This window comes from Citrobacter sp. JGM124 (assembly GCF_018257795.1).
Taxonomy (GTDB): Bacteria; Pseudomonadota; Gammaproteobacteria; order Enterobacterales; family Enterobacteriaceae; genus JGM124.
In genome coordinates this window covers 115,343-230,685 of sequence record NZ_JAERJD010000001.1, presented here as the reverse complement: position 1 = coordinate 230,685, position 115,343 = coordinate 115,343, and the positions used below count along the sequence as shown (strand labels likewise).

The 115,343-nt window shown below is 44.6% G+C and carries 109 protein-coding genes, 3 tRNA genes and 1 pseudogene (2 of these 113 running past the window's edge); 50 read left to right on the top strand and 63 right to left on the bottom strand.

What is annotated here, in order from left to right:
* Together fliS and fliT are read left to right on the top strand one after the other, a co-directional pair.
* Positions 1-114, top strand: partial view of a flagellar export chaperone FliS gene (gene fliS, locus JK154_RS01060; protein ID WP_211990634.1) — the 3' portion only. 300 nt of this gene lie to the left of the window's left edge; 114 of the gene's 414 nt are visible here — the last part of the coding sequence; its start codon lies off the left edge, out of view; the stop codon is at positions 112-114.
* Positions 111-500, top strand: coding sequence for a flagellar protein FliT (gene fliT, locus JK154_RS01055; protein ID WP_211990633.1), 390 nt, complete (start codon positions 111-113; stop codon positions 498-500). Before fliS ends, fliT begins: the two co-directional genes overlap by 4 nt.
* Positions 501-647: 147 nt before the next feature.
* On the opposite strand, the gene yedD is transcribed toward fliT, so the two are convergent.
* Positions 648-1,067, bottom strand: a complete 420-nt coding sequence (gene yedD / locus JK154_RS01050) for a lipoprotein YedD (RefSeq protein WP_211990632.1) — start codon at positions 1,065-1,067, stop codon at positions 648-650.
* 199 nt (positions 1,068-1,266) lie between these two features.
* Between yedD and yedE the strand changes: the two genes are divergently transcribed.
* Both yedE and yedF read left to right on the top strand, forming a co-directional pair.
* Complete coding sequence (yedE, locus tag JK154_RS01045) at positions 1,267-2,481, top strand: selenium metabolism membrane protein YedE/FdhT (protein ID WP_211990631.1); 1,215 nt, start codon at positions 1,267-1,269, stop codon at positions 2,479-2,481.
* The gene (gene yedF / locus JK154_RS01040) at positions 2,478-2,714 is read left to right on the top strand and encodes a sulfurtransferase-like selenium metabolism protein YedF (protein ID WP_211990630.1); all 237 of its coding nucleotides are present in this window, start codon (positions 2,478-2,480) and stop codon (positions 2,712-2,714) included. The genes yedE and yedF overlap by 4 nt, the downstream gene beginning before the upstream one ends.
* A 10-nt stretch (positions 2,715-2,724) precedes the next feature.
* Here yedF and JK154_RS01035 read toward each other — a convergent pair whose 3' ends face one another.
* Both JK154_RS01035 and fliE read right to left on the bottom strand, forming a co-directional pair.
* Positions 2,725-3,579 carry a MurR/RpiR family transcriptional regulator gene (locus JK154_RS01035; RefSeq protein ID WP_211990629.1) on the bottom strand — a complete coding sequence of 285 codons (855 nt, stop codon included), beginning with the start codon at positions 3,577-3,579 and terminating at the stop codon, positions 2,725-2,727.
* Between the two features lie 871 nt (positions 3,580-4,450).
* A complete protein-coding gene (fliE, locus tag JK154_RS01030; protein WP_211990628.1) occupies positions 4,451-4,768 on the bottom strand; it encodes a flagellar hook-basal body complex protein FliE in 318 nt (105 codons plus the stop codon).
* A gap of 227 nt (positions 4,769-4,995) precedes the next feature.
* Between fliE and fliF the strand changes: the two genes are divergently transcribed.
* The 14 genes from fliF to rcsA all read left to right on the top strand — a co-directional run bounded on the left by fliF (position 4,996) and on the right by rcsA (position 16,469).
* Entirely contained in the window at positions 4,996-6,681 is a 1,686-nt protein-coding gene (gene fliF / locus JK154_RS01025; RefSeq protein ID WP_211990627.1) for a flagellar basal-body MS-ring/collar protein FliF, read from the top strand.
* Positions 6,678-7,670: a flagellar motor switch protein FliG gene (gene fliG, locus JK154_RS01020; RefSeq protein WP_211990626.1), complete on the top strand. Its 993-nt coding sequence runs from the start codon at positions 6,678-6,680 to the stop codon at positions 7,668-7,670. The genes fliF and fliG overlap by 4 nt, the downstream gene beginning before the upstream one ends.
* A complete protein-coding gene (fliH, locus tag JK154_RS01015; RefSeq protein WP_211990625.1) occupies positions 7,663-8,364 on the top strand; it encodes a flagellar assembly protein FliH in 702 nt (233 codons plus the stop codon). Before fliG ends, fliH begins: the two co-directional genes overlap by 8 nt.
* Entirely contained in the window at positions 8,364-9,722 is a 1,359-nt protein-coding gene (fliI, locus tag JK154_RS01010) for a flagellar protein export ATPase FliI (RefSeq protein ID WP_211990624.1), read from the top strand. The genes fliH and fliI overlap by 1 nt, the downstream gene beginning before the upstream one ends.
* 12 nt (positions 9,723-9,734) lie before the next feature.
* Positions 9,735-10,178: a flagellar export protein FliJ gene (gene fliJ, locus JK154_RS01005; protein WP_211990623.1), complete on the top strand. Its 444-nt coding sequence runs from the start codon at positions 9,735-9,737 to the stop codon at positions 10,176-10,178.
* Entirely contained in the window at positions 10,175-11,332 is a 1,158-nt protein-coding gene (locus JK154_RS01000) for a flagellar hook-length control protein FliK (protein ID WP_211990622.1), read from the top strand. Before fliJ ends, JK154_RS01000 begins: the two co-directional genes overlap by 4 nt.
* Before the next feature lie 120 nt (positions 11,333-11,452).
* Positions 11,453-11,920: a flagellar basal body-associated protein FliL gene (gene fliL / locus JK154_RS00995; RefSeq protein WP_211990621.1), complete on the top strand. Its 468-nt coding sequence runs from the start codon at positions 11,453-11,455 to the stop codon at positions 11,918-11,920.
* A 4-nt stretch (positions 11,921-11,924) separates the two neighbouring features.
* A complete protein-coding gene (gene fliM, locus JK154_RS00990; protein ID WP_211990620.1) occupies positions 11,925-12,929 on the top strand; it encodes a flagellar motor switch protein FliM in 1,005 nt (334 codons plus the stop codon).
* Positions 12,926-13,342, top strand: coding sequence for a flagellar motor switch protein FliN (gene fliN, locus JK154_RS00985; RefSeq protein WP_211990619.1), 417 nt, complete (start codon positions 12,926-12,928; stop codon positions 13,340-13,342). Before fliM ends, fliN begins: the two co-directional genes overlap by 4 nt.
* Positions 13,343-13,723 carry a flagellar biosynthetic protein FliO gene (fliO, locus tag JK154_RS00980; protein WP_211990618.1) on the top strand — a complete coding sequence of 127 codons (381 nt, stop codon included), beginning with the start codon at positions 13,343-13,345 and terminating at the stop codon, positions 13,721-13,723.
* Positions 13,723-14,463 (top strand): flagellar type III secretion system pore protein FliP, encoded by a 741-nt coding sequence (fliP, locus tag JK154_RS00975; RefSeq protein ID WP_211990617.1) that lies wholly within the window; start codon positions 13,723-13,725, stop codon positions 14,461-14,463. Before fliO ends, fliP begins: the two co-directional genes overlap by 1 nt.
* Before the next feature lie 11 nt (positions 14,464-14,474).
* Positions 14,475-14,744, top strand: a complete 270-nt coding sequence (fliQ, locus tag JK154_RS00970; protein WP_211990616.1) for a flagellar biosynthesis protein FliQ — start codon at positions 14,475-14,477, stop codon at positions 14,742-14,744.
* Entirely contained in the window at positions 14,741-15,526 is a 786-nt protein-coding gene (fliR, locus tag JK154_RS00965) for a flagellar biosynthetic protein FliR (protein ID WP_211990615.1), read from the top strand. The genes fliQ and fliR overlap by 4 nt, the downstream gene beginning before the upstream one ends.
* A 319-nt stretch (positions 15,527-15,845) precedes the next feature.
* Positions 15,846-16,469 (top strand): transcriptional regulator RcsA, encoded by a 624-nt coding sequence (rcsA, locus tag JK154_RS00960; RefSeq protein WP_211990614.1) that lies wholly within the window; start codon positions 15,846-15,848, stop codon positions 16,467-16,469.
* Between the two features lie 539 nt (positions 16,470-17,008).
* On the opposite strand, the gene dsrB is transcribed toward rcsA, so the two are convergent.
* A complete protein-coding gene (gene dsrB, locus JK154_RS00955) occupies positions 17,009-17,197 on the bottom strand; it encodes a protein DsrB (RefSeq protein ID WP_211990613.1) in 189 nt (62 codons plus the stop codon).
* 782 nt (positions 17,198-17,979) lie between these two features.
* Between dsrB and yedA the strand changes: the two genes are divergently transcribed.
* Complete coding sequence (gene yedA / locus JK154_RS00950; protein ID WP_211990928.1) at positions 17,980-18,891, top strand: drug/metabolite exporter YedA; 912 nt, start codon at positions 17,980-17,982, stop codon at positions 18,889-18,891.
* Between the two features lie 18 nt (positions 18,892-18,909).
* Here yedA and vsr read toward each other — a convergent pair whose 3' ends face one another.
* The 24 genes from vsr to JK154_RS00830 form a co-directional block, all read right to left on the bottom strand.
* Positions 18,910-19,380, bottom strand: coding sequence for a DNA mismatch endonuclease Vsr (gene vsr, locus JK154_RS00945; RefSeq protein ID WP_211990612.1), 471 nt, complete (start codon positions 19,378-19,380; stop codon positions 18,910-18,912).
* A 33-nt stretch (positions 19,381-19,413) separates the two neighbouring features.
* The gene (locus JK154_RS00940) at positions 19,414-20,100 is read right to left on the bottom strand and encodes a phosphohydrolase (RefSeq protein WP_211990611.1); all 687 of its coding nucleotides are present in this window, start codon (positions 20,098-20,100) and stop codon (positions 19,414-19,416) included.
* A 184-nt stretch (positions 20,101-20,284) separates the two neighbouring features.
* A complete protein-coding gene (locus JK154_RS00935) occupies positions 20,285-20,671 on the bottom strand; it encodes a hypothetical protein (protein ID WP_211990610.1) in 387 nt (128 codons plus the stop codon).
* Positions 20,672-20,743: 72 nt separating this feature from the next.
* A complete protein-coding gene (locus tag JK154_RS00930; protein WP_211990609.1) occupies positions 20,744-20,974 on the bottom strand; it encodes an acyl carrier protein in 231 nt (76 codons plus the stop codon).
* On the bottom strand, positions 20,971-22,812 hold the full coding sequence (locus tag JK154_RS00925; protein WP_211990608.1) for a hypothetical protein: 1,842 nt from the start codon (positions 22,810-22,812) through the stop codon (positions 20,971-20,973). The genes JK154_RS00930 and JK154_RS00925 overlap by 4 nt, the downstream gene beginning before the upstream one ends.
* A gap of 18 nt (positions 22,813-22,830) precedes the next feature.
* A complete protein-coding gene (locus JK154_RS00920; RefSeq protein ID WP_211990607.1) occupies positions 22,831-23,796 on the bottom strand; it encodes a hypothetical protein in 966 nt (321 codons plus the stop codon).
* Between the two features lie 218 nt (positions 23,797-24,014).
* Positions 24,015-25,070, bottom strand: coding sequence for a hypothetical protein (locus tag JK154_RS00915; RefSeq protein WP_211990606.1), 1,056 nt, complete (start codon positions 25,068-25,070; stop codon positions 24,015-24,017).
* A gap of 131 nt (positions 25,071-25,201) precedes the next feature.
* The gene (locus JK154_RS00910) at positions 25,202-26,383 is read right to left on the bottom strand and encodes an IpaD/SipD/SspD family type III secretion system needle tip protein (protein ID WP_249215704.1); all 1,182 of its coding nucleotides are present in this window, start codon (positions 26,381-26,383) and stop codon (positions 25,202-25,204) included.
* 54 nt (positions 26,384-26,437) lie between these two features.
* Positions 26,438-27,694, bottom strand: a complete 1,257-nt coding sequence (locus JK154_RS00905) for a type III secretion system protein (RefSeq protein WP_211990605.1) — start codon at positions 27,692-27,694, stop codon at positions 26,438-26,440.
* A gap of 34 nt (positions 27,695-27,728) precedes the next feature.
* Positions 27,729-29,573: a type III secretion system translocon subunit SctE gene (sctE, locus tag JK154_RS00900; RefSeq protein ID WP_211990604.1), complete on the bottom strand. Its 1,845-nt coding sequence runs from the start codon at positions 29,571-29,573 to the stop codon at positions 27,729-27,731.
* A complete protein-coding gene (gene sicA / locus JK154_RS00895) occupies positions 29,574-30,131 on the bottom strand; it encodes a type III secretion system translocator chaperone SicA (RefSeq protein ID WP_211990603.1) in 558 nt (185 codons plus the stop codon).
* A gap of 168 nt (positions 30,132-30,299) precedes the next feature.
* Positions 30,300-31,391, bottom strand: coding sequence for an EscU/YscU/HrcU family type III secretion system export apparatus switch protein (locus tag JK154_RS00890; RefSeq protein WP_211990602.1), 1,092 nt, complete (start codon positions 31,389-31,391; stop codon positions 30,300-30,302).
* A gap of 15 nt (positions 31,392-31,406) precedes the next feature.
* Positions 31,407-32,171: a type III secretion system export apparatus subunit SctT gene (gene sctT / locus JK154_RS00885; RefSeq protein ID WP_211990601.1), complete on the bottom strand. Its 765-nt coding sequence runs from the start codon at positions 32,169-32,171 to the stop codon at positions 31,407-31,409.
* A 12-nt stretch (positions 32,172-32,183) separates the two neighbouring features.
* Positions 32,184-32,438 (bottom strand): type III secretion system export apparatus subunit SctS, encoded by a 255-nt coding sequence (gene sctS, locus JK154_RS00880; RefSeq protein ID WP_211990600.1) that lies wholly within the window; start codon positions 32,436-32,438, stop codon positions 32,184-32,186.
* Positions 32,435-33,106, bottom strand: coding sequence for an EscR/YscR/HrcR family type III secretion system export apparatus protein (locus tag JK154_RS00875; protein ID WP_211990599.1), 672 nt, complete (start codon positions 33,104-33,106; stop codon positions 32,435-32,437). The genes sctS and JK154_RS00875 overlap by 4 nt, the downstream gene beginning before the upstream one ends.
* The gene (locus JK154_RS00870) at positions 33,096-34,019 is read right to left on the bottom strand and encodes a FliM/FliN family flagellar motor switch protein (protein ID WP_211990598.1); all 924 of its coding nucleotides are present in this window, start codon (positions 34,017-34,019) and stop codon (positions 33,096-33,098) included. The genes JK154_RS00875 and JK154_RS00870 overlap by 11 nt, the downstream gene beginning before the upstream one ends.
* Positions 34,016-34,867: a hypothetical protein gene (locus tag JK154_RS00865; RefSeq protein ID WP_211990597.1), complete on the bottom strand. Its 852-nt coding sequence runs from the start codon at positions 34,865-34,867 to the stop codon at positions 34,016-34,018. Before JK154_RS00865 ends, JK154_RS00870 begins: the two co-directional genes overlap by 4 nt.
* Positions 34,848-35,309 carry a type III secretion system protein gene (locus JK154_RS00860; protein WP_211990596.1) on the bottom strand — a complete coding sequence of 154 codons (462 nt, stop codon included), beginning with the start codon at positions 35,307-35,309 and terminating at the stop codon, positions 34,848-34,850. Before JK154_RS00860 ends, JK154_RS00865 begins: the two co-directional genes overlap by 20 nt.
* On the bottom strand, positions 35,290-36,588 hold the full coding sequence (gene sctN, locus JK154_RS00855) for a type III secretion system ATPase SctN (RefSeq protein WP_211990595.1): 1,299 nt from the start codon (positions 36,586-36,588) through the stop codon (positions 35,290-35,292). Before sctN ends, JK154_RS00860 begins: the two co-directional genes overlap by 20 nt.
* Positions 36,589-36,603: 15 nt before the next feature.
* On the bottom strand, positions 36,604-37,011 hold the full coding sequence (locus tag JK154_RS00850) for a hypothetical protein (protein ID WP_211990594.1): 408 nt from the start codon (positions 37,009-37,011) through the stop codon (positions 36,604-36,606).
* An 11-nt stretch (positions 37,012-37,022) separates the two neighbouring features.
* A complete protein-coding gene (locus JK154_RS00845; protein ID WP_211990593.1) occupies positions 37,023-39,071 on the bottom strand; it encodes an EscV/YscV/HrcV family type III secretion system export apparatus protein in 2,049 nt (682 codons plus the stop codon).
* A gap of 60 nt (positions 39,072-39,131) precedes the next feature.
* Positions 39,132-40,247, bottom strand: a complete 1,116-nt coding sequence (locus tag JK154_RS00840; protein ID WP_211990592.1) for an HrpJ domain-containing protein — start codon at positions 40,245-40,247, stop codon at positions 39,132-39,134.
* A 16-nt stretch (positions 40,248-40,263) separates the two neighbouring features.
* Entirely contained in the window at positions 40,264-42,027 is a 1,764-nt protein-coding gene (gene sctC / locus JK154_RS00835) for a type III secretion system outer membrane ring subunit SctC (protein ID WP_211990591.1), read from the bottom strand.
* Positions 42,020-42,892, bottom strand: coding sequence for a helix-turn-helix domain-containing protein (locus JK154_RS00830; RefSeq protein WP_249215703.1), 873 nt, complete (start codon positions 42,890-42,892; stop codon positions 42,020-42,022). The genes sctC and JK154_RS00830 overlap by 8 nt, the downstream gene beginning before the upstream one ends.
* A 566-nt stretch (positions 42,893-43,458) precedes the next feature.
* Between JK154_RS00830 and JK154_RS00825 the strand changes: the two genes are divergently transcribed.
* From JK154_RS00825 to JK154_RS00790, 8 genes are read left to right on the top strand one after another with little or no spacing between them, the layout of a single operon-like run.
* Positions 43,459-44,691 carry a PrgH/EprH family type III secretion apparatus protein gene (locus JK154_RS00825; protein WP_211990590.1) on the top strand — a complete coding sequence of 411 codons (1,233 nt, stop codon included), beginning with the start codon at positions 43,459-43,461 and terminating at the stop codon, positions 44,689-44,691.
* A 2-nt stretch (positions 44,692-44,693) separates the two neighbouring features.
* Positions 44,694-44,954: a type III secretion system needle filament subunit SctF gene (sctF, locus tag JK154_RS00820; protein ID WP_283093589.1), complete on the top strand. Its 261-nt coding sequence runs from the start codon at positions 44,694-44,696 to the stop codon at positions 44,952-44,954.
* 49 nt (positions 44,955-45,003) lie between these two features.
* Positions 45,004-45,327 carry a type III secretion system inner rod subunit SctI gene (sctI, locus tag JK154_RS00815; RefSeq protein WP_211990589.1) on the top strand — a complete coding sequence of 108 codons (324 nt, stop codon included), beginning with the start codon at positions 45,004-45,006 and terminating at the stop codon, positions 45,325-45,327.
* Positions 45,327-46,127 (top strand): type III secretion system inner membrane ring lipoprotein SctJ, encoded by an 801-nt coding sequence (sctJ, locus tag JK154_RS00810; protein ID WP_211990588.1) that lies wholly within the window; start codon positions 45,327-45,329, stop codon positions 46,125-46,127. The genes sctI and sctJ overlap by 1 nt, the downstream gene beginning before the upstream one ends.
* Positions 46,117-46,674 (top strand): hypothetical protein, encoded by a 558-nt coding sequence (locus JK154_RS00805; protein ID WP_211990587.1) that lies wholly within the window; start codon positions 46,117-46,119, stop codon positions 46,672-46,674. The genes sctJ and JK154_RS00805 overlap by 11 nt, the downstream gene beginning before the upstream one ends.
* Entirely contained in the window at positions 46,652-47,305 is a 654-nt protein-coding gene (locus JK154_RS00800) for a type III secretion protein (RefSeq protein ID WP_211990586.1), read from the top strand. Before JK154_RS00805 ends, JK154_RS00800 begins: the two co-directional genes overlap by 23 nt.
* Positions 47,306-47,324: 19 nt before the next feature.
* Entirely contained in the window at positions 47,325-47,687 is a 363-nt protein-coding gene (locus tag JK154_RS00795) for a hypothetical protein (protein ID WP_211990585.1), read from the top strand.
* A gap of 49 nt (positions 47,688-47,736) precedes the next feature.
* On the top strand, positions 47,737-48,240 hold the full coding sequence (locus JK154_RS00790) for a lytic transglycosylase domain-containing protein (RefSeq protein WP_211990584.1): 504 nt from the start codon (positions 47,737-47,739) through the stop codon (positions 48,238-48,240).
* 82 nt (positions 48,241-48,322) lie between these two features.
* On the opposite strand, the gene JK154_RS00785 is transcribed toward JK154_RS00790, so the two are convergent.
* The 5 genes from JK154_RS00785 to ghrA all read right to left on the bottom strand — a co-directional run bounded on the left by JK154_RS00785 (position 48,323) and on the right by ghrA (position 52,656).
* Complete coding sequence (locus JK154_RS00785; RefSeq protein ID WP_249215702.1) at positions 48,323-49,093, bottom strand: winged helix-turn-helix domain-containing protein; 771 nt, start codon at positions 49,091-49,093, stop codon at positions 48,323-48,325.
* Positions 49,094-49,742: 649 nt separating this feature from the next.
* The gene (locus JK154_RS00780; protein WP_211990583.1) at positions 49,743-50,213 is read right to left on the bottom strand and encodes a DUF1097 domain-containing protein; all 471 of its coding nucleotides are present in this window, start codon (positions 50,211-50,213) and stop codon (positions 49,743-49,745) included.
* Between the two features lie 100 nt (positions 50,214-50,313).
* Positions 50,314-50,874, bottom strand: a complete 561-nt coding sequence (locus JK154_RS00775; protein ID WP_211990582.1) for a molecular chaperone — start codon at positions 50,872-50,874, stop codon at positions 50,314-50,316.
* Between the two features lie 25 nt (positions 50,875-50,899).
* Positions 50,900-51,637: a phosphatase gene (locus JK154_RS00770; protein ID WP_211990581.1), complete on the bottom strand. Its 738-nt coding sequence runs from the start codon at positions 51,635-51,637 to the stop codon at positions 50,900-50,902.
* Between the two features lie 77 nt (positions 51,638-51,714).
* The gene (gene ghrA / locus JK154_RS00765; protein ID WP_211990580.1) at positions 51,715-52,656 is read right to left on the bottom strand and encodes a glyoxylate/hydroxypyruvate reductase GhrA; all 942 of its coding nucleotides are present in this window, start codon (positions 52,654-52,656) and stop codon (positions 51,715-51,717) included.
* A 202-nt stretch (positions 52,657-52,858) separates the two neighbouring features.
* On the opposite strand from ghrA, the gene JK154_RS00760 reads away from it, so the two are divergent.
* A tRNA-Ser gene (locus JK154_RS00760) sits at positions 52,859-52,946 on the top strand.
* Positions 52,947-53,201: 255 nt separating this feature from the next.
* Positions 53,202-53,289: transfer RNA gene (locus JK154_RS00755), tRNA-Ser, on the top strand.
* 91 nt (positions 53,290-53,380) lie between these two features.
* Here the strand turns inward: JK154_RS00755 and phoH are convergent.
* The 5 genes from phoH to JK154_RS00730 all read right to left on the bottom strand — a co-directional run bounded on the left by phoH (position 53,381) and on the right by JK154_RS00730 (position 59,541).
* Complete coding sequence (gene phoH, locus JK154_RS00750) at positions 53,381-54,169, bottom strand: phosphate starvation-inducible protein PhoH (protein WP_211990921.1); 789 nt, start codon at positions 54,167-54,169, stop codon at positions 53,381-53,383.
* 473 nt (positions 54,170-54,642) lie between these two features.
* Positions 54,643-55,962: an iron uptake transporter deferrochelatase/peroxidase subunit gene (efeB, locus tag JK154_RS00745; protein WP_211990579.1), complete on the bottom strand. Its 1,320-nt coding sequence runs from the start codon at positions 55,960-55,962 to the stop codon at positions 54,643-54,645.
* A gap of 3 nt (positions 55,963-55,965) precedes the next feature.
* Positions 55,966-57,090, bottom strand: a complete 1,125-nt coding sequence (gene efeO / locus JK154_RS00740) for an iron uptake system protein EfeO (RefSeq protein ID WP_211990578.1) — start codon at positions 57,088-57,090, stop codon at positions 55,966-55,968.
* Positions 57,091-57,153: 63 nt separating this feature from the next.
* The gene (gene efeU / locus JK154_RS00735; RefSeq protein ID WP_211990577.1) at positions 57,154-57,984 is read right to left on the bottom strand and encodes an iron uptake transporter permease EfeU; all 831 of its coding nucleotides are present in this window, start codon (positions 57,982-57,984) and stop codon (positions 57,154-57,156) included.
* 651 nt (positions 57,985-58,635) lie between these two features.
* The gene (locus JK154_RS00730) at positions 58,636-59,541 is read right to left on the bottom strand and encodes a DMT family transporter (protein WP_211990920.1); all 906 of its coding nucleotides are present in this window, start codon (positions 59,539-59,541) and stop codon (positions 58,636-58,638) included.
* A 189-nt stretch (positions 59,542-59,730) separates the two neighbouring features.
* On the opposite strand from JK154_RS00730, the gene JK154_RS00725 reads away from it, so the two are divergent.
* Entirely contained in the window at positions 59,731-59,958 is a 228-nt protein-coding gene (locus tag JK154_RS00725) for a YccJ family protein (RefSeq protein WP_211990576.1), read from the top strand.
* A 53-nt stretch (positions 59,959-60,011) separates the two neighbouring features.
* On the opposite strand, the gene JK154_RS00720 is transcribed toward JK154_RS00725, so the two are convergent.
* The 6 genes from JK154_RS00720 to JK154_RS00695 form a co-directional block, all read right to left on the bottom strand.
* A complete protein-coding gene (locus tag JK154_RS00720; RefSeq protein WP_211990919.1) occupies positions 60,012-60,662 on the bottom strand; it encodes a YetF domain-containing protein in 651 nt (216 codons plus the stop codon).
* A gap of 251 nt (positions 60,663-60,913) precedes the next feature.
* Entirely contained in the window at positions 60,914-62,356 is a 1,443-nt protein-coding gene (locus tag JK154_RS00715; protein ID WP_211990575.1) for an SH3 domain-containing protein, read from the bottom strand.
* 632 nt (positions 62,357-62,988) lie between these two features.
* The gene (locus JK154_RS00710; RefSeq protein WP_211990574.1) at positions 62,989-65,307 is read right to left on the bottom strand and encodes a glycoside hydrolase family 15 protein; all 2,319 of its coding nucleotides are present in this window, start codon (positions 65,305-65,307) and stop codon (positions 62,989-62,991) included.
* Between the two features lie 9 nt (positions 65,308-65,316).
* A complete protein-coding gene (gene zwf, locus JK154_RS00705; RefSeq protein ID WP_211990573.1) occupies positions 65,317-66,744 on the bottom strand; it encodes a glucose-6-phosphate dehydrogenase in 1,428 nt (475 codons plus the stop codon).
* A 3-nt stretch (positions 66,745-66,747) separates the two neighbouring features.
* On the bottom strand, positions 66,748-67,806 hold the full coding sequence (gnd, locus tag JK154_RS00700; protein ID WP_211990572.1) for a phosphogluconate dehydrogenase (NAD(+)-dependent, decarboxylating): 1,059 nt from the start codon (positions 67,804-67,806) through the stop codon (positions 66,748-66,750).
* Between the two features lie 527 nt (positions 67,807-68,333).
* Positions 68,334-69,929 (bottom strand): ABC-F family ATPase, encoded by a 1,596-nt coding sequence (locus tag JK154_RS00695; protein ID WP_211990571.1) that lies wholly within the window; start codon positions 69,927-69,929, stop codon positions 68,334-68,336.
* A 237-nt stretch (positions 69,930-70,166) separates the two neighbouring features.
* Between JK154_RS00695 and ldtB the strand changes: the two genes are divergently transcribed.
* From ldtB to sanA, 5 genes are all read left to right on the top strand, one after another.
* The gene (gene ldtB, locus JK154_RS00690; protein WP_211990570.1) at positions 70,167-71,087 is read left to right on the top strand and encodes a L,D-transpeptidase; all 921 of its coding nucleotides are present in this window, start codon (positions 70,167-70,169) and stop codon (positions 71,085-71,087) included.
* Between the two features lie 356 nt (positions 71,088-71,443).
* Positions 71,444-71,845, top strand: a complete 402-nt coding sequence (locus JK154_RS00685) for a CidA/LrgA family protein (RefSeq protein ID WP_211990569.1) — start codon at positions 71,444-71,446, stop codon at positions 71,843-71,845.
* Positions 71,842-72,537, top strand: a complete 696-nt coding sequence (locus JK154_RS00680) for a CidB/LrgB family autolysis modulator (protein WP_211990568.1) — start codon at positions 71,842-71,844, stop codon at positions 72,535-72,537. Before JK154_RS00685 ends, JK154_RS00680 begins: the two co-directional genes overlap by 4 nt.
* 130 nt (positions 72,538-72,667) lie before the next feature.
* The gene (gene cdd, locus JK154_RS00675; RefSeq protein WP_211990567.1) at positions 72,668-73,552 is read left to right on the top strand and encodes a cytidine deaminase; all 885 of its coding nucleotides are present in this window, start codon (positions 72,668-72,670) and stop codon (positions 73,550-73,552) included.
* Positions 73,553-73,680: 128 nt separating this feature from the next.
* The gene (gene sanA, locus JK154_RS00670; protein WP_211990566.1) at positions 73,681-74,451 is read left to right on the top strand and encodes an outer membrane permeability protein SanA; all 771 of its coding nucleotides are present in this window, start codon (positions 73,681-73,683) and stop codon (positions 74,449-74,451) included.
* A 101-nt stretch (positions 74,452-74,552) separates the two neighbouring features.
* On the opposite strand, the gene yeiB is transcribed toward sanA, so the two are convergent.
* Positions 74,553-75,686 (bottom strand): DUF418 domain-containing protein YeiB, encoded by a 1,134-nt coding sequence (yeiB, locus tag JK154_RS00665; protein ID WP_211990565.1) that lies wholly within the window; start codon positions 75,684-75,686, stop codon positions 74,553-74,555.
* A 17-nt stretch (positions 75,687-75,703) separates the two neighbouring features.
* Entirely contained in the window at positions 75,704-76,369 is a 666-nt protein-coding gene (gene folE / locus JK154_RS00660; RefSeq protein WP_211990564.1) for a GTP cyclohydrolase I FolE, read from the bottom strand.
* Positions 76,370-76,796: 427 nt separating this feature from the next.
* Here folE and fghA point away from each other — a divergent pair, with 427 nt between their 5' ends.
* Positions 76,797-77,636, top strand: a complete 840-nt coding sequence (gene fghA, locus JK154_RS00655) for an S-formylglutathione hydrolase (protein WP_211990563.1) — start codon at positions 76,797-76,799, stop codon at positions 77,634-77,636.
* A gap of 89 nt (positions 77,637-77,725) precedes the next feature.
* On the opposite strand, the gene JK154_RS00650 is transcribed toward fghA, so the two are convergent.
* Positions 77,726-79,192, bottom strand: a complete 1,467-nt coding sequence (locus JK154_RS00650; RefSeq protein WP_211990562.1) for an amino acid permease — start codon at positions 79,190-79,192, stop codon at positions 77,726-77,728.
* Between the two features lie 213 nt (positions 79,193-79,405).
* A complete protein-coding gene (yieE, locus tag JK154_RS00645; protein ID WP_211990561.1) occupies positions 79,406-80,278 on the bottom strand; it encodes a DNA-binding transcriptional regulator YeiE in 873 nt (290 codons plus the stop codon).
* A gap of 117 nt (positions 80,279-80,395) precedes the next feature.
* Between yieE and JK154_RS00640 the strand changes: the two genes are divergently transcribed.
* Together JK154_RS00640 and nfo are read left to right on the top strand one after the other, a co-directional pair.
* A complete protein-coding gene (locus JK154_RS00640) occupies positions 80,396-81,445 on the top strand; it encodes a YeiH family putative sulfate export transporter (protein WP_211990560.1) in 1,050 nt (349 codons plus the stop codon).
* Between the two features lie 64 nt (positions 81,446-81,509).
* Entirely contained in the window at positions 81,510-82,367 is an 858-nt protein-coding gene (gene nfo / locus JK154_RS00635) for a deoxyribonuclease IV (protein ID WP_211990559.1), read from the top strand.
* A gap of 62 nt (positions 82,368-82,429) precedes the next feature.
* Here nfo and fruA read toward each other — a convergent pair whose 3' ends face one another.
* From fruA to JK154_RS00615, 4 genes are all read right to left on the bottom strand, one after another.
* Complete coding sequence (gene fruA, locus JK154_RS00630; protein ID WP_211990558.1) at positions 82,430-84,127, bottom strand: PTS fructose transporter subunit IIBC; 1,698 nt, start codon at positions 84,125-84,127, stop codon at positions 82,430-82,432.
* Between the two features lie 16 nt (positions 84,128-84,143).
* A complete protein-coding gene (gene fruK, locus JK154_RS00625) occupies positions 84,144-85,082 on the bottom strand; it encodes a 1-phosphofructokinase (RefSeq protein ID WP_211990557.1) in 939 nt (312 codons plus the stop codon).
* Complete coding sequence (fruB, locus tag JK154_RS00620; protein ID WP_211990556.1) at positions 85,079-86,212, bottom strand: fused PTS fructose transporter subunit IIA/HPr protein; 1,134 nt, start codon at positions 86,210-86,212, stop codon at positions 85,079-85,081. The genes fruK and fruB overlap by 4 nt, the downstream gene beginning before the upstream one ends.
* Before the next feature lie 403 nt (positions 86,213-86,615).
* The gene (locus JK154_RS00615; RefSeq protein ID WP_211990918.1) at positions 86,616-86,870 is read right to left on the bottom strand and encodes a YkgJ family cysteine cluster protein; all 255 of its coding nucleotides are present in this window, start codon (positions 86,868-86,870) and stop codon (positions 86,616-86,618) included.
* Between the two features lie 176 nt (positions 86,871-87,046).
* Here JK154_RS00615 and yeiP point away from each other — a divergent pair, with 176 nt between their 5' ends.
* The 4 genes from yeiP to JK154_RS00595 all read left to right on the top strand — a co-directional run bounded on the left by yeiP (position 87,047) and on the right by JK154_RS00595 (position 91,580).
* Entirely contained in the window at positions 87,047-87,619 is a 573-nt protein-coding gene (gene yeiP, locus JK154_RS00610) for an elongation factor P-like protein YeiP (protein WP_211990555.1), read from the top strand.
* 183 nt (positions 87,620-87,802) lie between these two features.
* The gene (locus JK154_RS00605) at positions 87,803-88,780 is read left to right on the top strand and encodes a GTP-binding protein (RefSeq protein ID WP_211990554.1); all 978 of its coding nucleotides are present in this window, start codon (positions 87,803-87,805) and stop codon (positions 88,778-88,780) included.
* 404 nt (positions 88,781-89,184) lie between these two features.
* Positions 89,185-89,754 carry a bifunctional murein DD-endopeptidase/murein LD-carboxypeptidase gene (gene mepS / locus JK154_RS00600; RefSeq protein ID WP_211990553.1) on the top strand — a complete coding sequence of 190 codons (570 nt, stop codon included), beginning with the start codon at positions 89,185-89,187 and terminating at the stop codon, positions 89,752-89,754.
* Between the two features lie 239 nt (positions 89,755-89,993).
* The gene (locus JK154_RS00595; RefSeq protein ID WP_211990552.1) at positions 89,994-91,580 is read left to right on the top strand and encodes a cyclic di-GMP phosphodiesterase; all 1,587 of its coding nucleotides are present in this window, start codon (positions 89,994-89,996) and stop codon (positions 91,578-91,580) included.
* 147 nt (positions 91,581-91,727) lie between these two features.
* Here the strand turns inward: JK154_RS00595 and JK154_RS00590 are convergent, their stop codons facing one another.
* The 3 genes from JK154_RS00590 to rsuA all read right to left on the bottom strand — a co-directional run bounded on the left by JK154_RS00590 (position 91,728) and on the right by rsuA (position 94,265).
* The gene (locus tag JK154_RS00590) at positions 91,728-92,078 is read right to left on the bottom strand and encodes a YejG family protein (RefSeq protein ID WP_211990551.1); all 351 of its coding nucleotides are present in this window, start codon (positions 92,076-92,078) and stop codon (positions 91,728-91,730) included.
* A 272-nt stretch (positions 92,079-92,350) separates the two neighbouring features.
* On the bottom strand, positions 92,351-93,547 hold the full coding sequence (locus JK154_RS00585; protein ID WP_211990550.1) for a Bcr/CflA family multidrug efflux MFS transporter: 1,197 nt from the start codon (positions 93,545-93,547) through the stop codon (positions 92,351-92,353).
* A 16-nt stretch (positions 93,548-93,563) separates the two neighbouring features.
* Positions 93,564-94,265 (bottom strand): 16S rRNA pseudouridine(516) synthase RsuA, encoded by a 702-nt coding sequence (rsuA, locus tag JK154_RS00580; RefSeq protein WP_211990549.1) that lies wholly within the window; start codon positions 94,263-94,265, stop codon positions 93,564-93,566.
* Positions 94,266-94,444: 179 nt separating this feature from the next.
* Here rsuA and JK154_RS00575 point away from each other — a divergent pair, with 179 nt between their 5' ends.
* Together JK154_RS00575 and rplY are read left to right on the top strand one after the other, a co-directional pair.
* A complete protein-coding gene (locus tag JK154_RS00575; RefSeq protein ID WP_211990917.1) occupies positions 94,445-96,205 on the top strand; it encodes a DEAD/DEAH box helicase family protein in 1,761 nt (586 codons plus the stop codon).
* A 126-nt stretch (positions 96,206-96,331) separates the two neighbouring features.
* Positions 96,332-96,616 (top strand): 50S ribosomal protein L25, encoded by a 285-nt coding sequence (gene rplY / locus JK154_RS00570; protein ID WP_211990548.1) that lies wholly within the window; start codon positions 96,332-96,334, stop codon positions 96,614-96,616.
* 296 nt (positions 96,617-96,912) lie between these two features.
* Here rplY and yejK read toward each other — a convergent pair whose 3' ends face one another.
* On the bottom strand, positions 96,913-97,920 hold the full coding sequence (gene yejK / locus JK154_RS00565; protein ID WP_211990547.1) for a nucleoid-associated protein YejK: 1,008 nt from the start codon (positions 97,918-97,920) through the stop codon (positions 96,913-96,915).
* 137 nt (positions 97,921-98,057) lie between these two features.
* On the opposite strand from yejK, the gene JK154_RS00560 reads away from it, so the two are divergent.
* The 3 genes from JK154_RS00560 (at position 98,058) to JK154_RS00550 (ending at position 100,219) form a co-directional block, all read left to right on the top strand.
* On the top strand, positions 98,058-98,285 hold the full coding sequence (locus tag JK154_RS00560; RefSeq protein ID WP_211990546.1) for a YejL family protein: 228 nt from the start codon (positions 98,058-98,060) through the stop codon (positions 98,283-98,285).
* Between the two features lie 19 nt (positions 98,286-98,304).
* Positions 98,305-100,068 (top strand): LPS biosynthesis-modulating metalloenzyme YejM, encoded by a 1,764-nt coding sequence (yejM, locus tag JK154_RS00555; protein WP_211990545.1) that lies wholly within the window; start codon positions 98,305-98,307, stop codon positions 100,066-100,068.
* A 74-nt stretch (positions 100,069-100,142) separates the two neighbouring features.
* Positions 100,143-100,219, top strand: a tRNA-Pro gene (locus JK154_RS00550).
* 159 nt (positions 100,220-100,378) lie between these two features.
* On the opposite strand, the pseudogene JK154_RS00545 reads toward JK154_RS00550, so the two are convergent.
* The 3 genes and pseudogenes from JK154_RS00545 to JK154_RS00535 form a co-directional block, all read right to left on the bottom strand.
* Positions 100,379-100,986: pseudogene (locus tag JK154_RS00545) on the bottom strand (recombinase family protein).
* A gap of 336 nt (positions 100,987-101,322) precedes the next feature.
* Positions 101,323-101,991, bottom strand: a complete 669-nt coding sequence (locus tag JK154_RS00540; protein WP_211990544.1) for a DUF2931 family protein — start codon at positions 101,989-101,991, stop codon at positions 101,323-101,325.
* A complete protein-coding gene (locus JK154_RS00535; RefSeq protein ID WP_211990543.1) occupies positions 101,988-103,874 on the bottom strand; it encodes a DUF2235 domain-containing protein in 1,887 nt (628 codons plus the stop codon). The genes JK154_RS00540 and JK154_RS00535 overlap by 4 nt, the downstream gene beginning before the upstream one ends.
* 219 nt (positions 103,875-104,093) lie before the next feature.
* Between JK154_RS00535 and JK154_RS00530 the strand changes: the two genes are divergently transcribed.
* Positions 104,094-104,741, top strand: coding sequence for a hypothetical protein (locus JK154_RS00530; RefSeq protein WP_211990542.1), 648 nt, complete (start codon positions 104,094-104,096; stop codon positions 104,739-104,741).
* Positions 104,742-105,507: 766 nt separating this feature from the next.
* On the opposite strand, the gene mgtE is transcribed toward JK154_RS00530, so the two are convergent.
* The 4 genes from mgtE to ompC form a co-directional block, all read right to left on the bottom strand.
* The gene (mgtE, locus tag JK154_RS00525; protein ID WP_211990541.1) at positions 105,508-106,935 is read right to left on the bottom strand and encodes a magnesium transporter; all 1,428 of its coding nucleotides are present in this window, start codon (positions 106,933-106,935) and stop codon (positions 105,508-105,510) included.
* A 323-nt stretch (positions 106,936-107,258) separates the two neighbouring features.
* Positions 107,259-108,905 carry a multidrug ABC transporter permease/ATP-binding protein gene (locus JK154_RS00520; RefSeq protein ID WP_211990540.1) on the bottom strand — a complete coding sequence of 549 codons (1,647 nt, stop codon included), beginning with the start codon at positions 108,903-108,905 and terminating at the stop codon, positions 107,259-107,261.
* Positions 108,906-109,089: 184 nt separating this feature from the next.
* Positions 109,090-110,136, bottom strand: coding sequence for an FAD:protein FMN transferase ApbE (apbE, locus tag JK154_RS00515; RefSeq protein WP_211990539.1), 1,047 nt, complete (start codon positions 110,134-110,136; stop codon positions 109,090-109,092).
* A gap of 148 nt (positions 110,137-110,284) precedes the next feature.
* A complete protein-coding gene (gene ompC, locus JK154_RS00510) occupies positions 110,285-111,397 on the bottom strand; it encodes a porin OmpC (RefSeq protein ID WP_211990538.1) in 1,113 nt (370 codons plus the stop codon).
* A 966-nt stretch (positions 111,398-112,363) separates the two neighbouring features.
* Here ompC and rcsD point away from each other — a divergent pair.
* Positions 112,364-115,045, top strand: a complete 2,682-nt coding sequence (gene rcsD / locus JK154_RS00505; RefSeq protein WP_211990537.1) for a phosphotransferase RcsD — start codon at positions 112,364-112,366, stop codon at positions 115,043-115,045.
* Positions 115,038-115,343, top strand: partial view of a response regulator transcription factor RcsB gene (gene rcsB / locus JK154_RS00500; RefSeq protein WP_211990536.1) — the 5' portion only. The gene runs 345 nt beyond the window's last position; only the first 306 of its 651 coding nucleotides appear in the window; its start codon is at positions 115,038-115,040; its stop codon lies beyond the right edge, outside the window. Before rcsD ends, rcsB begins: the two co-directional genes overlap by 8 nt.

Here is a 115,343-nt window from a genome sequence, read left to right as displayed (position 1 = left end):
CTGCGCAATGACCAGGAGGCTCTCGCGGAAGTACAGCGTCTTCTGGAGAATATTGCTGATGCGTGGAGACAGATTAATCCTTCCGCCGGCTTAATGCAGGATAATCAGCCATGACAGCAACCCCCTCTTCCCTGGCTGACTGGCAGCAAGTCCTGCAGCTCAGTAATCAAATGCTGGTCATGGCCCAAACTCAGCAATGGGAAGCTTTGATCAGTGAAGAACTGGCCTATATTCAACGTGTAGAGGCACTTTCAGGCAGCGAGGGGAGCGTTGCGGATTGCCCTCACCCGGACAGCCTGCGTGAAATTTTACGCCAGTTGCTGGCGAATGAAGCGGAAGTTAAGCGACTATTACTGGAACGCATGGATACACTGAAGGTGATGATTCACCAGGGGAATCAGCAACAGTCCGTGAATCAGGCATATGGCCGGCTGGCAGGCATGCTACTGTTGCCCGCCAATGCACCGGATGCCACCCCAACCGTAAAAAGTGATCCCTAGCGGCCGGGCCCCGCGTCATTCACCCTGCCGCCAGGCGGAGCAATATAGCAGCAAGAGGGCAGCAATGGGTTACCCGTTGCTGGCCACTTGCTGAATTTCAGCAAAGCGCATAAAGGGGGCCGCCACATGTTATCCCTCTTTACCCGTTCAAGGGGTGCGTTGCGCTTCTGTCGCCTGTTCAAGGGCCAGGGCACACTCAGGGGTGAGTTTGCTGACGCGCTGGAGCGTCATACCCCCATAGGCTAGCTGATTATTGTTCAGGGCAAGGGGATAAATATCCTGTTGTTCAGTGATATTAAGCCAGCCCTCATCCTGACGTTTACGGGTTAACTTACCGGGGACGGCAATAACCCGTTGCCACTGGCGGCAGTCGAGGGTTTCACCATCTGCCATCACCACCAGCGTTGCCAGGGCTTCCGGGCTCACCAGCTCAGACTGCGGGCCAACGGATTGCCAGTACCCCGCCACATCAGCCGGCGCAGGATGGGGGATCACATCGGCATACTCTGTGATACCCGTACACCCCACCAGCAGTAATAAGCCGGTTATTAGTAGACCTTGTTTCATTCCCACTCTCTTATTCTCGAGTCATACGTGGTGATTGTGCCAGTAAAGTGCCCGCCCGACCAGTCACAACGGGTGTCCTCCCCCCGAATCAGACCCTGATTATATCAGGGTTACTGTTATATCCGCCAAAAAGAGGTAGAATTCGTCACCTTTCGCACCTCCTCCAGGTGCCGTTCTTCTGAGTTCAGAGGCGGAGACAATGAACTGGCAACAGCTTAAACAACACTATTTTATTACTTTCTGGAAACCGGTACCGGCAGTGATTGCCGCCGGTATTCTCGCCACCTACTACTTTGGTATAACAGGCACCTTTTGGGCCGTTACAGGGGAGTTTACACGCTGGGGTGGGCATATTTTACAAGGGTTCGGTGTTCATGCAGAACAGTGGACCTACTTTAAACTGGTGCAGCTGGAAGGCAGCCCGCTTACCCGCATTGATGGCATGATGATTATCGGCATGTTTGGTGGTTGTTTTGCCGCCGCTCTGTGGGCTAACAATGTCAAACTGCGCATGCCACACAGTAATATCCGTATTGTCCAGGCGCTGGCTGGCGGTATCATTGCAGGCTTTGGTGCCCGCCTGGCAATGGGGTGCAATCTCGCGGCATTCTTTACTGGTATTCCTCAGTTTTCTCTCCATGCCTGGTTTTTTGCTATCGCCACGGCACTGGGCTCATGGTTTGGGGCGCGTTTCACGCTACTGCCCCTCTTTCGCCCCCGCGTAAAACTGCAAAAAGTTTCATCCGCGTCGGCCCTGACACAAAAGCCAGATCAGGCACGCCGCCGTTTCCGTGTCGGGATGCTGGTTTTTATCGGCATGCTGGGCTGGGGGCTCCTGACGGCCATCAATCAGCCTAAACTGGGGCTGGCCATGCTGTTTGGTGTCGGGTTTGGCCTGTTAATTGAACGGGCGCAAATCTGCTTCACTTCCGCGTTTCGTGACTTATGGATTACCGGGCGGGGGCAAATGGCTAAAGCAATTGTGCTGGGCATGGCCGTCAGTGCTATTGGTATTTTTAGCTATGTCCAGATGGGCGCCACTCCTAAAATTATGTGGGCAGGGCCGAATGCCGTCATTGGCGGGCTGTTATTTGGTTTTGGTATTGTGCTGGCCGGTGGGTGTGAAACGGGCTGGATGTATCGGGCGGTAGAAGGGCAAATCCATTACTGGTGGGTCGGACTCGGTAATATTATTGGCTCCACCTTACTGGCACTGACTTGGGATGACCTGGCCCCTACCCTGGTCAATGACTGGGATAAAATTAACTTACTCAAGACATTTGGCCCTTATGGTGGCTTACTGGTCACCTATTTATTATTGCTGGTTGCCTTGATACTTATTGTGGCTCAGGAGAAACGCTTTTTCCGCCGCCAGTCACGGGCCGTTAGCACCCCAGTTACGGAGACCGTATGAAGACGTCAATGACCCCCGACTACCGGCTGGACATGATGGGGGAGCCTTGCCCTTACCCGGCAGTAGCCACACTGGAAGCCATGACCCAGCTCACCCCGGGCCAAATTCTGGAAGTGGTTTGTGACTGCCCCCAGTCAATTAATAATATTCCGCTTGATGCGAAAAACCACGGTTATCAGGTGCTGGATATTCAACAAGATGGCCCGACGCTGCGCTATTTAATTCAGCGTTAATCCTGGCCCATTAGTCCGTTCCTTTCATCCAGGCACCGCAGGAGAGGAAAAACTGTTCGGCACTGGCTATCTGTTTTACTGCCGTTTCCCCATAACGGGTTACCAGCAGTGCCAGCAATGATTCCGCCATGCCGCAGGCGGCAACCACTGACGGAAAAAAGGACGGGCTTTGGGACGAAAAATAGAGTGTATGGGAAGCATAGCGAGCCAGGGGGGAAAGGGGCGAATCTGTCAACGCAACGATTTTGCTCCCGGCCTGACGCGAGGCTTCCAGTACATCCAGTGACTCCCGTGAATAAGGGGAAAAACCAATCATCACAATCACATCATTTGTGGTCAGCTCCCGGGTAAAAACCTCATAATTACTCGCCTGACCATCAATCAGCGACACTTCTTTTTCAAATAAACGATAGCTGTAAAACAGGGTATAAGCCACAGGGTAACTGGCACGAAAACCACAGACATAAACGTGATCAGCCTGGTACAGGGCTTCAATGGCGGCGCTCATTTGCTGATGGTTCTGCTGCCGGGTATCCGTCAGATTTTGATTATGTGCATTAAACATTGCCTGGTAGAGGCTGGCGGCACTATTGTGGCTGAGTAATTTTTTCGCCCGGCTTTGGTGGCTCTCCGGGTTTAGCCCCAACCCTTGAACAAAATCCTGTTTAAACGCTTCCCACCCAGTGTATTCCAGGCGTTGTGCCAGCCGTAACAAAGTGGCTGGCTTCACCCCCACTTGGGTGGCAAAAGTGCGCATGGACAGTGTCATAGCTTCACTGGGATACTGGCAGATAAAATCCGCGGCACGTTGTAGCTCGGGACTTAGCTGAACCTTTTTCTTTTCCAGTATTTTTTGCGGGCTCATGGGGCGTCTCACTCCAGCAATTAGCAACGGAACTCCAGCGAATAGTTAAAAGCTAACGGAAATCCCTGGAAATTTTAAGCAGTTGTCTCGGAAATTCGTCGTTTTCATGACCTGGATTAAACATTGTCATACGACTGGGCATAACTGACAACTTTTAGCGCTACAGATTAGGCGTATTGATAACGAAAACCCACCCCACGTAATATCAAAAAACAGTTCACTCCCGGGACCAGAAGGGATGAAGACAGGAAAGCAGCCGCCCTCTTCTCTTTTTTAGAGACGCCCACACCTTGACGCCTGACTATTCTGGCCCCCTGAAATGTGAGAGTAATTCAGTGATACGGCCATCTTATTGGGATAAATAAGAAAGGGGAATGAATACGCCGGGCTGGCTGCACGCCTCCGTGTTTCTCAGAGAAGAAAAGCGACATGGTACGGGGGGAGATAATCCGTAAAGATGAATGGGTCACCAGAGGATGGGCCCGTTCGCCGGCAACCCAGTAAAGCGCATGATTTCTGGCCATTTGAGGATCGGGGAGAACGTCGTGAGTGACAAGAGCAGAGACCGCTAGCAGTAATATTTCATCCACCACCGGACTGTCTCATTTTCACCATGAGAATTCCCTTCATTGGCAGAAGGATTTGAACACTCTTGCTGGATTAGCCCTTATGCAGTAAGGGAAAGACTGCCATGGCGGGGCCTTTGGGCATACGCGGGTGATACTTGCGAGTCATTGATAACCCATGGATGGCCGATAATCACCCTGAGCCACTGCCCACCACAGGTCGAAAAATAAACAGCTCTGTGCTACATACGTGCCCCGCTAAAGCCGCTATGCAGTCAGTATCTGTGTATCAGATACGTCACAATCTACACCTGCATATTCATCATCTCTTGATAGGCGCTCACCAGTTTATTACGCACCTGAACGCCCATAGCCAGAGAGACTGAAGATTTTTGCAGGTCAACCATCACGTCATTAAGCCCAATACCCGGGACACCAAGGGAAAACTTCTCGGCCTGAGCTTTCGCCACATTTGCTGTTTCGCTGATCCGGCCAAGTGCCGACTGAAGTTCACCGGCAAAATTCACGCCTCCGCTGGCGGCAGGCTGTGGTGTATTTTGTTGTGCCAGTGCAGCAGTCGCTTTGAGTTGTTGCAACACGCCTTCAATACCCTGGATGGCCATCTGGTTTCCCCTTTAAATTCATCCGGGGCAGATTAGCATGTTACCCGCAGAGTAAAGGCGCTAAATAGGCCTAAAAAACCGGGCTAATTCAGCCATAGAAATTCCCTAAAAAGAAAATAATGACCCTGCCATATTTTGGCATTTTTTGTTGTATTTGTTCTCCGGGAGCCTTTTGTGTTCACTCTTTATTCGAATGACTCTGTATCCACTACGCGACGAGGTGCTGAATGACGGCCGCGACACAGGCACAAACGCCGCAAAATAAGGCAACTGAGTGGTTAACTCGCCTACGCGCTAACCCGAAGATCCCTCTTATTGTCGCCTCGGCTGCTGCGGTTGCCATTGTTGTCGCCCTGGTTTTATGGGCCAAAACCCCTGATTATCGGGTGCTGTATAACAACCTTGCGGACCAGGATGGCGGGGCTATTGTCACGCAACTCACGCAAATGAATATTCCTTATCGCTATTCAGATAACGGTACCGCCATCATGGTACCTGCCGATAAGGTTTATGATTTACGCTTGCGCCTCGCCCAGCAAGGGTTGCCTAAAGGCGGCGCGGTTGGCTTTGAATTACTCGATAAAGAAAAATTTGGGATTAGCCAGTTTAGCGAGCAAGTGAATTACCAACGGGCATTGGAAGGGGAGCTGGCAAGAACGATTGAAACCCTGGGGCCAGTTAAACAGGCCCGAGTCCATTTAGCCATGCCAAAACCGACCCTGTTTGTTCGGGAACAAAAAGCCCCCTCCGCCTCAGTAACCTTAAATTTGGAGCCTGGTCGGGCGCTGGATGAAGGCCAGGTGAATGCGATTGTGCATATGGTTTCCAGCGCCGTTGCCGGTTTACCCCCGGGTAATGTCACGCTGGTTGATCAGGGCGGGCATTTGCTCACCAAGTCAGACACCTCCGGACGGGCGCTGAATGACAGCCAGTTAAATTATACCACTGACGTTGAAAGTCGTTTTCAGCACCGTATCGAATCCATTCTGGTCCCTATTGTCGGCAGTGGTAATGTCCATGCCCAGGTCACTGCGCAGATAGACTTTGCCAGCAAAGAGCAGACTGAAGAACAGTATCACCCTAATGGCACGCCGGAACAAAGCGCCATTCGCTCCCGTCAGTTAAACCAAAGTGAACAGTCTAACGGGCAGTTTCCCGGTGGCGTGCCTGGTGCGTTGTCTAATCAGCCTGCCCCGGCCAATACAGCCCCCATTACGCCGCCCGGGCAACCCAACCCTCAAGCTAATACGGGAAATAATCAAGCGGCAAGCACCACGAGTCAGACAGGGAGCAGCAATAACTCGCGGGATGAAACCACCAACTATGAGCTGGACAAGACGATACGTCATACTCGCCTGAATGTGGGTGATGTACAGCGTTTGTCCGTCGCTGTGGTGGTCAATTACCGCTCATTGGCTGACGGGAAGCCTGCGCCACTGAGCGATGAACAGTTAAAACAGATTGAGAGCCTGACACGGGAAGCCATGGGTTTCTCCCAGACCCGGGGCGATACCCTGAACGTGGTGAATTCACCCTTTACCGCCAGTGAGGATGAAACGCTCGACAGCTTACCGTTCTGGAAGTCTGCCGCATTTTTCGACTTATTAGTCTCAGCGGGTCGCTGGCTGATCGTGCTACTGGTTGCCTGGCTGTTATGGCGTAAAGTCATACGCCCACTCATGCTCCAGCGGGCGGAGACGATTAAACTGGCCAGCAATACTCAACAGGCCCGTAAAGCAGACGATGAACCCGCGGTTACGGTGAGCCTCAGCCGGGACGAACAATTGCAGCAGCGCAAAGTGAATCAACGCCTGAGTGCAGAAATCATGAGCCAGCGTGTTCGCGATATGTCCGACAGTGATCCTCGCGTCGTCGCACTGGTTATCCGTCAATGGATGAGTACTGAGATATGAGCATGAACGGAACCGAGAAAAGCGCCATTTTACTGATGACCATTGGCGAAGACCGGGCCGCAGAGGTGTTTAAACACCTTAATCCCCGTGAGGTGCAGCACCTGAGTACTGCAATGGCCAATATTCAGCAAATTTCTAATAAAGTTCTGACTGAGGTACTGGCGGAATTTGAACAGGAAGCAGAGCAGTTTGCCGCATTAAGTGTCAATGCCAATGAATATCTGCGCTCTGTGCTAATCAAAGCCCTTGGGGAAGAACGTGCATCCAGCCTGCTGGAAGATATCCTGGAGACACGTGATACCACCAGTGGTATCGAAACGCTGAACTTCATGGAGCCACAAAGTGCGGCGGATCTTATTCGTGATGAGCACCCACAGATTATTGCCACTATTTTGGTGCATTTAAAACGCAACCAGGCAGCGGATATCCTGGCTCTCTTTGATGAACGAGCCCGTAACGACATTATGCTGCGTATTGCCACCTTTGGCGGTGTACAGCCAGCCGCACTGGCGGAACTGACGGAAGTGCTGAACAGCTTGCTGGATGGTCAAAACCTTAAACGCAGCAAAATGGGTGGCGTAAGAACTGCCGCTGAAATTATTAACTTGATGAAAACCCAGCAAGAAGAAGCGGTTATTAGCGCAGTACGTGACTTTGATGGCGAACTGGCGCAGAAAATCATTGATGAAATGTTCTTGTTTGAAAACCTGGTTGGCGTGGACGACCGCAGTATTCAGCGCCTGCTGCAGGAAGTGGAGTCCGAATCGCTGCTGGTGGCACTAAAAGGGGCAGAACCGCCATTGCGCGAAAAATTCCTGCGCAATATGTCCCAGCGTGCGGCCGATATTCTGCGGGACGACCTGGCCAATCGCGGGCCGGTACGTTTGTCCCAAGTGGAAAACGAACAAAAAGCAATTTTGCTCATTGTTCGCCGCCTGGCCGAAACCGGCGAGATGGTAATCGGCACCAGCGAGGACACTTATGTCTGATTCGCAACCCTGGAAGCCCTGGATACCGGATGATCTCGCCTTCCCGACACCGGAATTTGAGCACCTTGAACCAGTTAGTGAGGATCCTGCCGCTGAGTCTCACAAACCCGATACGGAAGCCGAGACCACCCAGGCCCTGGCTCTGCTTCAGGCTCAGGCCCATGAACAAGGCGAACGCGCTGGTTTCGCCGCTGGTCATAAAGAGGGGCTGGAAGAAGGACGAAAAGCAGGATTCCAGCAAGGTATGGAACAAGGCCTGGCAGAAGCCAGGCAGCAGCAGGCACCTGTCCAGGCCCAAATGCAACAGCTGTTCAGTGAGTTCCAGTATACCCTGGATGCCCTGGACAGCGTTATCGCCTCCAGACTGATGCAAATGGCACTGGAAGCGGCGCGTCAGGTGATAGGCCAGGCTCCTGCTGTCGACAGTACCGCCTTGATTAAACAAATTCAGGGACTGCTGGCCCAGGAACCATTATTCAGCGGCAAACCTCAGTTACGGGTTCATCCCGATGACCTGCAACGTGTTGAAGATGTGCTGGGAGCCACCTTAAGCCTGCACGGCTGGCGGTTACGGGGAGATCCTTCCTTGCATCAGGGGGGGTGTAAAGTCTCTGCGGATGAGGGGGACCTGGATGCCAGCGTCGCGACACGCTGGCAAGAATTATGCCGTCTGGCTGCCCCTGGAGTACTGTGATGACAGCCCGACTGACTCGCTGGCTCGATACCCTCGATACTTTTGAAGCTCGAATGGCACAGTTGCCTGCTGTGCGACAGTATGGTCGCCTGACTCGGGCTACGGGACTGGTGCTGGAAGCCACCGGGCTCCAGCTCCCTTTAGGAGCCATCTGTATTATCGAACAGCAGGAACGGGATATCGAATGTGAAGTGGTCGGTTTTAATGGCCATAAACTGTTCCTTATGCCACTGGAAGAGGTTGAGGGGATCTTACCCGGGGCCCGGGTTTATGCCCGGGCGGCAATGATTAATGGTAAAGCCAGTGGGAAGCAATTGCCCTTGGGGCCTTGCTTATTGGGACGGGTACTGGATGGCAGTGGTCGTCCATTGGATAGTCTTCCCGCCCCTGATACCAGCATGCAGGGTTCATTAGGCTCAACGCCCTTTAACCCATTACAGCGAACGCCCATTGAGCATGTGCTGGACGTCGGTGTACGACCCATTAATGCCCTGCTGACTGTAGGTCGTGGTCAGCGAATGGGGCTTTTTGCTGGCTCCGGTGTTGGTAAAAGTGTGCTATTGGGCATGATGGCTCGTTATACGGAAGCCGATGTGATTGTCGTGGGCTTGATTGGTGAACGAGGCCGTGAAGTTAAAGACTTTATTGAGAATATCCTCGGGAGTGAGGGGCGTGCACGTTCAGTAGTGATTGCCGCACCGGCGGATGTCTCACCATTATTACGTATGCAGGGTGCGGCTTATGCCACACGTATAGCGGAAGATTTTCGTGATCGTGGCCAGCATGTTTTGCTGATCATGGACTCTCTGACACGTTATGCCATGGCGCAGCGTGAAATAGCACTGGCAATTGGTGAGCCCCCTGCCACGAAAGGCTATCCACCTTCTGTTTTTGCCAAATTGCCTGCACTGGTTGAACGGGCGGGTAATGGGACTGAAGGCGGAGGCTCCATTACCGCTTTTTATACCGTACTGACCGAGGGGGATGACCAGCAAGATCCGATTGCCGACTCTGCCCGTGCAATTCTTGATGGTCATATTGTGTTATCCCGTCGGTTAGCCGAAGCGGGGCACTACCCGGCGATTGATATTGAAGCCTCAATCAGCCGTGCCATGACGGCACTGATTAGCGATCAGCACTACGCCCGGGTCCGGCACTTCAAACAACTGCTTTCCAGTTATCAACGAAATCGGGATTTGGTGAGTGTCGGGGCTTATGCGAAAGGCAGTGATCCCACGCTGGATCAAGCTATTGCCCTGTGGCCTGCACTGGAGGCCTTCTTGCAGCAAGGTATCAATGAACGAGCAGGCTGGGAAGAGTCTCGCCAGGCGCTCGATATCCTCTTCCCAACGGCCTAACAGGAGGTCAGTATGGCCCAGCCTAACGCACTGGATACATTGAGTGAGCTTGCTTCAAAAGAAGTCGATAAGGCGGCCATCATGCTGGGGGATATGCGCCAGGGGTATCAGCAAGCAGAACAACAACTCGGCATGCTCATGAACTATCAAGACGAGTACCGTAGTGCCCTGAACAGTAGCCTGTCTCAAGGTATGGCCAATACCCGCTGGCATAACTACCAGCAGTTTATTCTGACACTGGAAAAAGCGATTGAGCAACATCGCCAGCAGCTCATGCAATGGAATCATAAGGTTGAACAGGCCCTGAATGTCTGGCGTGAAAAAAAGAAAAAACTCCAGGCCTGGCAAACATTGCAAGAGAGAAAAACGACGCAAGCCTTGCTTGCCGAAAACCGACTTGACCAGAAACAAATGGATGAGTACGCCCAGCGAGCCACTCTGAGGAAAGGCGAATGATAACACTGCCACAAATATCTCAACATAAGGCTGCAGATAAGTCAGGCACATCTGACCCCCTGGCCAATGACAGTGAAGGAACAGTCGAGGACTTTTCATTGCTGGTACAGCATGCTAAAGGAAGCACGACGCTTGATGTGGGGAAGGCTGTTCTGCTGCCTGAGGCAGCATCAGGCAAGACCTCAGTAAAAAGAGACGTTCTTTTAAAACAGGTTGCAGAACTGACTAATCCCTCCTCCCATTTAGCCCCTCAGGAAACACTGGCCGCCTTACTGGTCCCTGTCGGGAAGAGCAATTATGGTGGGACAAAAGAGCATCTCACCCCACTGGATAATGGTGATGCAGACAGCGGTACTGATTTACAAGCCATCAGTGCCTTATTAGCTATGCTGCCACAGCAACAACCCATTCAGGCATTGCCCACACCGTTAACGGGTAAAGCCGTTACCAGTAACCATACCCAGAATATAGCCGCAGCGGGTGGTGCTCCCCTCACCGTGCAATCCCATGAGGTGAGCAATGCCAGTCCCCCCCTTGCCAATAGCAGTGCCGCAGGCATTTCAGACAACGATGAAAAAATAAGTCCACGTGCTGGGGATGCCCATCTTTCCACCGGGGGGCATACACCGCCGTCGGTCAGTGCGGCACTCAGTAGCAGTACACCTGTTGTATCCACGGGTACGCCGATTGCGCCCCCTGCCACACCAATACTGAATTCCCAGCTGGGTAGCCAGGAGTGGCAACAACAGTTATCTCAGCAGGTGGTGTTATTTACCCGTCAGGGCGTGCAGCAGGCTGAACTACGCCTGCATCCTGAGCATCTAGGCAAGGTGGAGATCAATTTAAAACTTGATGATAATCAGCTGCAGCTGCAAATCATGTCACCCCATAATCATGTTCGTGCCGCGATTGAGGCCGCTATTCCGATGCTCCGTACCTCACTGAACGAAAGTGGGCTACAGCTAAGTCAGAGCCAGGTTGGTGGCGAAGGTTCCATGCACCAACAGCATACTGGAGAGCATGAGCAGCAAGGCGCCCGACAAAATGGCGTGTTCTCGCTTGATGCCCAGGATGACGAAGATATTCCATTAGCTGTCGGTGACACACTACTGAACCTGGCACAAGGTAAAGGTTCAGTGGATATCTTTGCCTGACAGCATTACTGATTAAACGCCAGAGGTAATGACAATAAATAGGTGTTTTCCGGGCTTTGACACTCACAAGACACGGGATAATTGTGTTACAGCTGTAACGATACAGGAATAAAGCGTTCAATGACTGATACCGCGTCAAAAAAAGGCCGCCTTCGCACTATATGGATGCCGTTATTGGTTCTGATTACCCTTGCTGCCTGCGCGAGCGCGGGCTATAGCTATTGGCGGTTGCAACAAGAGGCCTCAGGGGAACAAGTACAGAAACCACTCCCCCCTGCCGCACCCATTTTTTATGCGCTGGATACTTTCACCGTCAATCTGGGAGACGCTGATCGTGTTTTGTATATTGGGGTAACTTTACGGCTGCCAGATGAAGCAACACGCCAGCGCCTGAGCCAGTTCTTACCCGAAGTTCGCAGTCGTTTATTACTGCTATTTTCGCGTCAAAATGCCAATGTACTGGCAAGCGAAGACGGGAAACTGAAATTGATTAATGCGATAAAAACAACTCTGGCAACCCCACTGGTGGCTGGGAACAATCCACAGGTAGTCAGCGACGTGCTGTATACCGCCTTTATTTTGCGGTAACGTTATGGGCGACAGTATTCTTTCCCAAGCCGAAATTGATGCGCTGTTAAATGGCGACAGCGACAGCAACGAAATACCACTGGCGGGGCCGGTTAGCGACTCCAATATTCGGCCCTATGATCCGAATACACAGCGTCGTGTTATTCGTGAGCGGCTACAGGCCCTGGAAATTATTAACGAACGTTTTGCTCGTCAGTTTCGCATGGGGTTATTTAACTTGCTGCGCCGCAGCCCGGATATCACTGTGGGTGCGATTCGTATCCAGCCGTATCTGGAGTTTGCCCGTAACCTTCCGGTACCAACAAACCTGAATCTGATCCATCTTAAGCCGCTGCGTGGCACGGGGTTATTTGTGTTTTCCCCAAGCCTTGTGTTTATTGCTGTCGATAACTTATTTGGTGGCGATGGTCGTTTTCCTACAAAAGTTGAAGGCCGTGAGTTTACCCATACGGAGCAGCGGGTCATTAACCGCATGCTGAAACTGGCGCTGGAGTCCTACAGTGACGCATGGAAAGCGATTTATCCGCTGGATATCGAGTATGTCCGTTCAGAAATGCAAGTAAAGTTCACCAATATTACAACCTCACCGAATGACATTGTGGTCAATACCCCTTTCCATGTGGAAATTGGTAATCTGACTGGTGAGTTTAATATTTGTCTGCCATTCAGCATGATTGAACCCCTGCGGGAACTGTTGGTTAATCCACCGCTGGAAAACTCCCGTCAGGAAGACCAGAGTTGGCGGGATACTCTTGTACGTCAGGTTCAACACTCCGAACTGGAATTGATTGCCAACTTTGCCGACATCCCGTTGCGTTTATCGCAAATACTCAAACTGAAACCCGGTGATGTGTTACCCATCGATAAACCTGAACGCATTATTGCGCATGTGGATGGCGTGCCCGTACTGACAAGCCAGTACGGTACGATGAATGGTCAGTATGCCCTGCGTGTTGAACACTTGATCAACCCGATATTGAATTCGCTGAACGAGGAACAGCCCAAATGAGTGACATTAATCAACCGTCCAATGAACACACTGAATCAGCGGACGACCTGTGGGCTGATGCTTTGAACGAACAAAAAGTCGCCAGTAAGAGTAGTAGCACTACTGACAATGTTTTTCGTGCTCTGGAGGACAGCAGTGTCGCCGGCAACCTGCAAGATATTGACTTGATCATGGATATTCCGGTCAAGCTTACTGTAGAGCTAGGCCGTACCCGTATGACAATTAAAGAGCTGTTACGCCTGACGCAGGGTTCTGTTGTTGCCCTGGATGGCCTGGCAGGGGAACCCCTGGATATACTGATTAATGGGTATTTAATCGCGCAAGGGGAAGTCGTGGTGGTGGCAGACAAATACGGTGTGCGTATTACTGACATTATCACACCTTCAGAGCGTATGCGTCGCCTGAGCCGTTAAATGAAAACCCAGTCAATTGTGCCTTCCGTTCCCACTCATACCGACTCCCCGTTAATTTCGGTGAGTGCCGCCCTGGGGGGGATCGTCATATTGATTTTATTGGTGGCCTGGATTGCCAGGCGCTTTGGTTTTACTGGCGTTAATACCTCCGGTAAAAAAACCTTGCAGGTCTCGGCAAGTGTCAATCTGGGGCCACGGGAACGGGTTGTTATTGTTGATATTGAGGATGCCCGATTAGTTCTCGGTGTCACCACATCACAAATAACACACCTTCATACCCTGCCCCCCGGGCCATTAAATGAGCCACCTTCGTCGAAAAACAGCAGTGCCGACTTCCAGAATATGATGAAAAACTTGCTAAAGCGGAATGGGAAAGCGTAATGATATCGGGATTAATACGCACATTAACTTTGTTACTCCTGATAATGCCTGCGGCTTCATTTGCCCAATTACCCGGCCTGATTAGCCATCCCTTAGCAAATGGTGGTCAAAGCTGGTCATTACCGGTACAAACACTGGTATTTATTACCTCATTAACTTTTATTCCAGCCATCTTACTGATGATGACCAGCTTCACGCGGATAATCATCGTATTTGGTTTACTCCGCAATGCATTAGGTACCCCATCCGCACCACCAAACCAAGTGCTAATCGGCCTGTCGCTATTTCTCACTTTTTTCATCATGTCACCCGTGTTTGATAAAATTTATAGTGACGCCTATAAACCCTTCAGTGAAGATAAAATCAGTCTGGAAACCGCGCTGGATAACGGTTCACAACCTCTGCGTGAATTTATGTTACGGCAAACGCGGGAAGCCGACTTAGCGCTCTTTGCCCGACTGGCTAATACCGGCCCCTTGCAAGGCCCGGAAGCAGTGCCAATGCGAATTCTGTTACCGGCCTATGTCACCAGTGAATTAAAAACCGCATTCCAGATAGGTTTTACTGTATTTATTCCATTTTTAATTATCGACCTGGTTATCGCCAGTGTTCTTATGTCTCTGGGCATGATGATGGTGCCTCCGGCAACCATTGCGTTACCGTTTAAGTTAATGCTTTTTGTACTGGTGGATGGCTGGCAGCTGCTGGTCGGCTCTTTAGCGCAAAGTTTTTATAGTTAGGGGGAAATAACATGACACCAGAATCGGTAATGATGATGGGCACAGAAGCAATGACCGTTGCCCTGGCCCTGGCAGCACCGTTGTTATTAGTTGCATTAATCAGTGGGCTCGTCATCAGTTTATTGCAGGCAGCAACCCAAATAAACGAAATGACACTGTCATTTATTCCAAAAATTCTGGCTGTATTTACCACCATCGTTATTGCAGGACCATGGATGCTAAATCTGTTGCTTGATTATATGCGTACGCTACTGACTAATTTGCCCTACATCATTGGATGATACAGATAGACAGTAACCAGTGGCTAACCTGGTTAAATGACTACTTTTGGCCGCTACTCCGTGTACTGGCCTTAATAATGACAGCACCGATTCTCAGCGAGCGTAGCATCCCTAAGCGCGTCAAAGTCGCTTTAGGAATTATCATTACTGTGATTATCACCCCATCTCTGCCCGCAACACAGATCACTATTTTCTCCGCCAGTGGTTTCTGGGTAGCCCTGCTGCAAATATTAATCGGTGTTGCATTGGGTTTTACAATGCAGTTCGCCTTCGCCGCAGTACGTACAGCGGGTGAAATTGTCGGTCTCCAGATGGGACTTTCCTTTGCGACTTTCTTCGACCCGGGCAGTCGCCTGAATATGCCGGTTCTGGCCAGGTTTCTTGATTTGCTGGCATTACTGCTATTTTTGACATTCAATGGCCATCTGTGGCTGATCTCTTTATTGGTTGATACTTTCCATACTCTGCCCGTCAGTGAAATGGCAATCAATAGCCAGGCCTTTATGACACTGACTCGCTCTGCTGGTTTAATCTTTATTAATGGTCTGATGCTCGCATTGCCCATGATAACGCTGTTGCTTACCCTGAATATCGCGCTTGGTATGCTAAACCGTATGTCACCACAACTGTCTGTTTTTGTTATCGGTTTTCCCGTTACGCTGGCCGTTGGCATGCTGGTTTTTGCGGCGATGATGCCGTTGATTGCCCCTTTCGTCGAACACTTATTCAGTACCGTATTTGATCTTTTAGCCAATATAGTGAGAGAACTTCCGGCACCTTAAATGATCAAACCCCGCATAAAGGTTCCACTTAATACTCATTGGCGTTTAAAAGTAACTTATAAATATCATTTTATCTAAAGTCCCCCCTGCAAGTTTTCTCTTTTTTTGATAGGTGTTTGCTGCGAAAACTCCTGAAAAAACACAATCTGCTTTACAGAATAGTGTTTTCACTTTTTACTAATCAAACGTAAGGGCGAAGAGTAAATTTCACCACAGGATGTATATCGTATATTACACCATACTCACATTTATAATTTCATTCAGAAAATACAGTGTGTTGGTTTATAGCAATAATAAGTAATATTGAATTGGGGTTGTTATGTCAACTGTCATCATGGACTCGTGTAGTTATACCAAGCTGGGGCTTACCTCTTACTTAGTCAGTCGTGGAATAAATATCAATAATGTTTCCACTGCAAGAACAGCAGCAGAACTGGCAGATATCTGCCAGGCATTAGAACCACATGTCGTATTTATTAATGAAGACTGCTTCATCCATAATGAAGAACACAGTTATCAAATGAAAAATACCATTAACTTACATGCAAAAACCCTCTTTCTGGTTTTTATGGCAATTGCTAACGCAAGTTTTGGAGCCTACCTGCGAGTAAAAAATAATTTATTAATCAGCTCAAAATCGATTAAACCAGAGTTCCTGGACAGGATTCTGGAAGGTTACCTCAAAAGGAATATGCAATGCGTTACCGATATTAATCTACCGCTGCTAACCCTCAGCCGCACAGAATACAGTATACTCAAGCTATGGATGGCTGGACAGGATACAATGAAAATATCAGAACAAATGAAAGTTAAGCCTAAAACAGTTTCTTCCCATAAAGGAAACATAAAACGAAAAATAAAAACGCATAATAAAAAGGTTATTTTTCATGTGACACGACTGACCGATAATGTGACTAATGGTATCGTTGTCAATTTCTGTTAATCTCAACTCTGGTTTTTAGCAAACATACTGCCCTTCGTCATCACTCAGACAATCCATAATAAATAATATACAATTCGCTGAATCATTTAATGCTAACTATGAAAAAATAGTTAAGTTGAACAAAGCGTAGTGAATAGATGCTGTTAAGGTGAAGTGGGCAGTATGTTTGTCATGGCTGTCATTTGCGTTTTTTCACATACCCATATGTGAAAACATAAAAAACCATGCCGTATATTTTTCACTCACTATTTGCAAAATAAATAAGCATTTTTACAAAGGTTATGCCCCCTTTCAAAAAAACTATCGTACGGGTACGGGTTTAAGCACTTAGTCACACTATTGTCAACAGTGAATACATTCCCGGATAGCATTTACATTCCGAATAGAGCTGTTAAATATTCTTATAGATGACGGAAAACTCAAAATAAGAAAATCACAGCCACAATATTTACTGCCATTGAAAATGCAGGGCTGTCGTCCGTAAAAGTACTGCATGACGGTAATTCCCCCCATAAGAAAGGGGGATTCTGTTTAGCGTACTACTCTCCCTTTTCAACAAAAATACCATCAGGGTGCCCTTCTTCATTAAAGAACCATACGCCTAACGGATAATCTTCAAGTGAGACCAGATACATAGTTCCTTCATTAAACGGCTCGATAGCCATGACGGTCCCCGAACGACGTGGGCCTCCATCCGTCTTTACCGTTACACGATCATTAATTTTCATATTTTCCCCACTGTTGTGCCTGCTATGCAGATACGATTTAACAGGATAATAAGCCTGCCTGGCCATGGTATCAGCTTGCCTGTTTGTTAAGCCAGCCCTCATGAAGGACAGAAGTAAAAATCATTATTGGTATCATTAAGATCCACTATCACTGGATACATTTGGGGAAACAAAAGCACACTATCTTTGCATAAAAAGAGTCATAAAAATGGTGGTTCAGGCGAAACCTGAGTATAAAAAAACCCGACTGTAAAGCCGGGCAAATATACAATAACAAGAAACAATTGAAATCATTACACTAGAAAATCTAGTACAGCTTCACCTTATCGTTATTCTTCCTGAACACAAGGATATTTTTCACTAAAATGAGAATTATTATCATTTATTTTATGAGAGAAAATTAGTTTAAAATGTTAAAAATCAAAATGTTAAATGAAATCTCGATTCTGAACAGAGGGCATAACTCATCTGAAGAATATATTTTCTTACCCTTTGTTTAAAATTTTCGTCGCAAGACAGAAAATATAAGCTTTTGTTCGCTTCGCGCAACAATCCTGTTTCTGTTGTCAGCCCTGTCAGTGGCATGACGGATTCACGATTTACGCTGATATATCTTTACTTTTACCTCATCTTAAAAGCCATCTAAAGCAGTCTGTTACGCAAGCCGGATCTCTTTTGTCAACATAAATTAACAATAAAATAACAACTAAAATGCTCGCTATCTCTATCCTTTTAGCGTTTACTAACTGGCAATAAATGAATCATCACGAGGGTGTATGCACCTGCGCTCTGCTCAATTTTTACCCCTGATTGCGGCACTTTTTACTCTGTACATCATTTGGGGCTCCACATACTTCGCCATTGCGGTTGGTGTACAAAGCTGGCCACCTCTACTTATGGCAGGGATCAGATTCATCTGCGCCGGGATAATTTTAATGACGGTGCTGTTGCTAAGAGGGCATAAATTGCCACCACTGCGCCCTCTGTTAAATGCCGCTCTGATCGGTGTTTTATTACTGGCAGTTGGTAATGGTTTTGTCACTGTTGCTGAACATCAGCATGTACCCTCTGGTATTGCGGCGGTCATGGTCGCCACAGTTCCATTATTCACTCTTTGCTTTAGCCGCTTTTTTGGTATTAAAACTCGGAAACTAGAATGGCTTGGGATCGCTATTGGTCTTGCCGGCATTGTCTTGCTTAATAGCGGTGGCAATTTGAATGGTAACCCTTGGGGCGCCTTGCTGATCCTAATGGGTTCCATTAGCTGGGCATTCGGGTCTGTTTATGGTTCTCGAATTGAATTACCAAAAGGATTGATGGCAGGTGCTATTGAAATGCTCGCTGCCGGTCTTGTTCTCCTTATAGCAGCCCTACTCACAGGGGAAAAACTGACCTCGATGCCAAGTACTGCAGGTTTGTTAGCCGTCGCCTATTTGATTGTTTTTGGTTCCATTATTGCAATCAGCGCTTATATGTATCTCATTCGCAATGTCTCGCCAGCAATTGCTACCAGCTATGCCTATGTTAACCCGGTTGTTGCCGTTTTATTAGGTACGGGGTTCGGTGGTGAAAACCTGTCACTTACTGAGTGGCTGGCATTAGGGATAATTATCTTTGCAGTGGTTCTGGTGACGCTAGGAAAATATTTGTTCCCGATGAATAATTCAGCTACCCCAGTGCAGATTTCCGAATAGCGGTATACATAGTTTCTGTTACTTTATTTGGTGTATGCCAGATGTGTCTATCTGGGCATGGCATACACCAGAGAAAACCCACTCTTCCAAACGTTCAACTAACGCCAGATCAGTCAATTTTTTCTTACCGCGTAAAGCGCACTCCCAAACGACTAAGACTCTCCAGCCAGAGGCTAGCAAGATATTGATATTTCTTCGGTCACGATTCACGTTTTGGGCTATTTTTTTTAACCAAAATTCCCGGTGAGTATTTGGCATTCTGAACAGATGGCACTCATGATGATGCCAAAAACACCCATGTGTAAAAATAATACACTTTTGAGCATCAATGACAAAATCGGGCGTGCCTGCAAGTGAGGTATCTTGATCATGAAATTGAATACCTGATTCAGTCAGAAGTCTCGCCAGCTGGATTTCAATAGCAGTATGCCTGGTAGCGATAGCACGCATATTTTTACTTCGTATTTCTTTGCTATGTACATCTGCCATATGCCCACCAGTAAGCTAAACACCGCTACAATACTAAGAGAATCGCTGGAGTACTTTTTCATCTGTACTTAAATAATCCCCTGATAATTCCGCACATAACTTAGCCATAAACTGCACCAAGTAATGGGCATTATATTCAGCCAGGGACTTACCCGCTTCAGTTTGCATCGTCGCGGGTAACTTCAGAAGTTTATTCTGGAAATGGTCCAAAGCATACAGGCTATCATCAAGTGCTCTGTTTTCAGCTAAAGGATCTGCACTGTCAAACAGAGGCCTGCCAAGTGCCCCGGACACATAAAATACACGAGCCAAACCTATAGCCCCCAATGACTCCAGTCTATCTGCATCCTGGACTATTTTTGCTTCCAGTGTTTCCGGCACGATACCAGCACTAAAACTGTGCGCACGAACCGCATGAGCAACGTCTGCATAATATTCATCAGGGAAGTCGGGGAAAAAGGTGCCCAGAATACGTATAGCCTCTTCCGCAGCAAGACTGGATGCCTGCTTACGGTTAGGGCTATCCTTAGGTAAATTAACAATATCATGAAAATAACATGCAGCTATAACAACTAAACCATTAGCATTCGTGTTGCTCATTAGGTGTTGTGCGGTCTTCCAGACACGCTGCAAATGAGCAATATCATGAGCACTGTCATCATGACACCAATGTTCTTGTAAATATTGTTCAAATCGTTTTTGCCATTGCAATAATGACATAGTCATACCTCCCATGTTGCGCTTGGTGATGTTTCAGAAAGATGTACACTCACGCATAATTTTCTCATTTTAACAGACCTATCGTTAAGATAAGAATTATAACGTCCATGATGTGTTACACGTCCATTTCGTGACTATTTTAAAAAGGCCAACGTTAATTGGCCTTCAGTTGTGTTAATTTTGATTAAGCATGAGCGCGCTGCTTAAACATAGCACCTAACTGAGCATGCATCTCTGTCTTTAACTTATGAAATTCTGCCTGCCGAGATGTGCGAGAAACGTTATCTTCATATATTTTCGTATCCTTTTCTTCAATCGCTACTGATGGCACTGACTCGAAGTGAATATTGGATTTTGGGTCATGATTAAAATGGTTTGATCCTTTTGAAAAAGAAAACAATTTAACCAGACACTTAAATGAATTTGATACTGATTTTAGCAGTGAAAGAAAACCACTTTTAATTTTATTAACTATCGAATCAGTTGTTTTAATACTCTCATTGACTAAATGAGTCCCCAGTTTCATCAGGTTTTGATTGTTATTGTAACCCGCTGTAAATACACCATGCATAATAGATATCCTTTTCTTAGTGGTCATGCTCTTTAAAAAATACGTTCCCTAGTCCATAGGTCTAAAGTGTTCTTATTTTACAATCATCTGTGAAATTCGCTCTACAGTTAAAGCATCTGTTAATTGAGATTCACTTATTTTTACTCCAAATTCTTCCAAACGAATAAGAAACTCAATGAGCTCCACAGAATCCATGGCAAGTTTCGTAATCAGGCTATCATTCGGGTTTATATCATTAACAGGCGTACCATTAACTTCAAAAATGATATTCTTTATAACAGATAAAGCTTCTTCGTTGTTCATACACCAGTCACCAAATTATCAACTATTTGCAATTCATCAATATCTTTAGTTGACTCAGAAAGATTTACTTTTTCCTGTATTTGTGCCGAATGTCGACTAAATGGATCGATTGTTCTGTTTGTTGTATATAGCGGTTTTTGTTGCGCTACCGTTTTAATTTTACTGCTTACTTTCCGCCGTAGCTGAACACCTTCATCAGAGGTAGACGCTGGTACTGATATTTTCGTTTCTGAGAAACGCCTGGTGGTTTCTGAATATTTTCCACTAGAGAAGTGCTGAATATTTTCTCCCTGTTGAGCATTCAGTTGTTCAAACTTTTTAACAAGCGCTTGCACTTTTCCACGGCTACTTACAGGAACTTGAATCGATTGATTGTCAAAATTAACTTGCTCTCTCTGTACAGAAGATAGAGCATTATTCTTGGTTAAGAGGCCATCAGTATCAATCAAATCGGATAAAGCCCGGGCAACATCTTTGGCCGCATTGTGTAACGTTTTCCCACCATCATTTAATATGTCCGGTGTAGAGAAAAAGCCATCCACAGTATTTATTCTCTGATTATACTGAATTTTATTCAATACACTCGTATCATCGGCTCTTGCAGGTGAATCTATTCTCACACGCTCTGATAGAAGATTGACAGTTTCCCTCTGTGAATGACCATCCATCATTGATGGTTTTGAAATAGCAGTATGTTCTGTTGCAAATTGAGGCTCTGGTAATGATATGAATGACTCACCAGCCTGCATTGCAACAATTGGTTCTAATTTATGCGTATATGCCTGTAGAGGTTCAACATTCATAATATACTCAGAAAATTTATCCTGCCCACCATTTTGAATTCGTCCCCAGAGCAGATCCATAAACTGCTTGGATAGCTGGGTTCTCTGCTCTGGCGTTAATTGCTCGGCTGAGGTGTTTAACAAAGCAATACCGTAGTCCATGAGGGATGCGGCATGAGGCTCACCAGACTGACCAGTTACCATCGAGTTACCATTACCACCATAAGCAGTATTATTTATGATGACAGGAGCCTGCCCACTACCTGCCGGTGGAAATATCTCAGTCGTCTTCGAACGTGGCATATCGCTTCCAGATAAGTCTGGCGTTCCACTCTGGAGATTATCCGGCAATGTCGGGCCTGCAAGGGGGGATTTGGCAACATAGTCATGAAACCTTAATGTCTTTGATAATGCTGCACAACTGTCTTTAAAATACGTTCCAGAGCATATAAGAGACGTCCATGTTTGCCCGGACTCAGTTAGCTCTTTAATTTGTTTATCAATAACCTCCATGCATGCCATTGCACTGGGGGTAAAAATATCATCATCAGTGACAGAAGCTTCATGCACATTGTGATGATAACTCCAGGCGATACGACAATGCTGTATATAATCGGAGACATGTTTTTCAAAAGCAGCTTTGCCATATTTAGCAAAGAGATAACTCAGTTCTTTGGCCACTTTATTATCATTTTCAAAATGCGTATGTACTTTTTCAAACTCCCGAAAGACTCGATCAAACTTATCTTGATCTTCTGGTTTAGCATCTTTATAGATAATGCCCAATAACCCCTTCACTGCTTCAGCTTCCCAGCCTTGTCCAGTAGACCTAACCGAATCAGGTAGCCCTTCCGCTGCCATACTATTAAAAAGGTTATATGCAATACTGGTCTGCCCGGATAATTTCTTGAACTCATTTGCTGCATTGAGTGTATCGACATTATCAATTGAAGAAGAAAAATGACTCGATGAGGTCTTGCTTTGTTTGTTGATAGCCAGAGGTCTATTTAAAAGAGTAGAAACATTGTTTCTATTAGCTGACATTATAGTTGACATTTTTATCCCGCATATATTTTATTTGTTTTTTCGTACTGTGGTAAATACATTAACAAGATTTTGCAAAACAGACTGCACATTTGTCCTATTAATATTTTCACCTGCTTGATATGAAGGTTCAGGATCGTGAATTACATTATAAAAAATATTGTCAAACTTCTCAGTTACTGGTAACGCTGGTCGTAATGGATTTGTTCGAATTTTAATTGCCGCAGCCAATCCGGAGCAATAATCTCTAAAATAAATACCATTAGCGATTATTTCCATCCACTCCTGCTTAGGTTTCGTTAACTCATTAATAGGGTGAAACAGTTTTTTATAACATTTTTCCGCGTCAGCGGTGAATATATCTCTATCGTCTGGTTTTTTCACTTCTCCCTGGTTATAGTGATGCCATGCTTTACGACAACACTCTGTATAAGCTTCCACGTGTCTATAAAGCGCCTTTCTTCCATACTTATGCAATAAGTACGATATATCTGATGTAAAAGCCATCTGTTCATATCTGTTATCGGTTGACTTTTTAAATGCCAGACAAATCTTATTAAATTTTTTTTTATCCTCAGGAAGAATATCTTTGCAAAGCATACCAAGCAAATTCTGTACTTGTGCTGAACGCCAATCAAATTGCAATTCTCGAAAATAAATGGGTAGATCCTTACAGGCTATAGCAACATAAAGTCCTTCTGCTTTAGCTCTATTGTATGGATTCATAACAAAACCCTGATAAGGATCCTCATCATCCGAATTCCCAATAATCTTCCCTAAAGTCAGCTTGAACGGAACCAATTGCGTATGGCTGGTGCTCGCTATTGATATTGCTCCAGCCATACTACTGGAAACAGGTACAGAATTACCCCCCATGATATTACGGACAAAACCTGCTATTAAATTATTATAGTGTTCTTCAGCATATGAGTTATTACAGTAGTCAGTTTCTACTGAACTGCTTGATATACTACCAGAATATATGCCATTTTGCATGATAACATGCTCCTGCCAGTCATTAATGATTGATTTTAGATATTTTTAAACCATACCATACGATGGTATTAAATATAAAAACCCAGCTCGGAGATTAAATTAACATATTTCATATGATATATGAACATCACCTCCTGAAAGGCATAAACATAATCAATTTATATGACGTACGATATCATGCACAGCCATATTAACATTGTGTCTTTTCATAATCATCATTACACATTACAGCAAAATATATTCATAATATTTTTCAGTATCCCCCCAGAAGAAGAAATACTTACAGCATCATCATTTTCAAAAGAATGCAATAATACATTTTCTGTTTTTGGAAAAATCCTTTCGAATGTATTATTAAGGGATGCTACAGAGAGTTGTGTATTAGGATCTATTTTTATAGTCGCACCTAAAGCGCTACATGTATCCTTAAAGTATAACCCATCACAGACAATTCCCGCCCATTCTTGCTTAGGGTTCGTTAGTTCATTAATTAATTTATATATAATTACATAACAAGCTTCAGCCCCAGGGGAAAAAATATCATCATCACCAGTATTCCCCAGATGCCCTGGTGTATGGTAATACCATGTTTTTCGGCAGCACTCAGTAAAAAGTTCGACTTGCCGGTAAAGTGCCTGCTTGCCGTATTTATTCAATAGAAAAGAGAGATCACGAGCAACAATACCCTCCATTTTATAATCATCTTCTACTGCTTTAAAACCGCTACAGATTTTATAAAATCTTTCCCGGTCTTCAGAATGAAGCTCTCTGGACAGAATGCCCAGTATGTTTCTAATTTGTTTATTTTTCCAATCTAATTCTAAATTGCGGATTGAGTCTGGAAGATCTTTACATGCTATAGCCTCAAATAAATCACTCCCCTTCCCCCCAACGGCAGGATTTAAGATAAAAGCCTGAAGAGGATCGCTGTTATTTAGATCCGTGAAAGTCGTTGATAGATTCAATCTTCTGGGAGCGACATCACACTGATTGAGTGAAGTCAGTGGCCTGGCTACTGTATTATTAATTATTAGATTCTCGGGATGGTTACCAGAAATATTTTTTATATTATCAAGTAATAATCGGTTTGCAGGCAGAGTGCAACAACAATGATTTTGGATGCTCGTCGTATCTGTGTGACTGAGGCCAGGAGATAAAAAATCATTTCCCCCAGTTTGACCATTAGTATTGCCCGCGAGTGGTTGATGATATGATTGTGCATGTGCCAGAATCTGTGTATTTGATATATTTTCAGAACTTATACTATTGTACATAGATTCCTCTTTGGTTAGTTACCGACTCTAAATAACCCTTTATATTATCAATTGGATAATTACTATAAAAACATTTGCATAATAAATGATAAAATGAGGGTGAATGTATTTCTATACAGTGTAATAACTCACTAGCTCAACGATTTAAGCACATCCCTGGCACTATCACCTAAAGCACTTATAGCCCCACTCAATACTTTATTAATGTTATCGAATGTATTATTAGCCTGGCTATATCTTTGGGCAAATGACTGCATATTACTCTGAAAAGCATTCCCAGCAGCATTAAAGCTTGCCAGCCAGGCTTGGTAGCTAGCTGTTGAGACCTTACTATTATTTATACCCGCGGGATAAGTACCTGATACAGAATTATATTGATCCATATTGAATGTAATATTTCCAGCGTCATCAATTTTAAAGGCAGGCTCAAGCGTTGTCTTCATGCTAATTTTGGAGTCATTGGTCATACTGCTCCAGCCCTTAACACTGCCAAGCTCTTTATTCAGCTTGTCGACATCCTTCTGGAAAGAATCATATCCTGCCTGCATGATGTCTTTGTCAAATGTCACATTATTGCCATCATCTCCTGCTGTTACTGCATTTGCTGATGCTTTTTGAACGTTTTCATTAAAAGATTCATACATTTCTGTATAACTTTGCATCAGGTCAGCATAGAAATCGACATAATCTGTTTTTATCTCCCCAATAGCCATGGCAAGCCTACGCCAAATCTCAGAATAGCTGGTTCCCGTAGTTATCTGCTCACCTCCTCTATTATCCCCTCTCTGCTGCTGAGAATAGCTAGCTTCATCGCTTTGTTGGGCTTGACCTCGATTCATCATTGGTTGTAATTGTGCTACTGAGTATTTTTGATACAGTAACTGATTACGTATTTTATCATGAATACGGCTTAACTGTTCACTGCGCGCATAAAATAGACCTTTCATATAATCAGCATTATTGCTTCCCTTAATAATATAGCTCTGTATAGCAGAAAGATTATCTATCATACTTTGTATATCATGGTCAGGATTTCCGGGCCTAATATTTTTCCAGCCACTCCTGTCAAATAAATCAGCTATTTTATTGATGCGATCAGTATCATATCTTAATAGTTCTCCAACTACATCGTTACATAATTTATTGATTTCATTTTTAGAAAGGGATGTATGATCATTCAGTGCCGAGGCTCCCTCTAATGACGATAGATCATTATGCACTGTAACTACATCAGGTAATGATGCTACATGGCTGGTTATAATATCTGGTAACGGCATTGAGTTTCGGTGTGCATTGTTTAGTTCAGGATTCATTTAACACTCCTTATGGTACAAAGCCAGACATTAATCTGGCTTAATAGTTGGAGATTAACGCATACGATCTGCGACAGATGATGCAGCACTATTATTGTTACTCAGCGTATTTTCGAAGAATTGATTTAAAGCTGATTTAGTTTCTGCAGCCTTTCGCGATGTTTGCTGATGGGTATTTGCAATTTCGTTATTTACTGTTTGATCGGCACGGGCCATTTCGGCTTCTTTAGTCTCTCCCGCGGCACTAACATTAAATCCACCTTCGACCATTTTTTGGCCAGAATGAACAATCGTGTTGCCATAGTCAGAGCCAGCACGTGTATGGTTAGTCTTGATCTGCACTTGATTATGCTGGTTACGGGCGGTACCACTTAAACCCGTACTCAGCGGCACTCCAGCCCCAATAAGACCAGAAGCTGATTCATTTAATGTTTGCCCCTTATGCAGTAGGTTATCCGCTGCACCAGTTGTCGCTGCTTGATGCGTTCCTTGTTTTCTTTCAATTGTAATAGCTTTAGAAAGATTATTGTTTATAGATTTTGATTCATTATTCAAGGCCTTCATCGTCCTTGTAGCGGTCACTCCTTGCCCAACAATACCGGCAGCCCCAGAAGTAATAGCACCTGTCATACGCTGCTTCTCGGCTTCAATACCCTTGTTTCCTGCACGATTAGCCGCTTCAACAGTTCGCAGGCTAGATTGTGCGGAAGACTTAGCTGACTCAGCTTCTTGCTTCGTCAGCGTTTGAATGAGCTGATTATTCAGCGCCATCATTTTTAAATCACCCATGACATTGATAAACTGGTGGCCTGTAGCATCAACGGAGGTAATATCGGTTCCCCCCTCAACGACTTGTTTAGTACTAACAGCAGGAATTGCTGAATTTAACGAAGAGGTACTGGTTTGCAGTGATTTATTTGCATTATTTGTCTGATTTAACGTCTGTAATAAACCAGGTTGTGTATTAAACAACGTTGCAGCAGAAGCAGCAGCACGTTCCAGTTTATTAATATCACTACCATCCATAGCAGTAGTTAATTTCATTAGTTTCTGGGCTTGTTCTGCATTTATTTTTTCTTGTCGTGCCGGAGGGGCAGAAAGAGTTGGCCGAGTATCCAACTGTACCATCAAACTTTGCCCGTGAATAAGAGATGTTATCATTCCAGGCTGAATAGCTAGCGCTGAAAACTCTTGGGCAATATCATTATTCGATTTCCCAATATCATTCCCGTTAGTTATTTTTCCGGATGGCCCTGCATGTGCCGGTTTAATAGCATAGAGATTACTATCTAACATAGTTATATTATTCATAATGAATATTCCTTTATTGATATAGAATGGAAGTTTACCCGGCTACAACACTCATCCTTCTTGTTATATATTTCCCTGCCTGCATTCTACTATCAGCAATTAGTGAAATATTCTTAACTATTTCACTTGTAGAATCTATACGGGATTTAGCGACTTCAACGATATGATTAAACATTTCATTTAGAAGATTCTGTACCGCAGCAGTTTCCAGAAGCTGGGCTTTAATTTTTGCCGCATCAACTTTCATATCCGCAGTAATGATATTTCCTGTTGTCTGTATCACATTATTAGCTGCAGAGACCCCGGTGAGCCCTTTATCAGTATAATTAGTCACACGTGCCATGCTCTTTTCCTGCATACTAAAAGAGCGTCCAAATCCTTGCCCCATACGCTTAATCAAGTCTCCCATGGCATTATTAAAGACTTTATCCATGACTTTAGAGCCTAATTTTTTCATCACTGCGTCTGAAAGCTTACCCGCCATATTACCCGCGAAAGCGACAGCAGCAACCATGATAATGGCAGCCGCAATAGCTCCTATTATTTGACCAATCATCTCAGCAGTCGATTTATCAAGACCAAAAGCTTCAAGAACTTGAGTATAAACCTTACTAAGTAACTCCATTAAGGGCTGTAAAATTGTTTCCATCAACGGTTTTAGGGCCTCAGAAAGAAAAGAAAAACCATTAACAGCCTGATTAATCTCATCACCAACAGTTAAAGCCAGGCCTATTGCAGCAAATGCCAGTGAAGCACCACCAGTAAATGCAGCAGCAGCAAAACTAACAGCAGTAATAACCCAACCTAAAACTTTGCCAATGCACCCCATCACTTTTTGCATTTCTTCTGATTTACGAACACTATCTTCATATTCCTGTGCTTTTTTTGCTGCGTCTTTAGCTGCGGCCTCTGATAACTTACTTTTAAGCTCAGCTGCAGCTTCAAGATCATTGCTGGTACTCATATCAATAAGCTTGGACATTAACGCAATAAGAAAAAGTAAACTTTTTGATTTTTCATTATTCTGCTTACGCTGATTTTCTATCACTGCATGTTGATTTTGTGCTATTGAGTTTATAAGAGAGCGAGACTTTTCTAGCGTATTGTTCAATGCAACTCTTGACGTATACTCAGCTTTGATAGCGGGGTTTAAGACATTTTCTGTATGCTGATGAAATACCAATTCAGCTTTATTAGCTGCAGCCTGAGCAATAAGAACCGTTTTTTTTGCCTCATTAATTTCTTGGGCTAATTCAGCAGAAACTGGGTATTGTTTATCGGCTTCAGCTTCTAGCATAGCCAATTTGGCTTGAGCATTTTGTAGATCAGATGCTGCCATTTTGGAATCATTTTCCAACCTGTTAGATTCTTTCTGAGCGGTATGAAGAGCATCTGAGTTATTAGCCCATTCCATACCTTGTGTTTCCAGCGAAATTGCCAGCTCAGAATAGGTGCTTTCAGCACCGGCCATCGTTGCATTATAGCTTTTAAGTTTTGAAATCTGTTCCTGTAGCGAAGCACCTGTAGATAATTGACCTATTTTCCCTTGCAATTCGATTATTCTAGCTGATGTACATAGCGTAGAACTGCCAGGTTCATCATTTGGATTAACCAGTAAAGGCATATCTTGATGGACTAAATCAATGCGCCCTCCCTGCCCATTTATCGCATTACGAGTATGTTCAAGTACACTCATAAGTTGCTTTGGTTGTATGACTTGTAAAGCATCTTTGACGAGATCTAATTGTGGATGGTCTTTTATCGCACCATTAGCAAAGCGTTTAGCCTGATCGCTCTGTTTTTTTAATTGTTGTTGATCAACATTACTCAGAAGATGGCGATTTTCAATACAATCCAAAGAATCAATATGTATATTCATTTATATATCCTCATTTGTTTCTTCTGGTGATTTATTGTCCATCTCTTCACTATTTATCTCATCAAGCGCTAAGAGATAAGTACTGGCGCGCTGATTTAATGTTTCATCACTGCATTTGTTAACAACAATTTCAAAGCACTTACGAGCCTGTACAGCACGACGCTGCATTAAATTACACTGTCCTGCATAAAACATAGGTCGATAATCGTTATTTGATAACGAATAGGCTAATGCATAAAAATCAATGGCCTTTTGATAATCCTTTTTCAGTTGATAAACTGCCGCTAATCCCATTGCATATTCGGGATTATAAAAATCATAGATACAAAGAAATCTGAAAAGCGACTCTGCATCATTAAGTTTACCATGATGGTAAAAATCATAAGCAAGTTTATAGACATCATTCATTGTTTCATTGGAAACGCCATTCACATCTTTAAGAGTCGCACCGTTCTGAATCGCTTCAATTAAATTTTCTGAATAAAGTTCAATTTCATTATCATCATTAAAATGCTCTTCCATATCGCATGATATATCATGCATTTTTTCATTATTCATTCTTACCTCTTACACTATTTACTTAGAATTCCAGAAATACATTTCACTAACTCGAATGCAGACAGTAAAGAACACAAAAAATCATACTGACTACCTCACATGATTAATACAAAAAAAACGCACTGTTCTAGTTATTTTTATCCATTACACTATCCTGACTAATTTTATCTACTGCACTCCTGTATCGTTTTCTGTAAATTCATTTTCAGTTTCTTGTGAGATATCCATGCCAGCCACTTCTACCTGACGTAACCAAATCAGAATATTCATAATTTTCATAAGAACATCATCATCAAGAGAAATAAAACTATATTGTCGATAAGATTTATAAATTCGCCTGGTCAGAGGAATATCTCGAACGACTGGAACACCGATCTTTTCAGCATAGGCTATTGCTGCTTTAGCTTTTTGATGAGTAGTACGGAGTGCAATAAAAGGCAACATTGCGACTTCTGGATTAAAATAGATGGCTATCGCGATATGAGTTGGGTTTGCCATGACAACTTCTGAATTTCTGATTGCTGACATTTCTTCCCCTGAGAGAATTTCATGATGAATTCTTCGCCTTGCTCCTTTTATTTCTGGGTTACCATCATTTTCTTTTCGCTCTCGTTTAACCTCATGCTTATCCATTTTGAGATCTTTAAAATGTAAAAAATATTCAACAATAAAATCAGCAATCAAAATAACCAATGAAAAAGTTATAAACACCATTACAGATTTAAATGCTAAAGATACCCATAAAAAAACGAGCTCATGTAATCCGGCATGAACAACAGACAATACTTTCTTCAAATCATTTTTGACTAAAAAGTAGCAAACCAGTGTAAATACAACTAAATAGCATATGGATTTTACGAATTCTTTAAGAGTTCGCATACTGAATATTTTTTTCACACCTTCGACAGGATTTAACGCTTTAAAATTAAGCTTGATCGCTTCAGTCGCAATAGAAAACCTTGTCTGTAATAATGTCATAGCAATACCCACGACACTCAAGATAACTATCACTGGCAACACAATTCTGAAAAAAACAAACATCAATTCTAGCAAAAAATCATTAACCCTAATTTCAGAATTGTGAAACATTAGCAAAGTATACAAAGAGATAAAATCTTTAAAACTAAGTAAATGAGATATAAAATAAACCCCTGAGACTAAACATAAAGTAGTAGTCAAATCTTTACTTTTAAATGTTTTCCCTTTTTTAGCGGAGTCTTTACGGCGTTTATCTGTTGGTTTTTCTGTTTTTTCGGCCATTAAATATCACTTCATTTAAGAGATAAATGTTTGCAATGCCAAGTTTGAAAATATCTGCCATGGCTTTTCAGTCATGGCTCTAAAGCCATATAATAAAAAAACGATAAATGCGATGAAACTTTTAATTGTTAATGACAGTGAGAATGGATTGAGCTGAGGACAATAGCGTGCAAAAACACCTAATAATAATTCGGCGACAAGCATTACCATCAGAACTGGAGCAGCCAATATAATACTATTTTTAGCTATGACCATTAGCAAGTAACTTAACTCTTGCCAGTGAATTTTCATTACATTACTGCCTTGTGGAAAAACTTGGTAACTTTTCATCATTAACTCCAGTAATAATTGCATACCTCCGCTGGCAAAAAATATTGCGCCAAAAGCAAAATTCATAAATCCTGACAATACGGAGCTCTGGCCACCATTTACAGGGTCGATACTATCACTCAGTGTTGCACCTCGTTGATTATCTAATAATTCGCCGATATTGATAGCGATCCAGAAAGGCACACATAATGTCATAGCAAGAATTAATCCAACGACAACTTCCTGTACTAGCAAAATAAACCAACCCTGCTCTGGTGAGATAACTAATTGAGAACATGGCCAAAGTCCAATGATCGTTAATGTAATAAGCGTATTTTTAATCACTAATCCAGACAGAACTCTCTCACCTAATACAGGTAACATATAAAAGACAATAGCGATTCTTGCATATGCCATTACAAATAAAAGCACACCATTTTGAAAGTTAAGATAGTAAATGATAAACTGCATAAACAGCCCTTTTTAACGGAAGGCCATAGTCATAGCCATTGTCGCAAAATTTAGCATTTCTGCAGAAAACCATTCAATAAGCATAAAAATACTGGCAAAAACAGCCAACATCTTTAATCCAAATGGTAAGGTTTGTTCCTGTATTTGCATAACAGTCTGAAATAAACCAACAATAATTCCAATGATGGTCGCAAATGCAATCGGAACCGCTGTCAGTTTTAATACAATAATTAGTGCTGAATTACCTATAAATAAAACATTATTCATGTTGTCATCAGATCAGCGTACTGTGTGATCAGTCCTTTAGTTAAAATACTCCATCCGTTCATGGTAACAAATAAAATTAACTTTATTGGTATCGATATTGTTACGGGACTCATCATCATCATGCCTAAAGCTAATAGAATACTTGAGACTACCATATCAATAACTACGAATGGAACATATAGATAAAAAGCAATTTTAAAAGCACTTTGTATTTCGCTCAGTGCATAGGCTGGCATTAACGTCATTAATGGTAATGAACTTAACTCATGGTCTTCTACGATAATATCCTGTTCTTGATTTTTATTCTGCTGAACTTTATTGAAAAACCTAATAAGCTCATGATCTGAATATTGTACTAAATATTCTCTATAGCCGCCAAGCCCTTGCTCGAAGAATTGTGTAACAGATGAACTATTATTGAAATCAATATGGTTAGATTCAACATAGCTGGATATCTTTTGACATACTGGCATCATCACAAACGCTGTCATAATTAATGCGACGCCATTTAGCGTTATTGTCGATGGTACTTGTTGAATACCTAAAGCATTTCTCACCATGACCAGGACAATAGAGAATTTTATAAAACAAGTACCTCCTGCAATAATAAACGGCAGGAGTGTAAAAAATGACAATAATGCAATCAAAGAAATATCGTTACTTAACATCTGGATGGCTCGTTTTATTTTCAGGTGACATGTTTATTTGATTTATTTCTACAGCTAAACCACCACTTTCCAGAGCAACAAGTTCTCCTGTAGCAAAGAACTTTCTATTCAGATATATTTTTATTTTTTGTTCTGCATCAGTACTTACAGGTAACATACTCCCGGCAGTAATATTATTTAAATCCCCCAAAGTTATTACATGACTGTCCAGAACAAATTCAAGATCAACAGGCAGATTTGTCCAGTCTAATAAATGTTCTTCTTCACCACGCGATGGCTGTACATTGACAATGTTCGATTGTGTCACAATAATCCCCTCATTACCTTGATAATTAAAAGTGAATAGCTTTTTGCCGCCAATATCCAGCGAGCATTGCTGTTTTTTTATTAATAACAGGTCACCTGATATAAGTTTGGTAAGTACTGATAACGGAATTTTGCTAGTTCCCAATACGTAATTCAGCGTCAGAGGCAACCAAAATAGTGGGATTCTGTTACCATAACTATCATTTGACTCCCCTGGCCAGTCGGCACATAGAATGGTACAAGGATCAGCGATAAGAGATACTAATGTACTCGGGATCGGTTGCTGTAGCATGGAGACATGCTCAACGGTCCATAGTATTCCTTCAACAAGAAAACTCAGTTGCAGCGTATTCAGCCAGCTGGCAAGATAACCCAATGGCACTTGCTGCCATGGTATACCTGGTAAGTGACTGTCCATGCTATGTAACCAGCTGTCTATATCGAAAAAAGCTGTTACTTGTCGATTATATTCATCTATCATTTTTAGCTGCAGATAACGAATATCGGTCTGCGTTTCAATAATCACACGTCCAGGATTACAGTGGAGCACATGCTTAAATCTTGAGTGCTTAAGATTACTCACTCGTAAATACTGGCGTAAGTTCATTCCTGTTCATCCTCCCATCTCTGGGCTAATTTACGCCATTCAGCATCATCTTCATCGTAAGATTGTGGCTGTAATACTTCTGTCACATATCCATTGAGATTCCCTATTTGCCTGGATAACATATCTGCAGCGCGTATGTCTGAAGGCTGCAGGGTCAGATTATCTGCTCGATGTGAATGGACTGGAATATGTACTTTCACTGAATGATCACCAGACCAGCGTGAAAACTGATAATTGATATTGAGAGCTTGTCGCTGAGTTCTCGTATTTTCAATCAAACTATTGGCGGTTAATTGATGTATTCGCTCCACAATTGATGATATTTCAGAACGCGATTTTATTTCATGCTGGCGAGAATCTACATGTTGAGACAATATCTCTTGTTTTGGTTGAATGACTAATGGCTGACTTTTATTAATGTCATTATCCTGAGTTTTACTTCCCGCATCATTATCAAGCGCTGATGTATCTGAATACCTTACATTTTTATTAATACCTTCTCCGGGTAAGTTATAATTATTTCCATGACTATGGTAAGTCAAAATTGACTCTGATCTATTTGTAACTTGTTTTTTTTCTTTATTAAGAACCATGCCAAAAATTGAGCTTTGAGAATGCCCATGATTAATATGACCGACACGAGTAGAAAGTATCTGGTTATCAGTATTTTTTCTTTTGCCGTATAACTCCGGGAAAAAATTAAATATGCAATTGCTTATATTTTCTCCGTGAGACATAGTTTTCTCTTTATTTCTTTTTTTAATATTTTTCACAAGACTGTTCATATCCAATGATGCATCTGGATTCACTTCAACAGTTGATGTAAGTTCATAGTTTTTTTCTATCATAAACAGCCTGTTCCTGTATTTCATTTTCAGAATTATTATCGCGCCGTCGATTTTCAATTCTTTTTAATCGCTGTAGGTATTTCGTCATTTTATAATTTCGTTTATTTAATTGACTCATTACAATGTTCGATTCTTTTAGTCCATCCTGATACCTAATTTTTTCTTCTTCTAATTGTGTGATTTTATGAGAGACTATTTGGAGATGTGCGAGAAGAGCCCCCTGGCGTCTTATCCCTCTATAAATATCTGCCCTCGCTAATATTCCTGATGGTGTCAATAACTTAATCTGCTGATTGATATAAGCTTGTTCTTCCTGGTAGTCCTTGATCTCTTTCTCAATCGTTAATAACTTACTTTCTATCTGAATGATATGTGATAGCAAAATTTCCTTTTTACGTTCAAGTAATAAAATGAAATTTTTTTCATTTTGCCATACATTCATAAAAACGATCCATGCATGACTGAATATCAGTATTTTCTTTCATATCTTGTTTAAGAAAGGATTCCATATCTATTTTACGGTCAAAAGCTAAGTCATTCTGTAGATTCTCTCCTCGCCGATATTCACCAAGATCAATATAGAGCTGCATTTCTTTTTGTTTTATCAAAAAGTCACGAAAACGTAACGCATTTTGCTGATGTTTTTTTTCAGTCACTTTTTGAAAGACACGGCTAATACTTTTCAGGATATCAATTGCAGGGTAATGTCCTTGAGCTGCAAGTTTTTGACTTAAATAAATATGTCCATCCAGAATTGAACGCACTTCATCACCAATGACATCGGCCTCCTCTTCGTTTTCTATCAGTACAGTATAAAAAGCGGTAATAGACCCATGATGAAAACGGCCAGGCCGCTCGAGTAATTTGGGTAAGGCTTCAAAAACGGATGCTGGGTATCCACGCCGGGCTGGCAATTCACCCATGCTCAGAGCAACATCACGTAATGCACGAGCATAACGAGTTATAGAGTCAATAAAGAGCAAGACACTCTTACCTTGTTCACTGAAATATTCAGCGATAGTTGAAGCAACCTGTGCTGCATTACAACGCTCCACACATGAACGATCAGATGTCGCATATACCAGAATAACCTGTGAACGACGCGAAGACTGACGCAGTTCTTCAACAAACTCAGTAACTTCACGTCCACGTTCACCAATTAAACCAATAACATAGATATCAGCCTCTGAATGCTCAATTATCATATTCATTAGTGATGTCTTACCACAGCCAGCTGCCGCAAAAATACCTATTCTCTGACCTTGACCACATGCAAGTAATGCATCAATTGCCCTGACGCCTGTTATCAGGGGAGTTACGATCGGTTTTCGCTGTGTAAAATCTCTTGGTAAACCTGTGACTTCAAGATTGACCTCATTTTTACAAAATTTCGTCCGGCCATCATCAAGATAACCACAAATATTACCTGTAGAATCAAGAATAGTTCCTGCCAAGGAATCACTGACATTAATGCAAAAAGGCTTTCCCGTAGGCAATAATACATTGTCCCTTGAAAACCCCTGATTATCATTAAGCAAACTTAGTAAGGTATACTCCCTGTTAAAACCAATAACTTGCGCAATTCCGATAACCTCAGGTTCAATAATAGAACGTTGTATTTCGCAGATTTCACCAATTTTTGTACCGGGCAAATGTGCTTCTATTACACTACCCTGGATTCTCAAAGGATGTGCAAGATGAACAAAACAATGTTCAGCCATGGTCGATTCCTTTATTTAAACGAGTACCATCCGATAGTCCTGTAAGACGGTCAGATAATGATCTAAAAATGCGAGGAATGACTCTGGTGATTCTAAATGTTGTTCCTGAACTTGTGCTCGTAGCTCAAGATTACCTTCAACAGGATACAAACAAGGTTGCCCACAGTAGAATACATCTTCATTATAATTAAACATAATTGGGAATATGTTTGAACTTGAATATGCCAGAGCTGAAGGATTATAGTCACAGAGTTTCGCCCATACCCATACTTTATCATCCTCATTTCGAATATGGATGGTTGGAATATCATCTTTCATATTCAAAGATATTGTCGAATGGTTACTTAAATCCTCATCAATAACATTAGAAAGACCTACATTATTTAACATACTGGACAGCAGAGAAACCAGATCATATTTCATATATACCCCATTTAATTATCAAGTGAACCAATGACATCGACATCTATACCTGCAGAGATCTCTCCAAAAGATAGCACCTCCATCTCAGGATATGTTCCTTCAATTATTTTTTTAACAAACCTCCTGATATCAAGAGATACCATCAGAATAATATCTCGGGCATCCATATGATTTGACCCTAGTGAAGAGTCAAGTCGTTTAATAATGTTTTCTGTTTCTGGTGGTGGAAGATTAATAAAAGTTCCACTAGATGTTTGACGAATTCCGGTACGGATCTGATTTTCCATATCATGTGACATGACAAGAGTTCTTATAACTCCATTGGTTGAAAAACGGTTGGATATATAACGAGCCAATACCCCACGCACATGCTCAACCAACATAATAGGATCTTTTTCCTTAGGGGCCCACTGTACCAATGCTTCAAGAATAAGGCGCATATTTCTGATCGAAATACGCTCTTGTAATAAACGCTGAAAAACTTCAGTGATACGCTGAACAGTACTACTACGGTAACACTCTTTTAGCAATTCTGGATACTTTTTTTCTAAGTCATCTAATAATGTTTTTGTTTCCTGAATTCCAAAAAACTCTGAAATATTATGAACCAGTAAAGTAGACACACAAGAATAGAACTCATCAATGGCGCTTCTTGTATAAAAGCCAAGTTGATTAGCTTTCTCAAGGAGATCATCAGGTATCCAATAAGTTTTCCCATGGTGTGTTTCCATGGTGATTACGTTAGGCTCAATTATTTGTAGTTCTTCCCCTCGTAATAATATCTTATTCATTTCAGGGATTACTTGATAGACTGCTACTTGTATCTCATTAATGGCTACAGAGAGTTTTCCACGTTCAACATTGGCATCATAATTCATGACAACCTCAGGCAATCTGACTCCATATTCAATAAAGAAGTTACGCTTCAAAAGTGATGGTAGATTATGCTGTTCAAAATATGTTTCATAGCCTTTCCACGCTGTGATGATCAGTGGGATAGTTTCAGGTATAAATTGTCCATCAATCATAACTGGTTTACTTTGTGCTTCACTAGATTCGCCATCAGGCCTTGAGTCGTTTGACGAACGATTCTTCTTTTCAGAATGTTTATGTTTAAAAAATACGCCCAGTAACAATAATGCCAGCAAAATAAAAATAGGTAATGGGAAACCAGGCAACAATCCTAAGGCTATAGCTAATATAGCAGTAATAACAAGAATGAATTTATTAGAGAACATATCCTGAATTATTTTCGCACCAAGATTATTATTCTCATTATTATTTACTCGTGTAACAATCAGTCCACCACTGATAGATATTAGTAGTGCAGGTATCTGACCAACCAATGCATCACCAATAGTCAATAATGTAAAAATTGATGCAGCCTGGGATACATCCATGCCATGCTGAAAAACACCAACCGCAATCCCACCCAATAAATTGACAAATATGATAATTATTCCAGCGATAGCATCACCCTTGATGAATTTCATCGCGCCGTCAAGAGCACCATAGAGCTGACTTTCAGCTTCCAAATCTTTACGTCTGCGTTGTACTTCTTTTTCATCAATGACACCAGCTCGCAAGTCAGCATCAATGCTCATCTGTTTCCCCGGCATTGCATCGAGAGAGAAACGAGCAGCTACTTCAGCAATACGTTCTGAACCTTTCGTTATAACAATGAACTGTACAATCGTCACAATGAAAAAAATAACAAAACCAACTACTAAATTATCAGCAATAACAAACTCACCAAAACTTGAAATGATTTCTCCGGCATCTGCATCTGCCAGCACAAGACGGCTGGTACTGATTGATATCGCAAGCCTAAATATGGTGCTAATCAGCAATATGGATGGAAACGTAGAAAAATCCAGTATTCTAGTTATATAAAAAGAACCCAAAAAAATCAATAATGAAATAGTTAAATTAAGGCCGATGAGAAAATCAACCAAATAAGTAGGAAGTGGAATAATCAACATAACCACAACCATAATCATTATGACCAGTATAATAATTTCAGGTCGAGACCTAATTTGTAATACAAAATTTTGTAACATGTCATCCCAACACATTAATCATGAAATTTATAAATTAGTCAGTATATTAATACTTCATGCTCACCAGTGAATACTTTCTATTTCTATCTCTTTTTCATAGATGGAAAGCATTAAAGAAGACATAAACTCCTGAATAAAACAATGGCATTGTACATCAGCATATAAAAAACTTGGCGTATCATTATAAACATTCCGTAGCGTCTGCACCGCTTCAGCCTTCTGACTCATGAGAAGGCTGGACATATAATTACAATTAAAACTCAGGAACTTACTTTCAAAGTTATGAGAATCAATCAAACCAACCATAAATAAACCAAGAATGCTTGACTCGGCTAATTTACCATTATCATCTTTTATTTTTTCATTAAAACTAAGTTGTCTGAAACTTTTAATCAATAACTGGTCTATGGTATGTAAAACCCTTGCATCTGATAATTTTGAACTTAATGCTCCAAACTCCTCAAAATGTATACCAGGTACATTTGCTTTCATATCAGAGACTAATGCAGTAAGAGTAAAAGAAAGTAAACGGGTTCTATTTTCACATCCAAATTCATCTATCCAATCTTGATAAATAAAACTGGCAGGCAAATCAATCTCAAGAAACCGTAAATAACTATTACGTAGTTCTTTAGCTGATATAGGGATATTCCCTTTTGAAATACTGAATTTTTTAGCCAAACATCCAATATTTATGCCTGAATTCATTTTTTTTCTATCACAGAATTTCTCTAAATCAGTAATTGCCTCTTTAACTTTCTTTTTTTGTAATTCTGATAACTGGCGGCTCAAAAGAAGTTCACGCAATGCTAGCATGAGATCACTATCGTTTGGAAACAAGCTTCTTGAAAAATTAATTAAATTAGTAGGATCTTTTATTTGATTGATTTTTTTGACAATCATTCCTAATTTTTCATCTGCTTTATCTTCAAGCATAGATGTAACAAAATCATTCTCCGCACTATCATTTCTTCGTCCTGTCTTACCGAATCGGCCAAACGTACTAAAGAGATCGGCCATCTCTTCTGCAGCATAACTCATTTCATCTTGCAAATTAATAAATGTCATTTCTGCCATTTCATTATTATTGCTAGCACTATTATGAACAGTACGATTTAAATTCTGACGGAAATCCAAACGATTAAACTCGACAGGATTGACAGAGCGGATTACCATTCACTGCTCCTTATTATTACTTCATTGTGTCACGTAACATAGAGACGGTTGATTTTAATGTCACGTCATCCCCTCCCCAGGTCCTTCCAAGAACGGGGTTAGCATTTTCATATCCCTGCCAAGTTTCACCATGCACCATCAGTTTTGGCTGGATAAGAAACAGACGCACCATTTTTTTATTACTGATATAGCTATAGTCAAAAAGTCTACCGAGGAATGGAATATCTTTTAATAAAGGTATGCCTAAATTATGATATTCATCTTGATCTCTGCTATATCCACCAACAAGCAAGCTGTAACCAACGGGTACTCGGGCTTCTGTACTAATTTGTGTGTTTTGAACGACTGGTAACGAGTCAATGTATTCACTAACCCCATCACTACCTAACGGTAACCCCCCATCCTGGATATTTAGTATCATCTCTATTTCTTGTTGTCGCTGCGCAAAACGAGGCAGTACACTGATCATCGTCCCATACGTTACCTTTTCCAGCGATGAATTTCTTTCACCAATTAACTTCGCATAAAAGCTGCTATTATTATCAAACAAAGCTGGTATATTTTCTTGTGTCAGTATTTCTGGCCGTGAAACGACTTGTGCATTTCCTTTTTTGACTAATGCAGTCACATCAGCCAGAAAATGAACACTATTTTCAGGTGTTAGCGAGCTCGTATTAAATGTGATGCCTGTGTTACTGACCTTTGCTGCACCTTGCCAGCGTACGCCCAATTCATTTACATCATCTTTAGAAATATCAATGATCCAAAGTGATAGTTGGATTTGTTGCTTTGGAATATCAATAGCATTAACTAAATCCTCTACGAAACTCACTTGCCGAGCGGAGCCCTGGACCAACAGACTATTAGTATCTGAATATGCCACTATGTTTACAGAGTCTGACGCCATATTCCCGGTGCTATTAGTTTGATTCCTGGCAGGTATAGAATTAAAAGCCGGCAAAGGTGGATAACTGCCATTCTGATTAGCAGACATCGCTTCAAGTGTATTTTTCGTATCATTATCAATACTGATATGCGCACGTTCAGTTGAATGAGCTCTCCCTGACCCATCATGTGAGCGATTAAGCAATTGATTAAGAACTGTTGCTACACCTGGTATAGTGACGGGCGTATCACGTTGGTTATACGTTCGATCATTCACGAAAGTATTCTTTAACTTGATAACCCGAATAGTTGTTTCACCCGTACCTGGTTTTGCATACGTCGCATCAATATATTTCGCAGCAGCAGTGACAAGTTCGACATATACAGGTGGCCCCGATGTATAAAAGGAACCAGCCCGCCCATTAGAGCGTAAAGGAAAACGTGGGTCATATAGTCCAGATGACTGCAGAAATGCAACCAGTCGATCATAAGGTGCATACGCTAGCCTTACAATACTGCTTTGAATTTCGCTGGAGTCATAAACATAAATAGAACTACCATCATCATACCAAATTAATCCAGTTTGAGCGGCAAGTGTTGCGAGCAGCTCTTTTGGCTTACTCAAATCAAAATTACCAGATACACGTTTTTTAGCTGCTTCAGTACTAACAATTATAGACTTATTTAACGCACCGCCAAGTACATAAAACAATTGCTGAACACTATTATTACTGGCTACATAAATACTATCATCATTCATTGATGGCGCATAATTACGTATTGTCTCTTCTTTATTCTTGTTAAATAGTTCAGCACTAATGCTGTTACAAAAAAAGACACCGAGTAAAAATATCATTGCCCTCTGATATTTTTGTGTTGTCCCAAGCTTAGTCATGTAACAATCCTTCCAATTTTTTAAACTCCCTTGGAGTGATTCCGAAGATAGACTTTATTTCACTCGAAAAGTGAGATGAAGACGAGTACCCATTATTCCCTGCAATTGTTGCAATGGATTTATCTTTTTCTATTAACTGTAATGCACTATGTGCTGCACGCCACATTCGTAACTGTTTTTTAGGGCCACAGGTAAATGCATTGTGACAAAGTTTTCTAAAATAAGATTCAGAAACACCATAAACTTTACATGCATTGTAAAGTTTATAAGCGTCATTATCATTCTCACCCTCAAAAACCTGTGATAATAAAAAATATGCAATCCAATAACTTTCCATATTACGAATGAATGTGTATATACATTGTAAGCTCTGTTTTTGAGGATTAATGATTCCACTGATCAGGATATCCATCAATCGGTCTGTAGTATTATCCAGAAGCAATATAATATTTCGCTCAGTTTCGAGTGATTCTTTATCACTTTCGCTTTTATCCTGACAAAGTGTCTTCATCTTACCGATCCCAGACTCACAATTTTTAGTCTGATAATCAAGAAAGCAGAAAAGAGTTGAGATTTGTGATAGAGGAAACTTTTCCACCATCCATTCATTCATGAAACGCACTGTCAAATGATCATTCGAAGCAAGCAATATAGCATTATTGATAATATGCCTGTCGCTACTTCTGTCATTGCCGTCCGACAAAGTCAGCATTGATTCATTACTCATTGGTCTAACCAGCAATAACTCGTCATTGATTTTTATAGTATTGTCTACTATTTTTTCTGTAGTCGGTATTAATAGCCTGTCGTACCCCTGCATATCCGAACGATAGTATCCAGAACAGTTTGTTAATATTTTTCTCATGGAACCTCAATCTAACGTTAGAAGCATATAAACAATAATCAATGTTAATACTTAAGGGAATTTAAGCATATTAATATAATACTCATTTTCAAAGTACTTATACATAAAGTTATTTAACACAACTGTTGTCTGGCCTCTTAACAGGTGTTTTTTAGTAAATCTAACAGGAAAAAACTTAGCGTCAATTCACTTTCATTAAATTAAACAATAAATAAAAAATGTAATAAAAAAATCAAAAAAAAATCAAAAAAACACTATTGATATTTTCCACAATGAATTTTATAGTTCTTCCCTGTTTGTTTATTCATACACACATTAAATTCTCGTTAAATGTAAACGCATATCTTTCATAATGGTTTCTAATACATATATAGGTATGTGTGCCGTTTTACTTAAATATGATTCTATTGAAACATCAAGTTTTTAAACAGATAGTTTAATAAACCTCTGTTATAGCGCTGGATATCATAGAGCTTGATATGTTTTTTATAAAAACTGTTAAATAATCAGTTGTACTCTATGGTTCCATATCGATAAACAGCATCAGACAAGAAGCAATCTGTACTATGAGAAATGAAGAAGTAACAAAACACTACTCTTTGAAGATATTATTTGGCCCTATGTTTGGCTGTGAGCTTTATCTTCCTGCAGATGACTATTTTATTATTATTAACCCTGGGGTTACACTACTCGATAAGAATGTAGAATTAGAGACTGAACGTGACCATGCTGTACATTACGCATCAAACACGCTTTATATACCTTGTGATATAAGCTCACCTAATATCACTTTATTTTTATCTGATCCTACAATTGATGGTGAACATCTTTATTTCAATATTGAAGTTCATGATGATCAAGGAAACTGCCGTAAGTCCTCATTTAAATCGAACGATATATTCACTCATGAACATATCAAGATTGCTGTGAAATGTAGCGATGACGCATGGTCTCCTGACATCAAAAATCATCATCTTATGCCATCACTAACAGCATCGGGTTATGATTCAACTCGAAGAAAAATTAGAAATAAAAAAATTTTAGCAACATTCTGTACTGTTTTTTTTGTCTTTCTTGTTATCGGTTTGTTGTCTTTTTTTTCATATTATAAAGTATCGTCAGATAAGCAACTCATTAGCCTTAGCGAAGTGTTTTCCGGTGCACCTGGTTCTTTAGAGATAGTAAAAGGACACAATGACAAGTATATTTATATACTGGCACAAAATTTTCAAGATATGGAATGGGCGAAGGAAGCCGTAAATAAACTGTCAGAACATAATAATTTGATTCCTGTATTGTTAAGCAACAGTAAGAAAAATATAATAACTGAATTGTATAATACTGGATATCCAGTATTACAATTAGACTTTAGCTCCCCGACACACCCTGTTCTTACAATGTATCGAACACTAAGTTCGGATGATGAGTTAGCGTTGAAAAATATAGTTTTTGAAAAGATACCTTTCGCACACAGTATAGATTTCAATATAAAAACGAAAGAACATCTTATAAATGAGGCTCGCCAAGGACTAGAGCGATTAAATATTCATTATCGGCAAATAAACATGAATGATGGATACTCATTAGTTGTTAGAGATGCATTGAATGATAATACGCTCAATGCATTGCGTAATTTCATACATAAATTTGATCAGCAATGGGGAAGCACTGTTATCACATTCTCCATTAATCTTGATGAGAATTGGCTCCAGAATAAATCATATGTTGATTCGTCTTCTGGATATTTATTCCTGAATCCCAGACATTGGTATTTTCCATTAAAAAACAAGGAGTTTTGACTATGCCTAATATGAATAAAACAACTGAAAATAATAATTATTTTCTCGACCAAGTATCATCGGGTTTTGAATCCGGTGCTGAGAATATGATTACACAATTGAATAATGCAGAAGAAGAACTTAAAAAAGACCCTTCTAATCCTGCTGTTTTAGCCAATTACCAGGCTAAGTTGCAAGAATATACTCTCTTCCGTAATGCTCAGACCAGCACCGTTAAGGCATATAAAGATATTGGAGCTGCAATAATCCAAAACTTCCGTTAATCATTAGAGGTACGGCATTTTCCGTACCTTTTATTTACAGGACTTAAACATGAATCAAGGTATACAAGCGTTATCATCACTGACTCAATTGACACCATATGCATCCCACATTGATAGTGAAACATCGGTAGCTATTCATGATGTGAATTTCAACAATCTCGTTTCAAACGCATTTAATAAAATAAGTGAAACAACTACGCAGTACAAAGATATTATTAATTCACTAAGTCACTCAGAACATTTTTCTTCTGATCCGAAAACATTACTGATGCTTCAAAGCTATATTGGTGAATATAGTAATTATGTTTCATTAGTCAGTGCTTTGGCTAGAAAAGGTGTTGCCACAATAGAAACCTTGGAAAAATCTCAATAATGTTATCAAGAATCTTCCCTGCTATTGGACTGGTCTTAACCATATTATTCATTTCTGGCTGTAATGATGAAAAAGTTTTAGACAGTTTGACACAAGAACAAGCCAATCAGACATTATCCATTTTACAGCAACATAATATCTCAGCATGGAAAAATGGAAACTTAAAAGCAGGCTACACAATTAGTGTGCATGCTACAGAGAATACGGCTGCACTTTCCATTATTAACCAATATCAGCTACCCTGGGCTGCTGATGTTCAGATTGGTAATGCTTTTCCTGATAGCTCGTTGGTTTCTTCTCCTGGTGCAGAGCAGGCACGAGTAAGATCTTTGCAAGAGCAGAGGCTGGAGCAATCATTACGAATAATATCTCAGGTAGTTAATGCTCGTGTACATATAAGCTACCCTTACTTTACCAATGACCTTTCAGGTAAAAATTCAGCCAGTCATATAGGGATTTTAATCTCTTACAAGGGTGAAATAGATGAAAATATCTTTATTTCGCAAATTAAATCACTAATAAAAAATAGTATTGATGATATTCGTTATGAAAATATATCTGTTGTTCTCTTTCATGCGCCAATAATTCAGTACGCACCTCCATTGCAAGTGCCAGGATCACAGGCATACTTCTGGAGTATTATTTATTCTGGAATAATAATACTTATTGCAACCATTTCTGGTTATATTATTTACATGCGTTATAACCAAAAAATTCAGTATAAAAATATGCAGTTATCTTCTGAGGTATCATCCCCACAGAAAACAAATAGTGAGGTTCCAGAAAATAATGATGACTGAAGATAATCAGATGATGAATATATTATATGCCCCTTTATCGTATACGCATTCAGATAATTTGTCTTCAATATATCCTTCGATGGAAATTTTGACTGATGTTATACTAAACCACTGGATTATTACCAAATATCATCTTGATGATTTGCCCGATGTCTGGAAATATGATAATCCTATTTCGACGATCTTAATTTCAAATTGGTATATTATACCTAAAATATCTTACTTTATTGGTGGGTATATTTTACGTGAGCGTTTAATTCTTGACAACAGCGTATTGATGAGTGATTTACAATTGCTTTCTTTTATATCACTACCGCTACGTCATTCCGTACAAGGTATCAGTGATTATAAAAATATTAATTACGCTACATTCGGTGCAGCATTCATTTTGGGAATCGCAAAGAATTTTCCAATTGCATTAAAGCAACGTTTACATCTTTTTTTTCCATCTGATATGGATTTCCCTAAAATAAAAATATCCATAACACCAGATAATATTAATTTGTTAAAAATGGCTATAATTTATGCGCGTAATTCCAATAAGTGATTTGCCACCAGATCATCACAATCTTTCCGTTATTCATTTCAAAGAGCGAGATCGTAATAAAAGATTAGCGACAGCTCTTGAACGTACCTTAGCTAGCTGTAGTAAAATGCATAAGGAATATGAGTCTCGCACTCTTGTTTTGAGAGAAAATAGCCAAAAGGAAGGATTTATTTCTGGCGTTGAAATGTTTATGACACAGTTAATCCATTTTATTAATAGTTATGAAAAACTTCAAAATGCAAGACTCGAAGCTTTACGAACCAGTATCATGAATTCAATTAAAAATTCATTTCATGATACCGTTATTGTTGAGCGTATCATTCATAATTTACAAGTTCAGTGCAATCAACAAAAACCACTGCGAATTATTATCCCTAAAAGAGTTAAAATACCTGATAACATAGATTATTCAAGTTATATATTTAGTGAAGACAGTAATATAACCATTCAAAATGATATGGATTCTATTCGTTTTCCTATTGACTCTGTTTGTCAAAAATGGATGACTCATGCAGATAATGAAATTTATATTTTTAACAAGGATATCTCTGAACTCATACCGGAAATGATTTCAAAAATCATTAATATGAATCCACATTCAGATGATCACTCAGCTATAAATGAAGAGTAAAAAATTTGGAGACTGATAGATGAATATTTATTCTGATAATAGTAATATATCACCCATCACTGCTTATAGTGATGCGCATGATAGCGATGACTTTAATAATTTAGTATTAAAACACATTAAAGAAGTCCAACCTGATGGTACTCTAGATGAATTACTTAATGAAATGAAGGCACTATCACCAGATACCCCTCGCACAATGCAGCAGCTAAATTCTGCATTGCAATATTCAGATGCTATTTTACGCACCGATCCAGATTATGCAGACTACACTACCGCTGTACTGGATAAAAAAACAGCTCAATTATCAGGATTAAATATGCTTATGCATAACATGCTTTATAAATCTCTGTTAAATAATAATGAAGAAAAAGATTCAATCTAATTTTTGATATAACAACAGCATATCCCCGGACCACCTCCGGGTTTTAAATATGAAATTTAAAATTAAAAAAATCATTCTCCCTTTGTTTTTTTCTTTAACGTCTTTTGGAGTGTTTTCTAATACTAATGATTGCATACATGAAGCAGCTCAGTGTTTTAAAATAAACCCACTTATCATTAGAGCGATAATCTGGCAGGAGTCAAATAACAGACAAAATGTGATTAGTGTGAATAAAAATAAAACCATTGATATCGGAGTAATGCAAATAAATAGTATCCATTTTGATAATTTGAGATCACAAGGCATATCTGAAAAGGAGTTAAAAGAAAATAGTTGCTCAAATGTTTTTTCTGGGGCCTGGATTTTAAATAATGTGATACAAGATGCTGGCTATACATGGGAAGGCATTGGTAGATACCACTCTAAAACCCCAATGTTTCGTGACAGATATATATCGGGTCTTATCGAAATAATCGTTAACAATAATAAAATTATCAATGATATTCAAATCCCTTATAAAACAGGGATTCGTGAGAAATTTCACTGTCGTTAATTTTATTATTAATAACCCAGTCAGGATTTAAATCACAGTGCAAGCTACTTCCCGCCTGCACTGTGTCTTATTCAGAAAAAAATTATTTTTTAATGTCATCCAGTAAAAAACAATCATATATACTCTTATTCTTCAGGAATTTAATAACCTTATCATTAGATATACTGCAGTTATTTAAATACCCATTAATATACTCTATCATATTTTTTCGTCTGTCATCAATAATGGGATGTTCGTCCTGTGCTATTTGTTCAAACTGCTCTAAACCTTCCATATTATCGACTGATATATTTCTGGCACTTAATGTGACACAGGCAAGGCTTCCAAAAATAATGATGACACTTGAAAAAATTAATTTCCTGATTGAAAAAAAATTTTTCTTCATTTGCATATATGGAACAATAGATATTGAAGTAGATGCCGGCACCGTATTAATCACTGATTTCTGATCAGCATAAGAAAAGTCATCATGGACATGTCGTACTTTAATCATATCATCATGCTGAAATTTAACTGACTGTACATCTTCATAAACGGGTGCTGTGGTCAATTTGTAGCCAAGCTTTGGTATCGTGGATATTGTACTTTTCTTTTCATCACCCAGGCTGAGTCTGAGTGACCTTATTACTTGTGCTATACTCTGCGATGTAACATACCCCCCTCCCCATACATTTATAAGGAAATCATTCTGGGATACTGGGTTAGGGTGTTTCTCACAAAGAAGTGCCAGAACATCGGCTTCTTTCTTTCTTAGTTGTATAACCTGTTCAGCCTGCTGCAAGATCCGCAGTTTATGATTGAATGTAAAATTAAGAATAAAAATATTTCCAGCATTCATTTCATTAGTATTCATTTTATCAGATCCATCAGATATTTAATGAATGAACTCACCATTGTCGTCGTTTAGGTGTGAGACTTTAACAGCAACAATGTGTTCCTTTAAGATCGTGCTTTCCATGACGACCCTATTTATAATACCATAAATATGGTGAATTAATAATGTCGTACAAACTATATCGTTAGCTATAATTATTTTAACATTGCTCTGAGATTATCATATGTTTAACATTATCACCCCAATATATGTTGATTGTATGTTAAAGTTTTTTATGCTTTATTTAGCTCTATTAGGATAGCTCCCCATGTAAAATGGCGATGTAATCCGTGAATGCACGATGATATTAATAACAATTCTCAGTCTATTATTTAAATGCTAGAGATTAATAATGTTTTAATCGTCTTTATATGTTAATTATCTGTATGCATTAATAGATGATATGTTTATTGTAAGTATTAACAGTGAGTGATAAATAGCATGAGCTATAATAAAGGGATCGTTTAATTTCTGGTGTATAGTATGTAAAAAAAATCTCTCTATATATCAAAAAACAATGATTCACTTAATAATTATATGAGCATTAACTATTCGTTAGTATACTGCCAGGCAAGCGATCTATTCCCTCTAAGCGGTTATATCACATTCTTGTTGCTGTTTGTCATCCTCATTGACTATTTTTATGTTTAACTCCCTGCGCAGCAAGCCATAACCCACCATTTTTCATTGCAAAACCGAAGAGTAGCCCGGGTAATAAGGAAGCCAGAACAAGCTGCCACTGCCCCTGATTAGCAAATACAGCACAAGCTCCAATGAACGTTCCAGGTACGAAAGAAAGCAATGTATGGCGGGCCTGGATACACATAAGAAAGGCAACAACAGCAGTCAGGATGTAGTTAACCACATCCAGATGAGGGACAAGAGAGCTGCCATGGATAATAATCAGCGCCCACAGAACCCCGCTACATAGGGTAAACAGTGAAATAAATAGTCCCTTAAACCTGTCCTGAGGACAGGCAAAGTATGCCGTACATCCAAGAAACCCTGCCCAGTTTAGCAGGCCAAAGCAATCAGCAGCCCAGCCCCATAAACCGGACAAAATACCGGTTGTTAATGCAAGTGAAAGAAGTGTTTTCATATTCATTTGAGAATAATAGCAGTCGTCACTTCGTAAGTGTCATCTCCCAACATGATTTATGAAATTAATAATTATCTTTACATCAATTATGTGATTTGCATCACACCATGTTATCTTCTGTTTCCTGCAACTCATCTCGCATGGCTTGAATTGCTTCACGTGTAATTATTGCCAATGTCCGATAAAAAGTCGTTGTTGAGCAGGCTTCAACCTTACCGAGAAAACTGCCCGCCCAGGGTAATATATAATGATCAAATAAAGCTATCTGAGCTTCTGATTCATCTTCACTGGACTGATCTTCTAACCATGATGCTGCCAGTAACAGTCCACCAAAACTATCTGCAGGTGCATCAGAGAGAGGCATACCGCGCTGTTCAAGAAACTGACGAATATCTTGTTCATTACTGTCAGCCTGCCAGGCTGACCGATAGAGGGATACATGACACTCATTGCCAATAAATAAGGCATGATAATCGGCTTCCAGAATGGATGGCTCTGCATTTTCTTGTAAACGAACAATCAAATCCTCTTGTTCTAAAGGCCAGCTGGACGCGAGCTTTCCTTCCCTGATAACAGTAAACAGGGGGCCCAGCAATGGATCTTGTGGCTGGCGATAAAACAATGAACCTAAAATACGACAAATGACTGAAAATTCGTTCATGACAGACGTTCCATAATGGATATGTTTATAATGAGGCGAATTCTATCACAGGCTTCATTCCATGTGCTGTGAGGAAACTTAACATCCGTTGAGGCGTTACATTCAGGATACGTTCCTCCGGGAATTCAACCTCGCTAATTATCTTCCGGCATTCATCAAAATCACCTAGCGTGAAGGCTGTATGGGAGTCAGAGCCCAACGCTAACCAGCCACCAGCATCACGTACGGCTTCAGCAATTAAGCGGCAATTAGGCCCGCTGCCTTTTCGTGAATGTGTAAATGAAGAGTTATTTAGTTCAAGCGCCACATTATAGTTAGCTGCTGCGGCGGCAACAGCTGGAATATCTACTTCATACTTAGGATTTCCGGGATGGCTGATGATGTGAATATCACCCCGAGCCATAGTGGCTATCATCGCCTCAGTATGCATTGCCTTATTTTGTGGCGGGAAAACGGGCTCATGAAAGCCGGCAAGGATTAAGTCCAGTGAATCCAGCATCGGACCAGTGCAGTCAATCTCCCCGGCAGTATTTTTTATATTCGCTTCAATACCACGTAAAATACCGACCCCATTGATAATTCGAGGCCAAATTCGCATGTTCACAAAATGCCAGTAATGTGGCGCATCGGCCATATCCGGGCCATGATCAGTAATAGCAAATAGTTTAATGCCTTTGTTTTGTGCCATAGTGACATAATCATGCAATGTGCTGTAGGCATGGGTACTGGCTACAGTGTGCATATGTAGATCAACGGGATACATATATTTCTCCTCTTTTTTAATAAAAGTACCAGTTATTGATGACAAAGATGCGTCCAGCATTCCCTTTATCGAATACCCTAATATCCCCGGATTATAGAAACTTTTCCGCCAGCCTCTTTCCCCTGCTCAATAATACTTATTGTCTCTACAATAAAGGCTATGGCTTCTGATGGATGCGTCATCGCCGCAATATGTGGTGTTATGGCTATACGCGGATGTCCCCACAGTGGACTGTCAGCAGGAAGAGGCTCTGTCGCAAAGACATCAAGCATGGCTGCTTTGATCTTACCGCTGGTTAATGCCGCCAGTAAGTCACTTTCAATAAGATGCGCTCCCCGGGCCAGGTTAAGTACATAAGCACCCTCAGCTAATTGATTTAGCCGTTCTTTATTAAGAATACCTTTTGTTTCAGGCGTATTAGGAAGAAGGTTAATCAATACACGTGTATCAGCAAGGAATGCTGCCAGCTGGTCATCACCTGCATAGCTTGTTATCCCTTGGAACGCTTTCTTGCTGCGGCTCCAGCTGCGTACAGGAAAACCCCATATCGTTAGACTTTCAGCGACCTTTTTCCCAAGCACACCGGCCCCCATAACACCAATGGTGAATTCCTGGTGGGAATATTCAGGTAGCGGTTGCCATTGTCCGGCTATTTTCTGCATCTGATAATCGTCAAATCGACGGAACCAGTGTAATACCTGGCTTACTGCATACTCCTGCATCTGTTGAGCCATACCCGTATCTTCAAGACGATATAACGCGACGTCCTTTGCCAGCATGTCAGGGCATTGTTTTAATTTATCGAGAATTCCATCAACCCCAGCCCCCAACACAAATACGGCTTTCAGCGCCTCACGTTGTCTTAGCACCTCAACTGGAGGGTTCCAGACTAAAGCATAATCAGCTCGGTGATTATCGCCCTCAGTCCATTGACGAATTCGCGCCAGGGGAAGCGCTTGTTTCAGTTTTTGTAACCACGAATCTACATTGGCTTTGGGATGATAAAAAATAATATCCATTGCAACTCCTGTTAGTGCCATATTTGCGTTATCAGGTATGAGATAACTGATGATATGACAAAACTGACTGGTAATGATGATTAAAGAAGCAAACTGGACGAAGTTTGACTAAACAAACATAAAAACATGAAATTAGCATTGACGTAACTGCTACTTTTCCCCTAAATTAACCGCGGTTTCACTCATGTGGAACTGACAATATGGTGAGGTGTCCGAGTGGCTGAAGGAGCACGCCTGGAAAGTGTGTATACGGCAACGTATCGGGGGTTCGAATCCCCCCCTCACCGCCATATTTAGTAAAAAAGCCTGGACTCTTGTTCAGGCTTTTTTATTTTAAGCATCCTGTATACCGCCCCCTCTTTCGGGTCACCTGCTGCGGTTATTCTCGACAACAGCCTGAACTTATCCCTCTTACCTGCCTTTTGTCGAATCCTGAATCGGTTATCCCTTAACCGAACAGTCACTGGCAGTTAAAATACGCTTGACCGAAACGTGCTGACTCCCTATAGTAGCGCCCCGTTAGCCCAGTAGGCTGACAACAATATGGTGAGGTGTCCGAGTGGCTGAAGGAGCACGCCTGGAAAGTGTGTATACGGCAACGTATCGGGGGTTCGAATCCCCCCCTCACCGCCATATTTAATGAAAAAGCCTGAACTTACGTTCAGGCTTTTTTGTTTATCAAAACGTCAATTCTGACAAACATCTTTGCCTTTGATATCCAGCGCTAATCATAAGCATTCAGTGCCCGCTGGCACAGGGCCGAGCGTACACAATCTTGTTTAGTAAACCGTACAACACCAACCATTTCATCTTCCTGAAAACGTGCCAGTGCATCACCGAGTCCTGATGGTACCCCTCGTGGCAAGTCACATTGAGTGATATCACCATTCACAATCACCGTCACATTTTCACCCAGACGTGTCAGAAACATTTTCATCTGCGCCGCAGTCACATTCTGTGCCTCATCCAGAATAACCACTGCATTTTCAAACGTTCGACCACGCATATAAGCAAAAGGCGCTATTTCAACTTTACCTATTTCAGGACGTAAGCAATATTGCATAAAGGAAGAGCCTAAACGCCTAACCAGAATGTCATAGACGGGGCGAAAATAGGGGGCGAACTTCTCAGAAATATCACCGGGGAGAAAACCAAGATCTTCATCAGCCTGTAGTACCGGGCGAGTCACGATGATTCTTTCAACATCTTTAAGGATAAGGGCTTCTGCTGCTTTCGCAGCGCTGATAAAGGTTTTACCGCAACCGGCTTCACCGGTGGCAAAAATCAGCTGTTTAGTCTCAATCGCATTGAGATAGTGTGCCTGAGCTTCATTACGTGCTTCAATAGGTGAATGATCTCGGGTATCTCTTGCCATACCGATAGATTCTACCCCGCTCATTTGCACAAGCGCAGTGACCGATTCCTCTTCACGCTGCCGGTGGCTACGTGAATCTCGTCTCAGAACACGTTTCGCTTCACGACGAGCTTTGATCACAGCTTTCTGTCTTCCCATGGATGGCACCTTACTGTTGGTTTCATTTCCCGCACTGTCTATGCAAGTGCGATAGTGGTCACTAACGGATGAGGTTTGGCTTCCTTGTAAGCCATTAATTGCCTGACTGGAAGATACATAAGAGGTCGCCAGATAGCGGCGGCTTAATGCACCTGCATGACGCTGGGTTGATACTGCCAGAGGGTATATCAGGGTGAAGGTAATAAAACCAGAGGAGTGGTGCCCGTACTGCGCAGTACGAGTAGAGTGTCTTCTTAGCTGTACGGTACGCGACGCTATCATACATTACTCCCTGGTGATGAATGACTGCAGCCTGAAACTGCCTCTCACTGTATTAATTACAGCAAAACCCATATAGATCGCAATATAAAGTTAACGTTATATTAACAATATGCTGAGACTATTTGAGTTATGCCATATATTTATTACAGTGGTATAACAGCGAAATGAGTCAGTAAAAAATTTTAATCTATTTAACCCTTATTCTTGGCAACGTTGGGAGTGGCCTCCATCAAACTCTGCCCCAAATAGTGATGACTATTGATAACCCCCGGCAGTGCGAAGAAATATCCTCCCCCTATTGGCTTGATATACTCTTCCAGGGCTTCTCCATTAAGCCGTTCTTGTACCGTGATAAAACCACGATAGAGATCATGCTGATAACAGACGAAAAGCAGTCCCATATCAAGCTGCCCTGATTTTGTCGCGCCCAATGAATAACTGTACCCTCTACGAATCATCAAGTTTGATTGCGTTTCTGGAGTTCGGGGATTCGCCAACCGGATATGAGAATCAAGAGCAATGATATCACCATCAGGATCGGCTTGATAATCAGGCACATCATGTTCCTGCATCATTCCAAGAGGAGCCCCACTGTACTTATCTCGTCCAAAGATGGTCTGCTGTTCTTGTAGCGGCGTTCGATCCCAGGACTCTACCCGGAACTGAATAATACGTACCGCTTGGTAACTGCCACCGACAGTCCAGGCGGGTTCTTGCTGGTCAGCTGTCACCCAAACCACAGATTCCATCAGTTTGTTATCCTGACTATCTGGGTTCGCAGTCCCGTCTTTAAAACCTAATAAATTTATCGGCGTTTCTTTGCCACGACTTTGCGCTGCATGAGCAGAAATGAACCCCTCTCGCCGCCAGCGTACACTCAGTAAATCCGGCGTATGCTTGATGATATCCCGCAACGCATGAATCACGGTATCACCCGTATTGGCACAGATTTGAATCAGAATATCCCCATGGCACAGACTGGCATCCAGTGCATCGTTAGGGAAACGTGTCATTTTCTGTAGCGCAGCAGGGATTACCCCCTCCAGATTGAAGCGCTTATCAAATAAAGAACTGCCAACAGAAAGTGTCAACGTCAGATTATCGGGATAAATAACCTCTCCCAGAATACCAGAGTCCATGGGCGGTAACCTGGGATTCGGTGTGTCCGGTATGGCGCCGCCTTTCGTCAGAAAGGCAAAACGCGCTGTAAGCAAGCGGAACAGCCGTTCCAGTTCAGCTTTATCATTGGCCAACACATCAAATGCCACCAGCATCATAGAGGCTTGCTGTGGAGTCAAAATACCAGACTGATGCGGGCCATAAAAAGGCTCCGCATCAGAACGATCACTCACAGAAGGAGGCACGTCTTTTGTTATGTCAGATGCACTGGATGCAGCGACAGCCATCGGGCAGCCGCCACTCACAGCCAGGGCTCCACCCAACGCCCCTAATTTTTTCAGTAAATCACGTCGGGAAGGCTGATGCTTATCTGATTTATTGTGCTCTGCCATAAACTAATCCAGTCCCATCACACCACGCAATTTAGAGAGTTCCTCCGCCAGTACTGTAATGGGGCCTTTCAACGCATTACGGTCGCTATCGGTTAGTTTTTCATAACTTTCAAAACCATCGTTGGTACGGTACTTAGCCAGGATACTGTTTACCTTAGTAAAGTTTTCATCAACATTAGCCAGAAGTTTCGGTGCTTCTTTCGTTAGCTGTGGGCGCAATAAGTTAACAATTTTCTGTGCCCCGTCAATATTCGCCTGGAAATCCCATAGATCTGTACGACTGTAACGCTCTTCTTCACCACTAATTTTACTGGCGGCGACTTCTTCTATCAGCCCGGCGGCACCACCAACAACTTTTGCTGGAGGGAAGGCAAGTTCAGATATACGGGTCTGTAAATCAAGCACATCAGTATTTAGCTGGTCAGCATACCCATTCAGGCCTGCCGTCGTGTTATCACCAAACAAACCTTTTTCCAGGCGATGGAACCCCGTAAATTGTGGATCGTTAGCTTTTTGTTCAAAGTTGTCTTCACGGGCGTCAATGCTGCCATCAAGATCGGAGAACAGTTCAGCAATAGGCTCAATACGTTCATAATGCTGACGGGTAGGTGCATAAAGCGCTTTTGCTTTCGCTAAATCACCGGCTTTTATTGCCGCAGTGAAAACTTCAGTCTCTTTTACCAGTGCAGCCGTTTCCGCCAGCACATAGGATTTGTATTCAGTGATCGGCCCAGCCAGCGCCAACAGATCAGTAGCACCTCCCGTTTGGGTGGCTGTTCCTTTTACCACCAGCTTCCCTTTTGGATTACTTAGCAGGCCACAGGTAATATCGTAATCACCGGGTTGTAGGTTAGCAGTCAGTTTTTGAGTAAAACCCGGGGCTATATTCTCGCGTTCTTCAACGACCATGACACCTTTAAGAATTTCCCATTCCAGTGCCTTTTGACTCTTATTCTGGATAATGAATTGTGTTTTACCGGCATTCACTGTCAGGCTCATGGGCTCACACTGTTTATCTGTTACCACTACTTTAACTTGTGGAATATCTGCAGCATAAACGGCACCTGAAGAGCATATTGCCGCGACCAGAGCAAGATATCGTGCACTAAACTGAAAAGATTGACTCATAACACATTCCTGTATCGCATTAGATGGAAGTATTCGCGCCCGATTAATCTGACGCGAGGACAATTAGCGCACGGCACTGGCCGGGGCATGATTACGTAATGGAATAAAGAACAGCACTAAAGCAGGGATCAGGTAGATAAAGTAGACGGCAACTTCACTCACTGTTGGCGTTTCCTGATAGCCAAAAAGCCCTTCAAGTAAGGTACCAAATAACGAGTGAGTGGAGAGTGTCTCACTCATATCAAAGGCAATATCCTGGAAGTGATTCCACAATCCGGCTTCATGGAAGGCGCGGATAGCGCTGGCACTTAATCCTGCTGCTACGATCAAAATAAACAGGCTGGTCCATTTGAAGAAAACGGCAAGGTTAAGACGGACGCCGCCATAGTAGATGAGAAACCCCAGAATCACAGCTGTTGCCAGCCCCAGTAATGCTCCCAGGGGGGGCATCATGCCAACATCTTGCTGGAAAGCAGCCAGCAAGAAAAATACGGACTCAAGTCCTTCCCGGGCAACAGCAAAAAAAACCATCAGTATAAGTGCCCAGCTATGATTATTTTTTTGCGCCAAAGCACTATCAACCGCCTGTTCAAGTTGCCCTTTAACATTACGGGATACTTTGCGCATCCAGAACACCATCCATGTCAGGATAAAAACAGCTATCAGGGCAATAAGGCCTTCAAAAAATTCTTGCTCTTTTTGTGGAAATTCACCGGTTGTGGCATTAATGACCAGTCCCAGTATCAGACACAGAACTGCGGCTGTGACTACCCCACCCCACATAGCAACAAATAAATGACCACGTTGCGTGCGCTTAAGATAGCTGGCTATCAAGCTGACAATCAGTGCCGCCTCGAGCCCCTCACGTAGCATAATTAGAAACGGTACAAACATTCCGGCCCCTCTGGTGTGAACACCTGTCAACTTGCGTAAAGAACGGTAAGCATATAACGATATTGATTATCATTACCACCAAAAAATAAAACAAGCCTTCCGGGAGGATATTTCTTAAATGTGCGGAGAACCGTGAGAAAAAACCATGGCAACCACCCAGGCAGATAATATAAAAACAATATTTTATTCAATGTAATAACTATTTAAGGCATCGGTAAAATGATGTTTTTAAGCGTGAAGTTTAGTCTGTCATTCCCGGTCGGGATATTATGGGAAATGTTGTTTGTCTGAATAAAACATTGAGTTATCGTCCGGGAAGGCATTTTGCCACACAGAGAGGCCACCACGGCCTGGCAAGTCTAAAAAGCCGGGTACAATGCCATACAGTTCATACTGTGCCCTGATAACCAGTATGCAGTTATCATTCTGTCTAAAACACCATCACACGTCAGACGAGGCCAAATAATTGACAAAACAGAATGATAAGATCACATGTCGCGCCACATTTAGCCCGGATATCGCTAACCAAAGCTGACAGTCGATGATTCGGGGTCGCCAACAGATCAATGGCACCCAGCCTGCCTGGAGTGGACAGATTTGTTTGTTATTCCTGGGTACAGGCAAAAAACAGTCGGTTATGACCGATATTTTTTACCCGTTTTCTGGTGTCACGGTATTTTTATGACCTTTGCGTTTCAGCTTCAGCTCGCTAACCAGCACACCCAGGACTATCAATGCCGCCCCCACTAAAGCCAGCACAGGTAACCGTTCCCCGGCCATTCGGCCAAATATCCCGGCCCAAACAGGTTCACCCGTATAGATAACTGTTGCCCGCGTTGGGGAAACACTCCGCTGTGCCCAGTTCATGGTGACCTGAATAATTGCACTAAAAATCCCCAACCCCAGCGCGACGATAATCAGCTGACTGCTTAAAGGTGGAATGCTTTCCTCTGCGGGGATCATGGCTGCAAAAGCGACAGCTGAAGCAGTAGCAAGCTGTACCACCGTAACGCGTTTAATATCAACCCGGCCAGCAAACATACTAATGAGGATAATTTCTGCCGCGATGGCTACAGCCCCAATAAGGGTGATAATTTCACCCGCTCCTAATGTCAAACGCGTACCTTCCGGCCCGGCTAGCATAAGCAGGCCGAAAAAGGCCAGAATAACACCTATCCATGACATCAAACCCGGCATACGACCAAGACAGATCCACTGCAGCAGCGGTACAAGTGGAACATACATTGCAGTAATAAAAGCTGACTTACTACTGGGGATCGTTTGCAAGCCCCAGGTTTGTAAACTGTAACCAATCGCAATAGAAATACCGATGACGACCCCGGCTTTAAACTCAAGTAATGTTAATCCCGAAAGCGATTTTATGGAGAACAGTCCTACCACTAACGCTGCTGTGGCAAAGCGTAAACCAACAAAGAAAAAGGGATCGCTCACCGTCATAGCATACTGGACAGCAAGGAAGGTCCCACCCCAAAACATGGTGATAAGAATAAGCAGTGCTTCTTGAGGGGTAAATGATAAATAACGTGTAAATGACACAGGCATGGACAAGACCGAAAACGTAACTGGAATGGATGAAGAACTATAGTGCGTTGTCACATATTCTGACGCAATGGGGAGCGAAAAATAAACCTTAGCCGCCCCACCCATTTTTAAGTGGCAAGAAACATATATTCTGGCAAAGTACTGGATAGGTTCTATGTTTAAAGAACATTAATGGAGGATACTATGTCAGCAGATAAAGAAAAAGTACATCATATTGAGCAATGGGCCCGTTTACGTGACACATCTCCTGAGATTGCTCACGCTATCTTTGAATTAGCGCATTTCGATGAAGCTTTAGCTGAAAAAATCTGGGAAGAAGGGAGCGATGAGGTGCTTCCCCTCGCCTTTTCCAAAACAGATAAAGATCAGTTGTTCTGGGGTGAACAGACAATTGAACGAAAAAATGTCTGACCAACCCTGACATCCAGGCCTTTCAGTCAGAAAGGCCTGGCTGTTCTGGCAGATTAACGTCTGGTCTCCCCATTCATCAGAATGATGTTAAGCTTTCCGCCCCAAAACTCAGCAATGAAAACATCTTCTGGTTTAATATCTAAACGGGCTAGCTGTGCATCAAGCCAGGCTTCATCTTTTTCCACTGAGTCCAGCTCGTAAGGTCGGGCCTTACCATTTTGCATCACGATAACCGCAGGTATTTTTGTACCTTCGCAAACGACTGACAGCTGACCATTAGGCTCAATTTGAGCATAGCGTACCTGCTGAAACGAGTGAATCCCTTGAGTATGTAACTGAGAGGATACACTCATAATATCTATTTTATTCTTCTTACTGAGGATGCTTTCAATCAGGAAACGACCATTTTTGATGATGGGAATAGGCTCGCCAATAGTCACTGTCCGAAAAAAGCCCACATGTTTACTGACCCAATTAAGCGTCGAAATAAGTAAAACACCAATCAACAGTACCAGGATATACTGATACATAGGAATAACATCGTTATAGATCACACCACCAATAATCCCCCCCAGGACAAAGTTGCCGATAAAATCTACCGGGGTCATCTGTGATAATTGAGTTTTACCCGAAAAGTTAAGATGGGCTATCACAATGATAAAACCAATAATAAATTTTAATAATACAAAACCGTAATATCCCATTGAATCAAACATTCTGTATCATCTCTGCCATCAATGTTAACGTAACAAAAAAATGACCTCATGCTGAGTACAGAATTATAGCAAAAGAGACATTCGGTGATTACATACAACTGTTTTTAATGCCTCCCCACCAGAAGAGCATCGAGTCTTAATGGGGAAGCATTATTATAGTATATAACTGTCACATTATGCTGAACAGTATGTCTCCGGCGCGATCAAATGATACAAATTTTAATATGGCATTATAGTATTCACTCTGTATCTTCTGATGCCCCAAGAAAACCGAGCTTAAATTGCGCCTTATCGGCTAAAGAGAGTAAATCAGGTCTTTCAGGGTACATCGTCAGGAGTGGAAAAAAGAGAGCGGACCCAATGATACTACGACTGTCTGCGTCTTTCGGGCGTAGTCCCCATAAATTTTGGTACGTCATGGGAACCGATTTACCATTAACCAAGTGGTTGCCTATATAGAGCATAATATGCCCGGGAATATAAACCAATGTAGTAAAGGGCTGACCATACTTCGCAAGATAGTCCAGACGTTCCTGTGGGCTGGCATCACTCAAGTCAACCTGTCTGAAGGTTGACTTAATCTGTGCTGCTGAATTCCGAGGTAGATAAATTCCAAAAGGCAGCATCAGACTCCGAATCTCTGACGAGCAATCATTGTAAAAGAGTGTATTTCCCCAGCCATAGGGCTGACCATTCATTGATTTTATTAAAGTGGCAATATTCATGGGTGTCATCTGCCAGGGCATCCCAGTAAAAATATCCTCACGTAAACTGACCGATTTTATTGATGCACTTCCGTCAGCATTCCGCACCGGAATAATGGCAGAAAAATACCCTGTCTGGTAATTTTTAAAGGGCAATATGGTACCTGGACGGGCAATAAAATAGAACTGTTTACCCACATTAACTGAAACAGGCTGTTTAATAAATGCCCCAAGATTCGTCAAACCCAGTGATGTCCACTCACTGACAAATTCGGTGCTTACGGTGGCTATATCATCACTTTTAACCCAGCCAGTAACCGATGGAGAAATAACGTATTTCCATGCCTTATCCATACTCTCTGTTAGAATATAAACTGGCGTTCCAGGGCGAATAGCTGACATTTGTAAGTAATCAAATGGGTAGCCTTCCCCGGCATTTTGGGGGTTATGGAAAGCAGGGGCATCGGTAGGTAATGCCCTTACCTTCGTTTCCCGTACGCTGATCGCCCGGGATGATACCTGATAAGTCTTATCAATCGGATTAAGGCTATTATTCCTAATATCTTGTTTCCATGCTTCTGAATTGACTCTGAAGTTTTCCCCCCAGGACAGACTTTTAGGTGAAAGGTATTGACGAATACTGGCATCAAGGCCGCGTTCTGGCTTATTTTTTAACACCCGTGAGATGTAATAAATATTCCAGGGAGATTGCCCCTGCTTACCCATACCGTAGTATTTTGATAATAAGGCTGAGAAATACTTATTTTGATTATCCTTAGCCATTACAGGGATATTACTGTCACTTAATACTGGAGAAATCCATTCATCCACTGATTGTGAATAGTTTTCTAAGGGAAAAAGACTTTTATTCGTATCAATATAGTATGATGTTCTTTCTGCTGTTTTACAGCCAGACAGCAATAAGAATGCGATAATAAATAAGCACTTAAATCCTGGAGGCAATATATCAGATTTCATACAAACTCCTTTCGTAAAGAAGGAAGATTCATCCATTTCTTCCTGTAAATGTAAACAAGTTAGCATGCCTGCCTACGTTCTTAATTAAACAGATACCCGTAGCTCAGGTAGTTAACATAATCATGAAAAACGACAGTCCACATATAAAGGCATCTGAAAGCACCAGTATAATAGTTGCCAAGACTACCATTAATATAAAAATGTATTTATAAGTAACCGTTTTTAAATGCAATAATTAAGAGTTTCCTCATCCCCTACCATGAAAATCAGATATATTACCTTCATGCCATATACTGGTAATCTGACTGATGATTAATGATTGTCTACTGCGCTTTCAGAGACCAGAATCATAATTATATTACTGAATATTATCGTGTTCATCAGAAAGTATTGCAGTACAACTGATGTTAATAACCAGTTCCTATTAAAACTCATTCAGGGCTTCCCATATGCGGTTCCCCACCAGTAAAAAATGGTTCATTTGCCCCGTTTAATTTAAACAGGATGGAATAATGAAATAAATAGTAACCAGAATGATGACGGTCATCATCGATAAACCACGATATTGAAATGAATAGGGTCCGTATCTGAATATCAATAAAGGAAGCCAAACGGCCTCCTTTATTGAACGGTTAATTTTTTACATTGTTTATCTCGATGTGCCAGTCTTTTTCTTCCCAATCATGGGAGTAAAAACGGCGGGAAAATTGCATTGTTTTTCCAGTTAACTCGCCGGTTTTAAGATGAACACCATAAATTCCTAATCCCAGAGGGGTACTGTTTTTCTCCTGTATTGTCTGCCAGCCATCAAAACCATAGTGCAGGACAAAAGGTTCGCTGGCTTCTATCAGTAACTCCATCCCCCCTGGTAAAACATCGCAGGACAGATAATCACGCCAGTGCCGGACTGCTGGCTTGACCGGGTGTTTCACATAACGCTGATAAACAACGTCAAGACGTTCGATGGGCCTACCACTTTCCTTCGCATAAATCAGCTTCACTAACTCAGCATGTGCCCAGTTCAGAGGCATAGCACTGCCGCTAGGGCGCCCCTTCTTGAGTCCTCGTTCAGGAATATCGGCCTGATCCCAGATTTGTTCCGGTAGCATTCCCCCGACACTTGCTGATGCCAGCATCGCATCAATATAAGGCTGCACCTCCTCACCACTGGCCACCGCATAATGCCCTCTCTCACCACTGAGTAATGGCCACAAACGCCCATTGCCACTCCCGTCAAATGCTCTGCCATCATCATGTTCACCGTACCCGTCTTCGTTATAGCGGTAGTAGTAGGGCCCGGCAGGCAGGTTAACGCGAAGTAACTTATCGATAAGGTGGGTGGTGTCACGTATACGACTATCGGTTGCTTCACGCAACCCAAAGCGAACCATGCAAAGATACTCCATACCCAGTAACGTTCGGGTTTTAATCGTTTCCTCATTTCTGTTACGCAGGGTAACATGACCGTAGCGGGCCGAGTGATAAGCCGGATTCAGGCGAATATAATGGCCAGATATGGAATGTTCACGATCAAGCTCACTGTCATGTACATAGACCCATGACTCCAGTCGTCCATTCCAGTCATCGGCCAGTGAAAGGGCGTACTGCCGATCCCCTTCACCGACTAATCCGGATTCAGCACCTGCAACCAGGGCGGCGATACACGCGGATAAAGTAAAAGGGTTAATACCCGCATTTTCTTCCCAGCGGTCTTGTGGGCTGGAAGGCCCATGATGAGCAATGTAGGTTAATGCTTTCTGTACCATCTTAACAACTGCACTGTGCATATCCCCCAATAGCCCCTCTTCATGCAGTTTAGCCGCAAAGAGTACCGGCAAAGCGACTTCATCGAGCTGGATCCCCTCCCAGTATGGGCGTCCGTCTGCGTAGTTATTCTGCATCCAGTGGCCATCTGGCTGCTGAATAGTAATCAGGTAAGCCAGCAGGGCACGGACTTCCTCAATCAGGCCATAAGCCAGTAGTGCAAAGCCAACTTCAACTGAATCCCGAGGCCATACCAAATGATATCCACCGGGATCCTGGTGGGCATCCCCCCAGGGGGTACTCAAGCTGGCAACCATGGCCCCAGGGAAGGTACGCCCTTCATGGGTTTTCAATACTGAAATTGAGGTTTTAATTGCATCACTTAATGTCTCGGGGAGTGGCGTTCGTTGTGGGAAACAGACATTTTTATGCCATTCAGCCCAGTGGTGTACATACTGCCGCCTGGCTTCGGCAAAACCTGCAACCAGGGTACTATTTGCAAGGGTTATAGCCCCCTCTGGGTTGCTTGCAAAAGCTAATGCCAGCGTTCCACTTTCACCGGTGAGCTCCCCCATCATCGCAATGTTCCCGGGGCCCGCCTGACTGTATTCCCACGTCATTCGCTGATGTTGGTTAAAATCTTGCCAGCCATCAGAAGTCCCGACATAACCCACGCTCCTGCGGGTAAATCCCTGGTCTGCTGCAAGAAATAAACACTGATTATTTTTCTCTGCCAGTAAACCTTGCGCGGTAACGCGTCCGGTATTGTTATCACCATCGCCATCAAGATGGGGCGCGATCAAGGGATAGAGTTTCAGCCCTTCACCGTCAAGCTGGTAGCGAATTAACAGCGCATCTCGAACTGGGTCCGCAACAACTTCCAGCTCCAGCCGATAAAGTTCATGTTCATGGATGATGGTTGGCAGAAGCAAACCAGAAGCAGGTGTGCTCAGGGAATAGTTATGGACACGTTTAATTTCAGACCAGAATCCTTCCCCTGCGACAATAAAGCCTAAATCTCGAATCTGCGGGGTACTGTTCGATGGCCAGTAGACCTCATTAAGTATCCCATAACCAATGGTGAACCAGACTCGCCCCTGACCAAGCCCTGTACCCACGAGGTCTTTCGCACTGCTGGTCCATGTTGCCATGATCCCCGGAGACCCTGGCGCAATATTTTCATTCATCCCGCGCTCCTATTGCACCAGTGAACGCCATTTATGGCCAGGTCGCAAAATACGATGCTGCGTATCAGGCCCCTCGGTACCCGCTTTATAGAGATCGGGCATACCCGTCTCCCAGGCTTTCAGGGCGGGTTCAATAGCCTTCCATGCCCATTCCACTTCATCGAAACGCAAAAAATGTGCCCGTTCGCCATTAAGCGCATCAATCAGTAACTGCTCATAAGCGGAAACTTCATATTGCCCCGGTTGGGTATAAGGGGCACTGAGTGAGATGTTGTGTGCTTTCGCATGCATACCCGGTAGTTTAGCTGTCATGTGCATTTCCATGCCCATATCCGCCCCCATACGGAATACTAACCAGTTATTATCAACGGTTAAATCCCCAGGCAAAGCCCCGGCTGGTGCTTTGAACTCGATGGCAATTTCAGCATAATTATTTGTCAGTCTCTTACCACTGCGCAGGTAGAATGGCACACCTTTCCAGCGCCAGTTATCGATCTCCAGGCGGAGTGCGGCAAAGGTTTCGGTATTCGTTTCAACAGGGATGCCGGGTTCGTTACAGTAGTCGACTACCGGTTTACCATTAACTACCCCCGCACAATACTGCCCCCGTACAGCCCAGTCTGATGGATTCATCTCTTCAGTGGGGCGAATCGACTTCAGTACTTCTACTTTATGGTCACGCAGGATTTCACCATCCCAGCGCCCCAGGGGTTCAATAGCCGTCAGCGTTAGCAACTGCATCAGGTGGTTTTGCAGCATATCGCGCATTGCACCAGAATGATCGTAATAAACCGCCCGGTTCTCAACACCCAGCGTTTCAGCATAGGTAATCTGAACCTGCTCAATATGTTCTGCTTTCCAGACGGGGGCCAGTACCCGGTTAGCAAATCGGAAAATCATCAGGTTTTGCGTGGCTTCCTTACCTAAGAAGTGGTCAATACGATAAACCTGTGACTCATCCCAGTGAGTATGAACCTGGTTCCGCAATGCCTGGGCGGTGGCCAGATTGGTACCGAATGGTTTTTCTATCAGGATCCGTCGCCAATTTTCATCATTTTCTTCAGCAAGCCCGGCTTCACCGATCGCTAATGCGGCTTCGCCAAATAACGTGGGCGGCAGCGCAAGGTAAAATAACGCCGATCCGCTCACTTTACTTTCCAGCTGTTTTAAATCATTAGCGACTAATGAACCACTCACAAAATCAATATGCTGGCTGAATCCTTGCCAGTCTGCCTCATCAAAATCTTTCACAAACTCAGATAACGCATTGTGGAGATGCGTTAAAAAATCATCCCGGCTCCATTTATCAATGGAGTAACCTATTATTTCCAGTGAAGGAATTAACCCCCTCTTATGGAGCTCAAACAAGGATGGCATTAATAACCGTTTGGTTAAATCACCACTGGCACCGAGAATGACTAATGAGGTGTTGCTCATATATTACGCTCCTTTTGTTCCATCTGAGTCTGCGGCTTTTTCCTGATGACCGCCAAAAGCATGGCGCATAGCAGACTGCACTTTATCCGCAAATAAATCGTTACCTCGTGAAGCAAAACGCGAGTAAAGTGCCGTCGTGAGAACCGGCGCAGGCACTCCTAAGTCAATAGCGGCAGAGGAAGTCCAGCGCCCTTCCCCGGAATCGGATACCCTGCCTTCATACTTTTCAAGATCCGGTGAGTGATTCATTTCCTGGGCTATCAGATCCAGCAACCATGAGCCCACCACGCTCCCCCTGCGCCACAATTCGGTTATTTCAGCAACGGGCAAGTTATATTTGTAGTATTCAGGATGCTCAAGTGGTGCGGTTTCGGCATCGGCATCAACAGCCTGATGCCCCTGATCGGCATGTTTAAGGATACTTAATCCTTCGGCATAAGCCGCCATCAGACCGTATTCAATACCGTTATGAATCATTTTCACAAAATGACCCGCACCGGTTTCACCACAATAAAGATAGCCCTGTTCAGCGGGTGAAGGGGGGCCACTACGCCCTTGTGTACGTGGCGCTGTATCAACACCGGGGGCTAATGCCTGAAAGACAGGTTCGAGAAATTCATAATGCGCTTTTGGCCCACCGATCATGTGACAATAACCACGTTCTTTACCCCAGACACCGCCGCTGACACCGACATCCATGTAATGAATACCCTTCTCAGCAAGCCACTTAGCCCGACGGATATCTTCAGTAAAATGTGAGTTTCCCCCATCAATCAGGGTGTCCCCTTTATCGAGTAGCGGAATTAAGGTTTCAATGACCGAGTCAACAACTGCAGCCGGTAGCATTAGCCAGATATGGCGAGGTGCAGGCAGGTTTTTTACCATCTCTTCTATGGAGGCATTAAAAACCGTTGTCGCAGGAACCCACTTTTTACTCTCGGGATTAGTATCAAATACCACACATTGAATACCCGCCTGTGTTATACGGGTCACCATCGCCGACCCCATACGACCAAGACCAATAAAACCAAGCTGTTGACATGTTGAAACTGAGTGACGCATACGTTATTTCTCCACTGTCGAATGCCATTATAAATAGGTTGTTTATCAATGTTGTCAGGCAATGCAGGCCAGCTCTGCCCACAGGAAGATTCAGAAAAAGTATAGGCCACTAACAGAGAGTCGTTTGGCTCCAGCTTACCTTGATGAAGAGTAAACTGTAACAAAGTGGCTCAGATGAATAACCGATAATCTGCCCCAGTCTGTCAACAATATCGTCTTTAACATTAGCAACATTTTCTCCGCTTGCCTTCTGTAATGTGCCTTAAGCGCCAGGAAATACTTACCGGTGGCTAAATTTGTGCTCGGTTAACTATATTGTTAGCTTGCTGAAAAAACATTGATTGAAATTATGAATGGCTTCCCTGGCCTGAAAGCGGGGAAATGGGGTGTTGGACCGTTCTTACAGTAGTATGGTGAAGCTATCAGGGGCGGGGGAAATAAAATACATCTGAAGGCGCTGGTGGGGATGAAATAAGGGCATGTTGCTGGAATAAAGCCATCAACACGCCCCTCAGTGAACTAATTGATTAGCCGTCGATACCTTTACTGCGCAGGTAGTCTTCATACCCCCCAGTAAAGTCAATAACACGCTCAGGTGTCATCTCAAGAACACGGGTCGCCAGTGAACTCACAAATTCACGGTCATGGGAAACAAAGATCAGCGTTCCCTCATACATTTCCAGTGCCATATTGAGTGACTCAATGGATTCCATATCCAGGTGGTTAGTCGGCTCATCCATAATCAGGATGTTAGTGCGCTGCATCATCAACTTGCCGAACAACATCCGTCCTTTTTCACCACCAGAAAGCACCTTAACGGGTTTTTTAATATCATCCTGGCTAAACAGCAAACGCCCCAAAATACTGCGTACTGCTTGTTCGTCTTCGTTTTCTTGTTTCCATTGGCTCATCCAGTCGAATACGCTGAGATTTTCTTCAAATTCGTATTCGTGATCCTGGGCATAGTAACCAATTTTGGCGTTTTCAGACCATTTGACGGTTCCATTGTCTGGGGTCAGCTCACCAATCAATGTTTTCAGGAAAGTCGATTTACCGATGCCGTTAGTCCCCAGAACAGCCAGTTTTTCACCCACTTCCAGCAACAATTTAACATTTTTAAATAACGGACCATTCTCGAATCCTTTTGACACAGAATCGATTTCCAGCGCGTTACGGAACAGTTTTTTCTCTTGCTCAAAGCGAATGAATGGATTCTGCCGACTGGAGGCTTTGACTTCTTCCAGTTTGATCTTGTCGATTTGACGGGCACGAGAGGTGGCCTGCCGGGACTTTGACGCATTCGCACTAAAGCGACTCACAAAAGATTGCAGATCAGCAATTTGCGCTTTTTTCTTGGCATTATCTGACAACAAACGTTCACGGGCCTGCGTGGCCGCGGTCATATACTCGTCGTAGTTACCAGGATAAACACGCAGTTCCCCATAGTCCAGATCCGCCATGTGCGTACAGACCATATTCAGGAAGTGGCGGTCGTGCGAAATAATAATCATGGTACTGTTACGCTCGTTCAGTACCTGTTCCAGCCAGCGAATAGTGTCAATATCCAGGTTGTTGGTTGGCTCATCAAGCAGCAGAATGTCAGGGTTTGAGAACAGCGCCTGTGCCAGCAAGACACGTAATTTCCAGCCAGGGGCAACTTCGCTCATCGGGCCATAGTGTTGTTCTACAGGAATACCAACACCTAACAGTAATTCACCAGCACGTGACTCCGCACTGTAGCCGTCCATCTCACCATATTTGACTTCGAGATCAGCGACTTTGTAGCCATCCTCTTCGCTCATTTCAGGTAACGCATAAATACGATCGCGCTCTTCCTTAACTTCCCACAGTTCAGCATGGCCCATAATTACCGTATCAATGACGGTGAATTGCTCAAATGCGAACTGATCCTGGCGCAACTTACCAATGCGCTCATTTGGGTCAAGAGAGACGTTACCCAGGGTTGGATCTAAATCTCCACCCAGAATTTTCATAAAGGTCGACTTACCGCTGCCATTGGCACCAATCAAGCCGTAGCGATTGCCGCCGCCAAATTTAACGGAAATGTTTTCAAACAGTGGTTTGCTGCCAAACTGCATAGTGACGTTGCTGGATACAAGCACAGAGATGTCCTGAAGAATTAAAGTTGTCTGAGTTCTGAAATATCGATTCTGGTCTATTATGCCATAAGCTGAGGGATGAATCCGCCCGTATCTTCACCCTGCCGGATGAACCCGGAAAAAAAATGCTCTTTAGTCGATATCTGATTCCCTGAATACGACCAATACCCTTATAATGCGTGACCAAGTTCACCAAATGCTTACTCCACTGACCAGCACGGTACAGATAACTCAGACATCATGAATATTAAACTTCGTTCGTTTTTAATGCCGTTAGTCGTCGCCGCGTTCTTCTGTAAATCTGCGGTAGCAGTGACTTACCCCCTTCCTACTGACGGTAGTCGTCTGATAGGTCAAAACCAGGTGGTCGCCATTCCTGAAGGCAGTACCGCTTCCCTGGAGCATTATGCAGCCGAATACCAGATGGGACTGGCGAACATGCTGGAAGCCAATCCAGGGGTTGATACTTACCTGCCAAAACCGGGGACCGTCCTCAACATCCCGCAACAGCTGATTCTGCCCGACACCGTTCATGAAGGTATTATCATCAACAGTGCCGAAATGCGTCTCTACTACTATCCCAAAGGTACAAATACCGTAATTGTGCTACCGATAGGCATTGGCCAGTTAGGGACAGACACCCCCATTAACTGGACCACTAAAGTTGAGCGTAAGAAAGCCGGGCCAACATGGACCCCTACAGCGAAAATGCATGCTGAATACGCCGCAGCGGGTAACCCACTCCCGGCCGTCGTCCCTGCCGGCCCGGATAACCCTATGGGGCTTTATGCTCTGTATATTGGTCGCCTTTATGCTATTCATGGAACCAATGCCAACTTTGGCGTAGGGCTGCGGGTGAGTCATGGCTGTGTTCGCTTACGCAATGACGATATAAAATTCCTGTTCGAGAATGTGCCGGTTGGGACACGCGTTCAGTTTATTGATGAGCCAGTGAAAGCCACTACCGAGCCAGACGGCAGCCGCTTTATCGAAGTTCATAATCCACTGTCCACCACCGCGGAGCAGTTTAACTCCAAAGAAGTGGTACCGATTAATTTGAATAGCAGCATTCTGAAAGTGACTGCCCAGCCTGATATCGACTCCCATGTGGTTGATCAGGCAGTTCTGAATCGTTCCGGTATGCCTGTTCGCCTGAACTAATCACGGCGCCATCATCGGGCTTGTGTCCACGCATAAGCCCGACATCAAATATCTCACGCTTTTCTCCGCATCATACGTATAACATTTATACTCAATACTTATCCTGTCAGGTATACCCGTCAGGACTTATCATTATTCCTTCAGCCTGCTGCCGCTTATTAACATCTGCCCGGGAGTATTCTGCGGTATGAATAGGGCCAGATGACGCTGCTGTAGCCAGTATAATCCCCGTGTTTTCTTCATTATTAGAGACTGGAATACTGAATATTTAGCAAGATGCATAATTCATCTGTCTCAGATAGAAAACAGGTTATTTTAATTGTATGATGAATGGGTTTTCCCAAGGACAACCTCTCATGCACAGCATATTGAAAATTTTCTGGCAGTATCTGCGATCTTTTGTCTTAATTTATGCCTGCCTTTATACAGGTATTTTTGTGGCCACATTATTACCGATTGCTATTCCTGGCAGCATCATCGGTATGCTGATCATGTTCACCCTGCTCGCACTGCAAATTCTTCCCCCACAATGGGTTAAACCAAGTAGTCATTTGCTCATGCGCTACATGGCATTGCTCTTTGTGCCTATTGGTGTCGGTGTTATGCAGTACTTCGATGTGTTAAAAGCACAATTCGGCCCGATTGTTATCTCTTGCCTGGTCAGTACACTCGCAGTGATGTTAGTGGTTGGCTGGAGTTCCCAGTGGATTCACGGCAAAAAAATAGTCGCTGGTGAGGAAGAGGACGTTAAAAAATGATGCACAATATCTGGTGGTCATTGCCACTCACACTGGTGGCATTTTTTGCCGCTCGCAAACTGTCTGTACGCTTTAAAACACCATTGCTTAACCCATTACTGGTTTCGATGGTGGTGATTATTCCTTTCCTGCTACTGACACGTATTCCGTATGAGGATTACTTTCAGGGCAGTGAAGTACTCAACGATTTATTACAACCCGCAGTGGTTGCTCTCGCTTTCCCGCTGTATGAGCAACTCCATCAAATTCGCGCACGCTGGAAATCAATTATCACAATCTGTTTTATCGGGAGCCTGACCGCGATGTGTACCGGTACTTCCGTTGCTTTATTACTTGGCGCTTCGCCAGAAATCGCGGCATCTATCTTGCCTAAATCCGTCACAACGCCTATTGCCATGGCAGTGGGTGGCAGTCTGGGGGGCGTTCCTGCCATCAGCGCAATGTGCGTTATTCTGGTAGGGATACTCGGCGCCGTGTTTGGACACACGCTCTTCAATAATTTGCATATCAGCGCGAAAGCGGCACGTGGTCTGGCCATGGGCAGCGCCTCACACGCATTAGGCACTGCCCGTTGTGCCGAAGTTGACTTTCAGGAAGGGGCATTCAGCTCTTTAGCCCTGGTGGTTTGCGGTGTGATCACTTCCCTGCTCGCTCCTTTTGTTTTCCCAATTCTGCTCTCACTTTGGGGTTAAAATTTGCTACTGATCTCGAATTATTCGATTTAATTACATTAATTACATTAATAATAAGAATTTGATCACATATTATTAGCTGAGAGATCCTTAAACTGACTCCCTGTTAACCACGCTATGGGGCTAAAACATGAACTCACGTTTTGATTCTGCCTTTACTCAGTTACCTGCCAGCTTGCAGGCCGTGTTACAGCCTCTGCTGGCTGATGAGCACTTCCCTGGGATGTTCACCGCACCAGAAGTTGCCCACATTAAGCAGCACACTGGCCTGAATGACAATGAACTGGCCTTCGCGCTCCTGCCACTTGCCGCCGCGTGTGCCCGTGCGGAAATTTCACATTTTAATGTCGGGGCCATTGCTCGCGGTGTCAGTGGTAATCTCTATTTCGGCGGGAATATGGAGTTTACCAGCACCACTATGCAGCAAACCGTGCATGCAGAACAAAGTGCCATCACCCATGCCTGGATGCGGGGCGAAAAGAAACTGGAATCCATTACGGTTAACTATACGCCCTGTGGTCACTGCCGCCAGTTTATGAATGAATTAAACAGTGGAACGCATTTACCCATTCACCTTCCCAATGTTCCACCCGCAACACTGGGGGATTATTTACCCAATGCTTTTGGTCCACGTGACTTGGATATCAAAACATTGCTGCTTGATGACGAGGATCATCACTTTGCTTTAGTGGGGGATGATCTCACCCAGGCAGCCATTGTTGCGGCTAATCGCAGCCATTCACCCTATAGCCAGGCACCTGCAGGTGTTGCCTTAGAAACTCAAGATGGCAATATCTTTGTCGGAAGTTATGCCGAAAATGCCGCTTTCAATCCTTCTTTACCCCCGCTGCAAGCAGCACTGAATGTTCTTTCTCTGTCCGGGTATGAATACCGTGAGATAAAACGTGCAGTGCTGGCTGAACGTCGGGAAGCGTCCCTGGTTCAGTGGCCGGCAATCTCTGCAACACTGAATGCAATTGGTGTGAAGAATATCAACCAAGTATTTCTTGATTAAGCATAATGCGGGTGAATACCACCCGCATTGCTGGATTTGTCCGCAACTGCACGCACACTTCTTGCGCTTCTTTCCCGCCTAAAGTAGCCTTTAAATTTCCGTGTCCCTATAGGTGAGTCTGCAACTCCATGCTGAAGCGCGTGTTTTATAGCCTGCTTGTGTTCATCCTCTTATTGCTTTGCACAGCACTGGTGCTGGATCGCTGGATAAGCTGGAAAACTGCGCCCTATATTTATGAAGAAGTTCAGGATCTCCCCTATCGCCAGGTTGGCGTCGTACTGGGCACCGCAAAATACTTCCGGACGGGTGGCATCAATCAGTATTATCAATACCGTATTCAGGGCGCATTAAATGCCTACAACAGTGGCAAGGTCGATTATTTACTGCTCAGTGGTGATAACGCCCAACAGAATTACAACGAACCGATGACCATGCGCAAAGATCTCATCGCCGGGGGGGTAAACCCCAACCACATCGTGATGGATTATGCCGGTTTTCGTACACTGGACTCTGTGGTTCGTACCCGCAAGGTTTTTGATACCAACGACTTTATCATCATCACTCAGCGCTTCCACTGTGAAAGAGCCCTGTTTATTGCTCGCCATATGGGAATTCAGGCACAGTGTTTAGCCGTCGCATCACCCAAAAATATTTTTAGTGTCCGTTTACGTGAATTTGGCGCTCGTTTAGGAGCCCTGGCTGATTTATATCTTTTTAAACGGGAACCACGCTTTTTAGGGCCACTGGTACCTATCCCACCGCCCCATGAAGTTCCCGATGATGCACAAGGCTATCCAGCCGTAACGCCGGAACAACTTATTGAGCTAAAAGCAAGTCAGAAGAATGGGCCATCCACTCCCTTACCTGTCAGAATGGAAAATAGTAATAAAACGGAATGAAGGTAAATCAGGAGTGCCAGCTTTAACGTGCATACACCCATACCACAATAATGGGGTTCCGTCACAGCAGAAAGCCGACAGTATGGTGAGTGAGACCAGCGTTAGCCACTAATGCGGCGCGTCAGCTGACGCCATCCCCACTCTATCGGCCCCTGAGAGAAAAAATGCAGCCACAATACCGATACCAGAAGGTTAACGCACCAAACAACAGGAACTATCATTAACAGATCAAGTCGGTCCAGTTTCATGAATAAGCCAAAGTGATAAAACACAGTTGTGCAGATAACCGTTTGTAATAGATAGTTAGTCAGAGCCATTCTACCGACACAGCTTATCCATTTTACCCAGTGAAAACGCGAGATTTGTTGCCAGTAGCCCAGGATTAATGAAGCATAGCCTATCGCCTGAAAAGGTGCCCCGAGTTCTCGCGGTGCTTGTAACAACAGGCCACACCAACGATATGCCCAGTCCAGTTGCCACTGGGCAATCATTGACGGGATATTAATCATGAGTCCCAGCGCGATTAATCCCCAGCCAGTACGACGATAATGCCGTGTACTAAACGCCCCTTTAAGCCAGCCATTACGCATCAGTGCTGCACCTGTCATCATCATTCCGGCCAGTTGCCAGCCATATTGTATGGTCAGGGCCATCAATGACGATGTCATTAAATCGGTGCGATTAATGATGGCTTCAAGCCCCCCCTGATGGCGCCAGAACTGTTCATATTGCTGATGTGCCAAGTCAGGTGTCCAGAAATTATTGCCTTCAGGCCCCGATAATATGCCTAACAACACCAGCACAGCGACACCTATCAGATAAAGCAGTGCACCAGTGTGAAACAACGACTTTTCTCCAGGAGCATCACGGATAATTGGCCAAATAATCAGCCCCACCAGGCCATAGGCCAGCAGAATATCACCTTCCCAAAAAAGCAATGCATGGATCAGCCCCAGCAGTACTAACAAGGAAAGGCGTGTCTGGATCCAGCGCTTGCCCCGGACAAGCAACATTTGCAGCCCCGCACCAAACAGTAATGCGAACAGAGTAAGAAATTTAACCTGGGCAAAGATATCCAGCAGCCCCCAAGTCCAGGCATCACGCTGGGTTATGGCACCATACCAGGCTGGATTAAGATAGGCTGCTTTTGGCAAACCAAAAGCAGTGATATTGAGTAGCAGGATCCCCAGGACAGCAACGCCGCGAATAAAATCCAGCGTAACATTTCGTTCCATGTATCCTGCCCATAATCTTAGTTGTGGCGTACAGCGCGTAAGAATTCCTGACGCGTATTTTGACTCGATTTAAACAGCCCGCCTAGTGACGTGGTGGTGGTGGCACTGGTCGCATCCTGAACACCACGGGCTTTAACACAATAGTGAACGGCATCAATGCATACAGCCACATTATTCGTCCCCAGCAGTGTTTGTAACGCAATCAGAATTTGCTGTGTCAGCCGCTCCTGAACTTGGGGGCGCTGGGCAAAAAATTGTACTATACGATTTATTTTCGACAGCCCGATTACCGTATCTTTAGGAATATAGGCAACCGTGGCTTTACCATCGATGGTAACAAAATGGTGTTCGCAGGTACTGGTCAGCGTGATATCCCGCACAGTGACCATCTCATCGACTTTCATTTTATTTTCAATGACGGTAATTTTAGGGAAATTGGCATAGTCCAGACCGGAGAAAATTTCATCAACGTACATCTTCGCAATACGTTGCGGTGTCTCCATCAAACTGTCGTCGCTCAAGTCAAGGTTTAGCAACTCCATTATTTCTTTCATATGACCGGCAATTTCTTGCTTGCGCGTTGCGCCGTCCAGCTCACGCAACGGTGGACGCAGCGGGGTTTCTAAACCACGCGCAACCAGTGCCTCATGGACCAGGGAGGCTTCTACTGAGAGTGATGACATGCTGTATTCTCCTGCAGGTGTGCTGACCTTTGCTTTCGTTAGCGCAAAGTATCCAGCCATTGTGCGGCAGCACGCCCTGATAATCCAGTAGTGCCCACATAAATATTCTTAGGTTTAAATCTTGCCCGGGGATATTGTTTCGCTTTAAACGAGGCATACTCTGTGTTTCATCTCACTGAATGCAGGCAACACCCAGGCAAATTGAAGTATGACGCCACACTTCCCCTGCATAATTCATTTTTCCTGTAGACGCCAAATTCAGAGGGACGATGAACACAGACAAACCATGCGCATCGTCTCACTGAATGCAGGCCACACCCGGTAAATTGAAGTATGACGGGGGAGTTGCGGTCATAATACAGTATAGATAGACTCATACAGGATGACATTTGTTCATCACTGTTGAATTTTTATTAAGGGGATATGCATGGAGTTGCTGGAAGAGCACCTAATTTTTGGGGGATGGCAGCAGCGCTGGCGTCACGATTCTGGCGTGCTGAATTGCCCAATGACATTGAGTATTTTTATACCACCTTCACGGGGAGAGGTACTGCCCCCGGTTCTCTATTGGTTGTCAGGATTAACCTGCAATGATGAGAACTTTACCACCAAGGCAGGGGCACAACGACTGGCTGCAGAGCTGGGAATTGTACTGGTGATGCCTGACACAAGCCCACGTGGGGAACACGTTGCCAATAATGAGGCTTACGATCTTGGACAAGGGGCAGGATTTTATCTGAATGCTTGTGCCGAACCTTGGGCAAGCCACTTCCGCATGTATGATTATTTGCGGGATGAGTTACCTGACTTAATTCGTGAGCATTTTACTGTTAGTGAGCGTGCTTCTATCTTCGGGCATTCCATGGGAGGCCATGGAGCCTTATTAATGGCGCTGAAGAACCCGGGTCGTTTCCGTTCCGTTTCTGCGTTTGCTCCTATTGTTAATCCCAGTGATGTTCCATGGGGTGAAAAAGCCTTCACGGCTTATCTGGGCAATGACCGGGCAACATGGGAAGCCTGGGATAGCTGCCAGTTACTGCAGCAGGCCAGCGCTTCAACTCAATTACCGATACTGATTGATCAAGGCGACCGAGATCCCTTCCTGCCCGTTCAGCTACAACCTGAAAAATTTGCCGCTATTGCACAACAGAAAACGTGGCCATTGACCTTACGTATCCAGCCAGGGTATGACCACAGCTATTACTTTATTGCGACATTCATTGAGGATCACCTGCGCTTCCATGCCCAGTATTTGCTAGAAAACTAAAATAAAGTAAGGGGAGTGCATTCCTGCCCTCCCCTTACTTTTGATACCCCAGTCTGCCCCCTTTGTGCTGGTCAGACTGGGGCAGATATTTACTGCCGGTAGTCAGGGAAACTCATTTCTTTATAGCGAACAAAACGGCTACCTTTGATAAATTTGTAACCAAACCAAATGCATAAAAAGAGAGGTAACCCGACATAGGTCGCTACCACACCGCCCCAGTCAATATTATCAGCAAGGAAGGCTTCGTAGTTTTGACCCAATGTGATAGTCATGCAAAGCACAAAGGCAAAAATAGGCCCTAACGGAAACAGTCCTGAGCGATAGGGTAAATCATTAACATCATTCCCTTGTAATACATAACCACGACGGAAGCGGTAATGGCTGATAGCAATACCTAACCAGGCAATAAACCCAGTCATCCCTGAAGTATTCAGCAACCATAAATAAACGGTCTGGTCACCAAACATAGAACTCAGGAAACACAGTGCAGCAATGACGGTGGTTGCATAGAGTGCATTGCGAGGCACACCGCCCGCTGACAATTTGGCAAAAATACGCGGGGCTTTACCATCACATGCCAGGGTATATAGCATACGGGTAGACGCATACATACCGGAGTTACCCGCAGAAAGAACTGCTGTCAAAATAACCGCATTCATTACTGCGGCGGCGGACAGTAGCCCTGCATGTTCAAATACCAGAGTGAAGGGACTGACGCTGATATCTTTGACATCGTTACGCAGTAAGCTTGGGTCAGTATAAGGGATTATCAGGCTGATAATGAGAATGGCAAACACGTAGAACAGTAAAATGCGCCAGAATACCTGACGTACTGCTCGTGGAATATTTTTTTGTGGGTCCGCGGATTCCCCGGCAGCAATACCAATAAGTTCAGTTCCCTGGAAGGAGAAGCCGACAATCATTGCCACACCGATCATTGAAGCAAATCCCCCTGCAAAAGGGGCATCGCCCACGGTCCAGTTACTCCACCCAGCGGGCTGAACGCCTTTAAAGATCCCCAAAATCATCATGATCCCAACGATGATAAAGATAATAACCGTGGTCACTTTGATCAAAGAAAACCAGTACTCAGATTCACCGAACCCTTTTACAGAAATCCAGTTCAGGGCAAATATGATACCGAGGAATAACGCACTCCAGATCCAGCCGGAAATATCCGGGAACCAATAGTTCATCACCAGTTGGGCAGCAACCAAATCCACGGCGATAGTCACCGCCCAGTTGTACCAATAGTTCCAGCCAAGAGCAAAACCAAAACCTTCTTCAACGTACAGCTGGCCATAAGTAGAAAATGAACCAGAAACTGGCATGAATGCCGCCAGTTCACCCAGGCTGGTCATCAAGAAATAGACCATCGCGCCAATCAGAATATAGGAAAGAAGTGCGCCTGCGGGGCCTGCCTGAGAAATGGTTGCCCCGGATGCGACAAATAGCCCAGTGCCTATAGAGCCACCAATGGCTATCATAGTTAAATGGCGCGCTTTTAGTTCACGACGTAAGCCAGGTGCTTGTGTGGTTTTACTCTCAGAATCCATGAAAAATATTTGCCCATACAAAAAATAATGGGCGATTGTATCAAAAAGGATTTAATTCGTTGGGATAAATACCGCGTTATAAGAGAGCTTCATGATGGCTTGAGGATTATAAGCAGTTGTTGATTTGTTGGGTAAACTGGGGGGTTTTATTCCCCCCGACGATTTACCCGCTCACCAGGTCGCTGGCAGGCCAACCCTCATTGGCCAATGATCTTAGCCAGGGCTTCTGCAGTATTGCAAAAAGCGCGCCAGTGATTTAGAAATATGCTTCTGGCGGTGATAAATATAATGCAATGTACGTATTAAAGGCGGGAACGGAAGCTGAACTTCAACCAGTGAGCCACTTTCCAGTTGTTCAGCAATGACCCGGCGAGAAAGGCAGCTTATGCCCATACCATGCCGTACAGCATGCTTGATTGCCTCGGAGTTTCCAAGTTCCATACCTAAATGAAACTGTGGTAATTTGGAGAGTAACAGATAATCAACAATTTCCCGCGTTCCTGAACCTTGTTCGCGTAGAATCCACGGCTGACTGGCCAGACTCTCCAGTGTCACGGGTTGCGACAGAAAAGAATTTTTCGGGGCAGAAAAAACCACGAGCTCATCTTCCTGCCACGCTTCACTGATAATATCAGAAGAGTGGCAAGGGCCTTCAATCAGGCCGATGTCGACCCGAAAATCTGATACCGCATTAATAACATCCTGGCTGTTACCCACACTCAGTTCAAAGGGCAGCTCAGGAAAATCCTGGCGGTAACGGGCAATGATCTCCGGTAATAGATAGTTGCCAATAGTACTGCTGGCGTAGACGCGAATCGCGCCATTATCTTCAGAGAAGAGCTGTTCAATGTCTTTTGCCTGTTCAAGCAGACCCAGTGCTCGTGGATAGAGCAACCGTCCATGTTCATTGACCAGCAATCTTTTACCAATGCGATCAAATAGCTGAACACCCAGCTGCCCCTCCAGATCCGACAGCGCTGCGCTGACCGCTGATTGTGACAATGCCAGCCGTTGCGAGGCCTGTGTGGTTGACCCGCTTTTCAGCACTTCAGCAAAAACTTCCAGTTGTCGTAGGGTGATATGCATACAGGGTTCTCACAGTCAGAAATCTTTACCACTTATACAGATTAATTATAAATATATAATCAATTTTATATTTATGCGACCCCAGCGTAATCTTTTCCCATCAAAAAGGAGAAGGTTATGTCTATATTACCGATTCAGTTTCATCACATTTCATCACCAGGTTTGCTACCCGGATTGATTTTAAGCGGGAGCATAACCGCTGTTGCGCTCTGGCTGGGTAGTGAACCGATGATAGCCAGCATGGGCTTCGGGGCGCTGACCTTAGCTATTCTGGCGGGCATGATCATGGGTAATACGCTCTATCCTAAAATCGAATCATGGTGTGGTAATGGGGTTCTTTTTGCCAAACAATCATTACTGCGCCTGGGGATCATCCTCTACGGCTTTCGCCTGACATTTTCACAAATTGCTGAAGTGGGCTTCAGTGGTTTACTGATTGATGCCATGACCTTATGCAGCACCTTTGCCCTTGCCTGCTGGCTGGGGAAAAACATCTTCGGCCTGGACAGACAAACGCGCTGGCTGATTGGTGCCGGTAGCAGTATCTGCGGGGCTGCGGCGATCCTTGCCACTGAACCAGTGGTTAAAGCAGACTCCAGTAAAGTTACCGTTGCCGTTGCGACTGTGGTTATCTTCGGCACCCTGGCTATTTTTATCTACCCAGTGCTCTATCCCTTAGTGATGCAAGGGTTTACACCTGAGACCTTTGGGGTTTATGCCGGTTCAACCATGCATGAAGTTGCCCAGGTCGTGGCGGCAGGGCATGCCATTAGCCCTGAAACAGAAAACAGTGCGGTGATAACCAAAATGCTGCGGGTAATGATGCTCGCCCCTTTTCTTATTTTTCTCAGCCTGCGCGTTAAAAAGCTGTCTGCGGGGGGGAAAGTGCAGCCAGGAAAAGTCACGATCCCCTGGTTCGCCCTGCTATTCATTGTCATCGCCATCTTTAATTCATTTAATTTATTACCTGCATCTGCAGTAAAAGCGTTAATTTTTGTTGATACCTTACTGCTTGCCATGGCGATGGCTGCACTGGGACTGACCACCCATATCAGCACGCTGAAGAACGCTGGCGCTCGCCCTTTACTGCTAGCCCTGGTGTTATTTATCTGGCTTCTGGTGGGAGGCGCCGGGATTAATCTGGCCACACATTATCTGATAGGATAATTGATTGCTGAAAATCCTGCATGAACCGCTATGATGACAACCTGGATACTACAGGAGAGCAACGATGAAGTTTATTGGAGCGCATGTCAGCGCCGCTGGTGGTCTGGAAAATGCCGCCATCCGTGCCCATGAATTAGGTGCGACTGCATTTGCCTTATTTACAAAAAATCAGCGCCAGTGGAAAGCACCGGTATTGACCGAAGAAATTATCAGGCGCTTTAAGCAGGCCTGTGAACGCTACCATTATACTCCAGCACAGATTCTGCCCCATGATAGCTATCTGATAAACCTTGGCCACCCTGAACAGGAAGCTCTGGAAAAGTCTCGGGTAGCCTTTATTGATGAGCTTTCACGCTGCCAACAATTGGGGCTGACACTACTGAATTTTCACCCTGGCAGCCATCTTAAGCAGATCTCAGTTGATGCATGTTTGCAGCGCATCGCTGAGTCTATCAATATCGCCCTGGAGCAAACCGAAGGCGTCACCGCCGTGATTGAAAATACGGCGGGTCAGGGAAGCAATCTCGGTTTTCGTTTTGAGCACCTGGCCGCCATTATTGATGGCGTGGAAGATAAATCTCGCGTTGGGGTCTGTATTGATACCTGCCATGCCTTTGCTGCCGGCTACGACTTGCGAACAGAAGCTGACTGCGAACAGACTTTTGCTGATTTTGACCGTATTGTTGGCTTTCACTATTTGCGCGGGATGCACCTGAATGATGCAAAAAGTGAGTTTGCCAGCCGGGTTGACCGACATCATAGTTTAGGGGCCGGTAACATCGGTCTGACGCCGTTTCAGTGGATCATGCGTGATGCCCGTTTTGACGGTATTCCTCTTATTCTAGAAACGGTTGATCCTGACATCTGGGCACAAGAAATTGCCTGGCTTAAAGCACAACAAGCCGACACGATCGACGCTTAAAAAAAATGCCCCCCATCAGGTGAAATGGGGGGCATGGATGCATCAAACGCGACGCTTATCTATTAAGACTCGGCTACTTTTGACTCGAGCTGAGAATCTGGACGTTTCAGGATGGCATAAGCCACACCGGCAACCAGCGTACCAGCAACAATCGACAACAAATAACCCACGACAGGTGTGATTGCGCCTGGAATTAACAGCACAAATAAGCCCCCGTGCGGCGCCATGAGTTTTGCACCCACAGCCATTGACAGGGCTCCAGTGAGAGCGCCACCGACGATACAGCTTGGTAATACACGAATAGGATCCCGGGCGGCAAAAGGAATCGCCCCTTCAGAGATAAAGCACAGGCCCAGCACCACGGCTGCCTTGCCCCCTTCCCTTTCGGTATCATCAAATTTCTTACGTGCGATGAGTGTAGCCAGGCCCATTGCTAATGGTGGCACCATGCCCGCAGCCATAATAGCAGCCATCGGGGCATAGGTCTGGGTACTGAGTAGCCCCACACCAAAGGCATAAGCCGCCTTGTTAATCGGCCCCCCCATATCAGAACACATCATAGCCCCAAGGATCGCTCCCAGCAGTACCGCATTCGCAGTCCCCATGGTTTGCAACCAATGAGTCAGTCCTTCAAGGATTTTAGCAACCGGGGTTCCTATCAAGTAAATCATCGCCAGACCGACAATCAGTGTCGAGAACAGTGGAATGATCAGGATAGGTTTCAAAGCCTCCATACTGGAAGGTAACTTGAGCTTTGTACTAATCAGTTTGGCAAGGTAACCGGCGATAAAACCAGCAATAATACCGCCAATAAAACCAGAACCCGTACTGACTGCCAGCATACCCCCTACTAAACCAGGCGTCAGACCTGGACGGTCAGCAATCGAGAAAGCAATAAATCCTGCTAATACTGGAACCATTAAAGCGAAAGCAGACCCACCACCAATTTGCATTAATGATGCGGCCAAGGTGCCTTGCTGTTTAAAGGCTTCGATACCAAAGGCAAAAGAGAGTGCAATACACAGCCCCCCCGCAACGACCATCGGCAACATATAGGAAACGCCCGTCAACAGGTGGCTATAAACCCCTGCTTGTGCTTTCTTACCCGCATGATGAGTCGCGTCACTGTTCTGGACACCTTTCCCCGTATAGGGTTCAGCTTCCACTAATGCTTTGTCAAACTCCTGGGCCGTCTTCTTGAGGGCCAGGCCTGTCGAAGTACGATACATGGGTTTGCCCGCGAATTTTTCGAGGTCAACATCAATATCTGCCGCAACAATAACCAGATCCGCTTCGGCGACTTCTTCAGCACTGATTGGGTTTCCTGCGCCTACCGAGCCCCGGGTTTCAACTTTTACCCACCAGCCACGTTTTTTCGCTTCAGTTTCAATCGCTTCAGCTGCCATAAAGGTATGAGCAACACCTGTAGGACAAGCAGTGACCGCAACGATGCGTTTTGGACCGCCACTTTTTGGCGCTGCAGCCACCGGAGAAACATAAGGTTTCGCGTCATTGACAACCTTGTTAAGTAAGGTCTCAGGATCAGTAATCGCTTGCTCCGGATCCGCTAGCAACAACGGTTTGTTGGCCAGGTTTTCATCCGTTGGGAGCTGCGTTCCTAAAACCAGTACCCACTCAGCCTCTGACGCAGAATCCGTTAAGGTAAACTGCAGGTTCTGAGCAGCCTTACCCAGACGCAATTTGGCGATATAGCTACTCGCCGGCCCCATATCTGGCGCTAAAATCAACAGCTTTTTCATGGTTTTTCTCCTGCTGTCAGTGGAATGGTTTTAACTCAACACGCGCCATCATTGCCGCCAGTTGAGTACGGTCAGTAATACCGACGTTGCTTTGACTCACGGCCAACGCCGCCACAGCAGTCGCCAGACGCAGCGTATGCTCGCTTGACTCACGCATCAGAAGCCCGTAAATCAACCCACCGACCATTGAGTCACCCGCTCCCACAGTACTCACAACTTCGCAAGCGGGTGGTTTGGCTATCCATTCGCCTGATGCATTAACCCATAGGGCACCTTCAGCACCAAGAGAAATAACCACATGAGCAATGCCTTGTTCACGCAACGCATGGGCGGCTTCAATCACATCTTTGAGTTCCGGTAATTTGCGCCCAGCCCATACTTCAAGCTCACGTCGATTCGGCTTGACCAACCATGGTGCCGCCTTCAGTCCTGCAACCAGAGCCTCACGACTGCTATCAAAAATAATACATGGGCATTGGCTACGCAGACGTAGCATCCACTCGGTGAACGCATCCGGTGATACCCCCGCAGGTAAGCTGCCGCTGACACAAACCATATCAAACTGGCCAAGCCAGCTGAGTGAATCAGCAACAAAACGATCCCAGTCTGCCCCCGTCACTTCAAACCCGGAGAAGTTAAGATCAGTCACTTCCCCATCTTTTTCTGTCAGTTTGACGTTAATACGGGTACGCCCTTGAACCACTTGAAAACGATTAGCAATACCCAGTTCGCTGAACAGATGCTGAAAACCTTCCTGGTTCTCTTTTCCGAGGAAACCACTCACGGTCACATCAATGCCTAAGTCTTTGAGCACTTTGGCAACATTGATCCCTTTACCTGCAGCATGCAGGCCTGTGGTGCGAACCAGATTGACTTCGCCCCGTTCAATTTCCGCACAATAACCGACCAAATCGTAAGCGGGATTTAGCGTTATTGTTGCAACACGTCTGCTCATTGTGCCCCCTCTCCCAGACCTGAATTAATCGCTTCGCCGATAGCATTCAGTGCTTTTTCAGCTTCATTGCCCTGGGCGGTGAAGCGCAGGCGATGACCTTTTTTAACCCCTAAGGCAACCACTTTCATCAGGCTACGACCATTTGCTGGTTTTCCCGACCCATCAAGGTTTGTGACTGTCACATCACAGTCAAACTGCTTGATGGTATTAACCAGAACAGTCCCCGGACGAGCATGGAGACCATGTTCATTTTTAATCACAAATTCAGCGCTTAACGCGCTTTCTGTAGCAACGTCATCAGAGGTCAGCAGCATCAGGAGTAAAGAAGCATCTGCAGTTAATAGTTTTTCTGCCCCTTTGGTCGCCAGAAGATTATCCAGACGCTGCAGGACAGCCAACGGTTTATCATCCACCACAGATGCCGTCACCAACAGAGAAACCGGCTGATTATCGACGTTAAAACTGGCTGCTGGACGACTCACAGCAATGGCACTGGCCAGGTTGCCTTGTGCACTGTCACTCAGCCAGACGCCCGCACCAAGATAAGCCGGAGCCGCAGAGATAACCTGACTGACAAACAGAGCATCGACCGCTCCCGCCTGTTTCAGGCGGCCGGCATTGATAGCCTGTAATGTAACGAGATCCTGAGCATCCACGTTCAATGTCAGCATGCTGTTATCCAGCAGCAGATCCGCCGTCTGAGTTTCACCCATCAGCAGAGCACGTAACTCCTCTGCCTGTGTCGCTGATTTCAGCTGTTCAGCAATGCTGTCATCACTCAAAACATGAGTCAGCTGACGCAACAGGCCAAGATGCTCATCAGAACTGGCGGCGATACCGATAGCGACATAAACCTGCTGACCTTCTCCCCATGAAACACCCTGAGGAAACTGGAAGACTTGAACACCCGTTTTTAACACCAGATCGCGAGTATCCGTCGTGCCATGGGGGATAGCGATACCATTCCCAAGATAGGTGGAGGTTTGCTGCTCACGGGCCAGCATGCCGTTAACATAACCCGCACCGACATACCCTGCCTGTTCAAGTGCAGCGGCAATCATGCGGATGGCTTCTTCTTTATTACCGGCGGCACAACCGGGATGAATATTCTGGGCAGATAGTTGGAACATATTGCTCCTCTCCTGTGAGTTGAATCGATTCAGTTGAAGCAGAAGAAAATTCCCACACCTTTTGTCGGAAAAGATTCAAAGTCCGCTGAAACGTTTCAAACATTTTGAGTGTGATGTGAAGTTATCGCAATAGTTCTCTCTTTTCTATTACTAAATTTTTGAGCTTCAGCACATTTTCAGCTCACCGGGTTCTGATTTAAGGCAAGCTTCAGCCCTCTTCATCCTCAGGGTGTGGAATACATGCCGATACCCGCAAATGTGGACCACGCCTGAACTCATGGGGCAGCAGAATAGATACTGGCAATAAAAACAGACCAGAATTCATCGTTGGGGGGCTACAAATGATACCGTTACATCATCAACTTCAGCTTGAGTCGTCTGCAGGCCATGTGGATACCCGGGTTTAAGGTGTCGTCGCCGCTTCGAGCGCGATAAGATAGATCATCGCTTGCTGGCGATTATCGCCACACATATCCTTTGCCGCCTGAAGTCCACCACATACTGCGGGGCGCAGAGGAGAACCAAATATTTGACAACTATTTTCTTCTGAAAGCTGGATACAGCGAGTATTGGCCGGTTTGCCATTTGGCATGCCAGGAATGGGCGTCGAAATAGAAGGAGCAATGCAGCAAGCGCCACAGCCTGGTCGGCAATCCATCTGCAAGTCCCCTACAGTGAGAAATAAACGCGACACTCTAACAACCCGCTGGTGATAAAGATATTCCCTTTTGCGCTTTATTCCCCCCCACTGACGAAATCCGCTTGCCTGAATCGCGCCACACGGGTAATTTTACGCAATATTTTTGTCCCCCCTTTTTTTGACAGGAAACATCGATGGCCAGAGCGAACGAAATCAAACGCGGCATGGTACTGAATTACAATGGTAAGTTACTATTAGTTAAAGATATTGATATTCAGGCTCCGAGTGCACGTGGTGCAGCAACTTTGTATAAAATGCGTTTTTCTGATGTCCGTAATGGGCAGAAGGTTGAAGAACGTTTCAAAGGGGATGATATTGTTGATACCGTAACGCTGACACGCCGTTTCGTTGACTTCTCCTATATTGATGGCAACGAATACGTCTTTATGGATAAAGAAGACTACACCCCGTATATTTTCAATAAAGATCAAATTGAAGATGAACTGCAGTTTATTCCAGAAGGTGGCATGCCCGATATGCAGGTACTGACCTGGGATGGGCAGTTACTCGCCCTGGAACTGCCACAAACGGTTGATCTGGAAATCGTTGAAACTGCCCCTGGTATAAAAGGTGCCTCAGCCAGTTCTCGTACTAAACCTGCTACCCTGTCTACGGGCTTAGTTATTCAGGTTCCGGAATATATGGTAAGCGGTGAGCGTATTCGTGTGCATATTGCAGAAAAACGCTCAATGGGCCGAGTAGACTAATTTCCCCAATAGAAGTGTTACCTGCCAGCATCACTTTAGCGGGTAACCACTTTCTGGTGTTGTTTAAATATTGCCCTCCCGTTTGTGCCTCTTCTCATTTATCTCACAGCTGTTCACAATGGGGTCTTCTTCACGAGAAAGCCTTGCCGTCATCTGCTGACATTTGGATCATTTGGAGTTTCTGTGACAAAAACCAACTTAATTACAGGCTTCCTTGGAAGCGGAAAAACGACCACCATTCTTCATCTACTGGCGAATAAGCCCCCGGATGAGACGTGGGCGGTACTGGTCAATGAATTTGGTGAAGTCGGTATTGATGGTGCTTTACTGGCCGAAAGCGGCGCGTTGCTCAAAGAGATCCCCGGCGGTTGTATGTGTTGTGTTAATGGTCTGCCCATGCAAATGGGCCTGAATACCTTACTGCGCAAGGGTAAACCTGACCGTTTACTTATTGAACCGACTGGATTAGGCCATCCAAAACAGATCCTCGACTTATTAACAGCGGAGGTCTATCAGCCCTGGATTGATTTAAGGGCCACCCTCTGCTTACTGGATCCACGTCAGTTATTGACACCGAAGGTATTCACTAACCAAAACTTCCGTGATCAACTGGCTGCAGCAGACATTATTATTGCCAATAAGCAGGATAATGCTGATGCGGTGAGTCTTGAAGCGCTCCGTGACTGGCAAAAAAATGAAAAAGATACACGCCCGGTTGTTCATACCGAACGCGGTATCATAGATTGTGCATTGCTGGATGAACCGCGTCTGAATCAGCGCACATTACCATCAAGTCATGAACACACGCACACTATGGCAGCCAGACAAGTGCTTGCCGCACTCAGCCTCCCGCAACACCAACGCTGGCGCCGCAGTATCAACAGTGGCCAGGGGCATTTTTCCTGTGGCTGGATTTTTGATGATCAAACCGAATTTGACACTATCGGCTTACTGGAGTTTGCAAGACTGGCGCCAGTAAGCCGGGTAAAAGGTGTGCTACGTATCAGTGAAGGCTTGGTGCGTATCAATCGTCAGGGCAATGACTTCCATATTGAAACACTACAGACACCACCGCCTGATAGCCGCATAGAGCTGATTCATGATGAACTCACTGACTGGAATGCCCTGCAATCAGCATTACTGAAGTTGCGTTCAGCCTGACCTATGAGCACCATGCAAAGAGTATGTGGAGGTTTTGATTATTTACCTCACCGTGTCAAAGCACTTCACATCCTTTCTGACGTTTTTATATGCGTATAAATCAAGATTCAAATAAATAAAAATAGCCTGTGAGTAGCCACAGCCACCCCACTTATACTTTTCTTGAGTATAGTCAAACTTTGTTACGCAATCTGGCATAAAAACCTCGCATCACCGCCATCAATGAGGTAATCTCAAAAAAGCTTAAAATTACGAGTTGTAATTATCTGTGGCTGTAAAAAAGAATCTGCGTCCCTCTCTTTTTCAAGAAGGTACCTGGCTCCCTGGCTCAGGTAGTTCATCTCGTTGCGTTATCATTTTAATAACGAATTTGTCGTTAAGGACAGCAAGGGAAAACACATAACATGGTCAAATCTCAGCCGATTTTGAGATATATCCTGCGGGCAATTCCCGCAGTCGCGGTAGCAGCGTTACTCTCCGCATGCAGTACAACAAACACAGCGAATAATATGCATTCTGAGATGCATGCAGTAGACGGTCAGAACAGTTTTTTACTGCAAGCTTCTCAGGATGAATTTGAAGAGATGGTTCGTAATATTGACGTAAAATCACGTCTTATGGACCAATATGCTAGCTGGAAAGGCGTGCGTTACCGTCTTGGTGGCAGTAGCCGTAATGGCATTGACTGCTCCGCCTTTGTGCAGCGTACTTTTCAGGAACAGTTTGGGCTAACGTTGCCACGCTCAACTTCCGAGCAACAAGAAAGTGGGAAGTCTATATCACGCAATAAATTAGCAATGGGTGATTTAGTGCTGTTCCGTGCAGGTTCAACTGGGCGTCATGTGGGTATTTATATTGGGAATAACCAATTTGTTCATGCCTCGACCAGTAATGGTGTCATGATTTCAAGTATGGATGAACCGTACTGGAATAAACGTTACAACGAAGCTCGGCGAGTTCTTAGCAGCAGTTGATGATGGTCAACAGCTTTATTGATGATTTCTCCCTTCGTCATGAATAGAGCAACGGATTATTTAAAAAAACGCTGCAATGCAGCGTTTTTTTATATCTGTTAATTGACCCCACCACACTCGGTGTATTAACCCTTTATCGTTTTAAGCAGTACTGAATTAAACAACTCTGAGTTTATACGTTATAGTCAGAGTCTAATGTCAACGGATGACGTGTTTGCAGTTGTAGGATTGATGCCCTCATGCTTTATAAAAAAATTTTTTCTGACAATTATTTATCAAAAAAGCAAATCATCAGTACTGGTTTCGTTATCGGACTCGTCGCTGCGATTCTCTTCGGTAGTATTTTTAGTTTCATACAGTATAAAAAACGTGATGCGAGCTATACCGATATTAGTCAGGATATGGGGAGTTATCTGACCACACTGTTTAGCCAGCTTCAGGCTACCGCCAAAGATATGCAGCCATTGCTTGCTGCCAATTGTACCAGTAGCAGTCGAGAATTAACGTCCCGTGCGGCGTTCAATCTGAATGTACGTACCTTTGTGCTTGTGCGCGACGGTATCGCTTTTTGCTCCTCCGCTACTGGCGAAATGTCCATGCCATTAAAAGAGATAGCCCCCAGCCTTGACGCCCATAAAAATGTTGATCTGGAGATCACGTCCAGCACCCCCAGAATACAAAATCACCCCATGATTGCCGCCTGGTTTCGTTCTCCAGGCACTATGGATAATGGTATTTTTGCTGCGATAAGTATTAATTTGAAACCCTACCTGTTGTTTAGCGCGCAACAAAGAAATATTACATCTATCGCTTTAGTTGTCGGTGACAACGCACTGACTTCAAATAATGAACAGGTGGTGGGCACTGACAAACTCTCCACTAATCCAACCCGGATAACCCAAATTCAGGGCTATCCCATAAAACTGTATCTTTTCGGCTCCCCATGGCGGGCTGAAGACATTCAACTGTCAGTTCTTTCCAGCCTTATTTTTGGGCTATTGGTCGGTTCACTGGGGGCATACATTCTGACCGTGCACCGGCGGCCCGAACACGAAGTCTTAACTGGCATTAAACTCGATCAGTTTTTTTTGGCTTACCAACCCGTCATGGCAATACCTGGACTGGAGGTCAGGGGTGTTGAAATCCTTATGCGCTGGCGGCACCCGTCCGCGGGACTCATTCCCCCTGATATTTTTATCAATGTTGCAGAAACACAGCATATTATTATTCCACTCACGCAGCATCTCTTCAAACTCGTCGCACAGGATGCCGTTTTATTGCAAAAAGTGTTACCAGCAGGCTCCAAGCTGGCGTTTAATTTGTCACCAAGCCATCTTTATTCTCCAGCATTCAAGAATGATATACAGGCACTGGTGGCCGCTTTACCCCAGGATCATTTTCACGTAGTTTTTGAAATCACAGAACGGGGAATGCTTAAAGAGGCTGAGGCCACAGAAATTTTTGCCTGGCTCCATGATCAAGGATTTGATATTGCTGTTGATGATTTTGGCACCGGTAATAGCGCCCTGATTTATCTGGAACGTTTTAACCTGGATTTTTTGAAGATAGACAAAGGGTTTATTAATTCTATCGGCGTTAATACCACCACTACCCCCGTGCTGGATACAATACTGGCACTTGCTCGCCGCCTTAATCTCGAAACGGTTGCTGAAGGCGTGGAAACACCAGAGCAGGCTAACTGGCTAATTAACCATGGAGTAAATTACCTCCAGGGCTATTATTTCGCCCCCCCACTACCCAGTGAGGCATTCGTCGAATGGTATTTATCACCGCGCAACTATGACGAGATTATCCATCCGTCATGATTAGCTGACAAGTAACCAGGGATAACGGTGATATCTTTCGCCGTATCTCGGGCGCCGTGCTGAAGAGACTGGTGGTTAAATAAGAGAACAGCTTTCTGGTGGATATGGCTGAACAGCGTGAATTCAGAACACGACCTTGTTCTGAATTTAAAAGAGGGGGGGACGTCCGACTGACTCCGCAATGGCGACGCCACAATTTTTAAGACGGCAGGTTGCTGCTGGCTCATCATACTGACTGACAAACAAGCAAAGTTCACCTTCGCATTCAACGACGGTACTGGCGACGTCTATATCACTGAGCGCCTGGCTAAGTTTATCCATAATAGGAAGTACAGTTTCGCCATTGTGCCCCAGTAATTTAAGCCCAATCAGACGTGTTTCGTGGCTACTGTCATTTTGCGTAACAGGCTCGACCCGGGAACCGGTAAACCCGGTGCACCAGCGGTAGCTCTGTGGCAAACGATGAACAATAGACAATTGTAAAATATTTAAGCTCATTTCCCTGTACGACCTAATCAACACATCTCACCAGTAGTTTACATACAGGTTAACACAATGTTGCCAAATTGGGGCTCTGTTAGCAAAAAAACCGTCAATATTTTTTAAAACAATTCAAAGTGATTAATTCATTTTTGTGTTTTAGTGCGCACTTTTTATTATATGCACGCTAAGGCATAAGCCTGTTCACCCGTCAGGTGACCGATTGATCACCTGACGGGATGACAGCGAAATGATCGCTCCCTATCCCACTGAAAGAGGTGACTATTGGCTTAATGTGGTTGGGGTGACTTCATGCGCGCATAACGATAAAACAGTAATGAACAGGTTGAACACAATGCAATAGCACCAATCATGGGCCATGCTGTGTTAAAACTGGCAATCGCTAATATCGCCCCGGTTAAGGCGCCTATACCAAAACGGAAGGTCCCCGCAAGGGATGAAGCCGTGCCGGCAATATGTGGAAACTCATCAAGAATAACCGCCATCGCATTGGAGGAGATCATCGAGACGCAGCCAACAAACAGGGCTATTCCAAGAACTAAAGCCCAGAATCCAAAATTAAACTGGTAGCTCACCAATAACCATATGGCCATAACAAACTGAATATAGAGACCCAGCCGGAACATATTAATTGCCCCAAAACGGCGAACAAACCGACTGTTGATCATCGTCATTATGAATATAAAGACAATATTCAGTGCAAAGTAATAACCAAAATCCTGGGGAGGAATGTGATTCAGTTCGATATAAACAAAGGGGCCAGCACTCAAGAATGAAAACATGCCCGCAAAACTGAAACCACTGGCCAGCATATAGCTCAAAACGCGTTTATGGCGAAATAAGGTAGCAAAGTTGCCCAGTGTTGTCCGTAAACGGAATGGCTGACGATGTTCTGGTGACAGAGTTTCATGAATGAAGAAGAAAATCATTCCCGAGGCCAACAACGCCGCCGCTGCCAGAATCCAAAAAATAGAGTGCCAGTTAAACCATACCATGACAAACCCACCGATAATGGGGGCAACCAGCGGAGCAATAGTGGTGACCAGCATGACAAATGACATCATGCGTGAAAACTCTTCTTTCGGGTAAATATCACGCATCAGAGCGTTGATCACCACACTGGATGCTGCTGCAGCCAGGCCATGCAAAAATCGTAAGGCAATCAGCTGATCGATACTCTGAGCCAGGGCACAGGCCATAGCCGCCAGAGCAAAAACCAGGGTTCCGCCCAGCACTACGGGCTTACGTCCCAGACTGTCAGCCATTGGGCCATAAAATAGCTGGCCTATAGCGAATCCTAAAATGTAGGTGCTCAATGTCATCTGGACACTGCCCGCTGAAACATCAAACTGCTTTGCTATCATTGGCAATGCTGGCAGATACATATCAATAGAGAGTGGCATCAGCATAGCCAGCATGCCGAGAATAATGACAATCCCTACAGAAGAGTTTTGTTTGCGGCTCAAGAGTAACTCCAAAATATTACGGTGCACCAACACTGGCAATTTCTTGCTCGGTCAACTGACGGTATTCGCCCTCTCCCAATTCTGGGTCGAGAATAATATCCCCAATACGCTCCCGGTGTAGCTCGATGACACGATTCCCCACTGCCGCGAACATACGTTTAACCTGATGATAACGCCCTTCACTGATAGTTAAGCGCACCTCTGTTGGCGTCACCACTTCAAGCTTCGCCGGCTTGGTGAGATCCTTCTCACTATGTAACTGAATACCTGCGGCAAACTGCGCCCCGGTGTCATCTGTAACGGGCGCTTCTAAAGTGACATAATAAGTTTTTTCACAATGATGGCGTGGAGAGGTTATACGGTGCGACCATTGACCGTCATCGGTCATCAGCACCAGCCCGGTCGTATCAATATCCAGCCGCCCGGCAGCATGCAATTTATGTGCTGAAGGTTCGTCGAGAAAGTAGAGTACCGTGGGGTGATCGGGGTCTTCAGTCGAACACACATACCCCTGGGGTTTATTCAGCATGAAATAGCGCGGGCCATGTTGCTGAACCAACGGATTACCATCAAAAGCTACCTGGTGGTCAGGATGCAATTTAAAAGAGGCATCACGGACTACCTCATCATCTATTGTCACACGGTTAGCACGAATTTCGCGGCCAGAGATAGCCCGGCTGATACCAAGCTGCTGAGAAATAAATTTATCAAGTCGCATTAAACTGTTGCCTGTTTAAAAAATAGCACCCTTTACCCGATAGCAGGAAATCTACTGTCGAGTGAAAATGAGTTTATCTGGTGATGAACTTGCCAGTATAACGACATCAAAAACTCTCTCAAGATAAAAGCGTGATTCATGGCATAATCATGCAAGATGTTTGCTAACCCCGAGTCATGATGTCCTTTACCTTACGCCCTTACCAAAAAGAAGCGGTGGATGCGACCTTAACGTATTTTCGCAAACACCTTGAACCAGCGGTCATTGTTTTACCCACCGGTGCCGGAAAGAGTTTGGTGATTGCCGAACTTGCCCGCCTCGCACGAGGGCGGGTGCTCGTCCTCGCGCATGTCAAAGAACTGGTTGCCCAGAATCACACAAAGTACTTGGCATTAGGGCTGGAGGCCGATATTTATGCCGCCGGTCTGCATCGTAAAGAGTCCCGGGGAAAAGTGGTTTTCGGCAGTGTGCAATCCGTGGCACGGAATCTGGAGCGTTTTAGCGGAAAGTTTTCATTATTAATAGTGGATGAGTGTCATCGCATTGGGGATAGCGAGGAGAGCCAGTATCAGCAAATTCTGTCTCATTTACGCCGCAGTAACCCTGAACTACGACTACTTGGATTAACGGCTACCCCTTATCGGCTTGGCAAGGGATGGATTTATCAATACCACTATCATGGCATGGTCCGCGGTGATGAACAGGCGCTCTTCCGGGACTGTATTTATGAGTTGCCGCTACGCTACATGATTAAGAATGGCTACCTTACCCCCCCCGAACGTTTGGATATGCCTGTTGTACAATACGATTTTAGCCGCATACAGGCCCAGGATAATGGACTGTTCCGCGAAGCAGACTTGAATCGTGAGTTACAGCAGCAAAAACGAATAACACCACATATTGTCAGCCAAATTATCGAATTTTCCGCCTCACGGCAGGGGGTGATGATTTTTGCTGCCACTGTGGAGCATGCCCGAGAGGTCACAGCCCTGCTGCCAGAAAAGCAGGCTGTGTTAATCACTGCGGATACCCCAGGTGCTGTGCGTGATACATTAATTTCCCAATTTAAACGTCAGGAGTACCGCTATTTAGTTAACGTATCAGTACTGACGACGGGGTTCGATGCTCCACATGTCGACCTGATTGCCATTCTCCGGCCCACTGAATCGGTTAGTTTGTACCAGCAAATTGTCGGGCGTGGCCTGCGGCTGGCGCCAGGAAAAAAAGATTGTCTGATCCTTGATTATGCAGGCAATCCTCATGATCTGTTTATCCCTGAAGTGGGAAGTACCAGACAGAAAAGCGATAACCATCCCGTGCAAGTGTTCTGCCCTGCCTGCGGTTTTGCCAACCTGTTTTGGGGAAAAACCACGAGCGACGGTACCCTCATTGAGCATTTCGGCCGTCGTTGCCAGGGCTGGTTCGAGGATGACGAGGGCATGCGTGAGCAATGTGACTATCGCTTCCGGTTTAAAAACTGCCCGAACTGCAACGCCGAAAATGATATTGCTGCCCGTCGTTGCCACCAATGCGACCATATCCTGGTGGACCCCGATGATATGCTGAAAGCCGCGTTAAGGCTCAAAGATGCACTGGTACTGCGTTGTGGTGGCATGACGTTGCAGGCAGGCACAGATGCTAAGGGGGACTGGTTGCGGGTAACCTATTATGATGAAGAAGGTGCTGATGTCAGTGAACGGTTCCGTCTACAAACAGCAGCACAGCGTCTGGCCTTTGAACACTTATTTATTCGCCCCCACCTACGTGCTCCGGGTATCCCACTGCACTACGTAACCGCCGAAGATATTGTGGGGCAACAAACCCTGTTCAGACACCCGGATTTTGTCGTAGCCAGAAAATCCGGGCAGTTCTGGAATGTTCGGGAAAAGGTCTTTGATTATCAGGGCCGCTATCGCAGGGCTAATGAATTACGAAGTTAATCGTAGTTTTCATTGCTGGATGGGCCAGTTACGGCTATAATCTCGCCCGCTTTTGCATCCGCAAAGCAGAAAACTTTACCTGTTGCTGGGTCGCCTGTAACAGGCTTATTTAAAGAGAAACATTCAATGTTTACTATCAATGCTGAAGTACGTAAAGAGCAGGGCAAGGGTGCGAGCCGCCGCCTGCGTGTAGCTAACAAATTTCCTGCTATCGTTTATGGCGGAAAAGAAGCTGCAATCTCCATCGAACTGGATCACGATTCCGTAATGAACCAACAAGCTAAACCTGGTTTCTACGATGAAGTTCTGACCCTGTCTATCGATGGTAAAGAAGTTAAAGTTAAAGTTCAGGCTGTTCAGCGTCACCCGTTCAAGCCAAAACTGACTCATATCGACTTCGTTCGCGCTTAATTTCGCGTTGAGTGATAACCAGCGAATACGCTGAGTATTTGCTGGTGAGTCAAGCGGGCCCGGGAGTTCCTGTTTATTGCTTTTGCGTAAACTTGAACCCCGGGCCCGTTTTTTATGTCCGTCTTTCGCCTCCCAGTACGGCTGGATAAGCCGGGGGGAATCATCCTTGATCAGGTACCTTACCTCGTGCGTACTTTCGCCCCGTTAATGGCTTACTCCTTACCGGGTCACAGACAACACTGGCGATAAAAAAGGCAGAAGTAACCTCCCGCCCTGTGATATCAAAACCAGGCGACTTACTTGCCTGATACTCGACGTGAAAGTTGATCTCGCAAATTAGGGGGAGTTCCTTTGATGGTCAGGGTGTCCGTCACGGGATCCCAGAAAATGCGTTCATCCATTAGCATGGCATCAAAATTAATCGTCAGCCCTCCTCCACTCCCCGCAAATTTCGTCAATTGACGTAACGTGCTGCGATCCGCAGGAAAACTCTCTTCCAGCTCATAACCCTTTTCTGCGGTAAATGCCTGGAAACTTTTATCGTCCACTGCCCAGGGTAACGTTTCAGACAAAGAAGCCAGTTCTATCTCCTCACCGGCATCAAGCTGCTCTTTACAGTAGTCATACACCTGCTGACGAGCATTCTGTCGAGTATTTTTATCCAACTGTGCTTCATGGGTAAAATCATCCACAGCTTGCAGCAGCCCCTTATTTTGAGCTTTGGCATTCAGGCCTTCGCTGGCACCAAGGAAGTCCATAAAGAAATCTGCGACTTTACGCCCTACCCGCCCTTTCAGGAACGTTAAATAGCGCGTCGACTCCGGGTTAGTTTCCCATTCCGTCAGGTCAATACGTGCCACGATATCTGCATGATTAATGTCCAGATAATGCGTGGCACTGATGTCCAGTTCTTCATTGACTCGCATACTGCTCAAATTATTCAGTACTGCAACCAGCAAGTACTCTACCGCCAGGTAACGATAGTGACAGAACAGGACAATTCCGCCTTCGGCAAAAGGATATTTCGCTAGCTCGTCACGCAAACGGCCCGTTGCCGCACGCGTAAACGCCAAAAAATCTTCATCTCCCCGGCGTTGCAAGGTTAACGCTTGCGCCAGCTCACTCTCTTCACTGAACAAACCATAAGCTTTATTTTTTGCGCTGTAGACACGGTGTAATTCTGCCATCATGTCTTCAACGGTACTGTTATTGACCAGCAGCGAATCACGCAAAACCACGTCAAGTGTCTGCTCATCGCGCTTAATCAATTGATGCAGGGCTATCTGGTTGATATCCAGACTCATGATAAACTCTCCTCTAAGACCGGGCATTATTCAAACATTGCCAGTTCCGGTAAGCAAGCCTGATAAAAAAGCGGTAAAAATGTCCTTGCTACGGTAAGATAACCCCCCTTTTATCGTATACGAATGATTTTAAATTTATGCCACAAACATCCCGTTATAATGACGAAGACATTGAAGTCATGTTAGCTGAGCTTGCCGCCGTGCTGGAAAAGCACAAGGCACCTACGGATTTGTCCCTAATGGTGCTGGGAAATATGATTACTCACTTGATTAATACTCGTGTCTCTTCAGCACAACGTGCAACGTTAGCTCGTTCCTTTGCCGAAGCATTGCAAGCTTCCGTGAGCGAAGATAAAACCCATTAAGGAAAGATACAAATAAGTTATGGTGACCAATCGCCAGCGCTACCGTGAAAAAGTTTCCCAGATGATCAGCTGGGGACACTGGTTTGCCCTGTTTAATATATTACTGGCTATTTTGCTCGGCAGCCGTTATCTGTTTGTGGCTGACTGGCCATCCACGCTTATTGGGCGTGTTTACTCTTATATCAGTATCGTTGGTCACTTTAGCTTTTTGGTCTTTGCGACCTACATCCTGATTATTTTTCCTCTGACATTCATTGTCATGTCACAGCGGTTGCTGCGGTTTATCTCCGCAGTCATTGCCGCAACCGGCATGACACTGCTGTTGATTGACAGTGAAGTCTTTACCCGTTTCCACTTACACCTGAACCCAGTGGTTTGGGATGTGGTCGTTAACCCCGATCATGGTGAAGTATCCAGGGACTGGCAGCTGATGTTTATCAGTCTGCCTGTGATTTTACTGCTGGAGATGCTTTTTGCGACCTGGAGCTGGCATAAATTGCGCAGTCTGGGGCGACGTCGTAAGTATGCCCGCCCGGTCGTGGCACTGTTTATTGTCTCTTTCTTCGCCAGCCACCTGATGTATATCTGGGCCGATGCTAACTTTTACCGCCCTATAACCATGCAGCGTGCGAATCTACCCCTCTCATACCCGATGACAGCCCGTCGTTTTCTTGAGAAGCATGGTTTACTGGATGCGCAAGAATACCAGCGTCGTCTGATTGAGCAAGGTGATCCTGCCGCGCTTTCTGTGCAATATCCGTTAAGCACACTGCAGTTTAATAACGAACCGACATCCAAGAATATACTGCTAATCACGGTTGATGGCCTCAATGCACAAAGTGTTGACCAGGATATGCCAGCGTTGCATGATTTCTCAACCCAGAACATCAGCTTCCGGCAACATATGAGTTCAGGCAATACCCATGACAACGGTATATTTGGCCTGTTTTATGGTATATCACCGACCTATATGGATGGGGTAATAAGCTCACGAATCCCCTCCGCACTCATCACTGGCCTTAATCAACAGGGCTACCAGTTAGGCTTATTTGCTTCTGATGGATTTAGCGCACCGCTTTATCGTCAAGCATTACTGGCAGACTTTTCGCTGCCCGCGGCAAAATCTCAGCCGGACAGCGTGACCGTATCCCAATGGACAAACTGGTTAAACAGCGCCACAAATAGTGAGAATCATTGGTTCTCCTGGGTCTCCCTCAATGGCCTTAATATTGAACAAAACGATGATTTACAGCATATCGCTTCACAGTATCCTCGCGCAGCCAGGAGCGTAGATAGCCAAATCAAGCGGGTGCTCGATACCCTGGATGCCAGTGGGAAGCTACAAAATACCGTGGTCATTATCACCGCCAAGAATGGTATTCCTCTGACCAAGGCCGAGGATCGCTTCCCCTGGTCTCGGGCTCATATTCAGGTTCCTCTGGTTATTCACTGGCCTGGCACGCCAGCCCAGCGTATTGATAAACTGACCGAGCACCAGGATATAATGACAACACTCATGCAACGTTTGCTGCATGTACGCACAGACACCAGTGATTACTCCCAGGGTGAAGATCTGTTTGCTGCAACACGTAAGAATAACTGGGTGATTGCCGCCAATAATAGCACGCTTGCGGTAACGACCCCGGATATGACCTTGGTGCTTGAGAACAATGGTAGCTACCATATGTATGACCTACAGGGGCAGCAGATCAAAGAAACTAAACCGTTACTGGAGCTACTGCTGCAAGTATTGATTGATGAAAAACGTTTTATCGCCAATTAATTGATTATTTATGATGCAGTTAGCAAGTTTACCTCTTGCAATCAACACTGAAAAAGGTAGTATAATCTCCACATCGGCACGTAGCGCAGCCTGGTAGCGCACCGTCATGGGGTGTCGGGGGTCGGAGGTTCAATTCCTCTCGTGCCGACCAAATTCCCCAAAAAAACCAACCTTTTAGGTTGGTTTTTTTTCGTCTGCTATTTGACGGGGGTAACACTGGGGTAAAATCGCACAGGAAAATGCTGAAGATTGGTCTTTCTGACGTGTTATCTGCGTCATTCATTATCATCAGGTGACGCAGATTTTTCTGCTATTTTTGTGCCGGGAATTTTTTATACAACGTACACACCGCTACATCATAGATCAGAGCTACCTGCTTTCTGTCCGTCCCGTTAGCAATCAAACGCCTTGCCTGGGCCCATTCTTCTGATGTTAGCTTTGGTCTTCTACCTCCGATCCTGCCCTGCTCTCTTGCTGCCGCTAAACCGGCCATCATCTTTTCAACAATCAGCTCACGTTCCATCTCATCTGATGCGCCCATAATATGGAAAATGAATCGGCCCATTGGACTTGATGTATCAATGCTGTCCGTCAGGCTGCGAAAGTGAATACCCCGGCTTTTCAATTCATCAATCAGCAATACAAGATTACGCATTGAGCGTACCAGCCTGTCGAGTATCCAGGCAACCATGTGTCCTCCTCTGCCAGCTGCTTTAATGCCCGTTTCAGCACCGGACGATTCGCTACGGTGCCGCGCATTTTCTCTTCAAATATCTGCTCACATCCTGCGCGTTCCAAAGCATCACGCTGTAATGATGTGTTTTGTTCATTTGTTGATACGCGTACATACCAACACCGTACGCTGCGGCATTTATGTCCGTTACTGATGCAGGAGCGGCGGTCGATGTCCCGCTTCATGCGTCCTGTGAGCCGTCAATCGCAGTTTGTCAGAAAAATGGATAACTCCGCACTTTTGAGGGGGCTTTCATTCCGCCCCCAAACGCAGGTGGGCTGAGGCTTCGCGTGGTTTTTGATGCGGGATTACACCGCATGCAGAATGCGGAGAAACAAAGCCGAACAAAAAATGTGCACTTAATTTTTTGTATGGTGGGGAGATCAATCCCTGCGGCCTTTGCCCGGCGGGACGGCCCGCATCATCGAATTTTTGTACCCGTTAAATTAAAGCATTCATCCGAATGGGTATCCTGAGCGGAGAAGCCCACCAGCTGAGTGTGCTGGTGGGCGTGACAACAATTACCAGTTGCCGTAAGGGTAGGTTTTACCTTCGATAAAATCTTTTATGTACTGGTCATACCCATCCGGAATGCTGTAGTTAAAATCAATGCGGGTGGGTATATTCTTGCAAATATCCAGCTTATCGCCTGAAAACGTACCGATGCGTTTTGGCTCCAGTGGAATGTTTTTGCCTCCGGCGCTGTCCTGCAGCCAGATTGTTACCTTCCCTTCTGGTGCCAGACCAAACAGCAATGTTTTATACCAGGCGGTATTGCCGTAACGGTCTGTTCCTGTAGGGGTCAGCATGATCTCGCGCAGTGACGGTTTAAAGACGATCTGCGTTTCATAGGTCTTTTTATCGATGATGGAATCCCAGCAGAATACCATATTAACGGGCGGGTGCCGGGCCTTATTGAAGTGAATAGACCCGCTATTGGTATTATCACGCCATGAGCCTACTACATTAGGATCGCTCTGCGAGCTATCCAGCGCCCGAAACTTTGAGACCACATTACTGCTGTCAATAATGGCTGCGTACGTCACCACAGCGGGCAGGCTATGAGGCGTAAAAAATGCAAATCCCCATTTCCCATAGGGCATTTCGCCCGTTTCTTCCGGCGTCGGCAGTTCCGACGCGCGGCAGCCGCCCACCAGCAAGACCAGCGCAAGCGCGATTTTCAGTCTCATACCTTTTTCCCGTCCATGTTGTATACGGTACGCTGCCAGTTTTCATCCGGGCGATCCAGAAAACCGATAATTTCCGTTGCGGATGCGCCCCCCTGGGTGTAACCCTTCATATCCGCAATGATCGCGTTCCAGTTTGCCGAGCAGTGAATATATCGCTGAGCGATGATGTCAGTTTCGTCCTGGCTGAACGTGCCAGAGGACTGGCCTGAACGGACGGCCTTGCCCATCGCCACGGCTTTGTCGCACAGAGGCTTTAATTCATCGGGAATACTCAGTTCTTTGTCCTTAGTTGTGATGGGGTCAAACATTACCCCAGCTTCCTGTGCAGCAGCGTACATAACCCGCAGAGCCACTTTTGACCAGTCATTTTTAATGACCCGGTTGCGTAGCGTCATGGCGGCATAGCTGCGTTTCTGGGGTTCACCATAGCGGTTCGGTGGCATACGGTCATCAAACCAGGTTTCTACCGAGACTTCGCTGGTGCGCATGATGGGCGCAACCGCCGGGAAGGTGTCCAGCTTTTCCAGTTGCCTTGTTGTCTGGTGATAGCCGCGCGTCTGCTCTCCCGGCTGGCGCAGCGGGATAGTGTCAGTCTCCGGGCGGGTCAGGAAGAGGTTCTCTTTAACGGCGGGCAGATAGCCTCCGCCAATATCCGAATGCACACCAGGTAACGCCAGTTCAGGCCATGCGGGTTTAACGCTGTTTAAGGCGAAGTTAAAACGGCATTCGTGGGCTGCGGTGATATGGAAAACTTTATCAGCCACGCCCGGACGCAGAACAAGGTTTACGTTACCCGTATCCGCGTTGTGCGGATTCAGTCCGTTTAACGGCGTACCGATAGCCGCCACGGTGTCAAAAATGCCGATAAAGCGGATTTTACCTGCCGGATCGCCCTGAATGCCGTCACGGATAGCAGCGATAATCGCGGGGTCTTCCGAGTGAATACGGTTAGCAAAGTGGCGCGAGGCTGCCGCACCGCGACTGAAGCCGAAAATATCAAACTGAAGCGTTTTAATAACAATTTCGTTATCTGGATTCGTTCGGCTTAATTCTTCCAGTGCCGTCTTAATATTTCCAGTCAGACTGGACACGGCTTTATCGGTTTTGGCAATCACGCCAGTATCAGAAATCCCCAGCCCCTGACCAATCATACTGTCCGGTTTGCCCGCTTCCGTGCCTATGCCATCAATATAAATATCTCGCTGATACAATGAATCATCAGCGGTGAAAAACTTTTTATATAAAGTCCGTAGCCAGTGCACGTTGGTATAATAGCCCATATAGCTGGTGGCTCCCACGCCCGATACGCCCATACCCTCCCGCGCACATTTGCCAAGAATTGCGCCCGCGTCGGTGTCATCGAGCTGGTAACGCTGCGCAATACAGGCTTTTATCGTGTTATCGGTGTTGATGGCATTGTTGCCCGTGCCGTCAAAGAATACGCCAATGGTTAGTGTGATTTCCTTCTTTGTCTTTGATGCGGTATTACGGGTCTCTTCAGTCACCGGGGTGGCAGGTTTTCGCGCAGCCTGTGCGTATTGCTCCGGCTCCTGGCTTACCCGGGAAGATGAAGCCGCGCGCGAAGCAGGCTCCTGATAAGGTCCATGTTTGCGCCATGTCTGGGAAGGTATAAACAAGGCATTACAGGAACAACTGGAGCGACTGTAAAGGGTGCTGGCCTGCTGCACCCCACCCAATGACAGCTCACCGGGATGTCCGCCCATAATATGAAATTTTCCTGCGTGAACGCCGCAGGAGACCTCATCTCCTTTTCTGGCAACAAAGCACGGCGGCGTACCCATTTTTACGGCCGGATCTCCACTCAGTACGCTTCCCCCGCAGCTGGTTTTATCACCTTTGACAATCCAGTACCCGATGCTCATTTTTCGCCCCTTTTCGGGGGCAGTTCATTAGCATATTGCTGTGGCATATCAAATCCTTCTGGTTAATATGGCTAAAGAACCGCCATCATACACCGCATGATACTTAACCAAAATTTCTTTGTGTAGATAATATGTTACGGATAATAGCGTATTCTTAACGCATACCCTTTTCACCGCATTTCCTCATGTAGCTCCGATTCAATTACTGAAGATTTACCTATGTTAATGACCAAAACCGCCTACGCCCGGCACAAAGGCGTAAGTCGACAAACTGCCTGCTACTGGATAGCCAGAGGTGAGCTTGTGCTGGTGGGCGGTAAAATTGATGCCAGCGCCGTAGAACAAAAAGCTACAGGCTTTAACGCCCCTGCTACATGGTGTGACGACAGCAGGCGGGTAAATATTTCGCCGAAAGTTGCGCTATTTTCTCAGGACAGCGATTATTCGAAAGAGAAAAATCAGATTATCCCGGTAAGTCCTGACGAAACCGCAGCAATCGTGCTGGCGCTCGATGATGTTTATCCACCAGCAGGGACACATGACGAAATACAGCCCCGCATCCTCGATGCCGTGGAGGCGCTGGGGCTTGAAATTAAAACGCTGGATATTGAAGGTGATGAAGAACATATCAGTGGGATCGCTGTATATGACCCGGAGCAGTGCCGCGAGGTAATGCGTTTCGACTCGTACCTGTTTGAGCTTAAGACACTGACATTTCTCCGCTGGCTGGTTGTCACAAAACGCCTGAGTGATGCCGACCTGAAGAATGTCACAAAAGCCGGGTTGGATACTCTGGCTGAACCGTTCATCACAAGCGCAGCGGACGTTTACAGCAAGCGTTTTGATTTTGGCGATGTAGAGGCATAGCAGCAGCCTGAAAGTGTCAAGTGTAAACCTGCAGGATGCTAAGTTTTGCTATGGTTTTCTATCAAAAGTATCAGATCAGGAACGCCATTTTGCGTATAAACGAAATGGATCAGCCTTAAAAAATAAAAGTAACATCATGATTTATTGTGTTTTTATTTTAGTCCAAAATACGTCCATTTTTATTTGTGAAAAATTCGTGCTTTACACATTGCCCTGTAAGCAGCGCCACGTCTGGTCTGAGACAGAAAGCAGAGGGTAAATCTCTGGATAGCAGTACCTGCGGTACTGCCGATACCGATATTTTTTTGTGCGGCTAAAATAAGAAACTAGTTTCGGGATTAAACGAAGCCACATTTTTTGGTAAAATGTGCAAAACATGCTGCTTTTAATTCATCGGATCTCTGGTAATTTTCTGCATTGTCGGATTGGATGGGTTCAAGAGTAAACGGCTATGACTTTTGGTTGATGTTATACGTTAAGTTCTACATAACAATAGGGGTATCATTGATAAGCAACAAAATCAAAAAGATACAACATCATTTCAAGTCTCTCGTCCAGGCTGGTTTTTTTTCGTCCTGATTTCACCGGAATTCCCCCGCCAGCCTTGTGGCATGACCTACTCTGATACCACACGAACTCCTCCGCCCTGTGGAGCAGGCGGCCTGCCATATTTATTCATTGAAAGGTTTACGAACAGAGGGCGCTGGCATGAAGACAGCGAACACGACACACCCCTGCCCCTTTTCAGGCAGGGGGATAACGGCTGTTACAGCAAGAAGAGTGTCGCCAGGCCGAGGAAGATAAAGAAGCCACCAGTATCAGTGATCGCGGTGATCATCACACTGGAACCCACCGCCGGATCGCGACCCAGTTTTGCCATCGTCATGGGGATCACCACCCCCATCAGTGCAGCCAGTAACAGGTTGAGTATCATCGCCAGGGTCATAACCCCGCCCATTGCCGCATCATTATAGAGCGCCCAAGTGACGCCCCCCATCACCCCACCCCACACTAAGCCATTAATCACGGCCACACCCAATTCACGCATTAGCAGGAATGAAATATTCCCCGCCTGAATATGCTGGAGTGCCAGGGCTCGTACAATCATGGTGATGGTCTGGTTACCCGTATTCCCTCCGATACCCGCGACGATGGGCATCAAGGATGCCAGGGCCACCAGCTCAGAGATGGTATGCTCAAACAATCCGATAACTCGGGAAGCAATAAATGCCGTGCAAAGGTTGATCGCAAGCCACGCCCAGCGCGTGCGTACCGCTTTACTCACGGGGGCAAACACATCCTCTTCAGCACTCAGCCCCCCCATACGACGAATATCCGTATCTGTTTCTTCGTAAACTAAGTCAACGATTTCATCAACGGTCAGGCGCCCCATCAGTTTGCCATTACTGTCTATCACCGCGGCACTGATTAAGTCGTCGCGTTCAAAGGTTCGGGCGACCTGCTCATCATTATCCTCTGGCGCAAAACAGGTCGGGTTTTCGTCCATGACCTTCTGGACTAAGGTCTGCGGTGAATGAAGCAGAATAGTGGTGAGTTTAAGCTCACCGATCAAGGTATTGTCGCGCTGGGTAACAAACAATTTATCCGTGTTTTGCGGGACTTTTCCACGAATACGTAAATAACGCTGCACGACTTCAAGGGTAATATCCGCTCGCACGGTAATAACCTCAAAGTCCATGATAGCGCCGACACTGTGCTTATCATAATGCAGGATTTTGCGTACCTGGGCCCGTGCGCTCTGGGGTAGGGTCGGTAAAAAACGCCCCATCAGGTCACGCGGGAGGTATTGAGCAAGGTAGATCTGATCGTCAAAGTCCAGCGGACGCAGTGCATTCAGCAGGGCTTTATCGCTCATATCCTCGATCAGGTCAGACCAGACGGTCTCTGATGCCTTAACCAGTACGCTACCACGTCGATCCTCAGTGACCAGACTCCAGAGTGCCAGTCGTTCTTCGGTGGGCAATGCTTCAAGCACATCAGCCAAATCCGGTGCGGGCAAACGCGCAACCAACTTAATGATTTCAGCAATATCTTGTTCGACGCCAGGTTCTTCCGCAAAAGGTTCTTTAGCCAGAATGGCCGTGGCAACGGTTTTATTCAGTAGCAGGATATGAAGAATGCGTGCGCGATCCATATCGCGTTGCTTGGTACTATATTTCCGCAAAACAGTCATAAATAAGCGATTCCCTGGCGACAAGGCTGTAGTTTATAAGGTAAATATTGAACTTAAATGAAACTTAGCCCCTGTTTAGTATAGAACGCGTCCTTTCTGTCACGGCGTCTGTATTTTGCTGTATTTCGGCGACAGGCAAGATATCCGTTGACTGGATCCAGTTGAATACGCTCGGTGGTTCATCAAAACCGCATAAGAATAACGTTTACAGGCAGAAAAAAACCACCTGCTTCGTCAATTTTGCAGTAAGTTTATGATAATAGTATGTCGCGGTCACGAATACCACTGGCAGTCCAGCGGTATTATACACCGAATAAATCAGGTTAAGCTCCCGTCCGGGCAACCGCATCACGAGAAGCCAGTTCCCGTTCTTGCCCGGTTAGTTCACTCAAATGTCCCTGACGCATTTCAAGTAAACGATCCGCATGGGTAAAATAGTGATCGTCATGGCTAATAGCGAAAATAGTCTTGCCTCGTTGCTGCATCAATGGCAGAAGCACTTGGTAGAACTCCCGGCGAAAATGGGGATCTTGATCCGCAGCCCATTCATCAAGCAAAATGATCTCACGCTCCTCAGCCAGGGCCAGCAACAAAGCGACCCGCTTACGCTGCCCTTTTGAAAGTTTCAGATTCAGGATCCTGCCGTTTTTGAGCTCCAGTTTATCCGTCATTTTCAAGTAAGCTAACCAGTCAGCGACCACGTCAGGGTTGGCCTCTTTACCTTCTGCGCCCAGTAATTTATCAAATAGCCAGACATCAGTGAAAACCGCCGAGAACAGCTTGCGATACGCCTGCTGATTATCTGCCGTTACTGGCAGGCCATCGAGGTATATCCCTCCTGAAACCGGCTGGTACAAACCGGTGAGCAGCATCGCCAGTGTTGACTTACCGCTGCCATTGCCGCCGATTAAAAATACCAGTTCGCCCCGTTTCAGGGTAAGGTTAATGGGCCCAACGCGAAAATTGTTATCCTCATACTGGAATACCACATTACGCATCTCCAGAGTCTGCCATTCAGTTGCCGGCAACGACGTAGTGAACGATGAAGAATAAGGAGCCAACTGGAAGGCATTAAGCTTATTAAAAGCCACTTGTGCACTGAGCAGTGTCGGCAGTGCCCCCACTGCCGACAGGAGCGGCGTTCGCAGAAAAAGTAACGTTAAAGCAAAAGCGGCCGCGACATTACCATCAGACCAGCCGAGACTGTTTGCCATCCAGAAAACCAGGCCAATCGCTCCCAGCATCATAATATTTGACCAGTTCACGGCACTAAGATGATAGGTATCAGCCCGAATGATATGCTGCCGATAACGAATGGCATGAGGGGTATAAGTTTGATGGTAAATCCACTCACCACGCTCTTGATTCAGGGCCAACTCTTTGCGCCCTTCAATCACTGTCTGGTAGTCATCATAGAGCGAGTCTTCCACTTCCCGGAGAACCGCAAGATGCTTATAGACTCGGGATACCAGTATATACCCTCCCCCAATGGTCACCATAACCCAGACCGCAGTAACGGAAAGCATTCTTGGTGATAACCAGCCGAGATAAATAACTGAACCTACAGTTAAAATGACTCCCTGAACTAATTCAGGCAAACGTACAAATGCGATGGTGATATTACGAATGTCACTGGTTAACCCCGCCAGTAGCGTCGCACCACCCAACTGCTCTACCCGCGCAACAGGGGTATCCATAATACGTTTCATCAATTCACTGCGCAGACGATAAACAAAATGGTGCCCTAGTGTGGTCAACGCCAGCTGGGAGGCGAGGGTCACTGCCATTAAGGCCAATAACAGCCCCAAAAATTCAGGCAGTACTGAGAGCGAAAGATCCGGGGTTTCTATCAGACGTTTACTGATAAATGCGATAAGACCAATTCCCAGGGCTGCGCTGATCAGACTTAACAGGATGACAACCAAAAAGGGCCAGCGATATTGCTGGTATACCACACGTAAAAGTTCCATATCTCAATCATCTAAAGTAAAACAGTCTGCAGTGTAAACAGACCGCTCCTTACTTCAAGAATAATTCTCATTTTATTCGATTTGGCTGATATGGATAAAGGCAGGGCGCAATACAGCACTGCCCTTAGAAGAGATCACCTTTCCCTGAACGTTGGCTTATCCCCCTTACGTTTTAAAATATCTGTTATTGATACTCCTCCAGCAGGAAAGTTTTAAACTGGGGAGACATCCAGGTACTGAAGCCGTTACCCTCTTTGGTGATCAGATAGACTGCCAGCCCCTCTTTTTCCGCCACTTGTTTCGCTTTTTCTGTCCCCAGTACCATTAAACCGGTATCCCAGCCATCCGCTTCCATGGCGGTCGTCCCGATAACAGACACAGAAACTAAATTATGCGTAATGGGTCGCCCTGTCCGGGGATCGATAATATGAGAAATACGCTTGCCATCGAGCTCATAGTAATTCAGATAGCTACCAGAGGTACTGATGGCATGGCCATTAATATCAACCAGTGCCTGTATCGCCATCTCCCGATCCGTGGGTTTCTGTATCGCTACCCGCCAGGCCTTGCCCTGTGGGTTCATTCCCCGGGTAACCACCGTGCCTCCAACCGAAACCAGATAGCGACTGATACCATTTTGTTCCAGAAGTTTTGCCAGATGATCCGCGGCATAGCCCTCCCCGATGGTGGAAAGATCGACCGACAGTTCAGGCAATGATTTCTGTAGCCATTGCTGACCCGAGGCATTTATCACCCGCAGATGCTCCAGCCCGGTTAATGCCTTGGTGGCATTAATCTGTTCCTCATCAGGCGTTCTCTCCGGCGCTTTATGTGGACCAAACCCCCATAAATCAACCAAAGGGCCAACAGTGATATCCATAGTGTTATGCGTTTTTGCCCCAATACGCAGCGCCATAGTAATAATGTCGCTCATTCCTTCACTGACAGGGTAAGGTGTCGTGCCCTTGAACTGATTAAAGCGGGATAACGCGGAGTCCTTCTTCCAGGTTGACATCAGCATGTCATCCGCATCTAGCTGTGCCTGAATCTTTTCCCGGAGCCCCTGTACTTGCGAACGATCAACACCAGCCAGACTCACTCGCCAGAACGTCCCCATTGTCTTACCTTCAAGCACTGAAGCCTGTGAGGCGCTCGGGTCAGGCTTGTCACACCCTGCCAGTAGCACAACCAATATCACAAGCCAAATTTGGCAAAACATACGTAGATTCATGGGGAACAGTCTCATTATTAAAGCGGGTCAGAATACGATAAAAAAGGGAGGCAAAACAGGCAGGAAAGAGACAATAAAGGCGCCTTTCGGCGCCTTTATTTCTGCTAACAGAGGAGCAGAAACGTCCTGCCCCTTGTCATTCGTTACATTAGAACTGGTAAACCAGACCTAAAGCAACGATGTTGTCGGTGTTGATGTTAGCTTTCTGAGTAAACTCATTGCTGTCCAGCAGGTTGATTTTATAATCAACGTAGGTAGACATATTTTTGTTGAAGTAGTAAGTTGCGCCCAGGTCGATATATTTCAGCAGGTCCTGGTTGTTGTAACCATTCTCAATTTTCTTACCTTTAGACTGCAGGTAAGCCAGGGATGGACGCAGACCGAAGTCAAACTGGTACTGAGCAACTAACTCAATGTTCTCTGCTTTGTTAGCAAAACCAGATACGTCATCCTTGCTGCTGGTACCGAAACGGGTTGCGTTGTAGCTCTGAGTGTACTGAGCTGCCAGATAGATGTTGTTAGCGTCATATTTCAGACCACCGGTGTAGGTAGTTGCATCTTTACCATCACCATAGTATGCAGCAGAATTCTGTTCGCTGGTACGTTTAGAGCTGGCAATGGCGGTACCTACGCTGAAGCCCTGACCAATATCATAGGTCAAAGAACCACCGAAGCCGTCACCGTTCTGATACAGTGGGGAACGACCGTTGTTGCTCTGTTCAGCGCTACCATTTTTACCCTGGTATTGCAGAGCGAAAGCCAGGCCGTCAACCAGACCAAAGAAGTCAGAGTTACGGTAAGTCGCTACACCGCTAGCACGCGATTGCATGAAGTTATCCGCACCATAGGTATCACCACCGAATTCTGGCAGTACGTCAGTCCATGAAGTCACATCATAAACTACGCCGTAGTTACGACCATAGTCGAAAGAGCCTGCATCGCCGAATTTCAGACCAGCAAATGCCAGACGAGTCCATGAGTTGGAGTTATCTGAACCTGATTCAGAGTTGTTACCCTGAATCTGATATTCCCACTGACCGTAACCTGTCAGTTCGCTATTGATCTGAGTTTCACCTTTGAAGCCCAGACGTGCATAAGACTGATCACCATCCTGACCTTTGTCTTTAGAAAAATAGTGCAGACCGTCCAGTTTGCCGTACAGGTCTAATTTGTTGCCATCTTTGTTGTAAACTTCAGCAGCCTGAGCTGCACCGGCTACCAGTAATGCTGGAACCAGAAGGGATAGAGCTTTAAGTTTCATATTATTTACCCTCTATTTGTTATATGCCTTTTTATTTACCACTGCACAATGATCAACGAATTAACCATCAGGCGCGTCTATTGTCCGAAACAAATGGGAAATAATCCAATGCGTTTATGATACGAAAGCTAAATAGATGTTTCACTTATCAATATAGGTGTAACAAAAAGTTAATACAAGGGAACTTTTTACGTTTACTCATAGGGGGAATATTAGCACTAATCATCAAGCAAAAATAAAAACCTTAAATATCAATAATGTAGAAAGACACCTGAGATTTAGCACTGAATGGTAATTTTTTTCCTGCATCAGAGCCTAAAATTAATCCCGCTATCATCATTAATTTATTTATTTATTATCGTCATTCGATTCTGAATGTCATTTCACACTTTAATACCGGGTGCTTGCATCCGGTTTTTTTTACTTTATTTTACACTCTCCCACTGTTCTTTTTACAAATGAACACCGGGCCATTCGTTTATCCACGCTTCTTTTTCCCCAATGATTCAAATCACACACCGCTCACCTGACAGCTTTATATTTTTTAATACACTGAGTTCGGTGTTTCCTGAATCTCCGGTCTGAAAAATCAATACCCATTTTATTACTGGCTTAATTACAGATTATTCCTAATTTTGCATTGTGTTAATACATTATTTAGCCTTTATATCTTCTCTTTCAATCCTGATAGCGATGCAAAGAATAGAAATACCATTATCAATTCACTGACAAAAAGATAAAAACGGCTTTACTTCCATATCTCATAGTGGCACATCACAAAAGAGTAACACTCTGATTTTAATTGCATTTCATTTTACACCCGCCATAACCTGAAAACATCTTAAGATTTGCCATCCCCGTAGAATGCTTATTGTTCGACGTTCCTGGAGGATTTGCGTTATTCTGTTGCGTACTTGAGTATGGTTTAATCTTAAAAATGGCGATAAGCCAGGTTGTGCATAAACGATGGATCAATCTGAACACTCTTCTTTCAACAAGGTTTCTTTTTTTTCTGGCAGCATCACGCGTTTCTTCTTGTTACTGATCGTTGTCCTGCTCGTCACGCTTTGTGCCATGGTACAAAGTGCCGTCACTAGCTGGTTATCAGCAAAAAGCGAACAGGTTGCCAATATTGCCGACACGCTCAATAAACGAGTCGAAACCTACCGCTATGCAACATGGCAGTTGTATAACAACGTGACGATGACGCCACCACCACCTGAAAAAAGAGTGCAGGAGACCCGCCTGCGTCAGGAAGTGTATTATCTTGAAAAACCTCGACTAAAAACAGAAGCGATCATCTTTGGTCCACATGATAATGCAACGCTTGATATGACACAGCAGATATCCAGCTATCTGGACACATTATGGGGTGCTGAAGATAATTCCTGGTCGATGTACTACTTAAACGGCCAGGATAATAGTTTGATTCTGGTCTCGACACTCCCCCTGAGGGATATATCCTCTGGATTCCGCGATTCAGTCATTGAGGCGATCATCGATTCACGCCGGACGGAAATGCTTCACCAAGCCAACGTACTCGATGAACGAGAAAGTTTCTCTTCACTGCGTAAACTCAACTGGCAGAACATCCACTATTTTACCCTGCGTACCACATTTAATCAGCCAGGCCACCTGGCAACAGTCGTCGCCTTCGACCTTCCAATTAATAACTTACTGCCACCACAGATGTCACCCGATGATTTCCTTATCGAATCAGTAAATTCGACAGGGGCCATGACGCCCACCGATAAGGATCCTGGATACAACACCAGTATCCACTTCAGCCGTGCCCGTATTGAAATAAATGCACCGATTATGTCCACTCCGATGGCCCTGATCTGGCAGGTGCCTTACAGCCAATTAATCCTTGATATTATAAGAAATCTTTTACTGCCGTTGTTACTCAATTTAGGATTACTGGGACTGGCCTTTTTTGGCTTAAGAACATTTCGTCACCCTCCAGTACCCAGTTCAGCTCCTGCCGATGAATCAGATGAACTGCATAATTTACAGACTCTGAATAATGACATCGTTACCCACTTACCATTGGGGTTTGTTGCCTGGGATTTAGCGTCAAATCGCGCCATAGTTAGCAATAAAATGGCTGATCGCCTGTTGCCTCACCTCAACGTGCAAAAAATAATGTCCATGTCTGAGCAACACCAGGGGACAATTCAGGTAACCGTGAATAATGAACTTTATGAAATTTTACAGTTTCGCAGTCACATTACACCTCAGACACAACTCTTTTTTATTCGTGATCAAGACCGGGAGATACTGGTCAACAAAAAACTAAAACAAGCACAGAAATTGCTCGACAAAAATCAGCAAACCCGGCGTTCTTTTATGCAGCACCTTGGCGAGTCGTTGCTGTTACCGGCTCAGGATATCATGGCGTTTTCTACTGCTATGCCAGAAAATCATCGGGGGCCATTTGTGAATGCCATTCAAGTGTTGGTCCAGCGAGTTGATGAAATTCGGCTACTGAACAGTGTAGAAGCCGATAAATGGCAGCGTCATGATGCCGATTTTGTACTTGCTTCACTGGTTGATGATATCGTCAAAACAATACTTCCCTCATTGCAACGCAAAGGCCTGCACTTAGTAGTGGATAACAGACTGCCGGCAAACATTCAGCGTTATGGTGATGCGCAAACTCTGCGCCATATTCTGATTTTATTGCTGCAATACTCCATCACAACCACACAGATTGGTAAGATAACCCTTGAAATACGGGAAGCGCCCTCAGGAAATGGGCAGCTTTTATTTTCTCTTGTTGACACTGGGTCTGGCATTAGCCATGGCGAAGTCGATAATCTTACGTTCCCCTACCTTAGCGATACGTATCAGGACAGGCACGGGAAGGCCAATGGGCTGACATTTTACCTCTGTGAGCGTCTGGCAACGCAACTTGATGGGGCATTGAAGATCACAACTCGCCAGCCTATGGGTACCCGATACGATTTATCCGTCACCATGCCAACAGTGACTCTGACTGAGACAGATGGCGAACGGTTGCTGGATGATGTGGTCGCTATGCTGGATATCACGTCCAGTGAGGTACGTAAGATAATGATACGCTGGCTTGAGAATTTTGGGGCCAGTTGCGTCATCACGGATGAAAGAGTCGCCAATGAGCATTTCGATATCTTTCTGACTGACAATCCGTCAAATCTTACTGCTTCAGGGCTACTTTTAAGCGATGATGTGGCTGAAATCCAAAATATAGGACCTGAACAATTTCGGGTTAACTTTAATATCAACAGCGCGATGCAAGATGCCATACTACAGCTGATAGAAGCGCAGCTGAATGTTGAGCAAAACCCATCTCCATTAATAACAGACAAGGAGTTTTTACAGCTTTACAGCAGCGGGTATTACGCCCTGTTTGTCGAAACAGTACCTGAAGATATACTACGACTCTATGCTGAATTAGCAGCAAACAACGTTGATGCCCTGGGACAGATAGCACACCGTCTGAAAGGTGTTTTTGCTATGCTTAACTTGCTTCCTGGCAAACAGCTATGTGAAACCTTAGAGCATCATATCCACGATAATAATGCTCCGGACATACAAAAATATATCAACGACATTGACACCTATGTCAAGCGTCTGCTTCAGCAAGGTAGCCTATTACATGACTAATATGAACGTAATTATTGCCGACGACCACCCGATAGTTCTGTTCGGTATTCGTAAATCTCTCGAACAGATAGAGTGGGTTAATATTGTTGGTGAATTTGAAGACTCCACAACGCTTATCAATAAACTTCCTAAACTGGAAGCAAATGTACTGATAACAGACCTGTCCATGCCTGGAGAGAAATATGGCGATGGGATCACTCTGATCAAATATATCAAACGTCACTTTCCTGACCTGTCAATCATCGTGTTAACGATGAACAATAACCCCGCGATTTTAAGCGCAGTATTAGACCTGGAT

Excerpts from the sequence above, each read along its gene's own strand:
- efeB (WP_211990579.1), bottom strand. The coding sequence starts at position 55,962 with ATGGCAGAGCACAATAAATCAGATAAGCATCAGCCTTCCCGACGTGAT.
- rcsA (WP_211990614.1), top strand. The coding sequence starts at position 15,846 with ATGTCAACTGTCATCATGGACTCGTGTAGTTATACCAAGCTGGGGCTT.
- fliI (WP_211990624.1), top strand. The coding sequence starts at position 8,364 with ATGACAGCCCGACTGACTCGCTGGCTCGATACCCTCGATACTTTTGAA.
- fghA (WP_211990563.1), top strand. The coding sequence starts at position 76,797 with ATGGAGTTGCTGGAAGAGCACCTAATTTTTGGGGGATGGCAGCAGCGC.
- rplY (WP_211990548.1), top strand. The coding sequence starts at position 96,332 with ATGTTTACTATCAATGCTGAAGTACGTAAAGAGCAGGGCAAGGGTGCG.
- sanA (WP_211990566.1), top strand. The coding sequence starts at position 73,681 with ATGCTGAAGCGCGTGTTTTATAGCCTGCTTGTGTTCATCCTCTTATTG.
- JK154_RS00715 (WP_211990575.1), bottom strand. The coding sequence starts at position 62,356 with ATGAAATCTGATATATTGCCTCCAGGATTTAAGTGCTTATTTATTATC.
- JK154_RS00770 (WP_211990581.1), bottom strand. The coding sequence starts at position 51,637 with ATGTATCCCGTTGATCTACATATGCACACTGTAGCCAGTACCCATGCC.
- ghrA (WP_211990580.1), bottom strand. The coding sequence starts at position 52,656 with ATGGATATTATTTTTTATCATCCCAAAGCCAATGTAGATTCGTGGTTA.
- phoH (WP_211990921.1), bottom strand. The coding sequence starts at position 54,169 with ATGGGAAGACAGAAAGCTGTGATCAAAGCTCGTCGTGAAGCGAAACGT.
- sctN (WP_211990595.1), bottom strand. The coding sequence starts at position 36,588 with ATGGCTGAACATTGTTTTGTTCATCTTGCACATCCTTTGAGAATCCAG.
- JK154_RS00940 (WP_211990611.1), bottom strand. The coding sequence starts at position 20,100 with ATGTCATTATTGCAATGGCAAAAACGATTTGAACAATATTTACAAGAA.
- fliP (WP_211990617.1), top strand. The coding sequence starts at position 13,723 with ATGATATCGGGATTAATACGCACATTAACTTTGTTACTCCTGATAATG.
- efeU (WP_211990577.1), bottom strand. The coding sequence starts at position 57,984 with ATGTTTGTACCGTTTCTAATTATGCTACGTGAGGGGCTCGAGGCGGCA.
- JK154_RS00575 (WP_211990917.1), top strand. The coding sequence starts at position 94,445 with ATGTCCTTTACCTTACGCCCTTACCAAAAAGAAGCGGTGGATGCGACC.
- yejM (WP_211990545.1), top strand. The coding sequence starts at position 98,305 with ATGGTGACCAATCGCCAGCGCTACCGTGAAAAAGTTTCCCAGATGATC.
- JK154_RS00790 (WP_211990584.1), top strand. The coding sequence starts at position 47,737 with ATGAAATTTAAAATTAAAAAAATCATTCTCCCTTTGTTTTTTTCTTTA.
- JK154_RS00710 (WP_211990574.1), bottom strand. The coding sequence starts at position 65,307 with ATGAATGAAAATATTGCGCCAGGGTCTCCGGGGATCATGGCAACATGG.
- fliO (WP_211990618.1), top strand. The coding sequence starts at position 13,343 with ATGAAAACCCAGTCAATTGTGCCTTCCGTTCCCACTCATACCGACTCC.
- JK154_RS01000 (WP_211990622.1), top strand. The coding sequence starts at position 10,175 with ATGATAACACTGCCACAAATATCTCAACATAAGGCTGCAGATAAGTCA.
- fliF (WP_211990627.1), top strand. The coding sequence starts at position 4,996 with ATGACGGCCGCGACACAGGCACAAACGCCGCAAAATAAGGCAACTGAG.
- sctJ (WP_211990588.1), top strand. The coding sequence starts at position 45,327 with ATGTTATCAAGAATCTTCCCTGCTATTGGACTGGTCTTAACCATATTA.
- efeO (WP_211990578.1), bottom strand. The coding sequence starts at position 57,090 with ATGAGTCAATCTTTTCAGTTTAGTGCACGATATCTTGCTCTGGTCGCG.
- JK154_RS00870 (WP_211990598.1), bottom strand. The coding sequence starts at position 34,019 with ATGAACTTACGCCAGTATTTACGAGTGAGTAATCTTAAGCACTCAAGA.
- fruA (WP_211990558.1), bottom strand. The coding sequence starts at position 84,127 with ATGAAAAAGCTGTTGATTTTAGCGCCAGATATGGGGCCGGCGAGTAGC.
- mepS (WP_211990553.1), top strand. The coding sequence starts at position 89,185 with ATGGTCAAATCTCAGCCGATTTTGAGATATATCCTGCGGGCAATTCCC.
- JK154_RS00825 (WP_211990590.1), top strand. The coding sequence starts at position 43,459 with ATGAGAAATGAAGAAGTAACAAAACACTACTCTTTGAAGATATTATTT.
- JK154_RS00680 (WP_211990568.1), top strand. The coding sequence starts at position 71,842 with ATGATGCACAATATCTGGTGGTCATTGCCACTCACACTGGTGGCATTT.
- JK154_RS00850 (WP_211990594.1), bottom strand. The coding sequence starts at position 37,011 with ATGAAATATGATCTGGTTTCTCTGCTGTCCAGTATGTTAAATAATGTA.
- apbE (WP_211990539.1), bottom strand. The coding sequence starts at position 110,136 with ATGAATCTACGTATGTTTTGCCAAATTTGGCTTGTGATATTGGTTGTG.
- JK154_RS00535 (WP_211990543.1), bottom strand. The coding sequence starts at position 103,874 with ATGAGCATCGGGTACTGGATTGTCAAAGGTGATAAAACCAGCTGCGGG.
- JK154_RS00800 (WP_211990586.1), top strand. The coding sequence starts at position 46,652 with ATGCGCGTAATTCCAATAAGTGATTTGCCACCAGATCATCACAATCTT.
- JK154_RS00840 (WP_211990592.1), bottom strand. The coding sequence starts at position 40,247 with ATGGTAATCCGCTCTGTCAATCCTGTCGAGTTTAATCGTTTGGATTTC.
- dsrB (WP_211990613.1), bottom strand. The coding sequence starts at position 17,197 with ATGAAAATTAATGATCGTGTAACGGTAAAGACGGATGGAGGCCCACGT.
- cdd (WP_211990567.1), top strand. The coding sequence starts at position 72,668 with ATGAACTCACGTTTTGATTCTGCCTTTACTCAGTTACCTGCCAGCTTG.
- JK154_RS00530 (WP_211990542.1), top strand. The coding sequence starts at position 104,094 with ATGTTAATGACCAAAACCGCCTACGCCCGGCACAAAGGCGTAAGTCGA.
- mgtE (WP_211990541.1), bottom strand. The coding sequence starts at position 106,935 with ATGACTGTTTTGCGGAAATATAGTACCAAGCAACGCGATATGGATCGC.
- zwf (WP_211990573.1), bottom strand. The coding sequence starts at position 66,744 with ATGAGCAACACCTCATTAGTCATTCTCGGTGCCAGTGGTGATTTAACC.
- JK154_RS00590 (WP_211990551.1), bottom strand. The coding sequence starts at position 92,078 with ATGAGCTTAAATATTTTACAATTGTCTATTGTTCATCGTTTGCCACAG.
- JK154_RS00930 (WP_211990609.1), bottom strand. The coding sequence starts at position 20,974 with ATGAACAACGAAGAAGCTTTATCTGTTATAAAGAATATCATTTTTGAA.
- JK154_RS00805 (WP_211990587.1), top strand. The coding sequence starts at position 46,117 with ATGATGACTGAAGATAATCAGATGATGAATATATTATATGCCCCTTTA.
- JK154_RS00560 (WP_211990546.1), top strand. The coding sequence starts at position 98,058 with ATGCCACAAACATCCCGTTATAATGACGAAGACATTGAAGTCATGTTA.
- JK154_RS00905 (WP_211990605.1), bottom strand. The coding sequence starts at position 27,694 with ATGAATAATATAACTATGTTAGATAGTAATCTCTATGCTATTAAACCG.
- JK154_RS00865 (WP_211990597.1), bottom strand. The coding sequence starts at position 34,867 with ATGATAGAAAAAAACTATGAACTTACATCAACTGTTGAAGTGAATCCA.
- nfo (WP_211990559.1), top strand. The coding sequence starts at position 81,510 with ATGAAGTTTATTGGAGCGCATGTCAGCGCCGCTGGTGGTCTGGAAAAT.
- JK154_RS00775 (WP_211990582.1), bottom strand. The coding sequence starts at position 50,874 with ATGAACGAATTTTCAGTCATTTGTCGTATTTTAGGTTCATTGTTTTAT.
- sctI (WP_211990589.1), top strand. The coding sequence starts at position 45,004 with ATGAATCAAGGTATACAAGCGTTATCATCACTGACTCAATTGACACCA.
- fruK (WP_211990557.1), bottom strand. The coding sequence starts at position 85,082 with ATGAGCAGACGTGTTGCAACAATAACGCTAAATCCCGCTTACGATTTG.
- sctC (WP_211990591.1), bottom strand. The coding sequence starts at position 42,027 with ATGACTAAGCTTGGGACAACACAAAAATATCAGAGGGCAATGATATTT.
- vsr (WP_211990612.1), bottom strand. The coding sequence starts at position 19,380 with ATGGCAGATGTACATAGCAAAGAAATACGAAGTAAAAATATGCGTGCT.
- sctE (WP_211990604.1), bottom strand. The coding sequence starts at position 29,573 with ATGAATATACATATTGATTCTTTGGATTGTATTGAAAATCGCCATCTT.
- JK154_RS00860 (WP_211990596.1), bottom strand. The coding sequence starts at position 35,309 with ATGAATGTATGGCAAAATGAAAAAAATTTCATTTTATTACTTGAACGT.
- JK154_RS00795 (WP_211990585.1), top strand. The coding sequence starts at position 47,325 with ATGAATATTTATTCTGATAATAGTAATATATCACCCATCACTGCTTAT.
- yieE (WP_211990561.1), bottom strand. The coding sequence starts at position 80,278 with ATGCATATCACCCTACGACAACTGGAAGTTTTTGCTGAAGTGCTGAAA.
- JK154_RS00875 (WP_211990599.1), bottom strand. The coding sequence starts at position 33,106 with ATGTTAAGTAACGATATTTCTTTGATTGCATTATTGTCATTTTTTACA.
- JK154_RS00910 (WP_249215704.1), bottom strand. The coding sequence starts at position 26,383 with ATGAATCCTGAACTAAACAATGCACACCGAAACTCAATGCCGTTACCA.
- rcsD (WP_211990537.1), top strand. The coding sequence starts at position 112,364 with ATGGATCAATCTGAACACTCTTCTTTCAACAAGGTTTCTTTTTTTTCT.
- JK154_RS00720 (WP_211990919.1), bottom strand. The coding sequence starts at position 60,662 with ATGGGATATTACGGTTTTGTATTATTAAAATTTATTATTGGTTTTATC.
- rsuA (WP_211990549.1), bottom strand. The coding sequence starts at position 94,265 with ATGCGACTTGATAAATTTATTTCTCAGCAGCTTGGTATCAGCCGGGCT.
- yedF (WP_211990630.1), top strand. The coding sequence starts at position 2,478 with ATGAAGACGTCAATGACCCCCGACTACCGGCTGGACATGATGGGGGAG.
- fliQ (WP_211990616.1), top strand. The coding sequence starts at position 14,475 with ATGACACCAGAATCGGTAATGATGATGGGCACAGAAGCAATGACCGTT.
- fliM (WP_211990620.1), top strand. The coding sequence starts at position 11,925 with ATGGGCGACAGTATTCTTTCCCAAGCCGAAATTGATGCGCTGTTAAAT.
- JK154_RS00785 (WP_249215702.1), bottom strand. The coding sequence starts at position 49,093 with ATGAATACTAATGAAATGAATGCTGGAAATATTTTTATTCTTAATTTT.
- JK154_RS00595 (WP_211990552.1), top strand. The coding sequence starts at position 89,994 with ATGCTTTATAAAAAAATTTTTTCTGACAATTATTTATCAAAAAAGCAA.
- fliE (WP_211990628.1), bottom strand. The coding sequence starts at position 4,768 with ATGGCCATCCAGGGTATTGAAGGCGTGTTGCAACAACTCAAAGCGACT.
- JK154_RS00890 (WP_211990602.1), bottom strand. The coding sequence starts at position 31,391 with ATGGCCGAAAAAACAGAAAAACCAACAGATAAACGCCGTAAAGACTCC.
- JK154_RS00925 (WP_211990608.1), bottom strand. The coding sequence starts at position 22,812 with ATGTCAACTATAATGTCAGCTAATAGAAACAATGTTTCTACTCTTTTA.
- fliL (WP_211990621.1), top strand. The coding sequence starts at position 11,453 with ATGACTGATACCGCGTCAAAAAAAGGCCGCCTTCGCACTATATGGATG.
- JK154_RS00845 (WP_211990593.1), bottom strand. The coding sequence starts at position 39,071 with ATGTTACAAAATTTTGTATTACAAATTAGGTCTCGACCTGAAATTATT.
- JK154_RS00520 (WP_211990540.1), bottom strand. The coding sequence starts at position 108,905 with ATGGAACTTTTACGTGTGGTATACCAGCAATATCGCTGGCCCTTTTTG.
- fruB (WP_211990556.1), bottom strand. The coding sequence starts at position 86,212 with ATGTTCCAACTATCTGCCCAGAATATTCATCCCGGTTGTGCCGCCGGT.
- ldtB (WP_211990570.1), top strand. The coding sequence starts at position 70,167 with ATGAATATTAAACTTCGTTCGTTTTTAATGCCGTTAGTCGTCGCCGCG.
- JK154_RS00615 (WP_211990918.1), bottom strand. The coding sequence starts at position 86,870 with ATGGATTGCCGACCAGGCTGTGGCGCTTGCTGCATTGCTCCTTCTATT.
- ompC (WP_211990538.1), bottom strand. The coding sequence starts at position 111,397 with ATGAAACTTAAAGCTCTATCCCTTCTGGTTCCAGCATTACTGGTAGCC.
- sctS (WP_211990600.1), bottom strand. The coding sequence starts at position 32,438 with ATGAATAATGTTTTATTTATAGGTAATTCAGCACTAATTATTGTATTA.
- fliT (WP_211990633.1), top strand. The coding sequence starts at position 111 with ATGACAGCAACCCCCTCTTCCCTGGCTGACTGGCAGCAAGTCCTGCAG.
- gnd (WP_211990572.1), bottom strand. The coding sequence starts at position 67,806 with ATGCGTCACTCAGTTTCAACATGTCAACAGCTTGGTTTTATTGGTCTT.
- JK154_RS00640 (WP_211990560.1), top strand. The coding sequence starts at position 80,396 with ATGTCTATATTACCGATTCAGTTTCATCACATTTCATCACCAGGTTTG.
- yedD (WP_211990632.1), bottom strand. The coding sequence starts at position 1,067 with ATGAAACAAGGTCTACTAATAACCGGCTTATTACTGCTGGTGGGGTGT.
- sicA (WP_211990603.1), bottom strand. The coding sequence starts at position 30,131 with ATGAATAATGAAAAAATGCATGATATATCATGCGATATGGAAGAGCAT.
- JK154_RS00650 (WP_211990562.1), bottom strand. The coding sequence starts at position 79,192 with ATGGATTCTGAGAGTAAAACCACACAAGCACCTGGCTTACGTCGTGAA.
- yeiB (WP_211990565.1), bottom strand. The coding sequence starts at position 75,686 with ATGGAACGAAATGTTACGCTGGATTTTATTCGCGGCGTTGCTGTCCTG.
- JK154_RS00685 (WP_211990569.1), top strand. The coding sequence starts at position 71,444 with ATGCACAGCATATTGAAAATTTTCTGGCAGTATCTGCGATCTTTTGTC.
- JK154_RS00915 (WP_211990606.1), bottom strand. The coding sequence starts at position 25,070 with ATGTACAATAGTATAAGTTCTGAAAATATATCAAATACACAGATTCTG.
- sctT (WP_211990601.1), bottom strand. The coding sequence starts at position 32,171 with ATGCAGTTTATCATTTACTATCTTAACTTTCAAAATGGTGTGCTTTTA.
- JK154_RS00540 (WP_211990544.1), bottom strand. The coding sequence starts at position 101,991 with ATGAGACTGAAAATCGCGCTTGCGCTGGTCTTGCTGGTGGGCGGCTGC.
- fliJ (WP_211990623.1), top strand. The coding sequence starts at position 9,735 with ATGGCCCAGCCTAACGCACTGGATACATTGAGTGAGCTTGCTTCAAAA.
- JK154_RS00830 (WP_249215703.1), bottom strand. The coding sequence starts at position 42,892 with ATGAGAAAAATATTAACAAACTGTTCTGGATACTATCGTTCGGATATG.
- folE (WP_211990564.1), bottom strand. The coding sequence starts at position 76,369 with ATGTCATCACTCTCAGTAGAAGCCTCCCTGGTCCATGAGGCACTGGTT.
- JK154_RS00780 (WP_211990583.1), bottom strand. The coding sequence starts at position 50,213 with ATGAAAACACTTCTTTCACTTGCATTAACAACCGGTATTTTGTCCGGT.
- fliG (WP_211990626.1), top strand. The coding sequence starts at position 6,678 with ATGAGCATGAACGGAACCGAGAAAAGCGCCATTTTACTGATGACCATT.
- sctF (WP_283093589.1), top strand. The coding sequence starts at position 44,694 with ATGCCTAATATGAATAAAACAACTGAAAATAATAATTATTTTCTCGAC.
- JK154_RS01035 (WP_211990629.1), bottom strand. The coding sequence starts at position 3,579 with ATGAGCCCGCAAAAAATACTGGAAAAGAAAAAGGTTCAGCTAAGTCCC.
- JK154_RS00725 (WP_211990576.1), top strand. The coding sequence starts at position 59,731 with ATGTCAGCAGATAAAGAAAAAGTACATCATATTGAGCAATGGGCCCGT.
- yejK (WP_211990547.1), bottom strand. The coding sequence starts at position 97,920 with ATGAGTCTGGATATCAACCAGATAGCCCTGCATCAATTGATTAAGCGC.
- JK154_RS00935 (WP_211990610.1), bottom strand. The coding sequence starts at position 20,671 with ATGCATGGTGTATTTACAGCGGGTTACAATAACAATCAAAACCTGATG.
- fliR (WP_211990615.1), top strand. The coding sequence starts at position 14,741 with ATGATACAGATAGACAGTAACCAGTGGCTAACCTGGTTAAATGACTAC.
- yedE (WP_211990631.1), top strand. The coding sequence starts at position 1,267 with ATGAACTGGCAACAGCTTAAACAACACTATTTTATTACTTTCTGGAAA.
- fliN (WP_211990619.1), top strand. The coding sequence starts at position 12,926 with ATGAGTGACATTAATCAACCGTCCAATGAACACACTGAATCAGCGGAC.
- JK154_RS00920 (WP_211990607.1), bottom strand. The coding sequence starts at position 23,796 with ATGCAAAATGGCATATATTCTGGTAGTATATCAAGCAGTTCAGTAGAA.
- yeiP (WP_211990555.1), top strand. The coding sequence starts at position 87,047 with ATGGCCAGAGCGAACGAAATCAAACGCGGCATGGTACTGAATTACAAT.
- fliH (WP_211990625.1), top strand. The coding sequence starts at position 7,663 with ATGTCTGATTCGCAACCCTGGAAGCCCTGGATACCGGATGATCTCGCC.